Source organism: Paraburkholderia sp. BR14374 (assembly GCF_040948685.1).
Taxonomy (GTDB): domain Bacteria; phylum Pseudomonadota; class Gammaproteobacteria; order Burkholderiales; family Burkholderiaceae; genus Paraburkholderia; species Paraburkholderia youngii.
On sequence record NZ_JBFPKF010000012.1, the window covers coordinates 115,078 to 214,575 of the forward strand.

Below are 99,498 nucleotides of genomic sequence, written 5' to 3' on the forward strand. Positions count from 1 at the left end.
ATGCCGAGGCTGTGCGTCGGCAGATAGCGGCGCAGCGCGCTCGCCGTTTCGTAGCCGTCGCGCTCCGGCATCATGATGTCGAGTACGACGACGTCGGGAACCCAGTTGCGCACGCAGCGCAGCGCCGCCGTGCAGCCGGTCGCGGCGCGCGCCTCGACGCCCTCGTAGGACAGCCAGGTGGCAAGCGCTTCGGCGGCGCTCTCGTTGTCGTCGACGACGAGCACGCGCGGCACGTCGTGCAATAGCTGGACCTCTCGGGCGCTCCATCTCTGGCAGGTAGTCGAATTTCGTGACATGTATGGCGGCCTGCGGTTAAACCTTTGGGCGGGTAGCAAACGCTGTACCGTCCTCGCGGTGCCGTCAAACCCGCGCATCACGGCGTCATGACGCCATCAGAAACACCCACTTTTGCCATCTGTCCGGTAAATCGTCGCAGTTCTGCCGCAGTTCTGCCGCAGTTCTTCCGCAATTCTTCCGCAGTTCTTCAATAGGAACGATTCGCATTTGAACGATAATCGGGCCGGACCTTTCGTTCCTCGCGCGGACCGTACCTGACCCAGGGCGCGCCGCGTACGTTCCTGTTGTCGGTCAGCACCGACTTCCGATCGTCTGACGCGATGTCGGTCGCCCGTGCCGGGCGACTCGCATGCATGACTAAAACGCTGCCAGGCTTTCGGGCCTGGCAGCGTTTTAGCATTTACGCGCGAATTGAACGGCGTGGTGCCGCCCCGCGTCACTCGACCGGCGGCTCGCCTTCGGGTTTCTTCTTCGGCCGCTGCGCATCGGCGGCGCGCTGCGGCAGCTTGCTCTTTTCGTTATCGCTGTGCTTGACGGGCTGGGGATGATTGAACTGTTCGTCGACGACTTTCATGGTGTGCCTCCGTCCCAACGCAACGCAACCCAACTCTCAACTCAACACAAACAACACAACGCTCATGAATGTTCGGCGGACCGCTCGGTCTCGCCCGTGCCTGCGACTGCGGCCGGCGCACCGGCTGCCGCGCCCATCGTCACCAGCACACTGCATGTCACGCGATCGAGCAGCAGCCCGTCGTGCCGGCCACCCCACCATCGCGCGAGTCCGTGACTGCGGCGATGACCGACGACGACCAGATCGACCTTCAGATCGTTAGCGAAAAACGGAATCTCGTCGAGTGGTTCACCGATTGCGAGATGACCGGTCGCGCGGATTCCGCGCGCGGCGAGTTTCTGCAAGCCCTCGTTGAGCAGCGCTTTGGCGGATTCGTTGATGAAATCGACCGGCACCGCGGACGTGATATCCGCGCCCTGCATCCACGCCGTATTGTTGAGCACGGAAAGCAGGTGCACTTCCGCGTTCAGGTCTTGCGCGAGAGCGGCACCGTCCTTCAATGCGTGTTGTCCTTCGCGTGTTCCGTCGTAACAGAGAAGAATGCGCTTGAAGCTCGACATGGGAACCTCCTTGCGCCGCGCGGCAAGTCATCAATTAATTATATGTCAGTTCGTGACATATACCGCGCGACACCGATACATGCAAATACCTACAGAAACGCCGTTGAGCAGGCATTTTTCGCGAGATTCGGTGGCCACCGAATCCCTGCCCTGGAATAGCGAAATGCGCCGGAACCGTTCCCGCTCGCGTTCCTCGTTGAAGATCGACAGCGAGGGTTTGACGAGATCGTGGCGTGACATGATGCCGATCAACCGATAGCTGGATGTGTCGGCGACGACCGGCACGCGATCGAGCGAACGCGCGGCCAGACGCGCGGCAACGTGCCGGCAGGTCGCTTCCGGCAACGCGATGTCGAACCGCTCGTTCGCGAAGTTCGCATCGCTTGCGCACAGCTCGCCCACCGTCGGCGTCGCGCGGCCCTCGTCGAGCGCCGCGCTCTGCATCCGCCGATCGGCCATGCCGACTAGCCGCCCCGCCTGCACCACGGGGTACGCGCGATGAATCTGCGTCGAGCCGAAGAATGGTCGGATCGAGATAGGGAATGCGTGTGCCGTCGTAACAGCATGCGGTTGCCCGGCGCGGCGATCAGGAACGCCGCGCTATGACTCCGGCCACAGAAAGAAAACATGCGCAGCGTTTGCCGCGGGATCGACGGGCAAACCATGGCTGTGCGACCGAGCGGTCCATGCCTCGTGCGGCGAACCGTTCGGCCATTTCACGAGCACCACCGCTCCACTGGACAACTGGTCGACAACGGTGCCGCCATACACGCCGATCACGCTGCTTCGCACCTCTGTGTCGCGCGACGCGGCACATGGGTCGCGCATCGGCTGCTGGTATCGGCCGGTTTCCTGCTCGGGTGAGAACGCGTGGGCAAGCGGAACGGTGCAAACCGAAATAAGGAGGATTGCGTCGACGCGACGTCAATCGTTTCATCGCGATTCCCTCGACGAACTACAGCCCCCAGATGATGTCGGCGTCCGAGTCACGCGCCGCACGCATCATGTCCAGAAACGGCCACGCGCGCTGTGATAGCCGGTTGCGCGGCTCGCGTTGAGTGCTCGTTGAACAGTGCAATGCTTCGAGGGTCGTTTCCGCGGCCGCGTCTTCGGTGATGGCGACTTCGAGACGATCGATCGCGTGGACCAGCTCGTCGTGGCTGATAACGCCTCGCTCGCCGAGTCGCTTGCCGATCAGTCCTAGCAGATATTGCGCGAGATCCCTCAGCATGACGACATCCGGCGACGCCGTCGATTGAAATGTGATCATCATGATGGCTCCCTTATCGATCTATCAGGCAACCGGCCAACGAGCGCTCCCAATCGGTCTGCCATCATTTTATATCACACCGTGATAAAAAAGAACGTGCGGATCGGTGATTTGGGGCCAGGCTGAAGGAGGTCGGGCGCGCGCTCGACTGTCTGCGATATGCGACAGATTTGGCGCGCCGCGCGGGGGTTGGAGAACTTTTTATATCACATTGAAATATAATCATGACCAGACTGTATTCGCGTTGCCAGGGTTTCCCCGGTAATGTCGGGCCCGGCATCTTCGACTACTTTCCGCTCCTATCTTGTCCCGCTCTCCTGCTGTCGGCTGGCTTGCCAGCTTTCTCCCCGCCCCGGTCACCGTGAAATGGCACGAGCGTGCGCGTTCGTGCCTCGGCGCGCTGCTCGGCATCGCGTTCACCGGCGGTCTGATGTATCTGCTGCTCGGTCCCGCCGCAAACATTCCGCTGCTGGTCGCGCCGATGGGCGCCTCCGCGGTGCTGCTGTTTGCGGTGCCCGCGAGCCCGCTCGCGCAGCCGTGGTCGATCATCGGCGGCAACCTCGTGTCCGCGACGGTCGGCGTGACCTGCGCGATGCTGATCGGCGATCCGACGCTGGCGGCCGCCCTCGCAGTGGCGCTGTCGATCTCCGGCATGTTCGCGCTGCGTTGCGTGCACCCGCCGTCGGGCGCGGTCGCGTTGACGGCGGTGCTGGGCGGCCCGGTCATTCATGCGCTCGGCTACCGCTTCGTGCTCGAACCGATCGCGATCCAGTCGGCCGCGCTGCTGTTCGCGGCGCTCGTCTATCACGCGGCAACCGGCCACCGCTACCCGCATGCGGGACGCCAGGACCGCGCGACGCCGAACCAGGCCGCCGACGAAGCCGCGCGCGTCGGCTTCACCCGCGACGACGTCAAAGCCGTGCTTCGACGCCGTGACGAAATGCTCGACATCGGCACCGACGATCTCTATTCGTTGCTGCGCGAAACGCAGCTACAGGCCTTCTCGCGCAGCTTCGACGAACTGCGCTGCGAAGACGTGATGTCGCGCCATGTCGTGTCGCTGTCGCCGGGCACGCGCGCCGCCGCCGCATGGGAGCTGTTCAGGCGCCACAACGTGAAGGCGCTGCCGGTCGTCGATGGGAAGCAGAAGCTGCTCGGCATCGTCACGCGCGCCGATTTCGTCGACAGGAAAAGCTTCGGCGCGCTCGGTCCGATCCTGAACTATTTCGACGGCTGGCTGCGCGGGGATGCGCTTCGCACGTCGAACGTCGGCAGCTTGATGACCACCGACGTGTGCACCGTCGGCGCCTCCGATCCGATCACGGAACTCGTGCCGATGTTCGCGAACTACGGGCACCACCACGTGCCGGTGCTCGATCGCGGGGGGCGCGTGGTCGGCATGATCACGCAGGTGGACCTGATCTCCGGCCTGTACCGGCAGACCGCCACCCAAGCCCGCAAGGTGGCCTGATTTTCAGTTAAAAGAGCGAGGAGATCTGCCGCGCGACGCCGTTGCCACGGCCGCAATCCACCTAAATACATCATGTCGTGATATATTTTCCGTTTCTTCACATCGGCGGATATTCCATGAAAGTACGGACTCGCAAGCTCGTCAAGAGCGATTTCGAGCAGTTGTCGGAGTTTCGCTACCAGATGCGGCGCTTCGAGCGATTCTCGGAGCAGGCCGCGCAGAACGAGGGCATCACGCCGTTGCAATACCTGTTGTTGCTGCATATCAAGGGCTATCCCGAGCGCGACTGGGCGACCGTCGGCGAACTCGCGGAGCGTCTGCAGGCGCAACATCACGGCGTCGTCGCACTGGTATCGCGCTGCGAGGCACTGAGTCTCGTGCGCCGCCAGGTCAGCGAAACCGATCGTCGCCAGGTTGAAGTACACATCGAAAAAGCGGGAGAACGGGTACTCGAGCGGCTCGCGGAACTGCATCGCGCCGAATTGAGATCGCTCGAAGGCTCCTTCCAGATTCCTCGGATCGACCTCGACTAACCATGAGCATGGATTCCCACAAACGCGACTTCGCGGCGAATGCGCGACTGCCCGGCATTTTCGCGCTCGCCGCGTGCATCGGCCTCGTCAGTACGTTTGCCGCTTTTGTTCTGCTGAACCTGATTCACCTGTTCACCAACCTGTTTTTCTTCGGCACGCTGTCGTTCGTCGACCGCTCGCCCGCCGCCAATACGCTCGGCATCCGGGTGATCGGCGTGCCTGTGATCGGCGGCTTGATCGTCGGCCTGATGGCGCGCTTCGGCTCCGAAAAAATTCGTGGCCACGGCATTCCCGAGGCGATCGAAGCGATCCTGTTCGGCAAGAGCAAGATGTCGCCGAAAGTGGCCGTGCTAAAGCCGTTGTCGTCGGGCATCGTGATCGGCAGCGGCGGGCCGTTCGGCGCGGAAGGCCCGATCATCATGACCGGCGGCGCGCTCGGCTCGCTGATCGCGCAGTGCGTGAAGGTCACGTCGGCGGAGCGCAAGACGCTGCTCGTGGCCGGCGCCGCGGCCGGCATGACCGCGGTGTTCGGCACGCCGCTCGCGGCCGTGCTGCTCGCGGTCGAGCTGCTGCTGTTCGAATGGCGCCCTCGCAGCTTCCTGCCGGTCGCGGTGGCTTGCGCGGTCGCCGGCTTCGCTCGCGCGATTTTCTTTGGTACAAGTCCGCTGTTTCCGCTGCAGACCGCCGCGCCCGATGGCTGGTCCCTGCTGTCGTGCGCGGTCGCTGGCGTGTTGTCGGGCGCGCTTGCGTCCGGCCTGTCCGCCGCGCTCTACAAGGTGGAAGACCTGTTCGGCAAGCTGCCGATCCACTGGATGTGGTGGCCCGCGCTCGGCGGCATCGTCGTCGGCATTGGCGGCTGGCTCGAACCGCGCGCGCTGGGCGTCGGTTACGACGTGATCGGCGATTTGCTGCATCAGCATATTGCGGTGCAGGTCGCGCTTTTGCTGCTCGCCGTGAAGGCTGTGATGTGGGTCATCGCGCTCGGCTCGGGCACGTCGGGCGGTGTGCTCGCACCGCTGCTGATGCTCGGCGCCGGACTCGGCACAGTGCTCGCGCACTGGCTGCCGGGCAGCGAGCCGGCGCTGTGGCCGCTCGTCTGCATGGCCGCGACGCTTGGCGCCACGCTCGGCGCGCCGCTGACGGCCATCGTGTTCGCGTTCGGCCTCACGCACGACGCCAATGCGCTGCTGCCTCTGCTGACGGCAACGCTGATCGCGCACGGCTTCTCCGCGGTGGTGATGCGGCGCTCGATCATGACCGAGAAAATCGCGCGACGCGGTTATCACATCTATCGCGAGTACGGCGTCGATCCGCTCGAGCGCCACTATGTCGACGAAGTGATGACCGCCTCGGTCGAATCGGTCGATGCCGCCACGACGGTCGGCGCAACGCTGCAGACGCTGTTCGGCGCGAACCAGCTGCGCCGCGCGTATCCGGTGGTGCGCGACGGCGCGGTGATCGGCGTGGCCGACCGCCCGTTGCTCGAACGCTTCTGCGCCGAGGACACGGAGCGCAAGCGCGCGATGACCCTAGCCGACGTGTTCGCGCAGCACAACACCGCGTTCGCGTTGTCATCCGAGACCTGCCGGCTCGTGGCGACGCGGCTCGCCGTGCTAGGGCTCGAACGCCTGCCGGTGGTCGCCGATGGCAACAGCATGCGTCTGATCGGAATCGTGTCGCGCAGCGATCTGGTCAAGCCGTCGCTCGCTCACTTCGAAGAGGAACACAAACGGGAGCGGTTCCGTCGTATCGGGCCGTCGCTCGTCAAGCGGCGCTTCCCGCCGGCCCGTAAAACCAGCTAAAAGACCGCTGCAATTGTCAAAGGCCGAGCCCCGCGAGGGCCTCGGCCTTTTTATTCGCGCATGCCGCTATTTGCCCGCGCCACGCGACTCGACGCAACCCAGCACGAGCGTGTCGCCCGATTTCGCGCCCGGACCCAGCGCCGCGGTATGAAAGTCCGCGTGGTCGCAATGCCATTCGGCGTGGAAGTCGCGCGGGCATGCCAGAGTCGTGCCGCCTTTGTGCAGGCCGGGCAGCGGGTAATCGCAGGTTTCCCGTCCGTTGCAATGACGCTCGAGCTCGCGAGTCAGATTGCCGCGCGGCGCGCCGCAATTCCCGCCATAGGTGCCCGATACGATCGTGATCGCGCGCATGGGCGCGTCGGCGTTGGCGGACACCACGAATACACCGCTTGCTAGCCCCAGCACGGCAGGAAGGATTCCACTGAGGAAAATCCGTCCGCGCGGTGAAGTTTCCATCGGCTTCTTCACTTTTCGCCTCCGTTCCCGCTACAGGCGACGCTGAACCGAAACACACCGCCTATAGCCAGGTATAGAGGAAAGAGCCAAACGCTGCCACACAAAAACCCATGCCTACAGGCAATCGCGGCAAAACCCGTTATTCGAGCGCCTTGTCGTTCGGCTGCGCGTAAAGCTGCTTCAGCGAATCGCTCATCGGAAAGTCGAAGCTGATGTTCTTCGGCGGCACCGGCTTGACGAACCAACGGTCGTACATCGTGTGGATTTCGGGTCCTTTCATCACCTGTTCGAGCGTGTCGTCGACGAGCTTTCTGAACTCGGGATCGTCGCGGCGCAACATGAAGCCATACGCTTCCGACGATTGCGGCGTGCCGGTGATGATCCAGTCCGACGGCTTGGCGGTCAGCGTGCGCGTGCCGGCGAGCAGCACGTCATCCATCATGTACGCGACGGCACGGCCGCTTTCGAGCGTGAGGCGCCCTTCGCCGTAATCCTTCGCGCTGATGATCTGCATGTTCATCTTCTTGTCTTCGTTCATCTTGCGCAGGATGCGCTCGGACGTCGTGCCTTGATTGGTCACCACCGTCTTGCCCGCGAGATCCGGGAAGTCCTTGATGCCGGAGTCCTTGCGCGTCAGAAGACGCGTCGTCGCGACGAAGAACGTGTCGCCGAAGCTCACCTGGCTCTGGCGCGCGGCGAGATTGGTCGTCACGCCGCATTCGAGATCGACCGTGCCGTTCTGTACGAGCGGGATGCGATTCTGCGAGGTGACCGGGATGAAGCGCACCTTGAGGTCCGGACGCTTCGTTTTCGTCTTCACCGCATCGATGATCTTGTTGCACAAGTCCTGCGAAAAGCCGATCACTACGTTGTTCGCATCGACGTAGGAAAACGGCACCGAGGTCTCGCGATGGCCAATCGCGATCACGCCGCTTTGCTGGATCTTCGCGAGCGTGGACGTCGTGTCCTGCGCGAACGCGGCAGTACTCACCGACGTTGCCGCCACGAACACGGCAACAGCGGACCAACTCATCACTTTCATAGGTATCTCCGATCGTTCTGCAGGTTCCTGATGGATGGCGGGCTGCTGTGCCAGCCGTCTACATATGTTGCCATTAAAAAAATACTTGCAACATATGTTAACTACCGAGTGTCGACACGCCGCACGACGGCGTTTTCCGCTCATCCATTCATCATAGATCCGTACCGGACACCATTTTCAAAACCGTACAGGTACTGTACCGGGACCTATCGCTAGAATGAGCTTCACCGTTTCTGTTGGCGACACCGGAGCCCATCCCTCATGTCTTTCGTCACTTTCAGCGCGCTGCCCGCCGGCATTCTGTTCGCGCTCGTCACCTCGATCACGCCCGGTCCGAACAACACGATGCTGCTCGCATCGGGCGTCAATTTCGGCTTTCGCCGCACGCTCCCGCATCTGTCCGGCATCAGCGTCGGTGTGGTGCTGTTGATGTTGTCGGTCGGCGTGGGCCTCGGCGAAGCGTTCGTGCACTTTCCCGTGCTGTACACGGTGCTCGAAGTCGTCAGCGTCGCTTATCTGCTGTATCTCGCGTGGAAAATCGGCACGTCGGGCGAGCTGAAGCTCAGGAACGGCGAACGGCGCCCGATGCGCTTTCATGAAGCAATCGCGTTTCAGTGGGTCAATCCGAAGGCGTGGATGATGGTGCTGACCGCCGCGACGACGATTCATCTGAGCAACAGCTTCGGCATGAACGCCGTTGCAATGGCCGCGGTGTTCTATGTGATCGGCTTTCCGTGCATCTGCGTGTGGGCTCGTTTCGGCACGGCGATGCGCGAGGTGCTGTCGAACCCGAAACGGCTGCGCATCTTCAACGTCGCGATGGCGCTGCTGCTCGTGGGATCGTTGTATCCGATCGCGCTGAAGCTGTTCGGGCACGGCGGCTGAGCGTCCGACGCGCCGCCGCGTCTACCATGCCCCCTGCCCGACCCTCTCGATGAAGCGCCACAACGCGTCATCGGTCGAATACGGCGCGTTGAAGCGGAACCACGCGCTCGGCGCGTCGTCGGGACGGAAGTAGGAGCCCGGCGCGAGCCAGATGCCGTGCGCGAGCGCGGCGGTCGCGACCTCGGCGGCGTGCTCCGCTTCAATCGGCAGACGCGCGAGCATGAAGAGCCCCGCGCGCGGCCGATGAAACACCTCGAGCCCGAGCGCGTCGAGCCGTTCTTCGAGTGCCACGTGCGCGAGCTTCAGCCGCTCGTTGACCATCTCGACATGGCGCGCGTAACGCCCTTCCACCAGCACCTTGTCGACGATCCGCTCGATCGTTTCCGACGACGTCAGCCCCACCGCCATCTTCGTGCGCGCGAGCTCGCGCAGCACCGCCTGCTCGGCCACCACGTAGCCGCAGCGCAGCGACGGCGTCACCGTCTTCGAAAAGCCGCCGACGTGCAGCACGCGCTGCAAGCCTTCCATCGCCGCCAGCAACGGCGCGCCGGCCGGCGCGAGTTCGCGGCTCACGTCGTCCTCGATCACCCAGATGCGTTCGCGCTCGGCGATCTGCAGCAAGCGGAACGCGGCCGACATGCCGAAGGTCGCGCCGGTCGGATTCTGCAGCGTGGTGTTGACGAAGATCGCCTTCGGCTTGTGCCGCGCGACCAGCGTTTCGAGAACCTCAGTATCGACGCCGGCCGGCGTGCGCGGCACGCCATGCACGACCAGCCCGGCGAGCTTCAGGATCTGCAGCAGGTTGCAGTAGCCGGGGTCCTCGACGATGACCGCATCGCCTGCGCGCAGCAGCGTGCGCACGATCAGATCGAGTCCCTGCGTCGCGCCCTGCGTGAGCAGCACGTTCGCGACGTCGACCGGCAGCCCGCGCCGATCGAGTTGTTCGGCGATGCGTTCGCGCAGCGGCGCGAAGCCGTACGGATGGCCGTAGTCGCCGAGACGCGCGGCCGGCACCCGGCTCAGCGCACGCAGCGAGTGCTGCAGGCCGCTCTCGTTGGTCCATTCGCTCGGCAGCCAGCCGCAGCCCGCCTTGATCGGCACCGAGTGATCGGCGAACACGTCGGACAGCAGCCATGTCGCGGTCAGGCTCGGCGGCGTCCAATCGGCGACAGCCGCGCGCGCGGACGGCGAGCGCGCCGCGACCCGATAGCCGGAGCCGCGCCGCGCGACCACGAGCCCCATCGACACGAGCCGGTTGTACGCCTCGGTCACCGTGAAGGTGCTCAGCGCGTGGCTTTGCGCAAGCTGCCGCACCGACGGCAGCAGCGCGCCGGCGCGCAGCGATTGCGCATCGATCGCGCGCGCGAAGCCTTGCACGACCTGTTCGACGAGCGTCGGCGCCGCACGCCGGTCGCGTTGAAGGTCCAGTTCGATCATGTTTTGGGCGAAAAACCAGAGGCAAATAGACCAAGCGCGGACCGCCCGCCTACCGGGACAGTTCGCGCGAATCCACCAGCACAGTTGGCACCACACTTTGTCAACTGTTTATGCCGCCATTAAACCGCGAGGACTACAGTTTGGCTACGCTTAAAGCCCCCAACCGACACCCACTTCGAGGAGATGCCATGACTTCGCGCCCCGTCATAGACGATCTGTCGTCCTTCTGGATGCCCTTCACCGCCAACCGCCAGTTCAAGGCCGCGCCGCGCCTGCTGGAATCGGCGAAGGGCATGTACTACCGAAGCACCGACGGGCGCGAGATTCTGGACGGCTGCGCGGGACTGTGGTGCGTGAACGCGGGCCACAGCCGCGATGAAATCGTCGCCGCGATCACGCAGCAGTTGTCGACGCTCGACTTCGCGCCGACCTTCCAGATGGGCCACCCGCTCGCGTTCGAAGCGGCGGCCAAGGTTGCCGAGCTGATGCCGGAAGGACTCGACCGCATTTTCTTCACGAACTCGGGCTCCGAATCGGTCGACACAGCGCTGAAGATCGCGCTCGCCTATCATCGCGCGCGCGGCGAAGCTCAGCGCACGCGTCTGATCGGCCGCGAGCGCGGCTATCACGGCGTCGGCTTCGGCGGCATTTCGGTCGGCGGCATCGCACCGAATCGCAAGACGTTCTCGGGCGCGCTGCTGCCGGCGGTCGATCATCTGCCGCACACGCACAACCTCGAACACAACGCGTTCGCGAAGGGCCAGCCCGCATGGGGCGCGCATCTGGCCGAGGAATTGGAACGCATCGTCGCGCTGCACGACGCTTCGACGATCGCCGCGGTGATCGTCGAACCGGTGGCCGGCTCGACCGGCGTGCTGATTCCGCCGCAAGGCTATCTGCAGAAGCTGCGCGAGATCTGCACGAAGCACGGCATCCTGCTGATCTTCGACGAGGTGATCACCGGCTTTGGCCGTCTCGGCAACGCGACCGCGAGCGAACACTTCGGCGTCACGCCGGACCTGATCACCTTGGCGAAGGCGATCAACAACGCGTCGATTCCGATGGGTGCGGTCGCTGCGAGCCGCACGATCCATGACACGGTCGTCGGCAGCGGCGCGCCGGGCGCGATCGAGCTGTTCCACGGCTACACGTACTCGGCGCATCCGGCCGCGGCCGCGGCCGCGATCGCGACGCTCGACCTGTACCGCCGCGACCAGCTGTTCGAGCGCGCGGCCAGCCTCGCGCCGACGTTCGAAGCCGCCGCGCATGGGCTGGGCGGCGCGAAGCATGTGAAGGACGTGCGCAATCTCGGCCTCGTCGCGGGCATCGAACTGGAATCGCGCGACGGCGCGCCGGGCGCGCGCGCTTATGAGGCGTTCGTCAAATGCTTCGAGGCGGGCGTGCTGATCCGCTTCACCGGTGACATCCTCGCGTTCTCGCCGCCGCTGATCATCGACGAAGAGCAAATCGCGCGGCTCTTCGGCACGGTTGGCGAGGTGCTGGCGACGGTGCAGTAAGAAGGCGGGCAAGCCCGCCAGCGGGCGACAACAACAGAGCGGCGGCACGCGCATGCGTGCCGCCGCTCTTTTCCATTGCCGCCGCTTTGCGAGCCGCAAAGCTCAGTGATGCGCGCGCGCCGCCCGCGTTTGCGCGGCCTTCTTCGCGGCAGCGGAGCGTCCAGCCGCGCCTTTGGTCGCCGCGGCCTTCTTGGCTGCGGCCGAGCGGCTCGCGGCAGGCCGCTTGGCCGCCGCCGACTTCGCCTGCTTCGACATCGCCGCCGACGACGCCCCGGCCTTGCTCTCGCGCTTGAGCACGCTCTCCGACACACGCGAGCGTTTAGCGCTCGACTCCTTGCTCGCGCTTTTCTTCGCGGCGCCGACGTGCTTGCCCGCGGCGCTGTCCTTTTGCGCTTTCTTGCGGGTCGCCTCGCTCGTGGCGCCCTTCATCGGCGGCTTCAGGTCGACGCCGGCGCGCCGCGCCTCGGACAGCCCGATCGCGATCGCCTGCTTCGGCGAGCGCACGCCGTGCTTGCCGGCGCGGACCTTGTCCACCTGCTCCTTGACGAACTCTCCCGCTTGGGTACTCGCTGATTTGCCCGCGCGTTTATCGGCCGCGGCACGCTTCAAGGTTTTCTGCTCTGGCATGACGGTTCTCCGGTTGTGGGTGAGCCTTTATGGTTCAGCAACGAGCGTGCCGCAACGCCCATCCGCGCCCTGGTCCGGCGGCAGTTACGGGCGGGACTCGCGTGCGTGGGCGGGACGGCGTATGGTTGTGGACATGGGACGGGAGTCAGCGCCGAGGCGCCGACTCAAATCGACCGCTTGCACGGAGACAGCCATGAAGATAGTTACGGTTCGCGCTGGCGCACATATCGAGGGCGTGCACTGGATCGCCGAGTACGTCGAAGACGTCCACGAAATTCGCGTGTTTCGCGAGGGGCAAGAAGTGGACGTGCACAACGCGCCGTCCACCCTGTTCGGCGATGAAGAAAACGCGGGCTCGAAAAACACCGCCGATCATCGCGCGATGGAAGCGGCCGTGCTCGCTTATCTGAAGCGCTTCGTCATGGAGCACGACGCGGAAGAGTAGGTTTCACCGGCGGCAGAAGCCGCTGCTGAAGCGCCTTTACCAACACTCACGCGGCTATCGCGCGGCAGTCACGACGGACCGCCGCGCGCCGCGTCCTCAATCCGCCGGCCGCAGTTTTTTCACCTCGGCGTCCGATGGCTGCACGCTCGCGCCATCCACATAGCGGTGCGACGTCATCACACCCTTGCCGTCCTTCACGCCGGTCACGCCGACATACGCGCCCATCGTCGACTGATTGTCCTGCGCGCGGTACGTGATCGGACCGAACGGCGTCTGCACGTTGAGCCCCTTGAACGCGGCGGCGAGTTTGTCCGCATCGGTCGAACCCGCCTTCTTGATGCCGTCCGCGATCGACATCAGCGCCGAATAGCCGACCACCGAACCCAACCGCGGATAGTCGTGATATTTGGCCCGATACGCGTCGACGAACTGCTTGTTCGCGGCGGTATCGATCGAGTACCACGGGTAGCCGGTGACGATCCAGCCGGTCGGCGCTTCGGCGCCGAGCGGATCGAGGTAGTCGGGTTCGCCGGTCAAGAGCGACACCACCGCGCGATCCTTGAAGAGCCCGCGCGTATTGCCCTCGCGCACGAACTTGCCGAGGTCGGCGGCGAACAGCACGTTGAAGATCGCGTCCGGCTTCGCGTCCGCGATCGCCTGGGTCACGGCGCCCGCGTCGACGTTGCCGAGCGGCGTCGCCTGTTCGACGACGAACTGCACGTCCGGCTGCGCGGCCGTCAGCAGCTTCTTGAAGGTCGCCACCGCCGATTGCCCGTACTCGTAGTTCGGATACACGATTGCCCAGCGCTTCTTTTTCAGCTTCGCGGCCTCGGGCACCAGCATCGCGACCTGCATATAGGTCGAAGGACGCAGACGGTACGTGTATTTGTTGCCATCGGCCCAGACGATCTTGTCGGTCAGCGGTTCGGCGGCGAGGAAGAAGATCTTCTTCTGCTTCGCGAAGTCGGCGAGCGCGAGGCCCGTGTTCGACAGGAAGCCGCCGAACAGCAGCTGCACCTGCTCACGCGCGATCAGTTCCTGCGCGACACGGATCGTGTCGCCGGGGTTGCCGCCGTCGTCGCGCGAAATCACTTCGAGCTGCTTGCCGAGCACGCCGCCCGCCGCGTTCACCTGCTCGAGCGCGAGATTCCAGCCTTGCTTGTAAGGCCCGAGAAAGGCGGGCTGCGCCTTGTAGCTATTGATTTCGCCGATCTTGATGGTCTGCTGGGCGCTCGCGCCGAGCGCGGCAAACGAGCACACGGTCGACACCATGAGGCGAGAGATCCATCCTGCACGCGTGGTCATGCGTTACTCCGTAATCAAAAAGGAATGGTGGGTTTTTGTCAGACGTGCGAACGGGCGGACGGGCAAGCGCGCGGACCTGCGCAGCTGCCGCGGCGGCTCATTGCTCGCGCGGTTCCGCGCGGATTCTGGCCACGTTCGCGGCGACGTCCCGCCATGCCGGCTCGCCGCCCGCGAACTGCGCAACTATCGTGGTAAGCCGGCATCGTACCGAGTTCGGGCCGCGCAGGCGAGCCGATACCCGTCGAGAGTCACGCGAATCAGGTTGTCCGGCGCCGCGCGGTCGCCAATCGCCGGCGCCATCGGCCTATCCTTCCGCCGACATTACCGGATGAATTCACACGCTCAGATAAGCGCGCTTCACTGCTTCGTTCCGTGCGAGCTCGCCGATCGTGCCGCTGAAACGGATTTGCCCTTTTTCGAGCACATACCCGCGGTCGCTGACCAACTCGGCGAAGTGCAGATTCTGTTCCGACAGCAGAATGGATAGCCCTTCGCGCTTCAGTTCGAGAATCATGTTCGCCATCTGCTCGACGATCACCGGCGCGACGCCTTCGGAAGGTTCGTCGAGCAACACCAGATACGGATTGCCCATCAGCGTGCGTGACACGGTCAGCATCTGCTGCTCGCCGCCGCTCATCTGGCTGGCGGGGCGCTTCGGCATTTCGCCGAGATTCGGAAACAGGCGGAACAGCTTTTCTGGCGTCCATTGCGGCGCGCCGTCGCGCGGCGGCTGGCGGCCGGTGTCGAGGTTCTCCATCACCGACAGATCCGCGAACACGCGGCGGTCCTCGGGCACGAAGCCGACGCCCATGCGCGCGATCTTGTACGGCGCAAGCGCACTGATGTTCTGGCCGCGAAACGTGACTTCGCCGTGGCGGTGCGGCAGCAGTCCCATCACCGCTTTCATCGTCGTCGATTTGCCGGCGCCGTTGCGGCCCATCAGCGCGACCACTTCGCCACGGCCGACCTCGAGGTCGACGTCGAACAGGATGTGCGCGCGGCCGTAGAACGCATTGAGGCCGGAGACTTTCAGCATCGGTTCGCTCATTGCTGCGCTCCCCGGCCATTCTGCGCATTGCCGTCCGCGTCCTGCAGCGCCGCGTGCGGCCGGAACATCTTGCCCGTGCCGAAATAGACTTCCTGCACGCACGGGTCGTTGCGGATCGTATCGCCGTCGCCTTCGGCGATCAGCTTGCCGCGCGCGAGCACGATCATCCGGTCGGCGTGTGCGAATACGACGTCCATGCTGTGCTCGGTAAACAACACGCCGATCCTGTGTTCGGTCACCAAACGCCTGGTCAACGCCATCAATTCGTTGCGCTCCTTCGGCGCCATGCCGGCGGTCGGTTCGTCCATCAACAGCAGCTTCGGCCGGTTCGCGAGCGCGATCGCGAGTTCGACGCGCTTCACGTCGCCATACGCGAGCACCCCGCACGCGCGTTTTGCGTGCTCGCTCATGCCGACCTGTTCGAGCAGCGCGAACGCTTCGTCGGCATAGCGCGAGCCCGCTGGTTTCCAGAGACCGAAGGTCTTTTTTTCGCGCGACACCAGCGCCATTTGCACGTTTTCAAGCACGGTCATCGAGTTGAACGTCGCGGCGATCTGGAATGTGCGGCCGACGCCGCGCCGCCAGATATCGCGCGGCCGCATGCCGACGAGTTCATGACCGTCGAGCAGGATCGATCCCGACGACGGCTGCAACTGACCGTTGACCATGTTGAAACAGGTCGATTTGCCCGCGCCGTTGGGGCCGAGCAGCGCCAGCAGTTGACCGGCTTCGAGTTCGAATGAAACGTCATCGACGGCCTTCAGTCCTCCGAACGATCGCGACAGACCGCTCACGCGCAGCAGGCTCATAGGCCGTCCTTGACCGCGGCGGTCCGTTGCGATGGCGACGCGGCGCCGCCGTCGGACTTATCGGCCTGATCGTCGTTCGTGTCGCCGAAACGCTCGCGAATGAAGCCGACGATTCCCTGCGGAAACGCGATCACCAGCAGCAGGATCGCGAAGCCGAGCAGCGCCTGCCAGTAGTCGGTCTGTCGCGCGACCGTGTCCTGCAGCCACGTGAACACGGCCGCGCCGACGATCGGCCCGCTCAAGGTCTGCAAGCCGCCGAGCAGCACCATCACGAGGCCATCGACCGAGCGGCTCACGCTGATCACTTCGGGCGAGATATTGCCCTTCGAAAACGCGTACAGCGATCCGGCGAGTCCGCAGAACAACGCCGCGATCACGAACGACGCCCACTGCACGCGCTGCACGTCGATGCCGATCGCCTCGGCGCGCAGCGCGGAATCGCGCGACGCGCGCATCGCGTAGCCGAGCGGCGAGAACAGCATGCGGCGCAACAGCCCCACGCCGAGCACCGCGCACGCTAGCGTCAGGTAGTAGAACGCGACCGGCGACGACAGCCAGTTCGACGGCCATAGTCCGAGTATGCCGTTGCTGCCGCCCGTCACGTCGTCCCACTGAAACACGACCGACCAGACGATCTGCGCGAACGCGAGCGTCAGCATCGCCAGATAGACGCCGGACAGGCGCACGCAGAACCAGCCGAACACGAGCGCGCCGACCACCGCGAGCAGCGGCCCGAGCAGCAACGTGGCTTCCATCGGCAGATTCAGCACTTTGAGAAACAGCGCCGCGCCGTATGCACCGAGTCCGAAGTACGCGGCATGGCCGAACGAATGCAGACCGCCCGGGCCCATGATGAAATGCAGACTCGTCGCGAACAGCACCGCGATCAGGATTTCGACGAGCAGCACGGGCATATACGGAAACGCGTTGGCCGCGAGCGGCGCCAGAACGAGCACTAGCAACACGACGGCGGCGAGCCACTTCAGACGCTTGCCCGCGGGACGCAATGGCGCTTCCGGCGCACCCATCGCGCGCACCGCGGCACTTGCGCGGCCAAGCAGCCCCCAAGGCCGCACCACCAGCACGACCGCCATCACGACGAATTCGGCCACCAGTGTAAAGCGGCTCAGCGACAGACCGATGCCGAAGATCGTCACATGACCGATGCCAATGCACAGCGCCTTGATCTCGGCGATCAGCAACGCCGCGATGAACGCGCCGGGAATCGAACCCATGCCGCCGACCACGACGACCACGAACGCATTGCCGATCGTCTCCAGATCGAGCGACAGGTTCGCCGACATGCGCGGCCCTTGCAGCGCGCCGCCCAGTCCCGCCAGAAACGCGCCGATGAAGAACACGCCGGTAAACAGCCATGCCTGATTGATGCCGAGCGCGTCGAGCATCTCGCGATCCTGCGTCGCGGCGCGCACCAGCGTGCCCCAACGCGTGCGCGTCAACGCGTACCACAGCAGCAGCAAGACGACGGGACCGATCACGATCAGTGCGATGTCGTAAGTGGGCAGCGGATGGCCGAGAAAGTCGACCGCGCCCGCGAGATGCGGCGCGCGCGGACCGAACAGGTCGTCGGGGCCCCAAAGCCAGAGCGCGGCGTCGCGAAAGATCAGCACGAGCGCAAAGGTGGCGAGCAGATGGAACAGCTCGGGCGCCTGATAGATCCGCCGCAGCACCACGATTTCGACGAGCGCGCCCAGCACCGCGACCGCGAGCGCGGCCGCCAGCACCGACAGCCAGAAGCCGCCCGCGGTCTGGCCAAAGCGGCTCGCGATGCTGTACGCGACGTAGATGCCGAACATATAGAACGAGCCATGCGCAAAGTTGACGATGCGCGTCACGCCGAAGATCAACGACAAACCGGCGGCGACCAGAAACAGCGTCGACGCGTCGGCGAGTCCATTGACCAGTTGTACCAGCAGATTCGAAAGCATCGTGACCCTCGGCGGTTCGCCGAACGGCGCGCGCAACATGCGCTGCGGCCCGATCGACGGACGTTGCAGCGCGGGCGGCACCATGCGCGCCCGCGTCAAAGGCAGCACACTACCAGCGAAATAACCCGCGCAACAAGCGAAGGGCGTCCTTGTGGGCGAGCGGCACGTCGCTCGCGGTGCCGAGAGTGCCGATCTTCTTCGCCGACGGCACCGGAGCCGCGCCTTTCTCGGCCGCCGCGCGCAGCGGCGCGCCGAGCTCCGGATGCAGGATCGCGGCCGCATGTTCGAGCTCGCCCGCCTCGCCGATGATCACCAACTTGCCGTAGCTTTGCGCCTCGCTGGGCGCGATGCCGATTGCTTCGACGCAGCGCTTGCCGAGCAGCGCGCAGAGTTCCTCGCCGGCTTCGATTAGCGCGTCGAGCTTCGCCTCGTAGCGTCCCGCATACGCATTATCGATCATCGCAATCGCGACCGCACGGCATGCGGGCGGCTCGACGGTCTGGCTGAACGACCAGCTTACGAAGCCTGATCGCCATCTCCGCTCTGCGAGGTTGGTTGCATTGCCGTTTGCCGTGAGTTGGTGCGCACCGCTTCAGTTTCAGCGCAAGCCATCCTTGCCGACGACCGCCCCCCTTCGCGAGGCCGCCCACCCGCGCATGCACGCGCTGCCCGTGCTCATCTCGAGGATGTAGACGATCTCCATATCGGGATGCAGATCAAACTGACGCATATCTTAAAAATTGTGTGCAACCAGTTGGTCTGATTTAATCGTTGGTTCGTACAACCAATGAGAAAAAGACGATGGTATGGATTTACAAGCATGAGAGCCACTTGTTGTATCACGACGACAAATTAATCACAGATAAGGGATATTCCGGCAAGGGAGAGCACAAGAATAAGCACAGTAGCCAGTATGTCCGCGACCAGGGACCAATCCCCGTTGGCCTGTATGAAATTACCGCACCATTTCCGCACCCTAAAACTGGACCGCATTCCATGCGGCTCAACCCCGTTGCGGGAACCAGCCTGGGCGGGCGCGACGGCTTCATGATCCACGGCGACAGCATGAAGGAACCCGGCAACGCGTCGAATGGATGTATCGTTCTGCACCTCCCATACCGCAAGCAGATCTGGAACAGTGGCGACAGAATGCTTAGTGTGGAACATTCATGAAACACATTTTTGCAGTCCTGCTGCTATCCCTTCCCGCGCTGTGCCTGGCGCAAGGCAGACCGAACCCGCCATGCGACAGGTGGCCGACCAACATCGCCGAAAACAGCCTGAAAGACGCAGGCATGATTGGCAGTATCGACTATACGAAAACCCAAGCCGTGCAACTGGCGTCCGAGAAAATTGGAAAATCGGAGGATGGCGAACAGTTGTGGCGTGAGGTCTATCACATCACCTTCCACGAAAAAAACGGAAACAAGGTCAAGGTGATTACTGTGGACGACGCTGGCGAATTTGAATGCTCGATGAGTTCCGTAGAGGTCTTTGTCGTTTCGAAGCATTTGTTGCCAAGAGCCGAGAACGACAGAATGTTCAAGCAGATAGAGTGAGGCCCTTTGAATCCATGAAACACGCTTTTGCAGTCCTGCTGCTATCTTTTCCCGGGTTATGCCTGGCGGAAACCGGCCCATACCCCCCATGCGGCGACCGATTTCCGGCCTATGTGGCCCAGATGGCGGTGAGAAAAACAGACATCCTCTCCTTGGATTTCGATGCTACGAAAACAAAAGCGGTGCGACTGGCGTCCGAAAAGATCGGTAAATATGAAGATGGCGAACAAAAGTGGCGCGGGATCTATCAGATCACCTTTGAGGAGCGAAATGGAAATAAGATCAAGCTGGTTGCTGTGTATGAGATAGGCGAACTGGAGTGCACGATTACTGACGAACAGTTTCTTATCGTTTCGAAACAGTTGCAGCGTGTCAGCGGGGACACTCGGTACAGGCAGATCGAGTGATCCTCGCCAGTTCAGACGCGGACCCGCTTCGCGCGGGTTTTTTTACATTGAGCAAGGATTCGGCCTTGCGTCTTTATACTTAGTTCAGTCCGTCAACTTTAAAAAATGGAGGCATGCGTGGGCGCTCTTTCCATTTGGCACTGGCTGGTGTTTGTTCTTGTTGTCGTTATCGCGGAGATAATCCCGCTATGGCTGATCCTGAAGAAGGCGGGATATGCGGGAGCCTGGTCGCTGCTTGCCTTCATTCCGGTGGTGAACGTCGTTCTACTGTGGTTCATTGCCTTGGCCCGCTGGCCTGCATTGAACTCGAGACAGTCCTGACCTGTCGCGTCCGGTCTGAATGTGCAGATGCCGGCAAGCGTCATAGCGACGACCGCCGCATAAAAAAACGCGCGACGGAAATATCCGTCGCGCGTTTGCTGATTGGCTCTGAAAACTACGAGCGCGCGGTCTTTACGACTTCGCCGCCGCGGCCGCCGCATCGTCCTCGCGGAACAGCTTGTCGGCCAGGTGGAACGCTGAGTTGGCCGCCGGCACGCCGACATAAATCGCGGTCTGTAGCAGCACTTCCTTGATCTGTTCGCGCGTCACGCCGTTGTTCTTCGCGGCGCGCAGGTGCAGTGCGAGTTCTTCGCTGCGATTCAACGCAACCATCATCGCGATCGTCAGCAGGCTGCGCGTATGACGCGGCAGACCTTCACGCGTCCAGATCTCGCCCCACGCATAGCGCGTGATCAGGTTCTGGAACTCCTCGGTCAGCTCGGTGCGGTTCGCGAGCGAACGGTCGACGTGCGCGTTGCCCAGCACCGCGCGACGTACGCCCATTCCGGCTTCATAACGGTCTTCGTCGTTCATTTTGCCTCCGTCAGGAAGTCGAGCACGGTCTTCGTGAACTCGTCGACCTTTTCGATGTTGGAAATATGCGAAGCGTCGAGCTCGACGTAGCGTGCACCCGGAATCGACTGTGCGAGTTCGCGGCCCTGCGCGGGCGTGGCGGCGAGGTCGTGCGTGCCGCTGATCACGAGCGTCGGCAGCTTGATGCCCGGCGTTTCGGGACGCAGATCGGCCGCGTCGATCGCGTCGCAGTTCGATGCATAGCCTTCCTTGTCGGTATGCACGAACACGTCGCGGATCATCGCGAGCACGACCGGCTCACGCTCGATGAAGTCTGCCGTGAACCAGCGCGGCAGCACCGCGCCGGCGAGTGCGAGCATGCCTTCCGAGCGCGCCTTCGCGGCGCGCGGCACCCAGACTTCCGGCGAGCCGATGCGCGCGGCCGTATTGCACAGCACGACGCGCTCGAAGCGGTCGCCGTGACGCGCGGCGAGCCCGATGCCGGTCAGGCCGCCCATCGAAATGCCGCAGAAATTCGCACGCGCGATCTTCAGCGTATCCATCAGACCGAGCACGTCGCCGGTCAGTTGCTCGATCGTGTACGGCCCCTTCGGCGCTTCAGAATGGCCGTGACCGCGCGTATCGTAGCGCAGCACACGGAAGTGCTTCGACAACGCCGCGACCTGCGGCGTCCACATGGACATATCGCAGCCGAGCGAATTCGACAGCACGAGCCACGGCGCGTGGCCGTGACGGTCGCCGTCGATGCGATAGTGAAGCTCGGTGCCGTTGACTGCGGCGTAGGGCATGCCGGTTACTCCTTGGAATGGGCGCGCTGCGCGCGCGTGGTGTGAAGCGTCAGCGCGGCGTCGACATATGCGTGCGCCTGGCCGACGTATTGAGCGGGATCGAGCAGCTGCTTCAGGCGCTCGATCGAAAGATGTTCGGTGACGGCCGCGTCGGCGGCAAGCACGTCGTACATCGTCTTGCCGTCGCGGATCGCCGCCTTCGACGCGCGCTCGACCAGATGATGCGCGTCGAGCCGGCCGATGGCATCGCCGAGCGCGAGCATCACCGCTTCGCCCAGGATCAGCCCGTGCGTGACGTCGAGATTCTTCGCGAGTCGCGGCACGTTCACGTTCAAGCCGGACGCGATCTGTTCGATGTTCGCGAGCGCGCCGCCCGCGAGACGCGCGAGATCCGGCAGCGCGTCCCATTCGGCTTGCCAGCCGCCGAGCGCGCGTTCGTGCTCCTGCACCATGCCGGCGAACACGGTTGCGACGAGGCCGGGCGCGCGCGTCGCGGCCGTCAGCACCGCCGCGCAACCGACCGGGTTGCGCTTGTGCGGCATCGTCGACGATCCGCCCTTGCCGGCCGCGGCCGGTTCGGCGAGCTCGTCGATTTCGGTTTGCATCTGCAGCGACACATCGCGCGCGATCTTGCCGAGCGTGCCGATCAGCATGCCGAACAGCGACGCCGTCTCGGCGATGCAATCGCGCTGCGTATGCCACGGCAAGGTCGGCAACGCGAGCCCGAGATCCTTGGCGAGCGACTGCGTGACCTGCGGCGCCGCCTCGCGCAGACTCGCGAGCGTGCCGGCCGCGCCGCCGAATTGCAGCACCAGCACGCGCTCTCGCAGCGCATTGAGCCTATCGCGATGTCGCAGCAGCGCGTCGAGCCATTGCGCGAACTTCAGACCCAGCGTGATCGGCAGCGCCTGTTGCAGCCATGTGCGGCCGATCATCGGCGTCGCGCGATGGGTGGCCGCGAGTTTCGCGATCGCGTCGCAGGTGGCTTGCAGGCCGCTGTCGAGCAGGTCGAAGGTGTCGCGCAGTTGCAGCACCGTCGCGGTGTCGATGATGTCCTGGCTCGTCGCGCCCCAATGCACGTATTTGCCCGCTTCGGCGTCCGCGGCTTTGACGAGTGCGGTCAGTTGCTTGACGAGCGGAATCGCGAGGTTGCCGCCGAGCGCGGCGTCGCGTGCGAGCGCGTCGGCGTCGAGTTGGTCGGCCTGGCAGGCCGCTTCGATCGCGGGGACGGCGGATTCGGGAATGACTTTGTGCGCGGCGGAGGCGCGCGCGAGTGCGGCTTCGACGTCGAGCATTCGCTGCAGCGTGGCACGCGGCGCCCAGATGTCGTTCATCGGCTGTGTGCCGCAAAGAAGGCCAGTCAGACGGGCGCTGGAGTCGAGCATGGTGACGACGATGTTTGAGGGAATCGGAAGTGAAGAAACGGCGCGGCGCGGCGGGTCGAAGCAGAAACCGCGGTGGACCGGCGCTTGTAGTGCGCTCGTGCCATACGTATGCCGCACTTTGTGCTGCGTATTGTGCGCCAAACGCGGGCAGGCTGTCGCTGAAGTTGCCAGGCCAGCGCTGACGAAGAGTTTGCCTAGTCAGCGCTGGCCCGTTCGTGCAATGCTGCCTTCAGACGAGGCGCCATCGATGCGGCCGCAAGGCAGGCCGCCGCCGCGACGCCTCAGCCACGCATCAGGCCGCGCGTGCGGTCTGGGTGCCGTCGGTCATCGGCACGCCGGTCAGCTTCAGCAGTTCGTCGAAGCCGATGTCCGTGAAAATCTCGCGCACGACGAGGCCTTCCTTCGTCACGTCGATCATCGCGAGGTCCGTATAGATACGGGTCACGCAGGCGATACCGGTGACCGGGTACGAGCACTCGGCGGTGATCTTGCTTTCGCCTTGCTTGGTCAGGTGCTCCATCATCACGTAGACCTGCTTCGCGCCGATCGCGAGGTCCATTGCACCGCCGACCGCCGGAATCGCGTCCGGTGCGCCGGTGTGCCAGTTCGCGAGGTCGCCCTTCGCCGATACCTGGAACGCGCCGAGCACGCAGAAGTCCAGATGGCCGCCGCGCATCATCGCGAACGAATCCGCGTGATGGAAGTAAGCGCCGCCCGTCAGCAGCGTGACGTGCTGTTTGCCGGCGTTGATCAGTTCGTCGTCTTCCTCGCCCTTCGCCGGTGCCGGGCCCATGCCGAGCAGACCGTTTTCGCTGTGCAGGAAGATTTCCTTGTCGGCGGCGAGGTGGTTCGCCACCAGCGTCGGCACGCCGATGCCGAGGTTCACGTAAGCGCCTTCAGGGATGTCCTGGGCAACGCGCTTGGCCATTTCATCGCGGGTCAGTTTCTTCATGTCGGTCTCCGGGTCAGGCAGCAGCGTCGTGAGGATTGGGCGTGGGGAGATGCGCCGCTTGCGGCACTTCGATCACGCGTTGCACGAAAATACCGGGCGTGACAATTTCTTCCGGATCGAGGCCGCCGAGCGGCACCACTTCCGACACCTGCACGATTGCGGTCTTCGCGGCGCTCGCCATGATCGGCCCGAAGTTACGCGCGGTCTTGCGATAGATCAGGTTGCCCCAGCGGTCGCCCTTGTACGCCTTGATCAGCGCGAAGTCCGCATGCAGCGGCGACTCGAGCACGTAGTGACGGCCGTCGATCAGGCGGGTTTCCTTGCCCTCGGCGAGCTTGGTGCCGTACGCGGTCGGCGTGAAGAAGCCGCCGATGCCCGCGCCCGCCGCGCGGATGCGCTCGGCGAGATTGCCTTGTGGCACGAGTTCCAGTTCGATTTCGCCGGCGCGATAGAGCGCGTCGAACACATACGAGTCGGTCTGGCGCGGGAACGAGCAGATGATCTTGCGCACGCGCTTGGCATTCAGCAGCGCCGCGAGGCCGATATCGCCGTTACCTGCGTTGTTGTTGACGATGGTCAGGTTGCGCGCGCCCTGTTCGATCAGCGCGTCGATCAGTTCGGACGGCATGCCGGCCGTGCCGAAGCCGCCGATCATGACGGTCGCGCCGTCGTGGACATCGGCGACCGCCGATTGAAGTGTCTCGAAAATCTTGTTGATCATGTCGAATTTCCTTTGGGGGCGCTACGTGCCGCTGGGCTGACAGTCCTCACCAACCAGGCTCGCGGCAAAGCTCGCGCGGAAACAGTCTCCGGGCATGCTGGCGACGGCTCGCGAGGGAGAGAGCGGGCTGGCGCCTTCGATTGATTCGCCGCTGAATTTTGTTCGTTACATGAACAGTGATTCGTTTAGCGAACGCTCCGGCGATTATGGTTGTCCTGTGGGCGGATTGTCAAGGCAGGGAAACCCCCTTCATCATAGGTCGCCGCACGCGGCGGCGAAGGTGCAGATTGCCCTCGTCGAGTGCTCGCCCTGCGCGCGAAAAAGCCGGCCGCGCAAAATCCCACTATGCTTATGGGCGATTTTTCAACTAGGCTCTATAGCGATACGGCATAGGCACCGCCTTGCCTCGCCCGCGCCGCGAGCCATAACTAGCATGTCCGAGACACATCTGGATCTGAATCTGATCCCCTATCTGGTTGCGATGGAAGACACGCGCAACGTGAGCCGCGCCGCCGAGCAGCTCGGCGTGAGCCAGCCGCGCGTGAGCACCGCGCTTGGCCGTCTGCGCGAATACTTCGACGATCCGCTGTTCGTGCGCACATCGAAAGGCATGGAGCCGACACCGCGCGCGCTCGCGATCCTGCCCGCCGCGCGCGACGCGCTGCTGCGCATCGAGAAAGGCATGCTCGACGTGCAGGACTTCGATCCGGCGACGAGCACGCACACGTTCTCGATCGCGCTGTCCGACGTCGGCGAGATCGTGTTTCTGCCGCGTCTTTTGCAGCTGTTCGCCGAGCGCGCGCCGTCGGCGAATCTGCGCTCCGTGACGCTGTCGCCGTCACAGGTGGAGCGCGGGCTCGAATCGGGCGACGTCGATCTCGCCGTCGGCTATTTTCCGGACCTGGCGGGCACCAACTTCTTTCAGCAGCGGCTCTTCACGCACCGCTTCATCTGCCTGATGCGCAGCGGACATCCGCTGTCGAAAGGGCCGCTCACGCTCGAGCAATACGTGGCGTCGGGCCATGCGGTGGTGCGCGCCGAGGGACGCAGCCAGGAAGTGCTCGAGCAGTACCTCGAAAAGAAGCGCATCAAGCGGCGCGCGGTGCTCGAAACGCCGCACTTCATGAGCCTGCCTTTCATCCTCGCGCGCACCGATCTGCTCGCGACCGTCCCGCACGCGATCGGCTTCGCGTACGTGTCGGAGCATGCGTCGATCATGCTCGTCGAGCCGCCGCTGCCGTTGCCGCGCTTCGACCTGCGGCAGCACTGGCATCGCAAGTTTCATAACGATCCGCGCCTCAGCTGGCTGCGCGGCGTGGTCGCCGAACTGTTCAACGATGCGATGGACGAATGGCCGAAGTAGCTGCTGGAGGCAAGTCCGCGACCGCCCCGGCAGCGAAAGGGGCATCGGCATCTTCGGGCGCAAAACATGGAACAATGACCTCAGTTACTGACCCCGCGCGCAGCGCAGCATCGACACGCGATCCAGGAGGACGACGCATGACCAGCAGCAAGGCAAAGAAAACCAAACCCGCAGCGGCCGTCGAACGCCCGAGCCGCGAAGAAGCTGAGGCAGCGGTGCGCGTGCTGCTGCGCTGGGCCGGCGACGATCCACAGCGCGAAGGCCTGATCGACACGCCGGCGCGCGTGACGCGCGCTTACGAGGAGTTCTTCGCGGGCTATCAGGTCGATCCGCGCGAAATCCTCGCGCGTACCTTCTCCGAAGTGGACGGCTACGACGAAATGATCGTGCTGAAGGACATCCGCTTCGAAAGCTACTGCGAGCACCATATGGTGCCGATCATCGGACGCGCGCACGTCGCGTATCTGCCGAATCATCGCGTGGTCGGCATTTCGAAGCTCGCGCGTCTAGTCGATGCGTTCGCGAAGCGGCTGCAGATCCAGGAAAAGATGACGGTGCAGATCGCCGATACGCTGAACGACGTGCTGCAACCGGCCGGCGTCGGCGTGATCCTCGAAGCCGCGCATCAGTGCATGTCTACGCGCGGCGTGCATAAGGCGGGCGTCACGATGGTCACCTCGCGCATGCTCGGCACGTTCCGCACCGATCCGTCGACCCGGCGGGAGTTTCTGGCGATCGTCGGGAATCCGGGCGTGGTGGCCATGCCGAATGCCTGATGCGGTGAACGCAGGGGCTGTTTGGGGTTCGCTGACGATGCAGCCCCCGCCCCTGCGAATCCTGTGTGCGGCCCCGCGCGCACTCTCTTCACGCTCACCGGCAACGTCGTGGTGGGCCGCTGGGGTTGACAGTTAGTTGCGCCTTGACGATCACCACCCCGCCCCATCCACCCCCTCCCCACGCGCACCGCGCACCGCCCACAAGCCATCGCCTATCCTGAAATCCAAGGTGCGCATGCCAGCCCACCAGCAGCAACAGGAGCGGCTCAATTGGTCGAGTTTCCGTTGTCGGCGATTTCAACCTGGGGCAGCGCGATCGTGTTCGTCAACGTCCTGCTGACGCGCCTCGGCGTACCGATCCCGGCCGTGCCGATGCTGCTGTTCGCGGGCTCGGCGATCGCCGCGGGCACCCTGTCGTTCTGGCCGACTCTCGGCGCGGCGGTGCTAGGCGCATTGATCGGCGACGGCACCTGGTTCGCGGCCGGCCGGCTGTTTGGCCGCAAGCTGCTCGCATGGCTCGGCCGCCTGTCGCCCGTCGTCGATACGAGGCTCGAAATGGCGCGCTCGCTATTCGAACGCTATGGCATGCCGCTCGTGTCGATTTCGAAGTTCGTGCCTGGGCTCGGCCTGATCACGCCGCCGTTGATGGGCACGACCGCCGTCGACATCCGCATCTACGCACTATGGGATCTGGCGAGCGTGATCACGTGGGCGACTTTCTGGCTGCTTGGCGGCGCGGCGGTGGAGCGCGAGGTGCATATGCTGCGCGCATTCGTCGAACGGCGCGGCGGCACAATCGCCGACATCCTTCTCGTGGTGGCGCTGGCCTATCTGCTCTACCGGCTGTATCTGCGATATGACGAACGACGCCGGTTCAGGCGAGCCGCGTCGGCCCCGGCCACGCCGATGCTGGCCGCGCCGACGCACGCGTCACCGGCGAGCGTCGCATCGAGACTGCCGTGGAGCTGGCGGCACTCCGGTCGCCTGAGCCGCACGGCGCCGTCCCGCGTGCTCGATGCGCGGCCCGGCGCACCACTGCTCGATCTGCGAGGCCAGATCCCCGACGCGCTCGCGCTCGATCCTCACTCGCCCGAACTGATCGACGGTGCACTGCGCACGCACGACGTGGTGATCTATTGCATCTGTCCGGACAGCGCGACCGCGCTCGAAGTCTCGCAACATATGCGCCGCAACGGCTACACGCGGATTCGCGCACTACGCGGCGGACTCGATGCATGGCGGCGGCGCGGCTTCCCGGTGGGCTCGCTGGCTTACGCGGACGGTATGGCGGCCGATCAGCCACGCCCGGCGTGGCGGGGCGAAACTGCAGCTGCAGTGACGTTGCGCGGTTTCGCGCCGCGCAGCGTGGAGCGCGCCTGAATCGCGCTGCGCCGCGGCCCTTTGGGCCGAGCGAGCGCTCACGCTCACGTGAAAGGATACCTGGCGTCAGAGCGCCGCGCCCGTACTCGACGCCCCCTGCACCGCCGAATACTCGTCCCACTGCGCCGACCGGGTGCGATTGCGTCCTTCGTTCTTCGCCACATAGAGCTGCGCGTCAGCGGCGGCCAGCAGCTCGGCTCCATTGGCGAAATCCGTGGCGCCCGGCAGTGCCGTGGCGCAGCCGACGCTTACCGTCACCGCCTGCGGCGCATCGTGTCCACGCACGATGACGCGGTTTTCCACCTTGCGGCGAATTTGCTCCGCGACGGTGAACGCGCCCCGCGCGGAGGTATCCGGCAGCACCACCGCGAACTCTTCGCCGCCGTAGCGCGCGACCAGATCGACCGAGCGCCGCGCCACGGACGCGATGCAATCCGCCACCGCGACCAATACTTCGTCGCCGCTCTCATGGCCGTAGGTGTCGTTGAAACGCTTGAAGTGATCGATATCGATGAACAGCACCGACAGCGGCTTGTCGTCGCGCCGCGCGCGCTTCCATTCGTCGTCGAGTCGCTTGTCGAGCACGCGGCGATTGCTGAGCCCGGTCAGCGAATCGGTCGAGGCGAGACGCACCAGCGCGGCCTGCGCGCGCTGTTTGTCCCGCAGCGCGAACGCGAGCAGCCACGACACGACCACGAACACTGCACCGAACCCGATGGTCAGCGCAGCCGCCACGTGGCTGCGATGCTGCCACGGCGCGAGCACGTCGTCGACGGCAGGCGCGATCGCCACGATCAGCGGCGTGCCGGGTACGTGCGCGTACGTAACGATGCGACGCACACCGTCGACCGGCGAGACCGATACGTAGGTGCCGGAGTCGTGCGCGGTCATCGGTACGAAGGTCGGCGACTTTGCGACGCTCGCGCCGATATCGCGCCCGTCGACCGGCTTGCGCGCGAGCAGCGTGCCGTCCGCCATCACGATGGAAACCGAACCCTGCTCGCCGGTGTCGATCCGGTCCAGCAGGTGCTGGAAGTACTCGATGCGAATCGCGAGCAGAGCGATGCCGGCGAAGTTGCCCTGCGCATCGTCGATGCGCCGCGTCAGCGCGATCGACGGCATGCCGCCGCGCAGCCGCGACATGAACGGATGCGAGAAATACAGGCCCGCCGCCGGGTTGCGCAGTTGCACCTGAAAGTATTCGCGGTCGTCGAGATGGACGGTGGTGTTGGCGTCGTCGTACTGTGCGGCGGCCACTTCGCCGTCGGCGCCGACGACATACGCACCGCCGAGAAAGGCGGCAGTGGTCGCGCGCTCGAACAGCTTCGCCTGGCGTGCCGGGACCGGCAGCGTCCAGGTGTCCGGACTGCGCGCGGCATCCACCATCGATTGCAACGACAGATTATAGATTTCGACGTTGCGCGCGAGATCCGCGGAAATGATCGACACGAGGTTTTGCGAGGTCTGGCGCGCATGATCGAGCATTTCGCGGCGGCCTTCGCCGACTTCCACCGCAGTCAGGATCGACATCGCCAACGCGACGAGCGTGCCGGCGACGCCGGCCACCCACGGGCGGTTGCCCACATAGCGGGTCATCCCGGCTCGAACGGCATGCAACGTCAGGCGCAACCGATGACGCAGCGAAAGCCCATGCTGTGCCACGCTCCTCGCCTCCTTTCGCGGACGATTCTTTCGGACCGGCAGCGCGGTGCGCAGTGCATGTTGGGCTGCGGGTCCTCCGCGCTAGCGAGACGAGAGCACTCGCTCAGCCCAGTAGCTCCGACGCCGCGCGCAAGCGGCGTTTGCGTTTCCTGTCGAGCCAGGCCAACGCGGCTTCGATGTGGTCCGCGTCGGCAAGCGACGCCGCATTGTCGCGCAACAGCGCTTCGCTGGCGACGGTATCGTTGAGCAAGCCGAAGCGCTTCTGAAGCTTTTTCAGCCGCTTGAGCGTGCGCTGATGGCTGATTTTAAGCACCGGCCCGAAAAACTCGAACAGATAGCGCAGTTTCTTGCCCGCTTTTCGGACATCGTGGAAGGCCGCGTAATTCGAGCGTTTTGCATGGCGCGCGCGTTTGATGCGTTTTTTCAACGAGCGCTCCGACGCCCGAATGCGCCGAGCGGCAAATTTGCGCAACGCAACATCCGCATCGTGGGTGGCGTGCAGTTCCCCGGAAGTGGTGGCCAACGCATCGCGCAATAGATGTTTGACGTCGGCATTCAACAACGTCTCGCGGCTGGTCGCCAGCGTGTCGCGGCGCGTCTGCTCGAGCTTCGGCATCAACGCTCGTGCGTCGCCGCCTTCCTGCTTGAGCAACTCGATCAGGATGTCCCAATCGCGCGTTTTACCCGCCGCGGTGGCAAGGAACTTATAGACGGCGCGCTGGCGAGAATTTTCGCCCTTGTCGAGCAGCGGTGCGAACGCCCACCACAACGAACGCAAACGCCGCAGTGACACACGCAGTTTGTGCAGCGCTTCGGGTGACGGGTCGTCGTGTATGCCTTTGGCGAGTCTGACCGCCTCATCGACCAGTGGCGCGGCGTAGGAAGTAAAGGCCCGCTGCGCCGATTCTTGGGGTACCGGCTCGTTGGCTGTTTCACTGTCTTGCTTCATCGATGCTCCCGGAAACGTGACCGTCTTTCCAACGTAGCAAAATCGATGCTCACGAGGGATTCACCGCGCATATCAGTGGGTTTCCCAGACGCGTTGGCGCGTCGTGTCGGCAGCGCCTATGCTCGACCGATGGAGCCGCTTATCGCGCGGTCCGGCGAATGCTCCGGCTTGACGATGCAGTGTGCAGCGCGGCAAATGCCGCAAACAGACCCAAGGAGGATGTATGCGAATACTCGTTGTCGGTGCGACCGGCCTGCTCGGCTCGCACATCGTGAAGCTGTTGGCCACCGAGCACGACGTGGTCGGCGCAAGCCGCAAGGGCTCCGACCTCCACGTCGATCTGTCCGACAAACGCAGCATCGAAGCGATGTATGCGCAAGCCGGCAGCTTCGACGCGATCATCTGCGCGGCCGGCTCAGCGAAATTCGCGCCGCTCGCGGCGCTTGGCGACGAAGACTTTTCTTTTAGTCTTGCCAACAAACTGATGGGGCAGGTCAATGTTGTGCGCTGCGGCGTGGACCATGTGTCGCAAGGCGGCTCGTTCACACTGACGAGCGGCGTGCTCGCGCAACAGCCGATGGAAGGCAGCGCCGCGGTCAGTATCGTCAATGCGGGTGTCGAGGCGTTCGCGCGCTCGGCCGCGCTCGAGTTGCGCGGCAAAGCCCGCGTCAATGTGGTGAGCCCGGGGTGGGTCGCCGAAACGCTCGAATCGATGGGCCGCGATCCGTCGCAAGGGATACCGGCGGAAATCGTCGCGCAAGCCTATAAACGCACCCTCGGTGGCAGCGCAAGCGGCGAGGTCGTCAGCGCATCGTAGGCGCGACTGCGGTGCGTCTACTGCCTGGTTTTATTCATCACTTGCTTAGTCCAGTGCGCGGCGGCATATACCGCGCCGCGTCTATTTTTTACACCCCCATTGCCGTCACGCAGTTGTCATCATTGCGACACGCAGCGAAAGCAGCATCGAATACTCTGCGACCACATTTTTGGGGCTAACGCCATGCCGGAACTTTCGTATCCGCAACCAGGCGCCGCCAGCGGCAAGGGCCGTAGCGCAGGCCTGGTGATTTTCGCCGGCCTGCTCATTGCGGGCGTCGTGTACTGCGGTGTTCATCTGATAGACGATCTGCAGCCCGTGCGCGAAAGCTCGGTGCTGCCCTATCTATTGCTCGGCGTCGCGCTGCTGATCGCGCTCGGCTTCGAGTTCGTCAACGGCTTTCACGATACGGCCAATGCGGTCGCCACCGTCATCTATACCCACTCGCTGACACCGAATATCGCGGTCGTCTGGTCCGGCGCGTGGAATTTTCTCGGTGTGCTGTTGTCTAGCGGTGCGGTCGCCTTCGGCGTGCTGCAACTGCTGCCTGTCGAGCTGATCCTGCAGGTCGGCAGCAGCGCCGGGTTCTCGATGGTATTCGCGCTGCTGATCGCCGCGATCATCTGGAACCTCGGCACGTGGTCCCTGGGCCTACCGTCTTCGAGCTCGCACACGCTGATCGGCTCGATCATCGGTGTAGGCCTGATGAATCAGATGATGCACGGTGCGAATGGCACCAGCGGCGTCGACTGGACTCAGGCGCTCGGCGTCGGCAAGTCGCTGCTGTTTTCGCCGATCGTGGGTTTTCTGCTCGCGGGCTTGCTGCTGCTGATCCTGAAGGCCGTCGTGCGGGTGCCCGCGCTGTATGCCGAGCCGAAGGGCAAGGAGCCGCCGCCGTTCTGGATTCGCTGCCTGCTGATTCTGACCTGCACGGGCGTGTCGTTCGCGCACGGCTCGAACGATGGCCAGAAAGGGATGGGCCTGATCATGCTGATCCTGATCGGTACGGTGCCCACTGCGTACGCACTGAATCGAGCGGTCACGCCGGAGCAAACGCAGAACTTCGTCGCGGTCGCGCATCAAACCGCGGCGACGCTAGCGCGCTACACGCAGGGCGCGGCGCCTTCCGCGGATCCGCGCGCCGACGTCGAGGCCTTCGTGCGCACTCGTCAGTTGACACCCGCAACGCTGCCGGCGCTGCGGCAATTGACCGAGCAGATCGGCCGCCAGGTCGGCGAATTTGGCTCGATGGCCGCGCTGCCGCAAGGCATCGTCGATAACGTGCGCAACAACATGTATGTCACGTCCGAGGCGATCCGTCTGATGCAGAAGGCCAATCAGCCGCAGTTCTCGGCCGAAGACGCTAAGGTCATTGCCAACTTCAGGAAGCAGATCGATCACGCAACCAAGTTCATTCCGCCTTGGGTCAAGGTGGCGGTCGCGATCGCGCTGGGTCTCGGCACGATGGTCGGCTGGAAGCGCATCGTCGTCACGGTGGGCGAGAAGATCGGCAAACAGCATCTGACGTACGGCCAGGGCGCGTCGGCTGAACTCGTCGCGATGGTCACGATCGGTGCCGCCGACGTCTACGGTCTGCCGGTGTCGACGACCCACGTGCTCTCTTCCGGCGTCGCCGGCACGATGGCGGCCAACGGCTCGGGTCTGCAATGGGCCACCGTGCGCAGCCTGATCCTCGCATGGGTGCTGACGCTGCCCGCGTCGATCGCGCTCGCGGGCGGGTTGTACTGGGTGTTCCGTTCGGTGTTCTGAGTTCGCCGATCTGGCGGAACCCATCCAGCACGAAAAAAAGCGCGATACGTTCTATACGTACCGCGCTTTTTCGTTGGCCCGCTAGTCCATACGATCCGCTTTTTAGTACACCTCGGGCACGATCATCGCGTCGGGCACCGGCTGGCGGCTATAGTCTTCGTGATAGACGCGCGACGGCAATTCGATGTGCGGGTGCTCGATCTCGTGATACGGCACCTGGCTCAGCAGATGGTGAATGCAGTTCAGGCGCGCGCGCTTCTTATCGACGGCCTGCACGACCCACCACGGCGCCTCGGGGATATGCGAGCGCTGCAGCATCACTTCTTTCGCCTGCGTATACGCTTCCCAGCGGCGCCGGCTTTCCAGATCCATCGGACTCAGCTTCCACTGCTTCAGCGGATCGTGAATGCGGTTCTGGAAGCGGATTTCCTGCTCTTCGTCGGTGATCGAAAACCAGTACTTGAGGATCTGCACGCCGCTGCGCACCAGCATCTTTTCGAACTCCGGCACCGAGCGGAAAAACTCTTCGTATTCCTCGTCGGTGCAGAAGTTCATCACGCGCTCGACGCCCGCGCGGTTGTACCAGCTGCGATCGAATAGCACCATCTCGCCGCCCGCCGGCAGATGCGATACATAGCGCTGGAAATACCATTGCGTGCGCTCGCGATTATTCGGCGCGGGCAATGCTGCCACGCGGCACACGCGCGGATTGAGGCGCTGCGTGATGCGCTTGATCGCGCCGCCCTTGCCGGCCGCATCGCGCCCCTCGAAGATCACGACGAGCCGATGTCCGGTCGCGACGATCCAGTCCTGCAGCTTGACCAGTTCCCCCTGCAGCCGGAACAGTTCACGGAAGTACTGCCTGCGCGCCTCGCGATGCTCGGGCGTAAATCCGGCCGGGCCGTCGATAATGCGGTCGTCGACCTCCATTTCGAGTTCTTCGTCGTAGGCATCGATGAGGTCTTCCTCGAAACGGCGTTGCCGCTCCGCCATCAATTCGAAATCGGGTCTCGGGTCCGGCTCTTTCATTGCGGCTCTCCTCGCAACAGGAATGGGATGGCGCGCGGCGGCTAGCGCGACGCGGTCGCGTTCGATTATCGAAGCGCGAGGTGTCAGCCGTGTTACCGCGTGGGCGGCCGCTGCGGATGCGTGGAAACACCCATGATAGCGAGTTTTGCCTAGGCTGCCGCCGCTAGTGCAGCGGCCGCGCGAAGCTCAATTCGTGGCCGTCCGGATCGGTGATATGAAAATAGCGCTCGCCCCACGGCGCATCCGTCGGCGCGAGCGACGGCTGCAAGCCCGCGGCCAGCGCCTTGGCATAGATCGCGTCGACGTCCGACACGTAGATGATCACGCGCCCCCACCAGGTGACCGGCGCGCGCGCATCGGCGATCAGGTTCAGATACGAGCTGCCGAACGCGAACGACGTGAAGGCCTCGCGCGGACCGCCGTATTTGAGCGGGAAGCCGAGCGCTTCGTAGAAGGCGACGGCGCGCTGCATGTCGCTGGTGGCGAGCGTGATTGCGCTCAGAGACTCGATGCGTGGTTCCGGCTGCGGAGGTTGCGGCGCAGAAAAGGTAGATGCGGACATGAAGGGGGTCTCCGTGGCGCGAGCGAGCGAGCGGCGAGCGACGGCCCGCCCCGGAAAGTGTCTCACACGCGGTGGCCGCCAGTGCGGCACTCGGGCCGACCCCGGGCGCCCCGCCCCAGACGCCCTTGAAAACCCGCGCGACGCCCCGCATCTCGCAGCCCGTCTATCCGGAGCATCGTTATGGGAAGCCGTCCACGCTTCATCGATGACCTGTCGAGCGCCGCATCCGACGCCCCCGGGCCCCAATCCACCGAACTTTTGACCAACGACGACGACGCGCTGCTCGACGCCTACTCCCGCACCGTGATCGGCGCACTGGAGCGCGTGCAGCAGGCGGTCGCGTTCATCGCCGTCGAACGCCGGCTGCCCGGCGACGCGTCCGCGAATGGGCGCGGCGCGCGCGGCGGCACCGGCTCGGGCTTCCTGTTCACGCCCGACGGCTACCTGCTGACCAATAGCCACGTTGTGCATGGCGCGACGCATATCCAGGTGACGCTCGCCGACGGCGCCAAGTTCGACGCCGATCTGGTCGGCGACGATCCCGGCAGCGATCTCGCGGTGCTGCGCATCGGTTCGCCGGAGCCGCTGCCGCATGTCGAACTCGGCGAATCGTCGAAGCTGCGCGTCGGGCAGATCGCCATTGCGGTCGGCAGCCCGCTCGGGCTGCAGCAGACCGTGACGACCGGCGTCGTTTCGGCGCTGGGCCGGTCGCTGCGCTCGAACTCCGGCCGCATGATCTACGACGTGATCCAGACCGACGCGGCGTTGAATCCGGGCAACTCGGGCGGACCGCTGATCAATTCGGCGGGTCAGGTGATCGGCGTGAATACCGCGATCATTCCTGGCGCGCAGGCCATCTGTTTCGCGACCGCGATCGATACCGCGAAGTGGGTCATCATGCAGATCTTCGCGCATGGCCGCGTGCGACGCGCGTATATCGGCGTGGCCGGCACGACGGCGCCGCTGTCGCGGCGTGTGCAGCGCTACTTTGGCCTGGGCACGCAAAGCGGCGTGCACGTCATGGAGATCGTCAAAGGCAGTCCGGCCGCGCTCGGCGGCTTGCGCACCGACGACACGATCGTCGCGATCGACGCACAGCCGGTGCAGGATGTGGATAGTCTGCAACGCACGCTCGATGCTTCGCGTATCGACAAGCCGGTCAGCGTGACGGTGTTGCGCGGCGCGCAGCGGCTGGAGTTGACGGTGACGCCGGTGGAGCAGGCGGGGTAAGCAGACTGCGCCCGTATCTTGACTTACGCGCGCCCGCGGCTGGCGCGCGCGATCTCATCACCCGCGTCTCGCGGCAGCCGCCGCGTAATTGGAATCGACAGGCACGAGAACAGACCGACGACCAGAAACGCCGGCCAGAAATCGGAGAACACGATGTTCGGATGCCCTTGCAGACGATGCGAAATCAGCAGCACGATGCCCGAGATCGTCACGCCGAGGCCGAGTGACATCTGCTGGATCACGCTCGCAACACTCGTTGCGCGGCCGACGTCGCTGCTCGGAATATCCGCGTAGGCCAGCGTATTGAGCGACGTGAATTGCAGCGAGGGAAAGAAGCCGCCCACCAGCACGATGCACCAGATCACCCAATGCGGCGTGCCGGGAAAGAACAACCCGTACACGGCGATCGCAAGACCCGCGCACCCGGCGTTGACCATCAGCACCGTACGAAAGCCGAAGCGTTCGAGAATGCGCGACGCCACCGTCTTCATGAAGATCGAGCCGAACGCGGACGCGCAGGTGATCGCGCCGGCTCTGAACGCGGTCATGCCGAGCCCTTCCTGCAACGCGAGCGGCAACAGGAACGGCACCGCGCCAAGACCGATACGAAACAGCGAACCGCCGATCACGCTCGCATGAAAACTCGGAATGCGCAGCAAACGCAGATCGAGCACCGGCAGCGCGACGCGGCTTGCGTACAGCACATAAACCAGCAGCAGCACGATGCCGGTCACACACATGCCGACCGATTCTCCCGTCGACACCAGTTCGCCGCCGACGAGCGAGAGCCCGAGCATGAACAACGACGCGCCACTTGCCGACAGCACGAAGCCAAGCCAGTCGAGCCGGCCCGGATGCGGCTCGCGCGTATTGGCGATGTACTTGTTGGTGAGCCAGATGCCGAGCAGCCCGATCGGCACATTGATCACGAAGATCAGACGCCAGTGCAGATAGGTCGTGATAAAGCCGCCGAGCGGCGGCCCGACCACCGGGCCGAGCAACGCCGGCACCGTTAGATAGTTCATCGCGCGAATGAACTGCGACTTCGGCAGCGAACGGAAGATGATGATGCGCCCCACCGGCACCATCAGCGCGCCGCCGATGCCCTGCACGAAGCGCGCGAGCACGAAGGTATCGAGCGAAGTGGAGGCCGCGCACAGCAGCGAGCCCGCCATGAAGATGCCGATCGCCGTTCGGAACACGGTGCGCGAACCGAAGCGGTCGGCGACCCAGCCGCAGATCGGGATAAAAACGCCGAGGCCGATCACATACGCGGTAACCGCAAGCTTCAGCGTGATCGGATCATGACCGAGGTCGCGCGCCAGAACCGGCAGCGACGTCACGATGACCGTGCCGTCCACGTTTTCCATGAACATCGCGCACGCGACGATCAGCGGAACGATGAAAGCGCCTAAAGCGAGCAGCATTGTCATGGCGACGGGCGGCCCGCCATCAATGGAAAGTGCCGATTATGGCATTGCGGCGGCAACAAATGTTGTCGCGCGAGGGGTTTTGCCGCGCGCCGTCATGCGTTCTGACGCGCGGCGGACGCTTTAGCGCGATGCGCTGACGAGCGGCTGCAACTGCGGCAGGATTTCGTTGGCCGCGCGCGCGACGTCGTTCGGGAAGTCGATCTCGATCCACGGCGCGCCGGTCACGTCGGCCGTGTCGAATACCTGGCTGCGCTCGAGCAGCAGGTCGCGCACCGCCTCTTCGTGCGGCATGTTCGCACGGCCGCTGTCGATATAGCCCGCGACGATCTGCGTAAAGCGGCGCGCGGTTTCCTCGCGGAAGCGGAAGAAGCCGACCGACTCGCCGATCGTGTCGAACTCCAGATTGACCGCGAGCTGCTTGCGCAACTCGACCGGCACGCCGTCCTTCAGGCATAGCTTGACCGGCTCGTCGCCCGCTTCGAAATCGCGGTCGATCAGCAGTCGGTTAACCGACTCGCCCGCCACCAGCGCGTTCAGGATGCGCTCGTCGTACAGCACGTCGGCGTCCATCAGCAACACGTCGCCGCCGCGCGTCAACGCGTCGGCAACGGTATGCACGGTCAGCACGCTGCCCAGATCGAAACGCGGATTGAGCACGGTCTCGATCTTATGCGGCCAGTTGATGCGCGCGAGTTCCGCCTGCACGGATTGCGGCTGGAAACCGAGCGCGAGCACGACGTCGGTCACGCCGGCGGTTTCGAGCATCTGCAGATGCCGTTCGAGCAGGCTCATGCCGTCGAACTGCAACAGGCATTTCGGAAACTGGGCTTGCGGCGGTTGCTGGAGACGCAGGCCGAGGCCCGCTGCGAGAATGATGGCGCGCATGCGCGGTCCTTTGAAAAAAGTACGGAGGTCAATCGGCAACCGGCACACGCCGCGGGGCGCGCCGACGTTGCCAGCTTCGTTCGCTGAAGTGCAATACCAGCAGGCCCGGCAGGCCCAGCAGGATTTCACGCGCACGCTTGGCGAGCGACAACGCCAGCGCCGCGTCGGGCGGCAAACCCACCAGCGGCGCGAGCAGCAGATAGCCGCCCTCCTGCACGCCGAGCGAGCCCGGAATCATGAAGGCCGCGCCGCGAATCGCCTGGCCGATGCTCTCCAGCAGCAGCGCCTCGACCCAGCCGACCGGATGGCCGAGAAAACGCAGCGCGAGCCATACCTCGACCGTGCCGACGACCCAGCCGACGAGGCTCAGCGCAAAGCTCGCCGCCACGCGCCCGCGCTCGCGGTACAGCGACTGCACGGCGGCATCGACGGCTTCAGCGCGCGTCACCAGAGACGACCAGTCGCGCTTGCCGAACACCTTCGACACCACGCCGAGCAGACGCCCGAACATGCCGCGCCGCTGCGCGAAGTAGAACGCGGCGATCAGCGCGCCGAGCACGCAGGTCGCGATCAGCGTTGCGGTTCGCAGGTCGTGCAGCGTGCCGTGCGCGGCGTACGCGCCGAACATCGCGAGGCCGCCGAGCGCGAACACGATTTGCGCCAGCGCCTGCCAGGTCGTGCTGACGGTGATCGCGGCGGCCGCCTCGCGCAGCAGCATGCCGCGCTGCGACAGTTGCCGCACCATCACCACCGGACCGCCGATCTGTCCAGCGGGCAGCAGGCTATTCACCGATTCGCCGATCCAGCGCGCGGACAGCGCATCGCGCAGCGAGAGGTCGGCTCGCGCGCGGCTTGCTGGACCTTCATGCGCGCCGTCACGCAACGGGTGGCCGCGCTTGAACAGCACCGCGATCGCAGCCGCATCGATCGCGAGCGGCACCACGTGGAACGCGGCGACGACCGCGAGCCCCCAGCCGGCTGCGAGCAAGGTGGACGCCACCGAGCCGAAGCCCTGCCACGCGAGCAGGCCGACGAACAGCGCCGAGCCGATCGACAGCAGAAGCAGCGCCGCGCGACTCATGCGGCGTCCTTGCCGCGCGAGGCCATCTGACGGAACACCTGACGGAAACCGAAGTACGCGATCGCGTCCTTCATGTTCGAAACGAAGCGGCGCCACGGCCGCATGTTGGGATCGGTGACGTATTCGAACGTCAGCGACACGCGCATCTCGTTCGGGCCGGCCGGCGTGATGCGATGACGCAGCTTGTCGCCATCGAAAAACACGAGGCCACCGGGCGGAATCTGCACCGAACCCGGCTGGTCCGGCATCTCCGGATTGCGCGTATGCAGCTCGTAGTCGAGCCGGCACGACGATTCGTCGATCACGCCGAGAAGCAGCGTGTAGCGGCGCCCGTCGTAATACGAAGTATCGTAGTGCCAGCCGATATGGTCGCCGGGGCGCGTGTAGTAGTAGAGCGCGTAGGCGTGCGGGTCGTCGGCAGGCGACACCTGCAGCTGGTCGCCGCTCAGCTGCTCAAGCCAGCCGATCAACTCCTTCGAACGATACAGCTCGGCGATGAACGGCGCGAGACGGTCGATCGTATGGCGGCTGACACTGCCGCCCTGCTTGTGGCCAGGCAGATAGTTGCGGTTCACTTCGTCGAGCAGCGAGCGCGCGCTGTGAACCAGCTGCGCGGTGACTTCCGGCGCGAGGAAATCTTCGAGATACAGAAACGCGTCCTGCGCGGCGAAGTCTTTGCGCAGACGCGCGTTGTCGAACGTGCGGGTACGGCTCGCGACCGCGCGGTCGGCATCGGGCGCGGGCGTGAGCGCCGCCACGGGCGTGCCTGTCGACACGGGCGCGATCACGTCGTCTTCGGCGTGCAGATTCATTTGCTGGCCCACTGTTGACTGGTTTCTGAAGTGGCGGGGGCCTTGGCCGTCAGGCGAGCGCTACGGCGCGCGACGCGCCAGAAGTCGATCACCACCCATGCGGCGAACAGCGGCGCGCCGATCGACGCGACCACCACGAACGGCGCGACGACATTCGTCAGCGTGACGATGGGCAGCAGGTAAAGCACGTCCTCGGTTTCGAAGCCCCCCACCGACGCCTGCTTCGTGCCGGCCTTGCCGACCATTTCCTCGATCCGCATGCGCAAGAAGAAGATCAGGGCAACCGCGACACCCGCAACCGCGCCGAGCATGCCGGGCACGAGCTTCAAAGCATCGATCTGCGCACCGCCGACACCGATACCCATGCCGACGAACAGCATCACGGTCACGAGAGCATCGCAGGCGAGATCGTAAAAATGACCGATACGGCTCGACTTGCCGCCGACGCGCGCGAGTTCGCCGTCGGTGTGATCGACGAAATTAGACAGAACGATCAGAAGTGCTCCCGCATTGGCCCACCCGAATCCTCCGTGCGCAAGGCACAGCGCGCCTGCGACGCCGATCAGCAGGCGCAGCGTGGTCAAATGATTCGGGGTGACCCAGGTATCGATTAGCGGTGTCACGAGCCGGCGAGCGAGCCGGGCATCCCACGTACGTGGCGGCGGGACGTTTATTGGAGGTCGGGGTTGCGAAGTCATAAGGCGGAAATATATACGGGATTCTGAAAGCTTGCTGTTGTGTCGTATATTTCCCGGCAATTTGCAAATACCGTTTGTATGTCCGCCCCAAAGCGGAATTCGCCGAATCGCTGTAAAGTGCGAATCCAGTTGTGCCAGTCACGCGGAATCCGTTCGATGTGCAGCACCGCTCGCGCCCCTCCGGGGTTGGCGCAGTGGTTGCTAATCCACGGCATCGACTGTGGACGCCCGCCTACACTCATGAACCGTCTTCTTGTCCCTCTGCTGTTTGCCGCAGCCGCCGCGCTGCCGCTGTCCTCTTTTGCCGTGGAGCTCGACGCGCCACTCGTATGCAATGAGAGCGGCCACCAGTTCATTGCTGATCTGATGCAGCAGCAACTGATCAACCCCAAGCCAAGTCACGTCGAAAGCAACTCGATCAACGCGTTCTCGCCGATGCCCGGTGCGCATCTAACCGCGTTCGGTTTCCGCGTATTCGCGGTGGTCGGCTTCGAAAAAGACGACCCGATGTTCCGGGTCGGCGACGGCGAACCGGTCGCGCAGTCCGCGTATGGCGCCGTCGTGTTCGGCGGCGACGACAAGGTTAAAAGCGCGCTCGAGAACGCCGGCAGTACAGCGATCGTGCACCACGTCGCACCGCTGATCACCGCGATTTTTTGCAAGCGCAACTAGGATTGGCGACACGCCTAACCGAGCGATTCGATCCGTCTAAGCTGGGCTCGCAACCGGGGCCAAGCTGGCCATCCAAACCAGCGACACCCTGGCAACGACTTACCCCGGCCGGCGAAACTCGTTCGCCACCCACGCCGCGGCGCTCGCCTTGCTGAGCTTGAAGGTCGGCGCGACCTGCACCTGCGCGATCTGCTCGCCGAAAATATCGAGCGCGCTCAACAGCGCGTACGGCTCGTCTTCGTCCGGAACGATGTCGAGCGTGATGTCGAGTTCGTCGTTGCCGTCCGCGCTCGGCACGCGCACCGCCTTGTGCAGTTGCGCGCGCAGTTGCTGCTCGTGGCGACGCAGCACTTCCGCCGCGGTTTTCACCAGCGTGTTGAACGCCGACACATCGAGCGGCTTCGGATCCTTCTTGTTGCGACCCATCGTCCAAGGCCCGACGAGCGCGGGCTCCGCCTCGCCGTCCTTGATCATTTCGACGGCCCAGCCTTCGTCGTCTTCGTTCTTGATGATGCGCGCGGTCCAGCCGTTATCGCGCCACAGACGCTCTTCATGCATGCTTTCGTCCGGTCCGGACGAGTCGTCGGCCAGCAACCCGGCATTCGTATCGGTCGAGGGAAAGGGCGTGTCGTTCATCACAGGTTCACTCACTTCGCGGGGCGCACAAACAGATTTCGAACCCGCGATTCTACCTGCCCGGCCCGCTTCGCCCTGCTCGCTCTGACGAACGGACAAGGCGCGCTCGGAACAGCGAAGCCGCTCCAGGGGTGAAAAATTCTATTTACCCTTATGCGACGATGTGTAAAACCGCTTTAAATGTCAGATAAAAAAACGCGGCCCGAAAGCCGCGCGTGAAAATGAAAAAGACACCCTTTGGTCGAAGGGGTCTATCTAAATTATAAGTGGCCTCCCACCATGATTTAACGCTTTCTTCGTAAGACTGCGTTGCGTAAAACGGTGAGAATCGGTGAGGGCATCCGATGCTGGCCGGGAGGCCTTATGTTGTAACGGTCCGGCAACGTCGGTGGACTTGACAGAGCAGCCGCCCATTCACCTGTAAAACAATTTCCTTTTGGGGACCGGCACTTATACGACTAATTCACATAATCGCGGATTCTAAAAAACTGTTGTAAGTCGACTAATTAAATATCTGCATAGCGGTAATTACACTTCGCTGGAAATGGCGCTCAACATGCACAGCGTCACGTGGTACGGATCGCTCGACGCGGGTCTCGTCTACTCGAACAACCAGGGCGGCCACAGCAACTGGCAGCAGGGCAGCGGCTCATTGTCGAACACCTGCTTTGGTCCGCGTGGCAGCGAGGAAGGTGAGCGGCTCCAACGGCTCGGGCAAGCCGAAGGGGCACACCGTGTCGCTGCAAGGCGATTCCCCGGCCGCGCTAGTGACGACGCCGGCGCTTGCTCGGTATACTGCCCCGGCCGCCGTGCGACGCCGCGAAACCGCGCCGCCTGCACGGCAGCTTCGTCGCGAAGCATCGCGCTGTTCGCCAGCGCATCGCGCTTCGCCCGCGCCTCACCTTCCCATGCATGACTGGGAACGCCGACGATCGGATCATGAAAAGACTTCTCCTGCTTGCCCCCGCTGCCGCCCTCACTGCCACCCTCGCCGCTTGCGGTTCGTCGGGCGGCCCCGCGCGCGATGCGTCCGCGCCGCTCGTGTACGTGTCGTCGTCACGCACGCCTGCGTCCATCGCCGCTTGCCTCGAAGGACGTCTGCCGCGCGTGCGTACGTCGCACACCGGCGCCGCGACCGAACTCGCGGTCGGCGCCGATTCGCACAACTCGTACTTCGTCACGCTGACCCCGCTCAACGGCAGCACGGTCATCAAGGTCATGCATCCGGCCAATGCGCCCGACGATCCACCCGAAGAGGAAATGCGCTTCGCTATCGCACGCTGCGCGACCTGAGCGGCGCGGCGCACTTGAACGCCGTGCGCTCGCTCACGCAAGGCCGATGCGCGAATTTATATCTCGCCCATCGGCTATTTTTTTACGCGCTCATCTGCGAACATAGCCGCCCTTTGTTTTTCGCGCGGCACTTGTGTCGCGAATGTCGATGGCATCCAGCAAAGCGCATCATGCGACCGGTTTCGCAGCCGGCATCATCGCGGCGGCGATCGTCGCGCGCAGCGGCGGCGGTCCGTTTCACGCTGGCGTGCTGCTGAGCTTCATCGCCGGCGTGGCCGGCAGCACCGCGCCGGACTGGCTCGAAGTTGCATGGTGGTCGCGCGCGCGGCGGCTGTGGATCACGCATCGCACGTTGACGCATTGGGGCATCGGCTGGCTCGCGCTGCTCGCGGCGTCGTATCACATGCTCGGACATTCGATCTACGCGGCGCCCGCGTTCGGCTTCGCGTGCGGCGGCCTGATGCATCTGCTCGCCGACTGGCCGAATCCGCTCGGCGTGCCGTGGATCGCCGGGCGACATTCGTTGAATCTATGGAATAGCGGGCACTGCGATCTCATCGTCGTCGCGGCGTCGTGGGTGGCCGCGTGGTTCATCGGCGAGCATGTGTGGCGGCATGGCATGCATGCGTTGCCGTGGTTACGCCATTGGCCGATCAGCTAGGCGCAGCGATGCAGCCGGCCGCGGCCAGGCGAGCATCACTGCCGCCCATTGTCGGTGCGCTCTCCTTCGCGGATCTTGCCTTGCGATACGCTGCTGCCCGGCGGCACGCTATGCGTGAGCCACACGTTGCCGCCGATCACCGATCCGCGCCCGATCGTCACGCGTCCGAGAATCGTCGCGCCCGCGTAGATCACGACGTCGTCCTCGACGATCGGATGCCGGGCGTTGCCCTTTATCAGCATGCCGTCTTCGTCGGCCGCGAAACTCTTCGCGCCGAGCGTGACCGCCTGGTACACGCGCACGCGCTCACCGATGATCGCGGTCTCGCCGATCACCACGCCGGTGCCGTGATCGATGAAGAAGCTCGACCCGATCGTCGCGCCCGGGTGAATGTCGATGCCGGTCGCCGAGTGCGCGATCTCGTTGATGAAGCGCGCGAGCAGCGGCACGCCGAGCCGATGCAGCGCATGCGCGAGCCGGTGATGCGTCATCGCCCACACGCCCGGATAGCACAGCAGGATTTCGGTGATGTGCTGCGCGGCGGGGTCGCCGGTGTACGCAGCCTGGATGTCGCTGACGAGCAGCGCGCGGATGCCCGCCAGCTGCGTGGCGAACTCGCGCGCCACCGCGAACGCGCGCTCGCGCAACTCGGCGTCGGGCGTCGCGCCGAATTCTGGCAGGAAGCGCAGCGCGCGGCGAATCTGTTCGGCGAGCAGCCGCAACGTGCTTTCGAGCGTGTGGCCGACGTAGTAGTCGACCGTCTCGTCGGTTAGATCGGGCGCGCCGTAGTGCGTCGGAAACATCGCGGCGCGCAAGCCGGTCACGATATTGACCACCGCTTCGCGCGATGGCAACTCGCGAATGCCGAGCGGATGCCGCGTGCGATGCAATTGCTCGCGCGAGGCGCGCAGGTCGGCGACGATCTGTTCAAGGCCCCAGTTCGGGGAAGGCTCGTTGGGCATAAGGGACGGCGCCGTGCAGCGTGCACGGTTCAAAGTGGTTATCCAGCAGAGATTACCGCGTTTTAACGCTGCCCGCCCGGCGGCGCGCAGATCGGCTCGGCTCGTTGCGTCGGCGCGTGCCTGCACGCATGCATCGTTCCCTGACGTCAGATTGTCAGACTGCTCGCGTCGATCCAGCGCACTGCCCAATCGCGCGCGTGCGCGATCGCGGCGGCTTCGTCTGAGAAACGCAGTTCCGTGGGGAAGAAACGGTTGGCGACCAGTTCGCCGTCGCTCGAGCGCGAGATCACCACATACGGTTGCCAGGAGCCGTCGCCCGAGCGCGCCGGTTCGCAATTCAATAGATAGCCGCGATGTGTGAATGCAGCATCGAAGTGCATGAGTCACCCGCCCCTGAAGCCCCGTAACATTTTCAGTCGCGCGGCCATTTGTTTGTTAATTTTTTCCGACCACCGTGAACAGCCGGAGCATGCCGCCAATTTATCCGCGCGTCGGTCGCAGGAGTAGAATCATACTCTGTAGAAAATACGCGTCCATTAAAAAAACGAAATGAATCGCGGACGTCATCGCCATTCAATCGCGAGGCAACGCCACTCGCATCGAATCATGGCGGACAACGCATCGCGACTCCCGCGCACAGCGGCGCCGTGTCAGTCGGAACGGCTTTTGCTCTTTTCTTCGAATGTCCTCTTCAGGAGATGCACGATGAACAGCGCGATCAGCAAACCCGAAAACGCCGGCACGAAACCAGACCCGAAGGACCCACCAACCACGGACCTGCACAACGATCGCACGCACGACAGCACCGTAGACACCGACGGCAAGAACCATGAAGCGGCCCGTCTGGCGGGCCACGGCGCGATCTCGCCCGACGAAATCACCACCAGCAATGCGACGCTCGAGAACAGCGTGCCCGAGGCGCTCGACGGCATGGCCGGCTTCGACAGCCGGCTTGGCGGCAACCATCTGCTGCTCGCGCTCGAGCCCGGTTACGCGGTGATCGACAAGGGCATGGTCGAGCCGCTCGCCGTCTACTCGGCCGACAACCAGTACATCGACCCGCGTCCAGTCGGACAGCGCCAGGATCGCGGCCGGATTCACTATGCGCTCAATCATTTGCGGCCCGCGCGCGTTATCGAATTACACCGCGTGAAATAGGCGGACGCGCGCGTATCATCCCTTTATACGCGCGCGTTTGAATTACCGCATTTATTCCGATTAAATCAGGCATTCACGCAGCACGCACCGTTTTATTCTGGTGCGTGCTTTGCTTTGTTTATCGTTGGTTCGTTTAACGGAGTTGCGGATGAAAAGGATCGTCGTCATCGGTGCCACGGGCACGCTGGGCCACGCCGTCAGCGAGGGGTTGAAGGCGCGTCACGAAGTGATCGAGGTGGGCGCGACGCGCGGGCAATATCACGTCGACAGCACGGACCCCGCGAGCGTCGAGCGGCTGTTTCGCGACATCGGCAAGGTGGACGGCGTCGTCACCGCGACCGGCAACGTGCATTTCGGTCCGCTGGCGCAGATGAGTATCGAGCAGTTCTGGGTCGGGCTGCGCGACAAGCTGATGGGCCAGATCAACGTCGTGTTCGCGGCGCTGCCGTACGTGACCGACGGCGGTTCGTTCACGCTGACAAGCGGCATTCTGGGCGACGAGCCGATCGCGCAGGGCGCGAGCGCGACGACCGTCAATCTCGCGCTGGAAGGCTTCGTGCGTGGCGCGGCGATCGAACTGCCGCGCGGGCTGCGCATCAACGTGGTGAGTCCGACCGTGCTGACCGAGTCGATGGAGGCTTATGCGCCGTTCTTTCGCGGCTTCGAGCCCGTCAGCGCACAACGCGCTGCGCTTGCTTATCTGCGCAGCGTGGAAGGCGCGCAGACGGGGCGCGTGTATCGCGTCGGGTATTGAGCGTCAGTGAATTTCCGGTTCGCCCGAGGTTTCCGGACTCGCGCCGCCGCGCTGCAGGAAGTCGAAATCGCAGCCTTGGTCCGCCTGCATCACGTGCGCTTGATGCAGGGCGCCATAGCCGCGCTCGAAGCGCGCCGCCGGCTTGACCCACGCAGCCTTGCGGCGCGCGAACTCTTCGTCCGATATCAGCAGGTTCAGCCTGCGGCGCGGCACATCGAGCTCGATCAGATCGCCGCTTCGCACCAACCCCAGCGGCCCGCCGACGAACGCCTCGGGCGCCACATGCAGCACGCACGCGCCATAGCTCGTGCCGCTCATCCGCGCGTCGGAGATGCGCACCATGTCGCGCACGCCTTTTTGCAGCAGCTTGCGCGGGATCGGCAGTTGCCCCCACTCGGGCATGCCCGCGCCGACCGGCCCCGCGTGCTGCAGCACCAGCACGCAGCTTTCGTCGATGTCGAGCGCGTCGTCGTCGATGCGCGCGGCCATGTCGTTGTAGTCGCTGAACACGACCGCGCGGCCCGTATGAACGAGCAGATGCGGCTCGGCCGCGCCGGGCTTGATCACCGCGCCGTCGGGCGCGAGATTGCCGCGCAGCACCGCGAGGCTGCTGTCGCGCAGTAGCGGATTCGTGCGGCGGCGGATCACGTCGTCGTTGAAAATCCGCGCGCCCGCGAGGTTCTCGCCGAGCGTGCGGCCGTTCACGGTTTTCTGAGAACCGTCGATCAGCTCGCCCAGTTCCGCGAGCAGCGCGCGCAGACCGCCAGCGTAGAAAAAGTCCTCCATCAGATAGGCGCCGGTCGGCCGGATGTTCGCGAGCACGGGCGTGCGACGCGCGATCTCGTCGAAGCGATCGAGCGTCAACTCGATGCCCGCGCGCCGTGCGAGCGCGATCATATGCACGACCGAATTGGTCGAGCCGGACAGCGCGACACAAGTCGTCACCGCGTTATCGACCGAGGCCGCGGTGATCAGGTCCGACGGCTTCAGATCCTCCCACACCATCTCGACGATACGTATGCCGGTTTTCGCGGCCATCTGCGCATGGCGCGAATCGGGTGCGGGAGTCGACGCGAAGCCGGGCAGCGTGAAGCCCAGCGCTTCGGCCGCGCTGGTCATCGTCGACGCAGTGCCCATCGTCATGCAGTGCCCCGGCGAGCGAGCGATGCCGCCCTCGACGCCCTGCCAGTCTTCCGGCGTCAGCGTGCCCGCGCGCAGTTCGGCCCAGTATCGCCATGAATCGGAACCCGAACCGAGCGTCACGCCGTTCCAGTTGCCGCGCAGCATCGGGCCGGCGGGCAGAAAGATAGCGGGCAGATCCATCGAGATCGCGCCCATCAGCAGCGCGGGGGTGGTCTTGTCGCAGCCGCCCATCAGCACGACGCCGTCGGCGGGGTACGAGCGCAGCATCTCCTCGGCTTCCATCGCGAGGAAATTGCGGTACAGCATCGTGGTGGGCTTCTGGAACGGCTCGGACAGCGTCTGCACAGGCAACTCGATTGGGAAGCCGCCGGCCTGCCAGATGCCGCGCTTCACTTCCTCGACGCGCTGCTTGAAATGCGTGTGGCACGGATTGATCTCGCTCCACGTGTTGAGAATCGCGATGACCGGCTTGCCCGCGTATTCCTCCCGGTTGTAGCCCATCTGCGCGGTGCGCGAGCGGTGGCCGAACGAACGCAGATCGTTCGCGCCATACCAGCGATGACTGCGCAATTCCTCGGGGGTCTTTCTCTTCGTCAACGTCTACTCCACGATTGACGCCGACCACGCATCAGCGCCGCTGTTCTTTCACGCGAGACACGATCTGCGTCGGGCTCACGAATTGTAGTGCGATCAGCACCCAGATCAACGTGATCGCCATATAGATCATCGCCATCGCATCGATCGATTGCGGCGCGCGCACGCCGGTCGAAAACACAGCGTAGTACAACGCGACCACCAGCGTTTGGGTGGCAGGACCGGCCGTAAAGAACGTCAGCTCGAACATGCCGATCGTACGCACCAGCACGAGCAACCCTGCGGCCAGCATACCCGGCACGAGCAGCGGCAGCAGCACGTAACGGAAGTAGCGCAACGTGTTCGCGCCGAAAATGCGCGCGGCCGCTTCGAGATTCGGATCGATCTGCTCGATGAACGGTGTCATCACCAGAATCACGAACGGCAGCGCCGGTACGAGGTTCGCAAGAATCACGCCCCATAGCGTGCCGGCGAGGCCGACCTTGTACATCACGGTCGCCATCGGAATGCCGTAGGTGACGGGCGGCACCATCAGCGGCAGCAGAAAGATCAGCATCGCAAGACGCTTGCCGCGGAATTGCACGCGCGCGAGCGCATACGCGGCAGGCACGCCGAGCAGCACCGACAGCAGCACGACCGCGCCGACCACCTGCACGGTCACCCACAGCACGCTCGCGAGCTGGAAGTCGCTCCACGCCTGTGCATACCAGTGCAGCGTGAAGCCTTGCGGCAACGCGGTGCCGAACCAGCGCGTCGCGATCGAATTCACCGCGACCGTCGCAATCAGCAGCACGACGTTGATCAGGAAAAACGCCATCACGGCCCACACCAGCACCTGCCAGATGCGGCCCGGCAGGTTCGCGCGCTGACGCGCGTGTTGCGCGGGCTCGCGGGCGCCATCGCCCGGCTGCGGCGCCGCGGATGCGGAAGCGGAGGTGGACGCGGGCCAGTCGGGCTGCGTCGCACGACGATCGGTCGTCATCAGCCTTTGCCTCCCGTAACGGGACCACGATAGAACCAGCGGCGCGCGCCGAGCAGCGCGGCGACCACCAGCAGTTGCACGAAGCCCATCACCATCGCGATCGCCGACGCGAGCGAATAGTCGTAGCTCTCGAATGCGGCTTCGGCCGCGGCAATCGACATCACGCGCGTCGGACCCGCGGGCGCGCCGAGCAGCACCGCCGACGGAAACACCGAGAACGCCTGCACGAACGACAGACACGCGGCCATCGTGAGCCCCGGCACGAGCAGCGGAAAATAAATGCGGCGAAACTGCTGCCACGGACTCGCGCCGAGCGTCGCCGCCGCGCTCGCGAGCGTCGGGTCGATGCCGGTCACGTACGACAGCGTCAACAGAAACGCGAACGGAAAGCCCGACACGATCAGCGACAGCAGCACGCCCGTGAAATTGTGCGTGAGCCGCACCTCTTGCGTGTACAGATGCAGCGCCTGCAATGCCTGCGGCAGCCAGCCGTGCGGACCGAAATACGTGAGCATGCCGTCGGCGATCAGCACGGTGCCGAGCGTCACCGGAATCACCAGCAGCGTCGTGACGATCTTCTGATAACGCGAGTAGCGGCGCAGTGCGAACGCGACCGGCACCGATACGCCGACGTTGATCAGCGTGGCCGGCACCGACAGCTTGAGCGTGACGAGGATCGTCGGCCACATCGACGTGTCGGTGAAGAACGTCAGATAGTTGGCCCATAGACCGCCGCCGTTCATCGGCCGGAACGACAGCGCGAGACCGTACGCGAACGGATAAATGAACAGCGCGACGATAAAGAGCAGCGCCGGCGCGACGAGCCAGGCCTTGGCATCGCGCGGCGCGCGGGGAGTAAGCGGGGGGACGAACGTCGGCGTGTTCATGCGGCCTCGGCATCGTAGACCAGCACGCACGACGGCCGCACGCGCAGCATGATGCGCTCGCCCTCCGCGCATTCACCGGTCACGCGCACCCACACGTCGCCGAACGCGGTCTTCACGCGCAGCAGCGAATCGTGGCCGCCGTATTCGACCGCGTCGATCAGCGCCTCGAACGCGTTGTCGGCGCCGGGCTCGGCGCGCTCCATGTCTTCGGGGCGCAGCGCGACGCTCACGCGCTTGCTGTCGAAGCCGGCCATCGCCGTGCCGATCAGCCGCACACCGTTCGCACTGACCACGACGCCCTCGCCTTGCATGCCCTCCAGCGTGAACTCGGCGACGTTGCGATAGCCCATGAAGCGCGCGACATGCAGATTGCGCGGCCGCGTATAGACCTCTTTCGGCGTCGCGACCTGCTGCACGACGCCCTCCCTCATCACGACGATGCGATCGGCCATCGACAGCGCTTCGTCCTGATCATGCGTCACGTACAGCGTCGCGCGTTCGAGCTGCGTATGGATGCGGCGAATCTCCGCGCGCATTTCGATGCGCAGTTTCGTATCGAGATTCGACAGCGGCTCGTCCATCAGGATCAGCGGCGGTTCGATGACGATCGCACGCGCGATCGCGACACGCTGCTGCTGGCCACCGGACAATTGGCCGGGCAGTTTCTGCTCATGCCCTGTCAGTTGCACCAGTTTCAAGGCCTCGCGTGCACGGCGCGCGATCTCGCTTTTGCCGACGCCGCGCATCTTCAGCCCGAAGCCGACGTTGTCGAGCACGCTCATGTGCGGGAACAGCGCGTAGTTCTGGAACACCATGCCGAAGCCGCGCTTTTCCGGCGGCAGCACGTCGATGCGCCGCTCGTCGAGCCAGATGCCGCCGCCGGTGAGCGGCTGCAATCCGGCGATGCAGTTCAGCGCCGTCGATTTGCCACAACCCGAAGGTCCCAGCAGCGCGATGAACTCGCCGCGCCGGATCGTCAGATCGAGACCCTGCAGCGCGGCGATCGCGTGACCTTGCGCGTTCGTGAAACTGCGGCTCACCGAGTCGAGCCGTAACTGCTCAAAGTGATGCTTCATACGGTTTCCTGATCCGCGTGAGACGACGGGTGTCGCAAGTGCCGCGCGTGCGGTGCGCGCGGCGCATCAGGCAGTTGAGCCGAGGCGCGCGTGGTCGCCGCAAACACGCAGCGCGGCGCTACCTCACGGCGCGCTGCGTTTCGCCTCGTTTTCCGCCGCAATGGTGAAGGCCTAGCGGGTCTTCTGCGCGCCGATGTCGGTATCCCACTTCCTGAAGGCTGCGACCATTGCCGCCGCATTCAGCGGTAACGCATGCGGACGATCGCTCAACATCTTCGCGTATTCCGGTCGGCCATACTTTTGCAGCACCTCCTGGCTATGCGCGGGCGCCTGCTCGAACGTGACGCCCTTGATCGCCGGGCCCGGGTAGAAGTAGCCGTCGTCGTAGGTCAATGCCTGCTGCGCGGGCTCCAGCATGAAGTTCATCATCTTGTACAGCACGTCCAGCTTTTCCTTCGGCACGCCCTTCGGAACCACCATGTAGTGCGCGTCGTTGACCCACGTCATGTTGTCGAACGGCTGTACGCGGAATTCGGCCGGCACGATGCCGAGCGCGCGCGGATTGATGTCCCATCCGGTCACGGTCACGGTCATGTCGCGCGTGCCTTCGCCCAGTTCCTTCATCACCGCCGAGGTGCCGCCCGGATAGTACGGAATGCAGTCGTTCAACTGCTTCAGGTACGCCCACGTCTTGTCCCAGCCGTGCACCGGGTCCTGCGGGTCCTTGTCGCCGAGCACATAGGGCAGGCCCATCAGGAACGTGCGGCCAGGACCGGAATTGGCCGGCCGCGCGTAGATCAGCTTGTCGGGGTGGGCCTTGCACCACTGCAGCAGTTGCTCGGGTGTCTTCGGCGGATCGCTGACCTTGGCCGGGTTGTATTCGAGCAGCGGGCCAGCCGGCATATACGCGACCTCGAGACCGTAGCCCTGTGCTAGATCCTGCATCTTGCGCGGGCCCGGCGCGTACTTGTCGAGCACACCGGGGAACTGCGCCGCGTTATCGGGCAGCAGCTTGATCCACAGGTTCTGTTCGATGCCGGCCGCGAGCGCGTCGGTGCCGGTCAATACGAGGTCGATGTCGGAGCGTCCCGCGGCCTGCATCGCCTTGATCTTGCCGGGCAATTGCGGCGACGGAGCGTTCGTGAACGTGATGTTCGCAATGAGATTCGGATTCTTCGCCTTGAACGCCTCGAAGCCCTTCTGCGTGAGTTGCAGATCGCCGGCCACGTCGACGATGTTGATCGTAACCGGATCGGCCGCGTGCGCGGCAAGAGCGAACGCCGCACTCGCGGCGATACAGACGGATACCAGCTTGAACGACAGCCTGTGCGAAACAGTCATTGCGTCTCCTCGCTTCTTGGTATGGAAGCCCGCTGGTCGATGTGTTGCATGCGGGCGGTATCTTTCTACCAAGGGAACATAGCGAAGCGTAACAGCCGATGTCAAGCAAATAGTCGAGAGCGCGAGGCCTGGTCAAAAGTGGCTCGATTGACGTGAAATCCATGCCGTTCAATGCCTGGTAACGCGAATTAAGGGCAAACCCCAGCATCCGCAGTGGCTGCAACACCTGTTGTCTGGTTAGCGGACAACTGCTCAACCCCCGCGCACGCCCTGCGTATTGACGAACAGCGAATACAAGCCGTGGCTCGCCGCCATGAACAGGCGGTTGCGATGCCGTCCGCCGAAGCAAACGTTCGCGCAACGCTCCGGTAGCGCGATATGGCCGAGCGGCTCGCCTTGCGCGGTGAAGACGCGCACGCCGTCGAGTTCGTCGGTGCCCATGCCCCAGCCGCACCACAGGTTGCCGTGTACGTCCACCCGAAAGCCGTCGGGCGTGCCCGGACCCGCGTCGATCAGCACGCGGTTGTTCGATACCGTCGTGCCTTTGCCATTGGCCTCGACATCGAATACGCGGATCTTGCGCGGCTCGCCGCGCGATTGGACCACGTACAGCAGCGACTCGTCCGGCGAAAACGCGAGACCGTTCGGGGCGAGCACGTCGTCGATGACCATCGACACCTCGCCCGACTGCCCGTCGATCCGATACACGCACGGCTTCAGTTCGGACTGCTGCTGCTCGCCCTCGTAGAAACCTTCGATGCCGAAGGTCGGGTCGGTAAACCAGATCGAGCCGTCCGATTTGACGACCACGTCGTTCGGCGAATTGAAGCGCTTGCCCTGATAGCGGTCGGCGAGCACGGTGATCGAGCCGTCGTACTCGGTGCGCGTCACACGCCGCGTCAGGTGCTCGCAACTGACGAGACGCCCTTCGCGATCGCGCGTATGGCCGTTCGCGTTGTTCGACGATTGACGGAACGTGCTGACCGCGCCCGTCGTTTCGTCCCAGCGCAGGATGCGGTCGTTCGGAATATCGCTCCACAGCAGATAGCGGCCGTCGCCGAACCACACCGGCCCCTCCGACCAGCGCGTGCCCTGATACAGGCATTCGACCGACGCCGATGCGATGATCAACGACTTGAAGCGCGGATCGAACACACGGATGGAAGGATCGGGATAGCGTCGGCTGTGTTCGGTCATGTGCTTGCCTGCGTGTCGGAGCGGTTCGATTGGGTGGGTGCGAACTCGCGCTCGAGAGCGAGCAGCGTGCACGCGGTCTGCGCGATCTTCGCATGATGCTCGCGCGGTGTCGAACTGAGTAGCGGCAGCAACGGCCCCATCTCGGCGAGGCCCGTGAACGTAATCGCGTCGTGCAGCACGCGGATCGGCGAGATGTCGTTACGCAGCGTTTCGAGCGGCATGAACGCATCGTACAAACGCTGGGCGGTGTCGTTGTCCGCGCTATCGGTGCCATCGGCGCTCCGGCCGCTTTGCACCGCGCGCAGCAACGCCATCACCATGTTCGGCGCGATGCAGCCGCTGCCGGTCGTCCACGCTGCCAGCCCGAACTCGCGCAGATGCACGAGCGCTGGCCGCTCGCCCATGCCCGATACGATCTTCGCGGCCGGCACGCATTGCAGCAGCCGGCGCAGATAGGGATCGTCGGCGGGATCTTCGCGCGGGATCGCGTATTTGACCGCGCTCAACGTGCCACGCTCGACGAGCCGCGCGAGCGCATCGACAGCCACGTAGTTTTCGCTCTTGATATACAAGGTGAGCGGCATGCCGGCCGTGTCGGCGATCCGCGTGAGGCCAGTCTCGACGCCCTCGGACGTCGTAACGCCGCCGAGCGGCAGCACCATCGCGGTGCGGTAACGCGTCTGCGCGAGGATGCGCGCCTGATCGAGCATCTTGCCGTAGTCGGGACCGAGCGCCGGAATCACGCGTGTCCCCGGACTCGCGGCTTCGGCGAGCAGGTCCAGTAGCTCGTGATATTCACTGACCGCGACGTGATAGAGGTTCGCGTTGCCGCCATACAGTAGCGTGCGTACGCCACCCGCTTCGATATGGCGGATCAGCGCGAGATTTCGAGCAGGGTCGAGCGTGTAGTCGGCGCGGCGCGCGAGCGGCGGCACGGCCATGACCGACGCGGCGAACTCGCCGTCGCGCAGCGGAGAATCGTTCATGATGGTTGAGGCGCAAACGTGCTGGGCGGAGGTTTCACGGTAGCATCGGCATCACAATGTTGTCAAACAACCTGCACATGGCGATCGCCCCAAGAGGCCGTCGGCGGCGAATTGCCCACGAACCGCCCAGAAATTTCCTTTTGTATAACAATGTGGCCGCAGCCCACACGGAAACGGCGCAGCGCTTCCTGGCAAGACCGAAGCGACGGGAAAATAACCCGCCTTCCCAAATAATCGAATAAATGCGAATTAATTCCGAAGCACGAAAGAAATAATGCTGTCAATGAAACACATTAAAATGCGGTAGCCTGATGCCGATTAGCCGCATTTCTCGCCCGAGACCCGGGCGGGTTAAAAATCTATTTCAATCAGCATAATAATAGGCAACACCGCCCTTGCTATCACATGGCTGCTATCGTTTACCCCGCGGAGCAGCAGCGCATTGCTTTCGAGTTTTTAGTGATAGATTATGCGGACCAAAAGAGCGGACCGAAGTTTGTCTGCCAATAACCGCGAATGGGATGTTTGCGAGCCTGAGAGAGCCAAAAATTGTCGCTACACTTTATCGAGCAGATGGCACCGCTACTGGACGCCGCCGACGAGGCGGAATGGTTCGGCGTGATTGCGGGCCTCGCCGAAACGTGGGGCTTCGACAGGATACTGGTCGCGATGCTGCCGCGGCCCACCATGCGTCTCGAGGACGCTTACCTGCGCAGCACTTACGCGCCGGCATGGCGGCAGACCTATGACGAACAGGGCATGGTGCATATCGACCCGACGGTCGCGCACTGCCTGTCACGCTCCGCGCCGCTCATCTGGACGCCAGAGATTTTCGCCACCCCGCCACAGCAAGCCCTGTACGAGGAAGCCTGCTCGTACGGCTTGGGTGCGGGCGTGACGCTGCCGATTCACGGGCCGAATCAGGAAGCCGGCATGATGTGCTTCGTCAATGACGACAAGCCGTCGGACGGGTTCAGGCGCCATGTGAACGCCGCGTTGCCGAACCTCGTGCTGTTGCGCGACCTGGTGATCGACACCAGCAAACAGCATCTGGATTCGCATGCGCAGAGCTTGATGCCGAAGCTGACTCCGCGCGAGCGCGAATGTCTGAAATGGACCGCGCGCGGCAAATCCACGTGGGAGATATCCCACATCCTAAGTTGCTCGGAAGCCGTGGTGAACTTCCACATGAAAAACATCAGGGCGAAATTCGGCGTGAATTCACGGCGCGCGGCCGCCGTGATCGCGGCCCAGCTTGGGCTTATTGACCCGGGTTGAGCAGCGCGGCCGCGTCGCGGCTGTACATCACGCGCTCGGCGCGACCCAGATCGGCGTCCGACACGGTTTTCATGAAGTAAAGGCCAAGCAGGATCGACACCGGCGCCGGGATCTCCGCACCCGACTCGAAGCGGCTGCCGCGCGACTGCGTGACGCCGAAGCGAGCCCAGAAACGACGCTGGCTCTCCTTTTTCTTCTTCCGGTAGGCAATGATCAGAACACGATCCACTGCCGAAGAGACCTCCGAGGGACGCGCCTGGAGGTGGGTTTGCGGTTGCCAGTGATTGTCGAGGAGTTCCATTTTGGACCCTTGTAGGTTGGGGGCGGATACGTGTGTGAATTTTGCGATACCCGATAAGCATCCACACCTATCCAGGTAGGTAGGTGGCGCAAAGATTCAGAATGCATAAGTTTTCCTGCGTATGTGGCAGCCCCAACACGCACAGGAGAACGTCATGCAAACCACGATCCGTATTGGACTCCGGCAGGAATTCGACAACGAACTGATCAACGAGATGTACCGGCTGCGCGCCCGGGTCTTTCACGGCCGGCTCGGCTGGGAAATTCCGACCATCGCGGGAATGGAGATAGACGGCTACGACGCGCTCGGGCCGTACTACATGCTGATTCAGGGCGAAGACGAACGGTTGCGCGGCTGTTGGCGACTGATGCCGACCGAAGGTCCGAACATGCTGAAAGACACCTTCCCGCAACTGCTGCATGGCGCCGCCGCGCCGGTCGGCCGACACATCTGGGAACTGAGCCGCTGGGCGATCGAAACCAGCGGGGAGGAACAGTCTTTTGGTTTCACGGATATGACAATTCGCGCGATTCAGGAGGTGATGCGCTTCGCGCAGCGCATGGGCATCACGCATTACGTCACGGTGACTACCACGCCGATCGAGCGCATGCTGCGCCGTGCCGGGCTCGATATCAGCCGGCTCGGGCCGCCGCTGCAGATCGGCGTCGAACGGGCCGTCGCGCTCGACGTCGCGGTAAGCGCGAAAACGCTGACCTCGCTGTTCGGGCCGGTCGCCGACGCGGCTTGAGCCGCGCCGGAGCGTGGCCGCACCGAAATCTCGACACCTTCACCCGCGCGCGCGGACTCAGGAACCGAACATCCGTTCCAGCGCGTTCTCGAGATGCGCGCGCATCGCGGCGCCCGCAGCCGCCGAGTCCTTGCGGCGGATCGCGTCGAGCACCGCCATGTGCTCGGCCTGCACCACCCGCTGCCGCTCCACCGTTTTGACCAGCGACAGATTGCGCGACAGGTTCATGCTGAACAGGATCTGTTCCTCGATGAACGACATCACCGTGATGAAAAACGGATTCTTCGACGCCCGCGCGACCGCCTGGTGGAACAGGAAGTCGTCCTTCGCGCCGATGCCCTTCGCCTCGATGATGCGCTCCAGCTCGTCCCACGCATGCTGGATCGCGGCGATGTCCTGGGCGTCGGCCTTCAACGCTGCCTGCGCGGCCGCGCCCGCCTCGGTCACGATGCGAAACTCATAGCAGCGGCGGATATCGGACAGCGTTTCGAGCGGCGCGAAGCGGCGCACGTCCGGGTCGGGGCGCCGCGCGACGGTCGTGCCAGAGCCGTGCCGCGTCGAGATGATGCCGTCGGCCCGCAATCGCGCGAGCGCTTCGCGCACGGTCGGCCGGGACGTGGCGAAACGCTCCGCCAGCGCGTGCTCGGTCGGCAACCGCTCGCCTTCCTTGTACTCGCCTTCGAGGATGCGGTTGAGAATGTCGCCGTAGATCTGGTCGGGTAAGCCCTTGGTTTTTCGATCGTTCATCAGCGGACTGGCCAGCTTGTCTGAATATGGCCTGATTGTAAGGCCAACCTTGTTCCAGCTTCAGCAAACTTATGCGGTTTGTAAGCATGCAAGGCCACTCGCGCGCTGCCGCGCCCGCCATTTCGTCCGCGCCGGGTCTGAATATTTGGCAAATGTTTGATTTACATCCTGGTCGAGTGCATCTTTTCCGGCAATCATCTAATCTTCATTGGTATAAAAGATCAATAAACCCTGCCGCGGCTGGCAATGTGGCAGACGCTTTTTTGACGTGGAGCCGATATGTACAAACGCATCCTTGTAGCGGTCGACGGCAGCAATACCTCGCGCCGTGCGTTCGAAGCGGCGCTCGAACTCGCCAAGTCGAATGGCGCTGTGCTGCGGCCGTTTTATGTCGTCGAAAATACGCCGATGTACTTCGAGGCGCCCGGCTACGACCCGTCGATCCTGCGCAACCGGCTGATCGAGGAAGGCCAGGAGCTGCGTGCCGAGTTTTCGAAAGTGATGGTCGAGCAAGGTGTGAAAGGCGACCCGGGGGTTTCCGAGGCTTCGTCGCTCGGCGATGTCGCCGAGATCGTGCTGCACGCCGCCGCCGAATTCAACGCCGACCTGCTCGTGATGGGCACGCACGGCCGGCGTGGCTTCCAGCGGCTGATTCTCGGCAGCGTCGCCGAACGCTGCGTGCGCCAGGCCACGCTGCCGGTTCTGCTGGTACCGTCCGCCGCGGGCGCCGATAAGCAACCCGTCTGACACGGTCATCATGCGCAAGTCGGTGAGCCACGACGCCGACATCGGCCGCGGCGGCTCACCTTCCCACCTTCGTCGGGGCAGCACCGTCGCCAGGAAAGCGAAGCAGCGAACGCGTCACTTTGCCACCTGTTGAGGGTCATAACGGGTGGGACAATTTCACCACCACCAATAATCAATCGCGCGCAGAACATGCTGAATCCTACCGCTGTGCCCCGTTCCTCGACCCGCTCCGCCGGCTCTGCCGCGAGCGGCAGCCGCGAGTCCATGGCGGGACGCGCCACCGCACGCACCGCCGCGCGCTGCTCCAGTTGTTCGATGCGTCAGATCTGCATGCCGCAGGGGCTATCCGCGGACGAGCTGCCGAAGCTCGAAACGCTGATCTGCTCGGCGCGCTCGGTGCTGCGCGGCGAAGCGCTGTATCGCAGCGGCGACCGCTTCGACAGCATCTACGCGCTGCGTTCCGGCTCGATGAAGACCGTGATGGTCCACCGCGACGGCCGCGAGCAGGTCACCGGCCTGCGTCTTGCGGGCGAGCCGCTCGGGCTCGACGGCATCAGCGCGGACATCCATGCGTGCAGCGCCGTCGCGCTGGAAGACAGCACGGTGTGCATCGTTCCATACAGTGCGCTGAAGCAGCTATGTCGCGAGATCGGTTCGATCCAGGAGCGCATGCACAAGCTGCTGGGTGCGCAGATCGTCAGCGAGGCCGCGCAGATGATGGTGCTCGGCTCTCTGTCCGCCGACGAACGCGTCGCCGCCTTCCTGCTGGACGTGTCGCAGCGCAATGCGCAGCGCGGCTACTCGTGGTCGGAATTCAACCTGCGCATGACGCGCGAGGACATGGGCAGCTACCTCGGCATGACGCTCGAAACGGTCAGCCGCACGCTGTCAAGATTTCAAAAGCGTGGCCTGATCGACACGCGGGGCAAGCATATTCACATCGTCGATCTCGAAGGCTTGCGGCAGGTCTGAGCGGCTCCGCGGGGCTGAACGGTCGCTCGGTTCGTCTTGGCACGCGGTCTGCGAGGGGGTAAAGTTTTCAGACCGCCACCCACGGCAACCGTGTTGCATGGAGACCCGGCCCCAATGAATCGCGACCCTGCCCCGCACCATCCGCTCGTGCAGCGCCTGCACGACGCGCGTCAAGTCACCGATGACCTGTTTGCAATCGTCAAACCCGCCTACCTCTATGAACGGCCGATCCGCGAGCGTCACCGTGTCGTGTTCTATATCGGCCATCTCGAAGCGTTCGATCGCAATCTGTTCGACCAACGTCTGTTCGATCTGCCGGCTTTCGCACCGCAACTCGACCAGCTGTTCGCATTCGGCATCGATCCGGTAGACGGCGGCTTTCCCACCGATCAGCCCAGCGATTGGCCGTCGCTCGACGCCGTGCGCGAGTATGCGATGCGCGCGCGCCGCCAGATCGACGCCGCGCTCGACGAACTCGGCAACCCGGTGGGCGATGAAGCGGCCGTGCAGTTGCTGAACGTCGCGATCGAGCATCGGTTGATGCACGCGGAAACGCTCGCGTACATGCTTCATCAGTTGCCGCTCGCGCAGAAAAACACCGCATTGCGCGAACCGGTGGTGACACGCACGGAGCGGCGCGACGGGTTGTCGTCGATGGTCCGCGTGCCCGCCGGCACGACCGTGCTCGGCATGCCGCGCGAGGCCGGCCGTTTCGGCTGGGACAATGAATTCGGCGAGATGGGCGTGGAGGTGCCCGCGTTCGAGATCGATCGATACATGGTCACGAACGGTGCGTTCCTCGAGTTCCTCGAAGACGGCGGTTATCGCGAGCCGAAGTGGTGGTCGCCGAAAGACTGGGCGTGGAAGGAAGCGGAGTGCATCGAGCATCCGGCCGGCTGGTCGCAACGCACATTGGAAAACGGCCGCACCGCATGGACGCTGCGCACGATGTTCGACGACGTGCCGTTGCCGCTCGACTGGCCCGTCTACGTGAGCCAGGCCGAAGCGAGCGCCTACGCGCGCTGGGCCGGCAAAGCCCTGCCAACGGAGGCGCAATGGCAACGCGCGGCGCACGGCGCGCCGCGCGCGGCATCGGGAAATTTCGATTTCCGCAGCTGGGACCCACGGCCCGTCGATGCGCATCCGGACAACGTCAGCGCGTTCGGTGCGGAAGGTCAGTTCGGCAACGGTTGGGAATGGACCTCGACGCTATTCGAAGCGCTGCCGGGGTTCGAAGCGTTTCCGTTCTATCCAGGCTATTCGGCCAACTTCTTCGATGGACAGCATTACGTGCTGAAGGGCGGTTCGGCGCGTACCGCGCTGTGCATGCTGCGGCCGGAATTTCGCAACTGGTTTCAGCCGCACTATCAGTATGTGTATGCGGGGTTTCGGTGTGTGCGGGGGTGACAAATAAAGCGGAAGTTGAAAACAAAATTCAGCTTCCGCTCACTGACGGTGGTAAATTTTCGCCCCGCTTCATCGAGCTGGTGCTTCGGAAAGCGCAGCTTCCTGGCGAAACGCAGATGAGACCGCCAGCGCTCGCCCTCCCTCTTCTCTTGTCGGCTCTGACTCAATTGCTCGACAACGTCTGGCAGTTTCCGGCAAAAGACGCTCGCTTGCACGCCCATTCGATCAGCAAGCTGACCCAGCCTGGTATCAGGCTCTCTTCTCATAGTTCTGCTAACTGCACGCCGCAACTGTTCTTCGTCCCGTTTCTGTTTGTCTGAGTTGAAATACCGGGCAAATACAATGGGCTCGCCGCGTTGCCGCGATACCCCGACGGGTCCGCGGCAACGTTATTGAACAGCGCGTTTGCCGCTTCGCTGGCGGGTTTTCTTCGACGCTGAGTCCGGCACGATCCGCGCCATCTTCTCCATCAACTCGTCGTGCTCCGCGCGCAGCACTTCGATAAACGCCGACGCCAGCCGCTCGCGCGGCCGGTGCGGCGGAAACAGCAAATACATCGGGAACATGACCGCCGGCGAGAACGGCCGGATCGCGATGTCCGGCCCGGCGAAGTCAAGCGCCACGCCCGGATGCGCTAGTGTCACGCCCATGCCGCAGCGCACCAGCTCGCAACAGATCGCCGTGTATTGCGCCTCGATCGCCAGCTTGCGTTCGACGCCCGCACGCAGGAACACCTCGTCCATCTGCGCGCGCGTGCCATCGCCGTGACACAGCGAGATAAACGACTCGCCCTCGAGATCAGCGGGCCTGATCACAGCTTTTGAAGCAAGCCGGTGCACTGCCGGCATCACGCAGACGGCGGCCACCGTCGACAGCATCTCAACTTCGCAATTCGACGCCTCGCTGATGTACACCGCCACGCCCAGATCGCAGAACTGCGACGCCGTCCAGTGATTCACCGTGCCCGACGTGTTGACGTGCAGCGACACGGTCACACCGGGATGCAGCGCCTGAAAACGCTTGATCGCATGCGGCACGAGCGTGAGGCCCGCTGAAGGCATCGCCGCGATGCGCAGACGCCCACTGCCCAGATTGCGAATCTGCGCGGCGGCGTTCGCGAGCCCCTGCAAGCCGACATATGCGCGCTCCACCTCGCGGAAAAACGCCGTGCCCTCGCTGGTCGGGATCAGCCTAACGCCGCTGCGCTGAAACAGCAGCAAGCCCGTCTCCCGTTCGAGCTGCGAGATCAGACGGCTCACGTTCGGTTGCGACGTGAAGAGCGCTTTGGCCGCCGCCGTCATCGACCCGGCGACCATCACCGCACGAAATGCCTCAACATGTTTCAGGTTCATCGGTTTCAACCCATATCAACTATGTATAGATTGCTATTTTGTTCGTATTGGACCATATGACCATTGCGGCACAGACTGTGATGTATGGACACGCCACCAGAGCGTCCATTCCCACACTGACCGGAGATCGCCGTCATGCAAGAATCGCTGCGCCGCCGTTGCCGTTCTACGCTCCACGCTTTCGCCTCCGCACTGTCCGTCGTCTGTCTGACCGCTCCGTTGCACGGCCACGCCGAAACTACGCTGTATGTCGCGAACGTCGGTGGCTCGAACGAGCAGTTGTACCGGCAGAAAGTCATTCCGCCGTTCGAAAAAGCGCATGACGTGAAGATCGTCTATGTGGCGGGCAATTCGAGCGATACGCTCGCGAAGCTGCAGGCGCAGAAAGGGCATCAGCAGATCAACGTCGCGGTGATGGACGACGGCCCCATGTATCAGGCGATGCAGCTCGGCCTGTGCGCGAAGGTCGAAGATGCGCCCGTGATGAAAGACCTCTACCCGCTCGCGCGGCTCGGCCCGACGGCCGTCGGGGTCGGTATGGTCGCGACGGGCATCGGCTACAACGAAGAGGCGTTCAGAAAGCTCGGCCTGCCCGCGCCCGATTCATGGCAGGCGCTCACCGACAAGCGCCTGAAGGGCAAGCTCGGCGTGCCGCCCATCACCAACACGTATGGACTGCATACACTCGTGATGCTCGCGCGCCTGAACGGCGGCAGCGAAAAGAATATCGACCCCGGCTTCAACACGATGACGAAGCAGGTCGCACCCGACGTGCTGTCGTGGGCGCCGACGCCCGGCGAAATGGACGGCCTGATGCAGGCGGGCGACGTCATCATGGCGCCGTATGGCAGCGGTCGCGCCGTCGCGTTGCAAAACACGGGCTTTCCGCTCAAGTTCGTGTATCCGAAGGAAGGGGGCGTCGCGCTGCAGGTAGCGGCCTGCGCGCTGGCCGAGAACGCACAGCCAAAGCTGTCGCAGGAGTTCATCCAGTATCTGCTGAGCCCCGAAGTGCAGGCAATGCAGGCGCAAGCAATCGGACTTGGCCCCGTCAACAAAACGGTCAAGCTGACGCCCGAGGTCGCGGCGCGCGTGCCGTATGGTCCGGAACAGGTGAACAAGCTCACGGCGATGGACTGGACCACGATCAACCAGCATCGCACGGAATGGACAGAGCGCTGGAACCGCTCGGTCGAACGCTGAGCGGCGCAACCGCTTCATAGCCGCTTCACAGTTCCTACGTCCCGACTCCGCACAGGACCGACGCCATGACCTTTCTCACTCTGCAGGGCATCTCGAAGCGCTACGGCCATTTCACTGCGGTCGAGCAGTTCGATCTGTCCGTCGAACGCGGCGAGTTCCTGTCGCTGCTCGGGCCGTCCGGCTGCGGCAAGACGACCACGCTGCAGATGATCGCCGGCTTCGTCACGCCGAGCGCGGGCCGCATCACGCTCGGCGGACGCGACATCACGCACGAGCGCCCCGAAAAGCGCGGCATGGGCGTCGTGTTTCAGAGCTATGCGCTGTTTCCGCATATGACGGTCGCGGGCAACGTCGGCTTCGGTCTCGAAATGCGCAACATGAAGCGCGACGAGCGCGCGGTGCGCATCGCCGAAGCGCTCGATCTTGTGCGGCTCAACGGCCTGGACGCGCGTTATCCGAAGGAACTGTCGGGCGGACAGCGCCAGCGCGTCGCGATTGCGCGGGCGCTGGCGATGCGCCCCAACCTGCTGCTGCTCGACGAGCCGATGTCGAATCTCGATGCGAAGCTGCGCGAGGAAATGCACATCGAACTGCGCGCGATCCAGAAGCGCCTCGGCATTACGACGATCCTCGTCACGCACGATCAGGTCGAAACGATGACGATGAGCGACCGCATCGCCGTGCTGCACAAGGGGCGCATCGCGCAACTGAGCACGCCGTTCGATGCCTACGAACGTCCCGCAACGCCGTTCGCATCGACCTTTCTGGGGCGTACCAACACGCTGCCTGGCGAAGTGCGGGAGCGTAATCCGCGCTGCGCCGTCGTGGATGTGGCGGGCACGACGCTGCACGTGCCGCACGAAGGGCGCGATGTCGAAGGCGCAGTGCACGTCTACATTCGCCCGGAGAAAGTACGCCTTGCGAATGGCGACGCGCGCATGCACGGACGTATTGCGAACCGCGTGTTCATCGGTAACCAGTGGCTGCTCGAAGTCGATACGGCGCTCGGCAAACTTCATATCGCGCAGCCGAACTTCGGCGCGCCGCCGCCCGACGAAGGCCACGAAGTCGGACTCTCGTTCACCGACGACGATCTGCGCGTGCTGACCCGGGAGCGTGCTCATGGCAACGCTTGACGATTCACGCGCGGGCGCCGCGCCCTGGCTGCTCGCTTCGCCGGCGCTGCTGCTGTTCGGCGCGCTGCTGTTCGTGCCGCTCGTGCTGACGCTGCTGCTGTCGTTTCGCGTGTTCAGCGATGTCGCCGGCGTACAGGCCGCGTACACGCTGAAAAACTACGTCGAAGTGCTGAGCGATCCGTACTACGGCGAAATCTTTTTGCGCACGGTGAGTCTCGCGCTCGCCGTGACGCTGCTGAGTGTACTGCTCGGCGTGCCGGAAACCATCGTGCTCGCGCGGATGAAGCGGCCCTGGCAGTCGCTGTGTCTGCTGATCGTGCTCGGCCCGTTGCTGATTTCCGTCGTGGTGCGCACGCTCGGCTGGCAGATTCTGCTTGGCAATAACGGCGTGCTCAATAACGCACTGCAAGCCTTTCACATCACCTCCGAGCCGATCCGCCTCGTCTTCACGATGACGGGCATGATCATCGCGCTCACGCATGTGCTAGTGCCGTTCATGGTGATGTCGGTGTGGGCGACGCTGCAAAAGCTCGATCCGCAGGTCGAATGGGCGGGGCTGTCGATGGGCGGTTCGCCGTTGCGCGTGTTCCGCCGCGTGGTGCTGCCGCAGATCATGCCCGGTGTGCTGTCGGGTTCGATCATCGTGTTCGCTCTGTCGGCGTCGGCGTTCGCGACGCCTGCGCTGATCGGCGGGCGCCGTCTGAAAGTGGTCGCCACCGCCGCCTACGACGAATTCCTCGGCACACTGAATTGGCCGCTCGGCGCGAGCATCGCCGTGTTGCTGCTCATTGCGAACGTCGCGATCGTGATGGGCTGCAGCCGTCTCGCCGAGCGCCGTTTCAAGCATATTTTCGAGTGACGCCATGAAACAGAACGGATTCTGGGGTCTGCTGTTCAACGCGCTGTTTCTCACTTTCATCCTCGCGCCGCTCGTCGTCGTGATGCTGGTTGCGTTCACCGACAAGGGCTTCATTTCGATGCCCTTCGACGGCGCGTCGCTGCGCTGGTTTCGCGCGATTCTCGAGAACGACGACATCGTGTCGGCATTCTGGCTTTCCGTGCGGCTCGCGTTCGCGGCGGCGACCATCGGCGTCGCGCTCGCGGTGCCCGCGGCGCTCGCGATTGCGCGCTATCGCTTCGCGGGCCGTGGCGCGTTGATGAGCTTCTTCCTCTCGCCAATGATGATTCCCGCCGTCGTGCTCGGCATCGCGTTCCTGCGCTTTCTGTCGCTGCTGCATCTGAGCGGTTCGTTCTGGGCGCTGGTGGCGACGCACGTGATCATCGTGCTGCCGTATGCGCTGCGCCTCGCGCTGTCGTCGGCCGTCGGGCTCGATCGCGATGCCGAGCGCGCGGCGCTGTCGTGCGGCGCGAGCCGCTTCACCGCGTTTCGCCGCGTCGTGCTGCCGATGATCCGCACGGGCGTCGCCGGCGGATGGGTACTGTCATTCATCCAGAGCTTCGACGAGCTGACGATGACCATTTTCGTCGCGACACCCGGCACGACCACGCTGCCCGTCGCCATGTACAACCAGATCGCGCAGACCATCGATCCCCTCGTCGCTTCGGTGTCGGCGGTGCTGATCGTCGGCACGGTTGTGCTGATGGTGCTGCTCGACCGCATGGTCGGACTGGACCGCATCCTCATTGGAGAAGCTCGATGATTCATCACGTTTCCGACAACCCCGACGTGCTCGTGCTGGGCGGCGGACTGGTCGGTTCCGCCGTTGCCTGGGGCCTTGCGCGCGACGGCGCGAACGTCACCGTGCTCGACCAGGACGACGGCGCGTTGCGCGCGTCGCGCGGCAACTTCGGGCTGGTCTGGATTCAGGGCAAGGGCTATGGCTTGTCGCCGTATGCACGCTGGTCGCGCAGCTCGGCTTCGCGCTGGCCGTCGCTGGCTGCGGCGTTGCGCGACGAAACCGGTATCGACGTCGCGCTGCGCCAGCCGGGCGGCTTCCACTTCTTTTTCTCCGAAGACGAAATCGCCGAACGCGCGAAGCGTCTCGGCGCCTTGCAGCGTGAACTGGGCGACTACCCGTATCAGTTGCTCGATGCGCGCGAAGTGCGAGAGCGTATTCCCGAAATCGGCCCGGACGTGATCGGCGCGAGCTACACGCCGATGGACGGCCACGTCAATCCGCTGAAGCTGCTGCGCGCGCTCCACGCGGGCATGCAGCGGCGCGGCGTGAAGCTCGTCAACAACGAGGAAGCGCTGCGCATCACACCCGAACACGGCGGCTTCGCGGTACAAGGCAAACGCGGCACCTACCGCGCGGCGCGCGTCGTGCTCGCGGCGGGCCTCGGCAATCGCGCCCTCGCGCCGCACGTCGGACTGCATGCGCCCGTCGCACCGAATCGCGGACAGGTGCTGATCAGCGAACGCGTCGCGCCGTTCCTGCGTTACCCGACCCTCAACGTGCGCCAAACCGACGAGGGCACGCTGCAATTCGGCGATTCGATGGAAGAAGTCGGGTTCGACGATTTCACGACGACGCCCGTGCTATCCGACATTGCGCGGCGCGGCGTGCGCGCCTTTCCGCTGCTGAAGAACGTGCGGCTGGTGCGCACGTGGGCCGCGTTGCGCGTCTACAGCCCCGATGGTTTTCCGATCTATGACGAATCCGCACGCCATCCCGGCGCGTTCGTCGTCACCTGCCACAGCGGCGTGACGCTGGCCGCCGCGCACGCGCTGCGCATTGCGCCGTGGATCGCCGGCGGCGCGATGCCCGCTGAAATCCCCGCGCTGTCCGGCACGCGCTTTCTCGAATCCCCTGCGCTCACCCCCGCTCACTGATTCCGACATGACCTCCACACCGCTCTTCAAGGCCTTGCCCGGCGCCGATGCGCCGGTCGACATCTGGTTCAACGATCAGCCGCTGCGCGTGCCGGGCGGCCGGTCGGTGGCGGCGGCGCTGCTCGCTGCCGGCATCGCGCGGTTCCGTGCGACACCCGTCTCGGGCGCGCCGCGCGCGCCGTATTGCATGATGGGCGCGTGCTTCGAGTGTCTCGTCGAGATCGACGGCGTGCCGAGCCGGCAAAGCTGCATGGTGACCGTGCGCGCCGGCATGCGCATCCGCTCTCAGGAAGGCGCGCGCGATCTGCCGCCCGTCGATGTGTCGCTGGAGGACGCTCATGCCCGCTGATTACGCTGTCGAAACCGTGTCGAGTTTCCCCTCGGAAGCCGTCGATGTCGTCGTGGTTGGCGCCGGTCCCGCCGGCATGAGCGCGGCGACGCGCGCCGCGAGCGCGGGCCTGTCAGTGGTGCTGCTAGACGAGCAGGACGCCCTCGGCGGGCAGATCTATCGTGCGATCGGCCGCGCCGATGCGCGCCGCAAGGAGATTCTCGGCCCAGATTACGCAGCGGGCGCAGCGCTCGCCGACGCCTTCGCGCGCTCCGGCGCACGGCATGTCGCGCATGCGTCCGTGTGGCAGGTGACGCGCGAACATGCCGTGCACTATCTGAAGGACGGCAAGGTCGGCAGCTTCGACGCACGCCGCGTGATTCTGGCCACGGGCGCGCTGGAAAGGCCGTTCCCGATTCCCGGCTGGACGCTGCCCGGCGTACTGACGGCGGGCGCCGCGCAGATCCTGCTGAAAAGCGCGGGCGAGGTGCCCGCCGAGCCGCCCGTGCTGGCGGGCTGCGGTCCGCTGCTCTATCTCCTCGGCTGGCAGTACGTGCGTGCCGGCGTGCCGATCCGCGCACTCGTCGACACGACTCGTCACGAAGACCGCTGGCGCGCGAAGAAACATCTGCTGTCGGCGTTGCGCGCGTGGCCGTTCCTGAGCAAGGGCCTGCAACTGATCCGTACGCTGCGCGCCGCGGGCGTTCCCATCTACGAAGCCGCCGACGATCTGCGCGTCGAGTCGAAGCAGGACGCGCAAGGCGTCGAGCGCGCCGCCGCGCTGAGTTTCACCACGCAAGGCCGTGCGCAGCGGATCGACGCGAACGTGATCCTGCTGCATCAGGGCGTCGTGCCGAATACGCAGTTCTCGTTGTCGTTGCGCGCCCAACACCATTGGGACGCCGCGCAGCTATGCTTCGCACCGACCACCGACGCATGGGGCGAACTCGACGTGCCGGGCACCTTCGTCGCGGGCGACGGCGGCGGTATCGGCGGTGCGCTGGCGGCGGCCGAACAGGGCGCGCTCGCCGCGCTGCGCGCTGCCAGTCAACTCGGTGCAATCGATGCAGCCGCCTGTGAGCGCGAAGCCGCGCCGCACCGCCGCGCGTTGGAGAGCGTGACGCGCATCCGTCCGTTTCTGGACAGCCTGTACCGCCCGCGCGACGCGAACCGCATTCCGCGCGACGACGTGGTGGTGTGCCGCTGCGAGGAAGTGACGGCGGGCGACGTGCGCGGTTTCGTCGAACTCGGCTGCCTCGGCCCGAACCAGGCGAAGTCGTTCGGACGCTGCGGGATGGGCCCGTGTCAGGGACGCATGTGCGGGCTGACCGTCACCGAAATCATCGCCGACGCTCGCAAGGTGCCGCCGGGCGAAGTCGGCTATTACCGCATCCGTCCGCCCATCAAGCCGCTGACGCTCGGAGAACTCGCCGGTGAATGACGCTGCCCTGTCCTCTTCCAGCGCCGTGCGCGAAGCCGACGTGCTGGTGATCGGCGGCGGGCTGCACGGCTCGAGCAGCGCGTTCCATCTGGCCGCGCGCGGCGCGAGCGTGATCGTGCTCGAAGCCGACTACGTCGCGCGACATTCGTCGGGCGTCAATGCGGGCGGCGTGCGCACGCTCGGCCGGCCGCTGCCCGAGATTCCGCTCGCGCTGATGTCGCGCGAAATCTGGCACAGCCTCCGCGAAACGATCGGCGACGACGGCGGCTTCGTGCCGTCCGGCCAGTTGAAGATCGCGGAGACGGAAGCCGAACTCGACGAATGCCGCGCGCGCGTCGCGCAACTCGAAGCGCACGGCTTCACGCATGAAAAGCTGATCGACCGCGCGAGCGTGCTCGAACTCGAGCCGGCGCTCGCGCGACACGTGACGGGCGGCATCTGGGTCGAGCGCGACGGCTATGCGCTGCCGTTCAGGACAACCACCGCCTTCCGGCTCGCCGCGCAGCGGCATGGTGCGGCGTTCTTCGAAGGCACGCCCGTCACCCGCATCGAGCAGCGCGGCACGCGCTGGTTCGCGCAGACGCCGCGCGGCGAGTTCAGCGCGGAAAAACTCGTCGTCGCGGCGGGCGCGTGGGCCGGACAACTGGCCGAACAGGTGGGCGAGCGCGTGCCCGTGCATCCCGAAGGGCTGATGCTGATGGTCACGCATCGCGTCGCGCCGTTCTGCCGCGCGACGCTGGGTGCGACCGGGCGTCCGTTGTCGTTCAAGCAGTTCGACAACGGCACGGTCGTGATCGGCGGCAAGCTGATCGGTATCGCCGATCTGCACGGCCGGCATGGCGAAGTCGATTTCGCGCGGCTCGTGCGTAGCGCCAATACCGTCGTCGATCTCTTCCCGCATTTGCGGCATCTCGGCGTGAACCGCGCGTGGGCCGGCGTCGAGGCGTTCACCGACGATGCACTGCCCGTGCTCTCGCCTAGCCGCCGCGCGTCGAATCTCGTCTATTCGTTCGGCTATTGCGGCAGCGGTTTCCAGCTCGGACCGGCCTGCGGGCGGCTCGTGTCCGAACTCGTGCTCGACGGCAACGCTTCGCTGCCGCTCGACGACTTCGCAATCGACCGCTTTACGCGCCAGCCCGCGCCGCAGCAGATGGCCAGCGCCGCCGCGCACTGATCACGCCCGCGCGCCGCCCGGCGCGCTTTCCTGTAGTCAAAGCAAGGAGTAGAGCAAGGTATGTCCGACATCGTGAGAATCGAAACGAACCAGCGTATGAGCCGCGTCGTAAAGGCAGCGGGACTCGTGTTCATCGGCGGCCAGACGTCGAATGATCGTGCGCCCGATGTGAAAACCCAGACCGCGAGCGTGCTGGCGAAGATCGACGGCTTTCTGGAAAAGGCAGGCATCGACAAGACGCGTCTGGTGTCGGCCCAGGTGTGGCTCGCGAATATCGAGCGCGATTTTGCGGGCATGAACAGCGTGTGGGACGTGTGGCTTGCGCCGGGCTGCGCGCCCACTCGTGCGACCGTCGAGGCGAAGCTCGCCGCGCCGGAACTGCTGGTCGAGATTGCCGTCGTCGCGCTGGCGTAACGGCAGCTTCGCGGCAGGCAGAAGCCGCTGCGCTTACGCGTTCGCCACGCGATACGTGCCGCGGCCCGTCACCTCTTTCGCGACCCGCAGAGAGCTGAGTCGATGCAACTGTCGTCCAGCCACGTTGCCCTCCCTACCCACAAACCCACGTCGCCACCCATATGGGCGCTAGCAATCGGCGTGCCGTCATACTACTGCAATCGACGAGCGTGACCTGGCCCATGTTGACTGAATCTCTGGCAATCCCGACTGTTATCGTTAATGGGACGCCGATCGAAGTAGACAAATATCTGATGGCAGCGCTCTGGACCGCCGACGGTGCGCATGCTTCGATAATGGACGTTGCCCAATGGCGAGAACGCCTCCGTGAGCGCGGTGATGATTTTGCCTCTCACGAAGCCGCCTGCTACTACTGGCTTTGCGAAAATCGGGCCGGTTGCTCGCCGTGGGCATACCCGAAGTAGAAAACGGCGTGTTCCACGCATCGCGTCGCGCAGCGATCCCTTGTCCCATGCGCTCACGGCGGACCCTCGCCGCCCGTCGCGCCATACACCTGCCCCGTCACATAGCTCGCGCGCGTCATCGCCAGCGCCACATAAACCGGCGCGATTTCCGCAGGCTGACCCGGACGTCCCATCGGTGTGTCGCCGCCGAACTTCTCGAGGTTCTTCATCGTCTGGCCGCCGCTGACCTGCAACGGCGTCCAGAACGGACCGGGCGCCACCGCGTTCACGCGGATGCCGCGCGAGATCATCTGCTTGGCTAGCGACTTCGTGAAGTTCGCGATCGCGGCCTTCGTCATCGCGTAGTCGAGCAGGTTCACCGACGGATTGTAGGCATTCACCGAACTCGTGTTGATGATCGCCGCACCAGGTGGCATATGCGGGATCGCAGCCTTCGTGATCCAGAACATGCCGTACAGATTGGTGCGTAAGGTCCAGTCGAAATCCTCGGTGCTGATGTCGAGAATCGAATCGTGGCTGTGCTGGCGTCCCGCATTGTTGACGAGGATGTCGAGGCCGCCCATGCCGTTCGCCGCGCGATCGACGGCCTGCTTGCAGAACGCTTCGTCGCGAAGGTCGCCGGGTATCGCGAGCGCTTTGCGACCCGCGCCGCGAATCAGTGCCACGACCTCGCTCGCGTCCGGCTCCTCGGCGGGCAGATAGATGATGGATACGTCTGCGCCTTCGCGTGCGAACGCGATCGCCGCTGCGCGACCGATGCCCGAATCGCCGCCGGTGATCAACGCCTTGCGGCCCGCCAGCAGTCCGCTGCCGCGATAGCTGGACTCGCCATGATCGGGACGCGGCGTCATGCGGCTCGCAAGGCCGGGCCACGGCTGCTGCTGATCCTGAAACGGTGGGTGCGGATACAGATCGCGCGGATCACTTAGCGCCGCGTTCGCGTCGGGAACGGCAGGCGCTGCTGGTGCTGCGGGTGCGTCAGCGGCTTGGCTACCCGGCGCGCCGGGATCGGCTGCGAGCGCGTTTCCGGCGAAGACCGCGGCCAGACCGGCCGCGGCGCTTTGTACGACCTTGCGGCGCCCGTGGGACACCTGGTCCGCGGGCGTGTTGTCTTGCGCTAACGACTCGCGGCCAGGAGCGCTCGTCGATCGATCGTTGGACATGGGCTTCTCCTTCTTCGATGTGCCGACGATCGAGCAAGCCTTGTACCCTTCCATGTCTTTCATTTCCTACGCGCGCGTAAGCGGTCGTCACGCGCCGCCTCCCGCGCTGGTCTTTCACTCGTCCTTCGTTTGCGCAATCGACGATCACACCGGGCGATCGTCGAGAAGCGCCACGTACCTTGCAACCGAATCGGCCACCGCCCGCTTCGCATCGCGCTCGATCTCCGCATTCGCGAAACTGCCGTATACGGCGTCGTACGCTTCGCCGTCGAGCGCTTGTTCGATCGCGTGCACGCAGTTCGCCGACAAGGGTAAATAGTTGGGATAACTGTACATAAAAGAAACGTGCGAGCGTCCCGGCGTGACCTGCAGCACATCTCCCGATAGCAGCACACCCGCGCCGTTCGACCAGTGCATCACGGTGGCACCCGGAAAATGTCCGCCAACCCGCAACAGCGTCGCCTCGTCATTCAATGCGATGCGCTCGCCGGACCAGTACAGCAACGCGGGATCGTCGCGCATCACCCATTGCCTGTCGGCGTCGTGCAGCCAGACACGACAGCCGAAGGCTCGTGCCCATTCGACCATCGTCGCGTAGTAATGCGGATGCGAGATCGCCACTGCGCTGAGACCGCCCAACGCATCGACGATGTCGACCGTGGCATCGTCGAGCAGCGTAACGCAGTCCCATAGCACGTTGCCGGCAGCGGTGGTGGCCAGCAGCGCACGCTGTCCGATCGCGAATGGCGGTTGCGTGCGAATCTCGTACAGGCCAGCGCGTAGCCGCTTGAACGCGTTTGCGTGCTTGACGCGCAGGCTCGCGAGATCGGTCCATGTCTGACCTTCGCGCGGCACGAACTGACGAACGTCGCAACAGATCGCACATTGTCGCGGCGGAGTGCTCGACGGTGGATACTGCGTGCCGCAGGTCGGGCAGACGGGGCTCTGCGCGCCGTCAGCCTGGTTGCGTGGATTTCGTTTTACGCTATGCATGACACTGTCTGTGGGCGGCGTGGACTTCGGGCGCGGCGCTTGACTTGCAGCGGCTGGCGCACCGAAGCAACACACCTTTTAGAAGCCATTTCTGGCATGACACGAATAGGTCGCCGCAATGCCCATACCCAAACAACCAAGCGCTTTTCTGGAATGGCGCGTGCTGCGATTGAAACTACAGTTCAACCTCTACGAGGAGCAAACCATGACCTCAGTAGCACAAGTAATGACTCGCGACGTCGCCACGATCGGCGCAGCGCAAAGTATTCAGCAAGCGGCGAAATTGATGGACGAACTGAACGTCGGCTCCTTGCCGGTTTGCGATGGCGCCAACCTCCTCGGTATGGTGACGGATCGCGATATCGTCGTGCGCGCGATCGCTGCAGGAATGTCGTCCGACGCGCCCATCGAGGATATTGTGAGCGGCCCGGTCAACTGGTGCTTCGAAGACGAGGACCTCGACGTAGCCCAAAAGAAAATGGCGGATGCGCAGATTCGCCGGCTACCGGTGGTGGATCGGGAAAAGCATCTCGTCGGCATCATCGCGCTCGGGGACCTTGCAACGACTGCGGGCCGCGGCACTTCTTCGACGCTTTCCGCCGTATCCACGCCTTCGACGCCCGACCGCTGACGCGTCATTTGTCGCCCCGGCAAGTTGCGCGGTACTCACGACTGTCCTGAGTGCCGCATGTGTTTGGAAGATGGGCCACGCACGATTCACCCGGCCCTTTGTAAATTCGGGAATCGCAGAGTGCACATAGCAGACGATAAAGACAGAGGAGAGCCAACATGAAATCGAAGCTGCTGGAGACCGACGCCCAAGGTGGCCGCACCTACGTGGTCGTCTTCGATACGGGGGAGGAAGCCGTCGGCGGCCTCAAGGCTTTCGCTGGCAACAATGGGATCGAAGGCGCCCGGGTCAGTGCGATAGGCGCGCTGCAGTGCGGCGTCGTGGCATGGCTCAACTGGGAAACAAAGACCTATGAGCCGATCTCCGTGGACGAGCAGTGCGAGGTGATCTCCATCCTGGGCGATGTCGCCAAGGGAGACGATGGCCGGCCATCGCTGCATCTGCACGGACTCCTTGGACTAAAAGGCGGCCGCACCGTCGGCGGCCACATTCAGGAACTGCACGTGCGTCCGACGCTCGAGGTCATGCTGGTCGAGGCACCGGCCCACCTGCGTCGAACGTCCCACAGCGAGTTCGGCGGGATCGCCTTGATCGCGCTGGATTCAGGTTGATCGCTATGGCACGAATAGAATCGCCATAGGGGCCGTCGAAGGGGTGTCTACGACCGCGATGTTTCAGTGCGAAGGAGACGGAGGGAGGAAGCGGCGAGCAACATTCGCCGCTTCTTTATTGCAAATTGCCCCAGCGTGCGACCGCCGGCTCGGCCGTCGCCCACTTCCAGCCCTTGTCCTGCTGGCACGCGCTCGCCGTGAACCAGGCATATCGCGCCGGCCGCGATGAGCCGCAGCCGATCACCCATCGGAACGCCAGGCGAACGCAATATCATTGCAGCGCACCCCAGCGCTCGGTGGCGGGTTCGGCCGATGCCCAACGCCAGTCCTTACCGTCACGGCAAGCCGACGCGATGTAAAACGCGCTGCTCGCGGGCTTGTCGCGCGTTGCGTTCTGATCGACGGAAAAGACGATTTCCTTGCAGTCGAGCGCGCCGGTGCTGATCAGGCGACTGACGGTCACGCGGCCGTGCTCGTCGTCTTCGATCGGGAAAGAGTGGGTGATGCTCCAGGGAGCGACCGCGCCGACCTCGAGCGGACCGGGACCCGATCGTTGATGAGCACCGTTGCACCGCAGACTGTTACGCGCGAAGCGCGTGATCGACGGCACCGGTAGAGCAGAGACGGTAGAAATGCAAAAGAACATGGTGTGGGCCGACAACGCGAAGTCCGTTGTCGCAGCCAAACGCCCCCACGTAACAGCGCTGCTCGCGCTGGCGCTGGCGCTGGCGGTGTCGTCCGCATTGAGCGGCTTCCAGCCATCTCGACCCCAGTGCAGCATGCCGCCGGGCAGGTGGTGGGCCTCGATGTCCGCGGCAATGAGGAATTGCGGCGTGACGACGATCGTGTGCTCCGCCGCCGCCCCTGCCTTGATTGCCGCATTGTCCGCCGAGGCCAGGTCTCGCCGCGGCCAGCCGTGAATGACCACGACCGCACGCGTCACGTCGGGCTGCGGCACCGACCAGTCGCGTGTCACGTGAATCGGGACGATGCCCCGCCCGGCCGGCGTCGCGACTTCGAACCGGCCGTCCAGCACGACCGGTACCGGCGTGAGTACCAGCGGATCGATCTTCGGCGGCGCGGAAGCCGAGGCGGCGGCTTCGGTCGACGCCGCCTGCTCCGCGCATCCCGGCGCTACCTGCAAGAACAGCCCGACGGCGACGGAAGTCAGCACGCGTGTGCAGAGAGTGGTGAGCATGTCGGTCCTTTGCGTTGTCCTCGCGCTGCGCGAAGCCAGGCCCACGGGTATCCAGTTGGAACGCGCGGAGCGTGCGGCGCGACCCGCTTTTGGTCTTGGCCACCGAATGGACGCTAGTCCATGGCTCGGCCTGCGTCCATGCACACCCGACATGCGTCCCGTGATCGGTCTTGCTCCCCGCCACCGCGGACTCTGGTTTGCTTTCGGGCATAACCACCATGGACTCACGCTCGGTCCGGTGACGGGGCGGCTCCTGGCTGAGATGATGACAGGAATGCCGACGTTTTCCGATGCAACGCCCTTTCGCCCCGAACGGTTCTGCCACTAGGCAGGCCGATGCCTGTCGACGAATAGAGGGCATTACCACCTGCTGCAGAACTCAAACAGGTTACTAAACAATCAAGGAGTGTGACATGAGAATCAAGGACTTTGGCGTCGAGCGCTGGATGGATCTATATGAGACGAAGTGCACGTATAACCTTGCTGAAACGTGCGTCGAATCGCTGACCGTGGACCAGTTGTTGACGCTCGCCGGCAAACAGGACAGCATCCTCGATGAGCTGCGCGGGCTCAAGCTCACATACGGCGCAATCGAAGGCTCAGCGCGATTGCGCGAGGCGATCTCGGCAATGTACGACCGTCAGTCACCCGAAAATGTGATCGTCACGCACGGTGCTATTGGTGGAAATGCGTTGGTCTATGAGACGTTGGTCGAACCGGGCGACGCGGTGATTTCGGTTTTGCCCACCTATCAGCAGCACTACTCCATTCCTGAAAGCTACGGCGCTGATGTACGAATTTTGAAACTGCGCGAGGAGAATGGCTTCCTTCCCGATCTGGCTGAACTGCGCAGTCTCATCAACGACAAGACCCGGCTCATCGCGATCAACAACCCGAACAACCCCACCGGCTCGTTGATGGACGAAGAATTCCTCATCAAGGTCGGTGACATTGCGCGTTCGTGCGGAGCCTACGTCCTGTGCGACGAGGTTTATCGCGGCACCGATCAGCACGGCAGCGGCTATACCACATCGATAGCAGACGTCTACGAGCGCGGCATCAGCACGGGCAGTATGTCGAAGACGTACTCGCTTGCCGGACTTCGTCTTGGATGGATCGCCGGCCCAACAGACCTGATTCGTGCCGTCGCAATCCATCGTGACTACAACACCATCAGCGTTGGGATGATCGATGACCACTTTGCGTCAATCGCGCTGGAGAACCGGGCAAAGATTCTCGCCCGCAACCACGATATTGTCCGCACTAACCTCGCACTGGTGGACGCCTGGATCGCCGAGGAACCCTCCATCTCGTATGTAAAGCCGAAGTCGGGGACGACCGCGCTGTTGAAGTACGACCTGTCGATGAACTCCGTCGAATTTTGCACACAACTCATTCAGGAAACCGGCGTCATGCTGACGCCCGGCAGCGCACTAGACATGGAAGGGTATGTGCGTTTGGGCTATGCGAACAATCGGAAGGTGCTGGAGACGGGGCTCCGCAAGATGTCGGAGTTCCTTGCCGCACATCACTGACTGATGCAAACGCTCGCGGTTGTTTCGGACTGGATTTTTATACATTGACTAGCGCTGCGAATGCCGGGCTTTTCGACGCTTTCCGCCGGCGCGCCTTGTGTGGTCCGGGCAGGCACGGATTCTTTGCGGTACTTCGAACGGCTGCCTGGCCACCAAGAGCAGACAAAGATCGAAAAATGCACCGCCGTCCGGTATGGGTCGGGAGTCCGCACTGCCGACTGGCCGCTTCGGGGCCGCGAAATTCCGGTGACCGCTTTCGAGCGATGAGTTTGGGGAGCGGACTGACCGAGCCCGATCCGAAGCCGTCTATCGATTGCAGAAAATCGCGTGGCCGGTATGCGAACCCAACCGGCCAATCGGCCAGGATCAGAAGGAAGCCCCATACGGAGGTTAGCGGGATGCCCGGCGCCTTTAGCATGCCTGTCCGGTAAATTCCAGGCAATACCGCTTTTTTGGCGGCAACGACCGTTTGCTCTACTTGCGCAGTCGTGCCACTGCCGCAGCCTTTTTGCGCTTGCGTTCGGTGGTAGGTTTTTTCACGGGCTGAGCCCCGCCATCTTCCAGGCCACTATCGGCGGGCCAGAAGGACGGTGGGCCGATAGCCGCGCGTGCCGACGACGTGCCGCTCTAAAACCTGCGCAATGTTTGAGCGCCTTTGGTTGCAACCGCCCTGGCGCTTCGAATGCGCTGGATGTTTCGAACTGTGGAGTCGCCCTTAACCGCGGGTGTCGACCCAATTGCGTGCCCATTGGCTGGAGTACTGCAACGCCTGCTCTTCACTCGTGAAGTAGTCGAGTGAATAGAACCAGTAGCGGCCTTCGGCTCGCGCGTTATCGAGGCGTTCGAGCAACAGGTTGGATGAGAAGTTACCGTCGGGCAAACGATGCGCCGAGGATTGGACGGCATAGCCGTTGTATTGTTGAACTTGTTTGTTTTGCATTTTAATTTTAATGATATTGGAGTGCGCACGTACCGTACGAAAGGGCACGGGTGCGTTGACCCAAAGCCACTCGAGCCGATTCATCAAGCAGTCGAAAGGCGAAAGATGGCGTTGAGGCCTGAGGAGAGAATGAGGCGCAACAAGACGTATGGCGCTCGCTAAGCTGCCGAATCAGCAGATGCAGCTAACGGCGATCGCGCCAACTTTGGGAGACAAAAACTCCGCGAGGGTGTCGCCGCAACCCGGCGTTCGTCGAATGCCGGGTCCTTCAATCTTTACAGCGGCTTGATGTTAGCCGCTTGCGGACCCTTGGGGCCTTGCTTCGTTTCGAAGCTCACCTTCTGATTTTCCGCCAGCGTCTTGAAGCCGTCGGCCCGGATCTCGGAGAAATGAGCGAACAGGTCGTCGCCGCCCTTGTCCGGGGTAATGAAGCCAAAGCCTTTGCTGTCGTTAAACCATTTAACGGTACCGGTTTCCATGAAGAATCCTTGAGAAAAAATGAAGACTTGCTCTGTCAAAGAGCGCTTGAAGCTTCAAGGAGGGAGAGGACAACGAATACCGCTGAGGAGCGAGCAATTGATGAACAGCAATCGAACTTCTTGAACTTCGAACGGCACAGTACCCGCCAGGCGGGTCAGAGTCAACACTTATCTTGTAACCATTTCAGCAGGCGGGCCGCGCTGCTGACGAAGCGATGCGACACCGCTTGGCTGTGCACCCTGCCTGGCATGCCATGCAGGTTATTCACTGCGCGCCTTTGTATCAGATTAGTGGATTGACGTCTGGCTGTTTCCAAAGGGGCAGCCGACGCTGGAATGACTTGGCTACGTGACCAGGTGATGAACGCTTCATCGCCGATTTTTACCGGGATGACTAGGCTGAATCATTACAATGCCTCGACGAACTCCCTTCGACAGCATGAAATGAGAAATATGCTGACTTCCTTTTTCTGGAGCGGCGACGCCATCCGCAGTCGACGCGTAAGTGACATCGTTTTATGGACCACGCTCGATGTACCTTCACCCCCTGCGCCCGTGGTGGCAGATTGGCAAAGAGAGATATCGACGCGACTCGCTCTGGAACCTGGGGATGTCGAGGCAATGCCTTTGGCGCGCACGCAAGTGCGCTGGCCGGCCTACAAGCGCTGCGTGCAAGCCATGTCCGATTGGATGTGCGCCCTGGGACTGCCCGCGGTGCTCGCCGATAGTGACATGGCGCTGATGGCCTGTCGTGGCGCGAGATATCACCATGATGGTGAGCAATATGGCAGTGCCGCGTTTTGCAATCTGTTCCTGAGTGAAGACAAGGGACTGGACTTGCGGTTTCCCTCTACGGGTCAATGCATTCCCCTCAAGCGCGGAACAGCCGTCATTTTCGATACGGGCCAGCCCCATGGCGTGATTCCGCGTGGCGGCGAGAGTTTCTCTGCGGCCGACTTCGCGCCGGACCAGGACTTCACCCAGATTTTCTTGACGTGGGAGCTTCCGATCGAAGACGCCAATGTCGGGCAAGCACTCAAGGTGATCTTCGACATCGACCGCCCGTCGTCGCAGCGATTAGAGGAGGAGCAAATCTGGATGAACGGCGCACCAGCCGCCGTGTGCCCGGAATCCGGTTGCTGGCACCGCGCTGGCTGATTATCGGCGTAAGGCCCTGGACCGTGGCACTGGAACACGAAGTACACGACTCGCAATCCATCTCGTCCTCGCGTCGCCTCGACGCACACCGACATCGCCTGTTACCTCCCCGCGCGCGTCTTTCTGCCGATAGACCGCACACGGGCCAATCGCAGCGATCAGCGTTGACGCCCTCTTGAAACCATCCTATAACCATCCATGTGGATGGTGCAGGGAGGATTTCTGCATATGGCAAAAGAAGTGCCGGATCGCTCGCGAGGTAGCGAGACCGAAAAAATTACGATCAATCTTGGTCCAGTCGATCTGGGGCAAATCGATTTGCTCGTCGAAGAGGGCTTTTACTCGAACCGCACGGATCTGATCCGTACGGCCATCCGCAATCAGTTGTCGATTCATGCTCCTGCCGTCAAGGAAACCGTAACGCGCCGTGAGCTTGTACTGGGGCTCCAGCATTTCTCGAAACAAGACCTCGAGGCAGCGTGCGCCGCGCGTCAGCGACTCAGAATTCAGGTGCTGGGACTGGCGAGCATTGCTATGGACGTGTCACCCGAACTTGCGCTGGCAGCGATCGACTCGATTCTGGTTCGAGGCGCGCTCCATGCCTCACCGGCGGTCAAGGCCGCGCTGGCGGATCGAATCCGCTGACGCCCCTGACTCTTTCCCGCTATCGGAAAAAACATGAAACTCAACGAAGGCTTTCTGGACTCGATGAAAGAGGCGTTCGCCCTCTTTCGCAACAACGACGCCGCTGCGGCCGCGGAGATCGTCAAGCGCGCCATACGTGGCGAGCCGACGGACGTGGCAACCGCGCATGCAGACCCGGATGAGAACAGGACGACAACGCGCTTCGCCGACCTCCTGCAACGCCGGCATCGCGCCCATCAGACGCAAACCGAACCGGACGTGCAGGATCGCGGGCACTTCAGCATGCGGCGCTACGTCAACGCCGCGGGCCAGCGTAACTACAAGGTCTACGTCCCCAGTCAATACCACAGTGATCCCCTGCCCCTCATCGTCATGCTGCACGGTTGCACGCAGGACGCTGACGATTTCGCAGCCGGCACGCGGATGAACGCACTTGCCGAAACGCACGGCTTTATCGTCGCTTATCCGACCCAGCCGCAACGCGCAAATACCTCGAAATGCTGGAACTGGTTCAGGCCTGCCGATCAGCAGCGCGACCACGGCGAGCCGTCGCTGATCGCGGGCATCACGCGCGAAGTCATGGCAAATTACAACGTCGATCCGAAACGCGTGTTCGTTGCCGGTCTTTCGGCCGGCGGCGCGATGGCGGCGATCGTCGCGCAAGCCTATCCCGATCTGTACGCAGCAGCGGGTGTTCATTCGGGCCTGCCCGTCGGATGCGCGCACGACTTGCCGTCCGCGCTGGCGGCAATGCGCGGCGGCAAGACCGGCTCCAAAGCGCACAGACCTGGCCGAGCGGACATTCACGACACGCAGGCGTCTCAATGCCCGCTCATCGTTTTTCACGGCGACGCGGATGCGACCGTGCATCCTGCCAACGCCAACGGATTGGTACACGGATTCTCCTCAAGTGATCCGATAGCCGCTCGCCCGTCGGGCGCTAATGGGCAGGCGCGCAAGCATACGGTCCGGCACATGACGTCACGAGCCGGGGTACATGCCGAACTATGGATCATCCACGGCGCGCCTCATGCGTGGGCCGGAGGCTCTTCAAGCGGGAGCTATACCGATCCATCCGGCCCCGACGCCAGTGCGGAGATGGTGCGATTTTTTCTCGAGCATCCTCGTCGTCAGTGAGCGTCCGGCGCGCCGCGCTGCTGTATCCGGTGCAAGGAGGGCGCGCAACGGAGGCGTGAGGTCGCCAACGGCCGCTAACCGGCAAGAGGTGACCTTCGCCCAATAGGGGATCCGCCGGCCGAACTGGGTCGACTTGCCGCGATCATCCGTTGCGGGCCGGCAAGAGATTCTCAATTCAGCTACCGGACCGGTTGGGCCAACTGGGGGCAGAAGACGAGACGCCCAAATCGCTCCGTGCTCCACAAATATCGGCCTATCTGTCGTTGGCCAACCTTAAACCGATCTCGGCAGGAGAAAGGTCGCGCTGATGTGTGGCAATCTGCCATCTGTTTCCCCACGGATCTCTTACCATCGCTCGCCTGTCGCCGTATGGCATGTCGGTCGGAACTTCGAGTGAGATCGCATTCGCCGCAATCGCCCGCTCGTAGGTCGAATCAGCGTCCTCGACGTAGACATACAGAAACGCCGGCATCGGATCGCGAAGGCCGTCTCCGCCGCTAACCATCACGACAGAATCGCCGATCATGATTTCGGCGGGCCGCCCGTGATGGAATTCGCCCTCTGCCTGAAACACCATCTTGATGAATGTGATCAGGTTTTCCGGATCGCTTACGACGATTCGGGGCGTGACGGTATGCCATCCATCGGGCCGAAATTTAGCCATGTTGGGCATGCTCGGAAGAGATTCGCAAGGGCATTGTCCTCCGAGCGCCTAATGTCCGCAAAGGGTGGTCGGGCTCAGCCGACCAAGTCGGACAGCACTCGGCCAGCTGCAACCTTTCGCCGCCGATAGCAGTCTGCCACTCACGTGACCGTCATGCTTCGTCATCGGTCAGACGGCCGTGGAGACCTCAATGTGCTCACTCGGGGCTTCTACCGGGGTCAGCCTTATCGGCGCTCCGGTCCCTGCACCTTCAGGTTGTAAGTGAAGTCCGTGTCGTCCCTCTTCCAACCGCAACGCGTTCGCCCGCCTCAGTGTTTGCAAACGCGGCGCAGGGTATGGTTCTTGCGCGCTCGTAGCGATGCCCGCGAGTGTTTTCTCCCAATGTTCGACCGCGAGTCTCGCGGCTCGCGGCGGAAGCTTTGATACGGTTCAACGATGACGATCAGCACAAGCCCCGCTGCCGCTCGGCACATGGAGCACGATGCCAGCCATTTCGTCCAGTTCTACCAGTCCGACCTCGAATTGATCGAAGACGTCGGTGCGTTTTTGCAACGCGCGCTGAACGCGGGCGGGATTGCAATCGCGATCGCCACCGCTGATCACATTGCCTCGATGGCATTATTGCTCGACGCGGCCGACGCTACTAGGCGTTGTAAGCACGATGCCATTTTCGTCGACGCGCACACGGCGCTCGACGGCTTCATGGTCGACGGGTGGCCGGACGAAGCGCGCTTCATGTCGACGGTCGGGGCGCTCGTCGCGCGGACCGTGCGACGGGGGCAGCCGGTGCACGCGTTCGGGGAGATGGTCGCGATCCTGTACGCGCAGGGCCTCGGCGAAGCAGCGCTGCGTCTGGAACACCTGTGGAACGGACTCGCCCGCGAGCACCGGTTCTCGCTTTTCTGCGCGTATCCGGACCGCGAGTTCATCGGCGCCGAGCATACGCCGCTATTTCGCCACATTTGCGACGCACACCAGCACGTATTCCTTACCCGTAAGTTGCGCGACGCGGGCGCTCACGACCTGCACCTGAGGCTCGCGCTCGCGCAGCAGCGGGCGACGTCGCTCGAAGACGAGATGCGCCGCCGACAGAGCGCCGAGCTTCAGCGCGATGCCATGCTGATGAATTCGCCGATCGCGTCGGCACTGCTGCTCGGCAACCGACATACGTTCCAGTTGACGAATCCCCGCTATCTCGCGATGGTCGGCCGCGCGGACCTGATCGGCCTCCCTTATCTCGACGCCTTCCCGGAAGAGGCGGGCGGCGCGACTGTCGCCGCGCTGCAGCGCGTGTTCGCCGATGGGGTGCCGATCGTCCATGAAGAGTATCGGACAAACAGGCCCGGCGACACGGACGAGCGCGTCTATACGCTTCATTTCGAACCGTTGCGCGCGTCGTCCGGAAACGTCGACGGCGTGATCCTCAGTGCGGTCGAAGTGACCGGCTACGTACGCGCACGTGAGGCCGTCGAGAAGTCGCGCACCGAGCGGGAAGCCCTGCTCGCGGATCTGCGCAACGCGAACGGTGCAAAAGACCGATTTCTCGCGATGCTCGGCCACGAGCTTCGCAATCCGCTCGCGCCGATCTCGACGGCGCTCGCGCTCGTGCGCAAGCAGAACGGCGGCAAGCCCGACAGACAACACGAGATCATCGAGCGTCAGGTGGCGCATCTATCGAGGCTCGTGGAGGACCTGCTGGACGTGAGTCGCATAACCCGCGGCGCTATCGAACTGGCGCGCGAGCCCGTGCCGATCGCGACGGTGCTCGCGCGCGCGGTCGAGGCAACGAACCCCCTGCTCGAACAGCGCTCGCAGACCTTGTCGCTGGACCTCGCAGACGATGGTGGCATCGTCTGCGGTGACGCATGCCGTCTCACTCAGGTGTTCGGTAACCTGCTGAACAATGCGGCAAAATTTACGCAGACGGGCGGGCGCATTCATGTGAAGGCCGTGACGAGCGCAACTGAACTCGTCGTGTCGGTCGCGGACAACGGTGTCGGAATCAGCCGGGATTTGATGCCGCGCATGTTTTCGTTTTTCGAGCAGGGAGAGACGACGATTGACCGCTCGAACGGCGGGCTCGGGGTTGGTCTGGCGCTGGTGAAGAACTTTGTCGAGCTGCACGGTGGCACGGTCGTCGCAAGCAGCGACGGACCGGGTATGGGCGCGACGTTCACCGTTACTCTCCCGCTCGCACCGGCGCCCACGACCGACTGCGTGGAGCAGCCGGCCATGCCGCATCCGGTCGGCAACGGAGCGCGTGTGCTGCTGGTCGACGACAACAAGGATGGCCTCATGGCGATGGAAGCCTATCTCGTCGAGATGGGGTTCCACGTAGCGACGGCGACCGATCCGGCGACCGCGCTCGACGTGGCGGCGGCATTCTCGCCGGCGTTCGCGATACTCGACATTGGTTTGCCCGGAATGGACGGCTATCAGCTCGCCCGCGCGCTGCGCGCACAGCCCATGGTGGCGCCTGTGAGGATGTTCGCGCTGACCGGCTACGGGCAGGCCGAGGACCGCAGGCGTTCGAACGAAGCAGGATTCGAGCGGCATTTCGTCAAGCCGGTTGCGCTTGCGGAACTGGTCGAAGCGCTGACCGGAGCATCCCGTGCGGAGCGGGCTTCAGGGTAATGGATCTCTTCAAATCGGTTTGCTATTTTAATGTTTATACAAAAGGCAGCGTTGTCCCGAAGGAGGCGCCTAGGACTCAGGTTCGCCGTTACGAGACGCTAGCGATGGTAAGCGTCGAGTCGCTGCGTTGGGTCGGTTTGGTGCATTCGCCGTCGGCCCGGATTCGGCCAGGAAAGGCGTGTGTAATTGATCGCCAGCGAGCGTGGTGATGCGCGGGTCTCGTGGTTTTAGGCCACCCAGACTTTCACCAGTGAAACGGTCCAGCTGACGGCGGACTGCAATAACCGAAATCCGCTCCGTTGATAGTGTTGTCGGCGGCCATCGGCGCCCGGGTCGAACCGTACCGGGACGACCCTAGGGACGGCCAGTCACGCGTTGCACCATCCCATAGAGCACGGACATCTGCAAGCCGCTCTTGAGCGCATAGTTCGGGTCGTATTGATTGGAGTAGCCCCACCAGTCGAAGCATGCGTTCGGATTGGTCGGCCCCGGCGCAGACGACGCGAACGTGTCGGGATACACGACCACAAGCTTGTTCGTGTCGGCCCATTCGTTGATGCCGGCCTCGGTGACCCAGCGGTTGCCGATCAGTGATGCCTCCTGCAGACAGCCGTGCAGAGCGAGCACGAATCCACACGTTTCACCCTTCGCGCAGGCTTGGGGAACAAAAACGCTGCCTGTCGAACTCATCGAAACGTTTTCGGACGCCCCGAACTCCGTTTGATCGAATGAAGACAGCGTACCCTTCAGCGCCCCGTTTTCGCGCGGTTTCAATGGGCCGAGGAACATCGTCAACCACGTCTTGACTGAATCGTAGACTTCGCCATTGGCCGAACAGCGCACCATGTAGGGACTCCCGAGAGTGCCGCACGCAAGTTCGCCGTCAGGCGATTCCCAGCCGTGCTCGGCGGGAAACGTATTGTCAAAATGAACATTCGCTCCGTAATGTGCGTATTCCGAGTCCAGGTCGGCCATCTCACGTGGATTGACGACCTCGTCCAGCGTGCCGGACCACAGATAGACCGGCTGTCCACGCAGATTCGTCGCCGGGTCGATGGTCCCGAGGGACGATTGCGCGTCAAGGTACGCCTCGGATGGCACCAGCGTGCTGTTATACGACGCCTGATTCGTCGGAAGCGTCTCGCCGCCACAGTTCGCCAAAGCCGTTGCGGCTCCTCCGGCGCCTGCACACCAATACACCCCGCCAGCGTACACAGCGGCTCCTTTGAAGGTAGACGAGTGAGCAACGTGCATCTGCACTGCCGCGAAACCGCCTGAGGAGATACCTGCGACGAAGACTTTCGCCGGATCAATCTTGTAGCGTTGCAGCTTGACGATTGCGGAAGGGGCCGACGCACTGTCCAAGGTTAGACCCGCGGAGCCGGCTACCGCCTTCTCCTGTGCCGATGTTCCGGCCGAATCGCCACTGCCGCCACACCCGGCAAGGCCGATCGCTAGTGCAACCGCCGGCGCTAACCGCCGGCCCAAAGCCTTCGTTGTCATTGTCGTCTCCTCGGCGGGGCAACTTACACAAGTGCATCACTCCGACTGTCGAACTGGGCTCGGTTTCGCCTTCCGCCAAAGCTCGCTAACAATAGTGATCGACAAAGCGCGCATGTTTGCGGCTTACGATGTGCCCGACGATATCCGGCGCAGCAAAAATCGCTCCCGCAGCACGGCAATCCTGGAACGTCGGTTCTAACCGCACGCTCCATTAACGCAACCGGTTTCCATTTGTCGAGGTGGGATTCAAGCTGCTACGCGGTCCCAAGCCCGTCCAATTCTGTGCTCCGGGCGGAGGGTACCCTGACCGGTTCACATTCAACATTAATGCTTTCCGGCTTTTTGCCGGTCATCAGACCGATAGGACAATGCTGCCAAAGGACATACAGGCAGCACTGCCGGCGAGTGACAAGAATCTGTACTGCTTCGACACAAATCGCGGTTCTCCGACAAAACGCAGGAGGCGACGCTTGCAATGGAGCCCGAGATCGGTTTCGTGAGCGTGGTTGTGGACGAACCGAATACGTCGGCAAAGTGGGAGCGCCATCCGGGAAACATCAAGCATCGGCTTCGCGGCGATCCAGCTGCATGGTCGGAATCAGGAAGTATGGAATATCAAAGACGCGGCGGCCTCATCGCGGATTAACTACGACTACAACGACGATGAGCTTTACGAGCTAGCGGCGCGGATTCAAAAATTTGAGGAACGGGTTGAACGAACGCATGTGGTGTTCAACAACAATTTCGAGCCCAAGGACAGCGAAGCGCCCGGGCGTTGATGGACATCTTCGGCGAGCATGCCATTCGGCTTTAGTCGCGCGGCTGACATATGTGCATTGACGCTGGCATGTTTGCTTACGCAAACTGCCAATATTTTTTTGACGTCGGCTTTGCGATAGTCAAGACGGTTCAGGGCCAAGATCATTTGAATTAAACTCGCTTCATCGTCGAACGGCGGCAAGCCGACAAACTGTTCAGCCGCGGCGACCGAAAGCCGCGACAAGTCAGAGCGTTCCCGGGCACCGCAATTGCCACCATTGGCGGAGAGCCAAAGCAGTACAGATTCGCAGACATGCGCTGCTTCAGGCCATTGCCCCGTGGTTGCTCGCGCGATGAGTTGAGCAACCACTAGATACCCTAGCAGTTCAGTTCGCGCTTCATCGTTCAGATTGTAGTGCTGAAGCCGCATTCCATTGCGCCGTTTTCTGTCACGTCACTTCGATGAAGCCTTCGACAGCCGGTCGGAGATATCAAACTGATAATTAACCCGCCTTTTCCCTGAACAACGGGAGACCTGCGACCGTCCCTAACCAGTACGCAACCGAACGACTGCCTCCCTTTGCGTGCAGCCATTGCCGCCGCGAGACATCGGAAGTCCGCTCAGGGCGGGTACGGCCGACCGCACGGGCGGCGGTCGGCCAAGAACCGCCGTTCACATGCGCTTTCGGTCGGACGTGTCCACCACGGACGACCAGGAAAAATCGCACGGGATATCACCTAGTCAAAGTTGACGCATCCCATGACGTGGCAGTGCCGGCCAATGGGGATTCGGTCAACACTTACACGGCTACCGCGTCAGTGTCAGGATCAGATAGGTTAGGTATCCTGCTCCATTGAGCAGCAGCGCCCAGTTTGCGACACCGCGAGCCCTTGCCTGAAAGCGCAGCCACGCAGCGGCGAGTAGGGTAATGACGACCCCCGTGAACACTTCTGGGCGCGGCTCCCAAGGCGTCAACATGATTCCAATAGCTGGCAGCAATGTGCCCTGAAACACCATGGCGCCGGTGATGTTGCCGAACGCAAGAGTATCTTTACCCCGTCGAATCCACAGGACGCTATTTACCTTCTCGGGGAGTTCCGTTGCAATCGGAATGATGATGACCGACAACAGGAGGGCAGACACACCGAGCACCTGCGACACGCCTTGGACACCGCGAATAAATCCTTTAGCTCCACCGACAAGAAGCGCCAGGCCAATCGCCAGTTGGAGGGTAATGGTCGCAAGATTGGTTGGTAGGCCCGTTCGGGAAAGGAACATGGCAACCAGCGCCTCCGTTCCATGCCCTCCCCGGACCAGTTGTTCCGACGCACCAAAAGTCATCACCGTATAGATGACGTAGACGCCCACCAGCGCGAGGCTAAACAACGCCCGGACGTACCAAATGTGGTGTGGCACAAACATGGCGACTGTCGCGAGCGCAAACGCGACCAGAAAGTAATTCAGATCGCGCACAAACCCGGTTCGCTCGGGTGAAATCGCGCCATTCAACCCACGTGCGCGAATGACCGCGAGGGTCATCAGAAACGTCGTAAGCGTCGCGAGCATCAGCGGCGCACCGAGAATCGCGCCCACACCTATTTCTTCATTCACGCTCTTGCTCGACGTACCACCCGCAAGCGCGAGCAACGGCACCATCGTTTCGGGCAATGCCGTGCCTATGGCAGCGAAAAGCGAACCGGTGACCCCTTCCGATATCTTGAGGCGTTCGCCGAGGTGCTCGAGCGCATTGGTGAATAGTTCTGCCGCGACAAAAATCACTACGAGCATGAGCGCAAGTTCGACAAACATAAGCGTCATGCTGCGCCTCCGCAGTAAGGCGAGCGCGCGGCTGAGGGAACACCGTCGGAAAAGATACGGAAAAACATGAGGACCTCGCGGTCGAACGAAGACGAACCATAGCGCACGGCTCGCCGCCCGACCAGCAGCAACGCGGTGCGCCTATGGTCTCGCCGAGCCGAACCGGCCGAGCGCGCCACGGCTGTACGCCTGGCATGTCGACGCGCGCTCTCTTCTTGGACGGAAAGAACGCTACTGCCCAAAAGGACGAGACGCTGTCTAACGCGGCCACCTCCTTTCCGCAAGCTTACAGCACGTTGATTCTGAGGAGTCAATCGATATCGCGTGAAATGTGATCTCAGCGAACAGGCTGTCCGAAAACGTACGCCGCTTTCCCACGCCGCAGGCATTGGTGCTGACAACTTCCCGCCGCGCCCATGCCGGTATCCGGGAACGCAATTCGAGCGGTCCGACGTCAGAGCTGCGAAGATGAAGTCGAATATCGATGATCTTCGACCTAAACTTGGTTGATACGAACCAGCAGAGTGATCGTGATGGAACAGTCAGCTAAGACTCGCCGCCCTCGTGCGAGGGTGGCGAGTTCGATCCGTGGGCGCGTCCGTATCAAGGTCGATCGCCCGTTCCGGAATACGGCACTATTCGATCAGGTCAAACAACGGCTCGAGGAACATGCGGGTGTGCGCTCCGTCAGCGTGAACCCCGCCACAGGCAGCGTGACAATTCCCTACGACCATGCTCAGCTAAACAGGGAAAAGATACTCGGTCTGCTGAGCGACCTCGATGTCATTGTGTCCGAGACGGTTCATCCAACGCCGTCGGCGATTGGGGAAGCTGGCCAACCTGGTGGCAGTCGCAGCCTGGCGTCTGCCGTCGACGATCTGAATGTCCGGCTTCGCAGCGCGATCGGGGTTCCCATCGACTTCAAGGCATTGCTGCCTTTGGGCCTCGCCGGCGCTGGCGTATGGTCCATTTCGCGGCATGGACTGATGATCGAAAGCGTACCGGGCTGGTTTCTGCTTTGGCTCGGACTCGATACATACGTGAAGCTACATCCCGAGCGTTTAACAACATCGTCGACTGTCGGCTCCGACGCGCGAGGCTGATCAGCTACGGCAGTCGAGCTTTCCTTACATTCGCATCTGAAAGTGGTCTTCTATTGTGGAGGGCGACCATGGCCGGTCCCGAGGACGTTTTCAAGGGCAGCGTGCTTGCGGGTCTCGCTGTTGGTGTCGGCGCCATCGTGCTGGCGCCTGTCGTGTTACCCGTAGTGGCAGCGCTTTCCCGCCCCATCGCGAAGTCGGCGATGAAGACAGGTGTGGTTCTATTTGAGAAGGGACGCGAGGCGGCGGCCGAGATGCGAGAGGTATTCGAAGACCTTGTCGCCGAGGCGCGAACCGAACTCGACGAATCCCGGCCCAGCGCTTCATTCACCGCGAGCCCGGCCCCCTCGGAGACATCACCCGAGATGACCGAAACAGAGCGCCAAGAGGCGCCTCAATGACCATCCCGGAAGCACATATATCGCACCTGCTGGCCGGCCGGGTGCGTCTGAAAATCCCAGCGCGGCGGCACGATGCCAGTTTTTTTTCCGAGGTCGTGCGCCGCCTGGAACAGTGCGATGGCGTCATCGAGGTTCGTGCATCGCCGCTGACCGCAGGTGTGCTGATCATGCATGCAACGGAGCTCAATTCGATTGCGGCATGGGCCTCGCAACAGCGACTGTTCTCATTGCAGGTTCATTCCGCCGAATCCTTGCCGGGGGAGCCGAAGCGTGCGATTGCGCGCAGCGCTCGTTCGGTGGCGCCGGTTGCGGGCGGGCCGGCGGAACGCCGTGCCCGTTTGCTCAGTACTTCTCTGGCTGGCCTCGGTGCACTTCAGACGGCACGGGGACAGATCCTTGCACCGGCGGTCACACTGTTCTGGTACGCATACGACGCGCGGCGCGGGCTTGCATCGATACGAGCCGGCCCCGAATTTTCGCCCGCCGGGACGAATTCATAAGGCGGACACATCACGGCGGTCTAATAGCGCACGGAGCCGGTACATCGGCATTGACGCGCTGAAAGCGCCCGTGAAATGCAAGAATATATTCCGCTGCAGTACCACCTGGTGCCCGGTCGGCTTCGCCTGAAGATCGCGTCCGTGAAGGGTAACGAGGCGCGCGCACGATTCGTCGAGACGCGACTGCGTGAAGTCGACGGCGTGCGCGACGTTTGCGCGAACAAACTCACGGGTAGCCTGATCGTTCGGTTCGATCCGGCTATCGTAAGCGTCGCGAAGATTTTCGATGCACTAGCGACCCATGGCTTGGTTGATGCAGGTGGATTGCCCGCATTCCCTCTGATGTCCGCGTCCGCTCAACCGCTCACGTCAGGCGCGCCTGTTGCCGATGCGCTCTTCAATAAAGCGGTTGAAGCACTTCTTGAGCGTTGCGCACTCGCTTTGATAGCCGCAGTGCTCTAGCGCGGTACCGGGAGGTGCGATGTCAGCGATGTGCGGGTCGCATTCTCCTCGCGGGCAGGCGGCTTCATCACCTCGTTGACGATATACGGCGCACTCGCGCCAAGGGCGACAGCCAGCGCATCGAGCATATCGATGCGAGAAATGCTCAGTAGCTTGCCAAGACCAGGCACGGCTCCCGCTACCACCTGCAACCCCATTGATCCGCCGATCGCGAGGTCGAGGTAACGGTTGCGCGGTCGCCTGAAAATATTGAGTGGTCCGCGCGAATCCGACCGGCAACCATAGGCGTGCAGCAACTGGCCAAGCGTCAACGTCATGAAAGAAACGGTTGCTGCGCCGGGGCCTGGCCCATGACGGGCCGCGGCTAACGCATGGCTTGCGAGTGCGCCCGCACTGATGGTCAGCGCTTCGCGACCATATCGCATCATGTCTGCGCGGCTGATAATGGGCTCCCCAATGGAGCGTGGCGGCGTGCGGAGCACATCGGGTTCCTGCGGTTCGACGGCGAGTGCAAGGGCTGGAAATACATCGCTCAGCAGGTTGATCCACAAAAGCTGCATCGGCGTCAGAGGTTGGCCGAGTCCCGCGCCGACGGCAGCCAGCGTGACAATAATTTCGCTGACGTTTGTCGATACGAGGAAGTGGACCGACTTGCGGATGTTGTTGTAAATCGTACGCCCCTGCCCGATAGCGACCGTGAGAGTTTGAATGTTGTCGTCCTCGAGCACGACGTCAGCGATTTCACGTGCCAGATCGGTCGTGTGCCGTCCCATCGCGATGCTGATGTTGGCCGCTTTCAGGGCTGGGCCGTCGTTGATACCGTCGCCCACCATGGCCACCACTTCACCCTCGTTTTGCAGGCCGCGGATGATCCTGAGCTTGTCGGAAGCACTGACGCGCGCAAATATGTCCGCGCTTCCCGCCAGTTGGGTCAATGCCGGCGACTCCGTTCTGTCGTCGGCGGTCAACTCGACCACGCGAGGTAAGGCGTCGGCGCCGATGTCCAGCGACCTGCCGATCGCGCGAGCCGTTTCGCGCTGGTCACCGGTGATCATCACCGTCTTGATGCCGGCCTCGCGCAACAGCGCAATTAACTCTCGTGCGCCATCGCGAACAGGGTCGGCAAGTCCGAGCATACCGAGCCAGCAGAGATTCTGCGTTTCGAGGCCGAGCGCTCCGCTCCCGGTCGCGTAGGCAAATCCGAGGACGCGTAGCGCGTCGCCGCCCATCTCAACGTTGCGCTGGAGTATCGCCTGGCGATCGGCTTCCGTCATCGGCACATGTCCGCCGTTCCAAAGACGCTCGCTGCACAGCGTCATGACTTCGACGGGATTACCCTTCACGGCAATCAGGCGGTCGTCATCGCGCGCGTCGCCGTGCAATGTACACATATAGTTGCGCTCGTCTGCGCGGTGCGCGACGCTGACCAACGGATGGCGCTCGCGCAGCGCCTCAGCGTCGATGCCCGACGACAGCACGAATTCCATTAGCGCGTTTTCCGTCGACGATCCGTTCAATCGATATTGTCGTCCCTTGCCGCTTATTTCGACTTCGTTGCAAAGCGCGGCGACGTGCAGTAAGCGCAGCAATCCGTCGTGCTCGAACGGGTTGATGCGTTGCCTGCTCGAGTAGACCAGTCCATCGACAACGGACCACCGCTCGTCGTCAATCTGAGCCGCGAGAACGCGCATGCGGTTGAAGGTAAGCGTGCCCGTCTTGTCGAAACAGACTGTATGAACCGCTCCCAACGTCTCTACCGCGTCGAGGCGTCGCACCAGTACCTTGTGATTGCGCATGCGTCGGATGCCGAGCGCCAGCGTGGTCATGGCGACCGTCGGCAATCCCTCGGGAACGGCTGCAACGGCGAGCGATACCGACGCCCGGAACATCGCCATCACGCCGAGTCCTCGCACCAAGCCGAGTACGAACACCAATGCGCACACGGCACCGCCCAGGCGCACTGTCAGGTTTCCGAGGCGCTCCAGCTGCTGCTGCATTGGCGTGGCGGGCGGCCTCGTCGAGCCCACGAGCGACTGGATGACGCCGTACTCGGTCGCTGCTCCAACGGAGACCACCACGGCGAGACCGCTACCGCCGACTACTGCACTGCCCATGTGAACCATGCACGCACGATCGGCGAGCGCGATGTCGGTCCGATCCATGCGCTGGGCCGACTTGAGTACGGGCATGCTCTCACCAGTCAATGCGGATTCGTCGGTGCGCAGATCATGGGCCTGGATCACGCGCGCATCGGCAGCCACATACGCGCCATTGGCTAATACGAGGATGTCGCCAACGACGAGTTCAGCTGCAGCCATCCGCTGCATTACGCCGCTTCGCACGACGAGCGCCTCGCGGGGCGTCGAGTCGCTGAGCGCCTCAATTGCGCGTTCGGTCCGCGATTCCGTGACATAACCGATCGTAGCGTTAATCAGGACGACGCCCAGAATGACGACTGCATCGGCCAGCCCCCCGGTTGCGACCGATGCGGCGGCCGAGCCGGCCAGCAGCAGCACGGGCAGACTCTTGAACTGGCTCATGAACATTGCAAGTGCTGAGCGACGCGGCGGCGGCTGCAACCTGTTGGGCCCGTGAATGAGCCGTCTGCGACGTGCGGCATGCTCGGACAAACCGCGTAGCTTCGATGAACCGACGGCGAACAGCACCTGCTTCACGCTGAGAGCGTGCCACGCCTGAGGGGCGGCCTCAAACGGGCGCGCGGTCGCCGAGAGCACCCGAGGGATCGGGCGTCGCTGTTCGCTGCGCCCGTGCTTAGAAAAGTCGGCGTGAAGCACGGATGCATCGCTGCGAGATGGGATGACTGCGGTATATGCGTCGTCTGAAGCGCCGCTGGTCTCGATGCACCGGATAGCGCGCGCGAGCGGGACATCTTTATCGAAGACCAGCAGGACATTGCCCGTCCATGGATTCGCGTCGACATCCAGCATGCCGCGTGTGGCGGCCAGCCGTTTCACGAAGGCAGCGCAAGCCTTCGGGTCCCGATAAAGCCAGGGCACATGTGCACGCACGCGGCCGGGCAGACGTGCATGCAAGACATTGACAGATTCCGTGGCCGCTCTGTTTGCGTATGGGAGGTCGAGAGCCAGGGCTGTGGAGAAGCGTGCGTTCATGTATTTGCCCCACTATGAAGCCGCGTTGATAGACAGGAATAAGGTCGGCATGCCGACGATCGAACCAGCGCCTCTGCCTCTACAATGAATCAGGTCTTGCATGGCGGCACGGATGCCACAATGGAACTCGACGGAAGAATGCGCCAATTGCGGCACATGAAACTGGCCGCGACCGGACTTCTCGTTGCAATGGCGGCGCTCTTCGCTGGCGCGGGCGTGCTGGAACGTCTGCATCCAATACTCGGCTACGTCAGGGCATTTGCCGAGGCGGGCATTGCAGGGGGGCTTGCCGACTGGTTTGCGATAACAGCACTTTTCCGTCGCCCTCTCGGATTGCCTTTGCCGCACACGGCGATCATTCCGCGAAAGAAGACTCGAATCGCTCAGAATCTCGGACAGTTCTTTGAACGAAACTTCCTGTCGCCCGAGGTGGTCGCGGTAAAGCTTGCCGACGTCGATCTGGCGGGTCCGTTCTTGCGATGGATCGCTGAACCGCAGCAGGTCGACCAGCTCGCCGACTATCTCACCGTCCTTGTGCCGAACGAGATCGAGGCGCTCGATGGCGAAACGCTTGATCGGATGGCCCTCGACATCATTTCTGAACGCGTGCGGGAAATCGACCTGGCCCCGCTCGCGGCAGGCGTGCTCGCAAGACTGACGCAAGGCATTGATTACGACACCATCATCGTCGCCGCGCTCGAGGAACTGGGCCTGCTGGTGGATGACAACAGGGATGTGATCCGCGGCCGGGTACGGAACGAAACCGGCTGGATATTGCAGCGAATGTCCGTGGATGCGAAGGTAACCGATGCCGTCATCAACGTACTCGACGACGCACTGGACGAAGTTCGGAGTACACCGGATCATCCCTGGCGCCGCCGCCTCAGTATGTTGGCACACGAGCAACTCCTTGCTCTGGGCGCTTCGCCCACGTACCTTGCGAAGTGGAATGCGTTGCGCGACGAGGCCCTTCAATCAGCGGCGCTCGGCCAACGCATTGGCTGCGTGCGACGCGATCTCCTCGAGAGTCTGCGCGCAGACATGCAGTTGCCCGATTCATTTGTCAGAGCGAGGCTCCATGCCGCGGTGCAACGATCCCTACGGGACGTATCGAAAGATGAACGCTTGCGTGAGCGCCTGACTGCGTGTGCGCGCGAGGCGATTCTCGACGTCATTCCAGCATTGCGGCACGAACTTGGTCTGCTTATCGCGGACACGGTATCGGGCTGGGACACTGCGACGGTCACCTCGAAGATCGAACTGGAAGTCGGGCGCGACCTCCAGTTCGTTCGCATCAACGGAACGCTGATTGGCGGGCTGGTAGGGCTTCTGCTGCACGCCATCGGTGCACTGCGGTAACTTGCGCGCGTCTCAGGAAGTGCTCACGTCGCGCGCGTGAAGCGGTTCCCGCTCTGTCGTCTGGGATGCGCGGCTAGGCGCTGCTGATCCTAGCACCTGTCTGACCCCGCCGACGCTTCCGACCAGAATGTCCCGCACCGTGGTGACGATACCTGTCCCGAGTGTTCCGACAAGACCTAGCGCTTCAGTGCCTACCTCTTCCGTCGCGTGTACTGTGCCTGTCAGGACGTCGCGCACAGTCTCGACTGCGTCTGTGGCGACGGTCCCCGTCGCGACGAGCGTGCCGCTCACTGTGTCGCGAACGAATCCGATCACAGGGCCGCTGTATTCGTCCGCTGCGACACGGGCTGGCTCACGCAATCCGCGGCGAATGCGTGTGGCCGCGTTGGCCTGCGTGGTTGTGTCAGCCGTTGCCGGTCCGGTGTCGTCCGTCGTTGCCTCTGCCGCGTTCGCTTCGGCCTGTTTTTCCTCTTCCGTATCTCGACGTGCCATTTTGACCTCCATCACTGAAATACGCGTCTCTTGATATGACGATGCGTGTGCACGGTTGTGCGCGACGGCATCGTCGTGGTGTCTCGCCATTATCAAAAGATAGCTCATCCATAAGGGCGCAACAACCATTCCGCGCTACCGTTCAGGCATGGACCGGAGTATGCATGCAAGGTTGCGCTCGACGGCCATTTGCTGGAGAACATGTCGCCATGAAATCGGTAGCGTCCTTGAGAACCCTTGGCGTGTGGGGAACGGGTACGCTCGTGATGCTCGCTGATATGGACGTCGGGAATGTGGTCGCTGCCGCACAAGCGGGAACCGCATGGGGATACCGGTTGCTACCGCTTCTTTTTGTGCTCATCCCGTGTCTCTATTTCTTGCAGGAACTCACTGTACGGCTTGGAATTTTTTCCGGTCGCGGCTACGGCGAACTCGTGCGCGAGCGGTTCGGGATCGGTTGGAGCTGTGTGTCGGCGACCGCACTCGTGATTGCAACCATTGGCTCGCTCGTCACGCAGTTCACGGGCATTGCGGGAATTGGAGAACTGTATGGAATGCCGCGTGCCCTCACCCTGTTTCTCGCCACCACTGCATTGATTGCGATCGCGGGGACAGGCTCTTACCGGCGCATGCAATATGCCGCGCTGTTCATTGGCGCCTTCGAACTGGTTTTTTTCGCCTTCGCATGGGCAGCACGACCTGACCCTGTGACGATATGGCGGCATGTACTGGATATTCCCTGGTACAACGGCTCATTTATGTATCTGGCTGCCGCATTGGCCGGCGCAGCATTCAGTCCGTGGATGGTCTTTTATCAGCAGTCCGCTATCGTTGAGCAGGGCATGTCGAGCATGGATTATGGTGCCGAGAAACTGGAGACAGCCGTCGGTGCAGTATTGACCCAGTCGCTCACTGCCGCTGTGCTGATAACGATGGCCGCGTTGGTTGCCAATGGCAGTAGAACCGCCTCCCTACACAGCGTAAGCCAGATCGCGGACGCGGTGAGCCATTTGCTTGGTGGAACGGCGGGACGCGTATTGTTTAGCGTTGGAGCACTCGGCGCGGCGATGGTGTCGGCAATCGTTTCGTCGCTTGCCCTTGCCTGGGGTGTTGGAGAAGTCGCCGGCCTTCGGCGCTCGCTCGAATGCCGCCCAATGAAAGCGCCCTGGTTCTATGCGCTCTATGTGGCGGCCGTAGTAGGCTGTGCGCTGCTTGTATGGTACGTACCGGATCTGATTGCTCTAAATCTCATTGCTCAGGTCATGAACGCATTGCTGTCGCCGCTTGTTACAGGCCTGTTGATCGCGCTTTCGGTCGTGGCACTGCCAGTGAAGTATCGTCCGCGCGGATGGTATCGACTGGCTGTCATTTCCGGAGCTTTCGGTCTGGGTGGCGTGGGCCTGGTTGGTGCTTTGGGTATGCTGCTATAGGCGACGGTACGCGCCTCGTACGCAGTTCCGCCGACACGTCCTTGTTGATGTTTGGCGTTGTAGACCGCGCGGGGTGTCCTGCAACCCGAAGTTCAATCGCAGACGAGTCTGCGAGCGGGCGCTCGACCGCCCTGCAAAAACGTGTGGGCCCGCCGGCTGTTGCTCTGCTGAGGCGAGTCTAAAGGTCCGTGCCAGATATCTCGATGCGCTCTCCGCTTTCCGGCGGTGTTTTCTGTTCCGCCGCGCTTACTAGCCTCTGCTTTCAAACTGGAACGCAAGCATCAGCTGCTTCGGGCTGTCATCTGTGGCGCCGATGTATTCGCGAACAACTTGGGCCTAAGTTCAAAGGCGCAGTATCCCCACCCGAAGCCGTATGCGGACAACCACAGCGTTGACTCGCATCCAATGATTGGGGTTGTCAGACTGATGTGTGACGAATCCATGGGGCTCGGCCATTTTCCTCATCTGCAAGCGCCTGGACAGGCGGTGAACGAAAGTTCGGGGCGGCGTTTAGCGCAGACGGCGATTCTGCGAGTAGCTAGCGCGAACGCGCTGTCAATGCGCGGGGCGATCTCCGATACGTCCGGAGCCACCGGGCAACCGGCCGTTGAGATCACACCAGCGTGAGCGGCCGCTTCGGGTCGAGCTTGTGTGAAAACGCGTTGATCGCCTAGACTGGATTAACTCATTCAGCATGGGTGACCGGATGAAGCGATTCATAGAAGGCGAAGATCGCAAGCAGGTGACGCTGCTTCCAGAATGCCTTGA

Annotated in this window: 102 protein-coding genes and 5 pseudogenes (1 of these 107 only partly in view); 53 read left to right on the plus strand and 54 right to left on the minus strand. The window is 63.3% G+C overall.

What is annotated here, in order from left to right; translation table 11 throughout:
* The 5 genes from AB3X86_RS25060 to AB3X86_RS25080 form a co-directional block, all read right to left on the minus strand.
* A protein-coding gene (locus tag AB3X86_RS25060) for a response regulator (protein WP_176106654.1) crosses the window boundary here: on the minus strand, nucleotides 1–296 show its 5' portion. The gene continues 136 nt to the left of window position 1, outside the view; the window shows 296 of its 432 coding nt (coding positions 1–296); it begins with the start codon at nucleotides 294–296; its stop codon lies beyond the left edge, outside the window.
* 437 nt (nucleotides 297–733) lie between these two features.
* Nucleotides 734–871: a hypothetical protein gene (locus AB3X86_RS25065; protein WP_013092287.1), complete on the minus strand. Its 138-nt coding sequence runs from the start codon at nucleotides 869–871 to the stop codon at nucleotides 734–736.
* Between the two features lie 62 nt (nucleotides 872–933).
* Nucleotides 934–1,431 (minus strand): universal stress protein, encoded by a 498-nt coding sequence (locus tag AB3X86_RS25070; RefSeq protein ID WP_176106655.1) that lies wholly within the window; start codon nucleotides 1,429–1,431, stop codon nucleotides 934–936.
* 45 nt (nucleotides 1,432–1,476) lie between these two features.
* Nucleotides 1,477–1,890 (minus strand): CBS domain-containing protein, encoded by a 414-nt coding sequence (locus AB3X86_RS25075; protein WP_368598114.1) that lies wholly within the window; start codon nucleotides 1,888–1,890, stop codon nucleotides 1,477–1,479.
* Nucleotides 1,891–2,386: 496 nt separating this feature from the next.
* Nucleotides 2,387–2,704 carry a DUF1840 domain-containing protein gene (locus tag AB3X86_RS25080; protein ID WP_368598115.1) on the minus strand — a complete coding sequence of 106 codons (318 nt, stop codon included), beginning with the start codon at nucleotides 2,702–2,704 and terminating at the stop codon, nucleotides 2,387–2,389.
* A gap of 301 nt (nucleotides 2,705–3,005) precedes the next feature.
* Between AB3X86_RS25080 and AB3X86_RS25085 the strand changes: the two genes are divergently transcribed.
* From AB3X86_RS25085 to AB3X86_RS25095, 3 genes are all read left to right on the plus strand, one after another.
* The gene (locus AB3X86_RS25085; protein ID WP_368598116.1) at nucleotides 3,006–4,172 is read left to right on the plus strand and encodes an HPP family protein; all 1,167 of its coding nucleotides are present in this window, start codon (nucleotides 3,006–3,008) and stop codon (nucleotides 4,170–4,172) included.
* 116 nt (nucleotides 4,173–4,288) lie between these two features.
* On the plus strand, nucleotides 4,289–4,705 hold the full coding sequence (locus AB3X86_RS25090) for a MarR family winged helix-turn-helix transcriptional regulator (RefSeq protein ID WP_176384891.1): 417 nt from the start codon (nucleotides 4,289–4,291) through the stop codon (nucleotides 4,703–4,705).
* A 2-nt stretch (nucleotides 4,706–4,707) separates the two neighbouring features.
* Complete coding sequence (locus tag AB3X86_RS25095) at nucleotides 4,708–6,507, plus strand: chloride channel protein (protein ID WP_368598117.1); 1,800 nt, start codon at nucleotides 4,708–4,710, stop codon at nucleotides 6,505–6,507.
* Nucleotides 6,508–6,573: 66 nt separating this feature from the next.
* Here the strand turns inward: AB3X86_RS25095 and AB3X86_RS25100 are convergent, their stop codons facing one another.
* Nucleotides 6,574–6,975 (minus strand): hypothetical protein, encoded by a 402-nt coding sequence (locus AB3X86_RS25100; protein ID WP_368598118.1) that lies wholly within the window; start codon nucleotides 6,973–6,975, stop codon nucleotides 6,574–6,576.
* Nucleotides 6,976–7,102: 127 nt separating this feature from the next.
* Nucleotides 7,103–8,005, minus strand: a complete 903-nt coding sequence (locus tag AB3X86_RS25105) for a glutamate/aspartate ABC transporter substrate-binding protein (RefSeq protein ID WP_368598119.1) — start codon at nucleotides 8,003–8,005, stop codon at nucleotides 7,103–7,105.
* A 261-nt stretch (nucleotides 8,006–8,266) separates the two neighbouring features.
* Here AB3X86_RS25105 and AB3X86_RS25110 point away from each other — a divergent pair, with 261 nt between their 5' ends.
* Nucleotides 8,267–8,890 carry a LysE family translocator gene (locus tag AB3X86_RS25110; protein WP_368598120.1) on the plus strand — a complete coding sequence of 208 codons (624 nt, stop codon included), beginning with the start codon at nucleotides 8,267–8,269 and terminating at the stop codon, nucleotides 8,888–8,890.
* A 21-nt stretch (nucleotides 8,891–8,911) separates the two neighbouring features.
* Here AB3X86_RS25110 and AB3X86_RS25115 read toward each other — a convergent pair whose 3' ends face one another.
* A complete protein-coding gene (locus AB3X86_RS25115) occupies nucleotides 8,912–10,327 on the minus strand; it encodes a PLP-dependent aminotransferase family protein (RefSeq protein WP_368598121.1) in 1,416 nt (471 codons plus the stop codon).
* Nucleotides 10,328–10,515: 188 nt separating this feature from the next.
* Here AB3X86_RS25115 and AB3X86_RS25120 point away from each other — a divergent pair, with 188 nt between their 5' ends.
* Nucleotides 10,516–11,844 carry an aspartate aminotransferase family protein gene (locus AB3X86_RS25120; protein WP_368598122.1) on the plus strand — a complete coding sequence of 443 codons (1,329 nt, stop codon included), beginning with the start codon at nucleotides 10,516–10,518 and terminating at the stop codon, nucleotides 11,842–11,844.
* A gap of 102 nt (nucleotides 11,845–11,946) precedes the next feature.
* On the opposite strand, the gene AB3X86_RS25125 is transcribed toward AB3X86_RS25120, so the two are convergent.
* Nucleotides 11,947–12,471 carry a DUF6496 domain-containing protein gene (locus AB3X86_RS25125; protein ID WP_368598123.1) on the minus strand — a complete coding sequence of 175 codons (525 nt, stop codon included), beginning with the start codon at nucleotides 12,469–12,471 and terminating at the stop codon, nucleotides 11,947–11,949.
* Between the two features lie 193 nt (nucleotides 12,472–12,664).
* On the opposite strand from AB3X86_RS25125, the gene AB3X86_RS25130 reads away from it, so the two are divergent.
* The gene (locus AB3X86_RS25130; protein WP_176125892.1) at nucleotides 12,665–12,916 is read left to right on the plus strand and encodes a hypothetical protein; all 252 of its coding nucleotides are present in this window, start codon (nucleotides 12,665–12,667) and stop codon (nucleotides 12,914–12,916) included.
* 96 nt (nucleotides 12,917–13,012) lie between these two features.
* Here the strand turns inward: AB3X86_RS25130 and AB3X86_RS25135 are convergent, their stop codons facing one another.
* From AB3X86_RS25135 to AB3X86_RS25160, 6 genes and pseudogenes are all read right to left on the minus strand, one after another.
* A complete protein-coding gene (locus AB3X86_RS25135; protein ID WP_368598124.1) occupies nucleotides 13,013–14,221 on the minus strand; it encodes an ABC transporter substrate-binding protein in 1,209 nt (402 codons plus the stop codon).
* A gap of 334 nt (nucleotides 14,222–14,555) precedes the next feature.
* A complete protein-coding gene (locus tag AB3X86_RS25140) occupies nucleotides 14,556–15,269 on the minus strand; it encodes an ABC transporter ATP-binding protein (RefSeq protein WP_368598125.1) in 714 nt (237 codons plus the stop codon).
* Nucleotides 15,266–16,078, minus strand: a complete 813-nt coding sequence (locus tag AB3X86_RS25145) for an ABC transporter ATP-binding protein (protein WP_368598126.1) — start codon at nucleotides 16,076–16,078, stop codon at nucleotides 15,266–15,268. Before AB3X86_RS25145 ends, AB3X86_RS25140 begins: the two co-directional genes overlap by 4 nt.
* Nucleotides 16,075–18,027 (minus strand): ABC transporter permease, encoded by a 1,953-nt coding sequence (locus AB3X86_RS25150; RefSeq protein WP_368598180.1) that lies wholly within the window; start codon nucleotides 18,025–18,027, stop codon nucleotides 16,075–16,077. Before AB3X86_RS25150 ends, AB3X86_RS25145 begins: the two co-directional genes overlap by 4 nt.
* Nucleotides 18,028–18,169: 142 nt before the next feature.
* A pseudogene (locus AB3X86_RS25155) lies at nucleotides 18,170–18,563 on the minus strand (amino acid synthesis family protein); the annotation flags it as partial.
* 62 nt (nucleotides 18,564–18,625) lie between these two features.
* A complete protein-coding gene (locus AB3X86_RS25160) occupies nucleotides 18,626–18,757 on the minus strand; it encodes a hypothetical protein (protein WP_368598127.1) in 132 nt (43 codons plus the stop codon).
* A 71-nt stretch (nucleotides 18,758–18,828) separates the two neighbouring features.
* Between AB3X86_RS25160 and AB3X86_RS25165 the strand changes: the two genes are divergently transcribed.
* The 4 genes from AB3X86_RS25165 to AB3X86_RS25180 all read left to right on the plus strand — a co-directional run bounded on the left by AB3X86_RS25165 (nucleotide 18,829) and on the right by AB3X86_RS25180 (nucleotide 20,314).
* Complete coding sequence (locus tag AB3X86_RS25165; protein ID WP_368598128.1) at nucleotides 18,829–19,200, plus strand: tlde1 domain-containing protein; 372 nt, start codon at nucleotides 18,829–18,831, stop codon at nucleotides 19,198–19,200.
* Nucleotides 19,197–19,586, plus strand: coding sequence for a hypothetical protein (locus AB3X86_RS25170; protein WP_176106671.1), 390 nt, complete (start codon nucleotides 19,197–19,199; stop codon nucleotides 19,584–19,586). Before AB3X86_RS25165 ends, AB3X86_RS25170 begins: the two co-directional genes overlap by 4 nt.
* A 14-nt stretch (nucleotides 19,587–19,600) precedes the next feature.
* Nucleotides 19,601–19,993: a hypothetical protein gene (locus AB3X86_RS25175; protein ID WP_368598129.1), complete on the plus strand. Its 393-nt coding sequence runs from the start codon at nucleotides 19,601–19,603 to the stop codon at nucleotides 19,991–19,993.
* Between the two features lie 117 nt (nucleotides 19,994–20,110).
* Entirely contained in the window at nucleotides 20,111–20,314 is a 204-nt protein-coding gene (locus AB3X86_RS25180) for a hypothetical protein (RefSeq protein WP_368598130.1), read from the plus strand.
* 132 nt (nucleotides 20,315–20,446) lie between these two features.
* On the opposite strand, the gene pcaC is transcribed toward AB3X86_RS25180, so the two are convergent.
* From pcaC to AB3X86_RS25205, 5 genes are all read right to left on the minus strand, one after another.
* On the minus strand, nucleotides 20,447–20,848 hold the full coding sequence (gene pcaC / locus AB3X86_RS25185) for a 4-carboxymuconolactone decarboxylase (protein ID WP_013092338.1): 402 nt from the start codon (nucleotides 20,846–20,848) through the stop codon (nucleotides 20,447–20,449).
* Complete coding sequence (pcaD, locus tag AB3X86_RS25190) at nucleotides 20,845–21,636, minus strand: 3-oxoadipate enol-lactonase (RefSeq protein WP_176106675.1); 792 nt, start codon at nucleotides 21,634–21,636, stop codon at nucleotides 20,845–20,847. Before pcaD ends, pcaC begins: the two co-directional genes overlap by 4 nt.
* Before the next feature lie 5 nt (nucleotides 21,637–21,641).
* Entirely contained in the window at nucleotides 21,642–23,021 is a 1,380-nt protein-coding gene (locus AB3X86_RS25195; RefSeq protein ID WP_368598131.1) for a 3-carboxy-cis,cis-muconate cycloisomerase, read from the minus strand.
* Between the two features lie 292 nt (nucleotides 23,022–23,313).
* Complete coding sequence (locus tag AB3X86_RS25200) at nucleotides 23,314–23,973, minus strand: 3-oxoacid CoA-transferase subunit B (RefSeq protein WP_368598132.1); 660 nt, start codon at nucleotides 23,971–23,973, stop codon at nucleotides 23,314–23,316.
* 13 nt (nucleotides 23,974–23,986) lie between these two features.
* Nucleotides 23,987–24,694: a 3-oxoacid CoA-transferase subunit A gene (locus AB3X86_RS25205; protein WP_368598133.1), complete on the minus strand. Its 708-nt coding sequence runs from the start codon at nucleotides 24,692–24,694 to the stop codon at nucleotides 23,987–23,989.
* Between the two features lie 433 nt (nucleotides 24,695–25,127).
* Between AB3X86_RS25205 and AB3X86_RS25210 the strand changes: the two genes are divergently transcribed.
* The 3 genes from AB3X86_RS25210 to AB3X86_RS25220 all read left to right on the plus strand — a co-directional run bounded on the left by AB3X86_RS25210 (nucleotide 25,128) and on the right by AB3X86_RS25220 (nucleotide 28,213).
* Nucleotides 25,128–26,057, plus strand: a complete 930-nt coding sequence (locus AB3X86_RS25210) for a LysR family transcriptional regulator (RefSeq protein ID WP_176384917.1) — start codon at nucleotides 25,128–25,130, stop codon at nucleotides 26,055–26,057.
* Between the two features lie 137 nt (nucleotides 26,058–26,194).
* On the plus strand, nucleotides 26,195–26,833 hold the full coding sequence (gene folE / locus AB3X86_RS25215) for a GTP cyclohydrolase I FolE (protein ID WP_176125881.1): 639 nt from the start codon (nucleotides 26,195–26,197) through the stop codon (nucleotides 26,831–26,833).
* A 270-nt stretch (nucleotides 26,834–27,103) separates the two neighbouring features.
* Nucleotides 27,104–28,213 (plus strand): VTT domain-containing protein, encoded by a 1,110-nt coding sequence (locus AB3X86_RS25220; RefSeq protein WP_368598134.1) that lies wholly within the window; start codon nucleotides 27,104–27,106, stop codon nucleotides 28,211–28,213.
* Nucleotides 28,214–28,279: 66 nt separating this feature from the next.
* Here the strand turns inward: AB3X86_RS25220 and AB3X86_RS25225 are convergent, their stop codons facing one another.
* Both AB3X86_RS25225 and AB3X86_RS25230 read right to left on the minus strand, forming a co-directional pair.
* Nucleotides 28,280–29,809: a diguanylate cyclase gene (locus AB3X86_RS25225; RefSeq protein WP_368598135.1), complete on the minus strand. Its 1,530-nt coding sequence runs from the start codon at nucleotides 29,807–29,809 to the stop codon at nucleotides 28,280–28,282.
* A 169-nt stretch (nucleotides 29,810–29,978) separates the two neighbouring features.
* Nucleotides 29,979–30,824 carry a CHAD domain-containing protein gene (locus tag AB3X86_RS25230; protein WP_368598136.1) on the minus strand — a complete coding sequence of 282 codons (846 nt, stop codon included), beginning with the start codon at nucleotides 30,822–30,824 and terminating at the stop codon, nucleotides 29,979–29,981.
* 223 nt (nucleotides 30,825–31,047) lie between these two features.
* On the opposite strand from AB3X86_RS25230, the gene AB3X86_RS25235 reads away from it, so the two are divergent.
* Both AB3X86_RS25235 and AB3X86_RS25240 read left to right on the plus strand, forming a co-directional pair.
* The gene (locus AB3X86_RS25235) at nucleotides 31,048–31,641 is read left to right on the plus strand and encodes a short chain dehydrogenase (protein WP_013092348.1); all 594 of its coding nucleotides are present in this window, start codon (nucleotides 31,048–31,050) and stop codon (nucleotides 31,639–31,641) included.
* 183 nt (nucleotides 31,642–31,824) lie between these two features.
* Nucleotides 31,825–33,411: an inorganic phosphate transporter gene (locus AB3X86_RS25240; RefSeq protein WP_368598137.1), complete on the plus strand. Its 1,587-nt coding sequence runs from the start codon at nucleotides 31,825–31,827 to the stop codon at nucleotides 33,409–33,411.
* Between the two features lie 102 nt (nucleotides 33,412–33,513).
* On the opposite strand, the gene ppk2 is transcribed toward AB3X86_RS25240, so the two are convergent.
* Together ppk2 and AB3X86_RS25250 are read right to left on the minus strand one after the other, a co-directional pair.
* Nucleotides 33,514–34,440 carry a polyphosphate kinase 2 gene (ppk2, locus tag AB3X86_RS25245; protein WP_176125470.1) on the minus strand — a complete coding sequence of 309 codons (927 nt, stop codon included), beginning with the start codon at nucleotides 34,438–34,440 and terminating at the stop codon, nucleotides 33,514–33,516.
* A gap of 163 nt (nucleotides 34,441–34,603) precedes the next feature.
* Complete coding sequence (locus AB3X86_RS25250) at nucleotides 34,604–35,002, minus strand: VOC family protein (protein ID WP_368598138.1); 399 nt, start codon at nucleotides 35,000–35,002, stop codon at nucleotides 34,604–34,606.
* A gap of 180 nt (nucleotides 35,003–35,182) precedes the next feature.
* On the opposite strand from AB3X86_RS25250, the gene AB3X86_RS25255 reads away from it, so the two are divergent.
* Nucleotides 35,183–36,232, plus strand: coding sequence for a S1C family serine protease (locus tag AB3X86_RS25255; RefSeq protein WP_368598139.1), 1,050 nt, complete (start codon nucleotides 35,183–35,185; stop codon nucleotides 36,230–36,232).
* Nucleotides 36,233–36,255: 23 nt separating this feature from the next.
* Here the strand turns inward: AB3X86_RS25255 and AB3X86_RS25260 are convergent, their stop codons facing one another.
* The 5 genes from AB3X86_RS25260 to AB3X86_RS25280 all read right to left on the minus strand — a co-directional run bounded on the left by AB3X86_RS25260 (nucleotide 36,256) and on the right by AB3X86_RS25280 (nucleotide 41,141).
* Complete coding sequence (locus AB3X86_RS25260; RefSeq protein ID WP_368598181.1) at nucleotides 36,256–37,659, minus strand: MFS transporter; 1,404 nt, start codon at nucleotides 37,657–37,659, stop codon at nucleotides 36,256–36,258.
* Between the two features lie 126 nt (nucleotides 37,660–37,785).
* Nucleotides 37,786–38,550, minus strand: coding sequence for an NTP transferase domain-containing protein (locus tag AB3X86_RS25265; RefSeq protein WP_368598140.1), 765 nt, complete (start codon nucleotides 38,548–38,550; stop codon nucleotides 37,786–37,788).
* Nucleotides 38,551–38,578: 28 nt separating this feature from the next.
* Nucleotides 38,579–39,631 (minus strand): lysylphosphatidylglycerol synthase domain-containing protein, encoded by a 1,053-nt coding sequence (locus AB3X86_RS25270; RefSeq protein ID WP_368598141.1) that lies wholly within the window; start codon nucleotides 39,629–39,631, stop codon nucleotides 38,579–38,581.
* Nucleotides 39,628–40,443: a 2OG-Fe(II) oxygenase gene (locus AB3X86_RS25275; protein WP_176125467.1), complete on the minus strand. Its 816-nt coding sequence runs from the start codon at nucleotides 40,441–40,443 to the stop codon at nucleotides 39,628–39,630. The genes AB3X86_RS25270 and AB3X86_RS25275 overlap by 4 nt, the downstream gene beginning before the upstream one ends.
* On the minus strand, nucleotides 40,440–41,141 hold the full coding sequence (locus AB3X86_RS25280; RefSeq protein WP_368598142.1) for a CDP-alcohol phosphatidyltransferase family protein: 702 nt from the start codon (nucleotides 41,139–41,141) through the stop codon (nucleotides 40,440–40,442). Before AB3X86_RS25280 ends, AB3X86_RS25275 begins: the two co-directional genes overlap by 4 nt.
* Nucleotides 41,142–41,381: 240 nt before the next feature.
* Here AB3X86_RS25280 and AB3X86_RS25285 point away from each other — a divergent pair, with 240 nt between their 5' ends.
* The gene (locus AB3X86_RS25285) at nucleotides 41,382–41,813 is read left to right on the plus strand and encodes a hypothetical protein (protein ID WP_176106692.1); all 432 of its coding nucleotides are present in this window, start codon (nucleotides 41,382–41,384) and stop codon (nucleotides 41,811–41,813) included.
* 99 nt (nucleotides 41,814–41,912) lie between these two features.
* On the opposite strand, the gene AB3X86_RS25290 is transcribed toward AB3X86_RS25285, so the two are convergent.
* Entirely contained in the window at nucleotides 41,913–42,449 is a 537-nt protein-coding gene (locus AB3X86_RS25290) for a hypothetical protein (protein ID WP_368598143.1), read from the minus strand.
* 544 nt (nucleotides 42,450–42,993) lie between these two features.
* Between AB3X86_RS25290 and AB3X86_RS25295 the strand changes: the two are divergent.
* The 3 genes and pseudogenes from AB3X86_RS25295 to AB3X86_RS25305 form a co-directional block, all read left to right on the plus strand.
* Nucleotides 42,994–43,140: pseudogene (locus tag AB3X86_RS25295) on the plus strand (porin); the annotation flags it as partial.
* Nucleotides 43,141–43,232: 92 nt separating this feature from the next.
* On the plus strand, nucleotides 43,233–43,742 hold the full coding sequence (locus AB3X86_RS25300) for a hypothetical protein (RefSeq protein ID WP_176106695.1): 510 nt from the start codon (nucleotides 43,233–43,235) through the stop codon (nucleotides 43,740–43,742).
* A gap of 148 nt (nucleotides 43,743–43,890) precedes the next feature.
* Nucleotides 43,891–44,403 carry a metal-dependent hydrolase gene (locus AB3X86_RS25305; RefSeq protein WP_368598144.1) on the plus strand — a complete coding sequence of 171 codons (513 nt, stop codon included), beginning with the start codon at nucleotides 43,891–43,893 and terminating at the stop codon, nucleotides 44,401–44,403.
* A gap of 35 nt (nucleotides 44,404–44,438) precedes the next feature.
* Here AB3X86_RS25305 and epsC read toward each other — a convergent pair whose 3' ends face one another.
* Nucleotides 44,439–45,365 carry a serine O-acetyltransferase EpsC gene (gene epsC, locus AB3X86_RS25310; protein ID WP_176125463.1) on the minus strand — a complete coding sequence of 309 codons (927 nt, stop codon included), beginning with the start codon at nucleotides 45,363–45,365 and terminating at the stop codon, nucleotides 44,439–44,441.
* Between the two features lie 146 nt (nucleotides 45,366–45,511).
* Complete coding sequence (locus tag AB3X86_RS25315; RefSeq protein ID WP_013092363.1) at nucleotides 45,512–45,745, minus strand: hypothetical protein; 234 nt, start codon at nucleotides 45,743–45,745, stop codon at nucleotides 45,512–45,514.
* 325 nt (nucleotides 45,746–46,070) lie between these two features.
* Here AB3X86_RS25315 and AB3X86_RS25320 point away from each other — a divergent pair, with 325 nt between their 5' ends.
* Both AB3X86_RS25320 and AB3X86_RS25325 read left to right on the plus strand, forming a co-directional pair.
* Nucleotides 46,071–46,523 (plus strand): DUF3005 domain-containing protein, encoded by a 453-nt coding sequence (locus AB3X86_RS25320; RefSeq protein ID WP_176125462.1) that lies wholly within the window; start codon nucleotides 46,071–46,073, stop codon nucleotides 46,521–46,523.
* A gap of 148 nt (nucleotides 46,524–46,671) precedes the next feature.
* Nucleotides 46,672–47,277, plus strand: coding sequence for a short chain dehydrogenase (locus tag AB3X86_RS25325; protein WP_176106699.1), 606 nt, complete (start codon nucleotides 46,672–46,674; stop codon nucleotides 47,275–47,277).
* 3 nt (nucleotides 47,278–47,280) lie between these two features.
* On the opposite strand, the gene araD is transcribed toward AB3X86_RS25325, so the two are convergent.
* From araD to AB3X86_RS25360, 7 genes are all read right to left on the minus strand, one after another.
* A complete protein-coding gene (gene araD, locus AB3X86_RS25330) occupies nucleotides 47,281–49,017 on the minus strand; it encodes an L-arabinonate dehydratase (RefSeq protein WP_368598145.1) in 1,737 nt (578 codons plus the stop codon).
* 31 nt (nucleotides 49,018–49,048) lie between these two features.
* Complete coding sequence (locus AB3X86_RS25335) at nucleotides 49,049–49,996, minus strand: ABC transporter permease (protein ID WP_368598146.1); 948 nt, start codon at nucleotides 49,994–49,996, stop codon at nucleotides 49,049–49,051.
* Nucleotides 49,996–50,883 (minus strand): ABC transporter permease, encoded by an 888-nt coding sequence (locus tag AB3X86_RS25340; RefSeq protein WP_368598147.1) that lies wholly within the window; start codon nucleotides 50,881–50,883, stop codon nucleotides 49,996–49,998. Before AB3X86_RS25340 ends, AB3X86_RS25335 begins: the two co-directional genes overlap by 1 nt.
* A complete protein-coding gene (locus tag AB3X86_RS25345; protein ID WP_368598148.1) occupies nucleotides 50,880–51,959 on the minus strand; it encodes an ABC transporter ATP-binding protein in 1,080 nt (359 codons plus the stop codon). The genes AB3X86_RS25340 and AB3X86_RS25345 overlap by 4 nt, the downstream gene beginning before the upstream one ends.
* 171 nt (nucleotides 51,960–52,130) lie before the next feature.
* Nucleotides 52,131–53,300, minus strand: a complete 1,170-nt coding sequence (locus tag AB3X86_RS25350) for an ABC transporter substrate-binding protein (protein WP_368598149.1) — start codon at nucleotides 53,298–53,300, stop codon at nucleotides 52,131–52,133.
* Nucleotides 53,301–53,552: 252 nt separating this feature from the next.
* Nucleotides 53,553–54,497: an SMP-30/gluconolactonase/LRE family protein gene (locus AB3X86_RS25355; RefSeq protein ID WP_176125456.1), complete on the minus strand. Its 945-nt coding sequence runs from the start codon at nucleotides 54,495–54,497 to the stop codon at nucleotides 53,553–53,555.
* Nucleotides 54,494–55,483, minus strand: coding sequence for a dihydrodipicolinate synthase family protein (locus AB3X86_RS25360; RefSeq protein WP_368598150.1), 990 nt, complete (start codon nucleotides 55,481–55,483; stop codon nucleotides 54,494–54,496). Before AB3X86_RS25360 ends, AB3X86_RS25355 begins: the two co-directional genes overlap by 4 nt.
* A 573-nt stretch (nucleotides 55,484–56,056) precedes the next feature.
* Between AB3X86_RS25360 and AB3X86_RS25365 the strand changes: the two genes are divergently transcribed.
* Entirely contained in the window at nucleotides 56,057–56,761 is a 705-nt protein-coding gene (locus AB3X86_RS25365; protein WP_368598151.1) for a LuxR family transcriptional regulator, read from the plus strand.
* Here AB3X86_RS25365 and AB3X86_RS25370 read toward each other — a convergent pair.
* Nucleotides 56,745–57,062, minus strand: coding sequence for a hypothetical protein (locus AB3X86_RS25370; RefSeq protein WP_013092374.1), 318 nt, complete (start codon nucleotides 57,060–57,062; stop codon nucleotides 56,745–56,747). The genes AB3X86_RS25365 and AB3X86_RS25370 overlap by 17 nt on opposite strands.
* Before the next feature lie 154 nt (nucleotides 57,063–57,216).
* Between AB3X86_RS25370 and AB3X86_RS25375 the strand changes: the two genes are divergently transcribed.
* Complete coding sequence (locus tag AB3X86_RS25375) at nucleotides 57,217–57,810, plus strand: acyl-homoserine-lactone synthase (RefSeq protein WP_368598152.1); 594 nt, start codon at nucleotides 57,217–57,219, stop codon at nucleotides 57,808–57,810.
* Nucleotides 57,811–57,867: 57 nt separating this feature from the next.
* On the opposite strand, the gene AB3X86_RS25380 is transcribed toward AB3X86_RS25375, so the two are convergent.
* Nucleotides 57,868–58,557 (minus strand): FadR/GntR family transcriptional regulator, encoded by a 690-nt coding sequence (locus AB3X86_RS25380; protein WP_176384951.1) that lies wholly within the window; start codon nucleotides 58,555–58,557, stop codon nucleotides 57,868–57,870.
* Nucleotides 58,558–58,836: 279 nt separating this feature from the next.
* On the opposite strand from AB3X86_RS25380, the gene AB3X86_RS25385 reads away from it, so the two are divergent.
* From AB3X86_RS25385 to AB3X86_RS25400, 4 genes are all read left to right on the plus strand, one after another.
* Entirely contained in the window at nucleotides 58,837–59,304 is a 468-nt protein-coding gene (locus tag AB3X86_RS25385) for a universal stress protein (protein WP_368598153.1), read from the plus strand.
* Between the two features lie 315 nt (nucleotides 59,305–59,619).
* The gene (locus tag AB3X86_RS25390; protein WP_368598182.1) at nucleotides 59,620–60,276 is read left to right on the plus strand and encodes a helix-turn-helix domain-containing protein; all 657 of its coding nucleotides are present in this window, start codon (nucleotides 59,620–59,622) and stop codon (nucleotides 60,274–60,276) included.
* A 114-nt stretch (nucleotides 60,277–60,390) separates the two neighbouring features.
* Nucleotides 60,391–61,683, plus strand: a complete 1,293-nt coding sequence (locus AB3X86_RS25395; protein WP_368598154.1) for an SUMF1/EgtB/PvdO family nonheme iron enzyme — start codon at nucleotides 60,391–60,393, stop codon at nucleotides 61,681–61,683.
* A complete protein-coding gene (locus tag AB3X86_RS25400) occupies nucleotides 61,680–62,003 on the plus strand; it encodes a hypothetical protein (protein WP_368598155.1) in 324 nt (107 codons plus the stop codon). The genes AB3X86_RS25395 and AB3X86_RS25400 overlap by 4 nt, the downstream gene beginning before the upstream one ends.
* A gap of 69 nt (nucleotides 62,004–62,072) precedes the next feature.
* Here the strand turns inward: AB3X86_RS25400 and AB3X86_RS25405 are convergent, their stop codons facing one another.
* Entirely contained in the window at nucleotides 62,073–63,035 is a 963-nt protein-coding gene (locus AB3X86_RS25405) for a LysR substrate-binding domain-containing protein (RefSeq protein ID WP_176366852.1), read from the minus strand.
* Between the two features lie 135 nt (nucleotides 63,036–63,170).
* Between AB3X86_RS25405 and AB3X86_RS25410 the strand changes: the two genes are divergently transcribed.
* The 9 genes from AB3X86_RS25410 to AB3X86_RS25450 all read left to right on the plus strand — a co-directional run bounded on the left by AB3X86_RS25410 (nucleotide 63,171) and on the right by AB3X86_RS25450 (nucleotide 71,522).
* Entirely contained in the window at nucleotides 63,171–64,235 is a 1,065-nt protein-coding gene (locus tag AB3X86_RS25410; RefSeq protein ID WP_368598156.1) for an ABC transporter substrate-binding protein, read from the plus strand.
* A gap of 65 nt (nucleotides 64,236–64,300) precedes the next feature.
* Nucleotides 64,301–65,371 (plus strand): ABC transporter ATP-binding protein, encoded by a 1,071-nt coding sequence (locus AB3X86_RS25415; RefSeq protein ID WP_368598157.1) that lies wholly within the window; start codon nucleotides 64,301–64,303, stop codon nucleotides 65,369–65,371.
* The gene (locus AB3X86_RS25420; protein WP_176123666.1) at nucleotides 65,358–66,230 is read left to right on the plus strand and encodes an ABC transporter permease; all 873 of its coding nucleotides are present in this window, start codon (nucleotides 65,358–65,360) and stop codon (nucleotides 66,228–66,230) included. The genes AB3X86_RS25415 and AB3X86_RS25420 overlap by 14 nt, the downstream gene beginning before the upstream one ends.
* A gap of 4 nt (nucleotides 66,231–66,234) precedes the next feature.
* Nucleotides 66,235–67,032, plus strand: coding sequence for an ABC transporter permease (locus tag AB3X86_RS25425; protein WP_176366855.1), 798 nt, complete (start codon nucleotides 66,235–66,237; stop codon nucleotides 67,030–67,032).
* Nucleotides 67,029–68,165, plus strand: a complete 1,137-nt coding sequence (locus AB3X86_RS25430; protein WP_368598158.1) for an NAD(P)/FAD-dependent oxidoreductase — start codon at nucleotides 67,029–67,031, stop codon at nucleotides 68,163–68,165. The genes AB3X86_RS25425 and AB3X86_RS25430 overlap by 4 nt, the downstream gene beginning before the upstream one ends.
* 7 nt (nucleotides 68,166–68,172) lie before the next feature.
* Nucleotides 68,173–68,514, plus strand: coding sequence for a (2Fe-2S)-binding protein (locus AB3X86_RS25435; protein ID WP_012406215.1), 342 nt, complete (start codon nucleotides 68,173–68,175; stop codon nucleotides 68,512–68,514).
* Nucleotides 68,504–69,934: an FAD-dependent oxidoreductase gene (locus AB3X86_RS25440; protein ID WP_368598159.1), complete on the plus strand. Its 1,431-nt coding sequence runs from the start codon at nucleotides 68,504–68,506 to the stop codon at nucleotides 69,932–69,934. The genes AB3X86_RS25435 and AB3X86_RS25440 overlap by 11 nt, the downstream gene beginning before the upstream one ends.
* On the plus strand, nucleotides 69,927–71,108 hold the full coding sequence (locus tag AB3X86_RS25445; protein ID WP_368598160.1) for an NAD(P)/FAD-dependent oxidoreductase: 1,182 nt from the start codon (nucleotides 69,927–69,929) through the stop codon (nucleotides 71,106–71,108). The genes AB3X86_RS25440 and AB3X86_RS25445 overlap by 8 nt, the downstream gene beginning before the upstream one ends.
* Nucleotides 71,109–71,168: 60 nt before the next feature.
* Nucleotides 71,169–71,522 carry a RidA family protein gene (locus AB3X86_RS25450; protein ID WP_176123671.1) on the plus strand — a complete coding sequence of 118 codons (354 nt, stop codon included), beginning with the start codon at nucleotides 71,169–71,171 and terminating at the stop codon, nucleotides 71,520–71,522.
* Nucleotides 71,523–72,039: 517 nt separating this feature from the next.
* Here the strand turns inward: AB3X86_RS25450 and AB3X86_RS25455 are convergent.
* Both AB3X86_RS25455 and AB3X86_RS25460 read right to left on the minus strand, forming a co-directional pair.
* Nucleotides 72,040–73,149 (minus strand): SDR family oxidoreductase, encoded by a 1,110-nt coding sequence (locus AB3X86_RS25455; protein WP_368598161.1) that lies wholly within the window; start codon nucleotides 73,147–73,149, stop codon nucleotides 72,040–72,042.
* A 144-nt stretch (nucleotides 73,150–73,293) separates the two neighbouring features.
* Nucleotides 73,294–74,004, minus strand: a complete 711-nt coding sequence (locus tag AB3X86_RS25460; protein WP_217910572.1) for a hypothetical protein — start codon at nucleotides 74,002–74,004, stop codon at nucleotides 73,294–73,296.
* Between the two features lie 343 nt (nucleotides 74,005–74,347).
* Here AB3X86_RS25460 and AB3X86_RS25465 point away from each other — a divergent pair, with 343 nt between their 5' ends.
* Both AB3X86_RS25465 and AB3X86_RS25470 read left to right on the plus strand, forming a co-directional pair.
* On the plus strand, nucleotides 74,348–74,773 hold the full coding sequence (locus AB3X86_RS25465; RefSeq protein WP_368598183.1) for a CBS domain-containing protein: 426 nt from the start codon (nucleotides 74,348–74,350) through the stop codon (nucleotides 74,771–74,773).
* Nucleotides 74,774–74,931: 158 nt separating this feature from the next.
* Nucleotides 74,932–75,384, plus strand: coding sequence for a PPC domain-containing DNA-binding protein (locus tag AB3X86_RS25470; RefSeq protein WP_368598162.1), 453 nt, complete (start codon nucleotides 74,932–74,934; stop codon nucleotides 75,382–75,384).
* Nucleotides 75,385–75,655: 271 nt separating this feature from the next.
* Here the strand turns inward: AB3X86_RS25470 and AB3X86_RS25475 are convergent.
* A pseudogene (locus AB3X86_RS25475) lies at nucleotides 75,656–75,925 on the minus strand (hypothetical protein); the annotation flags it as partial.
* A 697-nt stretch (nucleotides 75,926–76,622) separates the two neighbouring features.
* On the opposite strand from AB3X86_RS25475, the pseudogene AB3X86_RS25480 reads away from it, so the two are divergent.
* Nucleotides 76,623–76,910 (plus strand): annotated as a pseudogene (locus tag AB3X86_RS25480) (NAD(P)/FAD-dependent oxidoreductase); the annotation flags it as partial.
* An 85-nt stretch (nucleotides 76,911–76,995) separates the two neighbouring features.
* Nucleotides 76,996–78,117: an aminotransferase gene (locus AB3X86_RS25485; protein ID WP_368598163.1), complete on the plus strand. Its 1,122-nt coding sequence runs from the start codon at nucleotides 76,996–76,998 to the stop codon at nucleotides 78,115–78,117.
* 474 nt (nucleotides 78,118–78,591) lie between these two features.
* Here the strand turns inward: AB3X86_RS25485 and AB3X86_RS25490 are convergent.
* From AB3X86_RS25490 to AB3X86_RS25500, 3 genes and pseudogenes are all read right to left on the minus strand, one after another.
* Nucleotides 78,592–78,654 (minus strand): annotated as a pseudogene (locus tag AB3X86_RS25490) (30S ribosomal protein S21); the annotation flags it as partial.
* Nucleotides 78,655–78,832: 178 nt separating this feature from the next.
* Nucleotides 78,833–79,057 (minus strand): hypothetical protein, encoded by a 225-nt coding sequence (locus AB3X86_RS25495; RefSeq protein WP_176123685.1) that lies wholly within the window; start codon nucleotides 79,055–79,057, stop codon nucleotides 78,833–78,835.
* Between the two features lie 275 nt (nucleotides 79,058–79,332).
* Nucleotides 79,333–79,536, minus strand: a complete 204-nt coding sequence (locus tag AB3X86_RS25500; RefSeq protein WP_176106399.1) for a cold-shock protein — start codon at nucleotides 79,534–79,536, stop codon at nucleotides 79,333–79,335.
* A 453-nt stretch (nucleotides 79,537–79,989) separates the two neighbouring features.
* Between AB3X86_RS25500 and AB3X86_RS25505 the strand changes: the two genes are divergently transcribed.
* The 3 genes from AB3X86_RS25505 (at nucleotide 79,990) to AB3X86_RS25515 (ending at nucleotide 82,476) form a co-directional block, all read left to right on the plus strand.
* Nucleotides 79,990–80,694 (plus strand): hypothetical protein, encoded by a 705-nt coding sequence (locus tag AB3X86_RS25505; protein ID WP_368598184.1) that lies wholly within the window; start codon nucleotides 79,990–79,992, stop codon nucleotides 80,692–80,694.
* Between the two features lie 228 nt (nucleotides 80,695–80,922).
* On the plus strand, nucleotides 80,923–81,339 hold the full coding sequence (locus tag AB3X86_RS25510; protein ID WP_368598164.1) for a CopG family transcriptional regulator: 417 nt from the start codon (nucleotides 80,923–80,925) through the stop codon (nucleotides 81,337–81,339).
* 33 nt (nucleotides 81,340–81,372) lie between these two features.
* Nucleotides 81,373–82,476 (plus strand): PHB depolymerase family esterase, encoded by a 1,104-nt coding sequence (locus AB3X86_RS25515; RefSeq protein ID WP_368598165.1) that lies wholly within the window; start codon nucleotides 81,373–81,375, stop codon nucleotides 82,474–82,476.
* 253 nt (nucleotides 82,477–82,729) lie between these two features.
* On the opposite strand, the gene AB3X86_RS25520 is transcribed toward AB3X86_RS25515, so the two are convergent.
* A complete protein-coding gene (locus AB3X86_RS25520; protein ID WP_368598166.1) occupies nucleotides 82,730–83,149 on the minus strand; it encodes a VOC family protein in 420 nt (139 codons plus the stop codon).
* Between the two features lie 426 nt (nucleotides 83,150–83,575).
* On the opposite strand from AB3X86_RS25520, the gene AB3X86_RS25525 reads away from it, so the two are divergent.
* Nucleotides 83,576–85,774: an ATP-binding protein gene (locus AB3X86_RS25525; protein WP_368598167.1), complete on the plus strand. Its 2,199-nt coding sequence runs from the start codon at nucleotides 83,576–83,578 to the stop codon at nucleotides 85,772–85,774.
* 354 nt (nucleotides 85,775–86,128) lie between these two features.
* Here the strand turns inward: AB3X86_RS25525 and AB3X86_RS25530 are convergent, their stop codons facing one another.
* Nucleotides 86,129–87,277, minus strand: a complete 1,149-nt coding sequence (locus tag AB3X86_RS25530) for a prolyl oligopeptidase family serine peptidase (RefSeq protein WP_368598168.1) — start codon at nucleotides 87,275–87,277, stop codon at nucleotides 86,129–86,131.
* 475 nt (nucleotides 87,278–87,752) lie between these two features.
* Here AB3X86_RS25530 and AB3X86_RS25535 point away from each other — a divergent pair, with 475 nt between their 5' ends.
* Together AB3X86_RS25535 and AB3X86_RS25540 are read left to right on the plus strand one after the other, a co-directional pair.
* Nucleotides 87,753–87,923, plus strand: a complete 171-nt coding sequence (locus AB3X86_RS25535; protein WP_368598186.1) for a hypothetical protein — start codon at nucleotides 87,753–87,755, stop codon at nucleotides 87,921–87,923.
* Nucleotides 87,862–88,056, plus strand: coding sequence for a DUF72 domain-containing protein (locus AB3X86_RS25540; RefSeq protein ID WP_368598185.1), 195 nt, complete (start codon nucleotides 87,862–87,864; stop codon nucleotides 88,054–88,056). Before AB3X86_RS25535 ends, AB3X86_RS25540 begins: the two co-directional genes overlap by 62 nt.
* Here AB3X86_RS25540 and AB3X86_RS25545 read toward each other — a convergent pair.
* Together AB3X86_RS25545 and AB3X86_RS25550 are read right to left on the minus strand one after the other, a co-directional pair.
* Complete coding sequence (locus tag AB3X86_RS25545) at nucleotides 87,969–88,466, minus strand: hypothetical protein (protein WP_368598187.1); 498 nt, start codon at nucleotides 88,464–88,466, stop codon at nucleotides 87,969–87,971. The genes AB3X86_RS25540 and AB3X86_RS25545 overlap by 88 nt on opposite strands.
* A gap of 378 nt (nucleotides 88,467–88,844) precedes the next feature.
* A complete protein-coding gene (locus AB3X86_RS25550) occupies nucleotides 88,845–89,855 on the minus strand; it encodes a sodium:calcium antiporter (protein ID WP_368598169.1) in 1,011 nt (336 codons plus the stop codon).
* A gap of 572 nt (nucleotides 89,856–90,427) precedes the next feature.
* Here AB3X86_RS25550 and AB3X86_RS25555 point away from each other — a divergent pair.
* The 4 genes from AB3X86_RS25555 to AB3X86_RS25570 all read left to right on the plus strand — a co-directional run bounded on the left by AB3X86_RS25555 (nucleotide 90,428) and on the right by AB3X86_RS25570 (nucleotide 92,318).
* Nucleotides 90,428–90,958: an HMA2 domain-containing protein gene (locus tag AB3X86_RS25555; RefSeq protein ID WP_368598170.1), complete on the plus strand. Its 531-nt coding sequence runs from the start codon at nucleotides 90,428–90,430 to the stop codon at nucleotides 90,956–90,958.
* Between the two features lie 68 nt (nucleotides 90,959–91,026).
* Entirely contained in the window at nucleotides 91,027–91,356 is a 330-nt protein-coding gene (locus AB3X86_RS25560) for a DUF5132 domain-containing protein (protein WP_368598171.1), read from the plus strand.
* A complete protein-coding gene (locus AB3X86_RS25565; RefSeq protein WP_368598172.1) occupies nucleotides 91,353–91,856 on the plus strand; it encodes a hypothetical protein in 504 nt (167 codons plus the stop codon). Before AB3X86_RS25560 ends, AB3X86_RS25565 begins: the two co-directional genes overlap by 4 nt.
* Before the next feature lie 75 nt (nucleotides 91,857–91,931).
* Nucleotides 91,932–92,318 (plus strand): HMA2 domain-containing protein, encoded by a 387-nt coding sequence (locus tag AB3X86_RS25570; RefSeq protein ID WP_368598173.1) that lies wholly within the window; start codon nucleotides 91,932–91,934, stop codon nucleotides 92,316–92,318.
* On the opposite strand, the gene AB3X86_RS25575 is transcribed toward AB3X86_RS25570, so the two are convergent.
* On the minus strand, nucleotides 92,315–95,449 hold the full coding sequence (locus AB3X86_RS25575; RefSeq protein WP_368598174.1) for an HAD-IC family P-type ATPase: 3,135 nt from the start codon (nucleotides 95,447–95,449) through the stop codon (nucleotides 92,315–92,317). The genes AB3X86_RS25570 and AB3X86_RS25575 overlap by 4 nt on opposite strands.
* 120 nt (nucleotides 95,450–95,569) lie before the next feature.
* On the opposite strand from AB3X86_RS25575, the gene AB3X86_RS25580 reads away from it, so the two are divergent.
* Nucleotides 95,570–96,808 carry a DUF445 domain-containing protein gene (locus AB3X86_RS25580; protein ID WP_368598175.1) on the plus strand — a complete coding sequence of 413 codons (1,239 nt, stop codon included), beginning with the start codon at nucleotides 95,570–95,572 and terminating at the stop codon, nucleotides 96,806–96,808.
* Between the two features lie 12 nt (nucleotides 96,809–96,820).
* Here the strand turns inward: AB3X86_RS25580 and AB3X86_RS25585 are convergent, their stop codons facing one another.
* A complete protein-coding gene (locus tag AB3X86_RS25585) occupies nucleotides 96,821–97,429 on the minus strand; it encodes a hypothetical protein (protein ID WP_368598176.1) in 609 nt (202 codons plus the stop codon).
* Between the two features lie 80 nt (nucleotides 97,430–97,509).
* On the opposite strand from AB3X86_RS25585, the gene AB3X86_RS25590 reads away from it, so the two are divergent.
* On the plus strand, nucleotides 97,510–98,730 hold the full coding sequence (locus AB3X86_RS25590; RefSeq protein WP_368598177.1) for an NRAMP family divalent metal transporter: 1,221 nt from the start codon (nucleotides 97,510–97,512) through the stop codon (nucleotides 98,728–98,730).
* Nucleotides 98,731–99,498: the final 768 nt, after the last annotated feature.

What these genes read in the sequence shown, in the direction of transcription:
- AB3X86_RS25065 (WP_013092287.1), bottom strand. Translation starts at nt 871, where the DNA reads ATGAAAGTCGTCGACGAACAGTTCAATCATCCCCAGCCCGTCAAGCAC.
- AB3X86_RS25070 (WP_176106655.1), bottom strand. Translation starts at nt 1,431, where the DNA reads ATGTCGAGCTTCAAGCGCATTCTTCTCTGTTACGACGGAACACGCGAA.
- AB3X86_RS25075 (WP_368598114.1), bottom strand. Translation starts at nt 1,890, where the DNA reads ATGGCCGATCGGCGGATGCAGAGCGCGGCGCTCGACGAGGGCCGCGCG.
- AB3X86_RS25080 (WP_368598115.1), bottom strand. Translation starts at nt 2,704, where the DNA reads ATGATGATCACATTTCAATCGACGGCGTCGCCGGATGTCGTCATGCTG.
- AB3X86_RS25090 (WP_176384891.1), top strand. Translation starts at nt 4,289, where the DNA reads ATGAAAGTACGGACTCGCAAGCTCGTCAAGAGCGATTTCGAGCAGTTG.
- AB3X86_RS25095 (WP_368598117.1), top strand. Translation starts at nt 4,708, where the DNA reads ATGAGCATGGATTCCCACAAACGCGACTTCGCGGCGAATGCGCGACTG.
- AB3X86_RS25105 (WP_368598119.1), bottom strand. Translation starts at nt 8,005, where the DNA reads ATGAAAGTGATGAGTTGGTCCGCTGTTGCCGTGTTCGTGGCGGCAACG.
- AB3X86_RS25110 (WP_368598120.1), top strand. Translation starts at nt 8,267, where the DNA reads ATGTCTTTCGTCACTTTCAGCGCGCTGCCCGCCGGCATTCTGTTCGCG.
- AB3X86_RS25115 (WP_368598121.1), bottom strand. Translation starts at nt 10,327, where the DNA reads ATGATCGAACTGGACCTTCAACGCGACCGGCGTGCGGCGCCGACGCTC.
- AB3X86_RS25120 (WP_368598122.1), top strand. Translation starts at nt 10,516, where the DNA reads ATGACTTCGCGCCCCGTCATAGACGATCTGTCGTCCTTCTGGATGCCC.
- AB3X86_RS25125 (WP_368598123.1), bottom strand. Translation starts at nt 12,471, where the DNA reads ATGCCAGAGCAGAAAACCTTGAAGCGTGCCGCGGCCGATAAACGCGCG.
- AB3X86_RS25130 (WP_176125892.1), top strand. Translation starts at nt 12,665, where the DNA reads ATGAAGATAGTTACGGTTCGCGCTGGCGCACATATCGAGGGCGTGCAC.
- AB3X86_RS25135 (WP_368598124.1), bottom strand. Translation starts at nt 14,221, where the DNA reads ATGACCACGCGTGCAGGATGGATCTCTCGCCTCATGGTGTCGACCGTG.
- AB3X86_RS25140 (WP_368598125.1), bottom strand. Translation starts at nt 15,269, where the DNA reads ATGAGCGAACCGATGCTGAAAGTCTCCGGCCTCAATGCGTTCTACGGC.
- AB3X86_RS25145 (WP_368598126.1), bottom strand. Translation starts at nt 16,078, where the DNA reads ATGAGCCTGCTGCGCGTGAGCGGTCTGTCGCGATCGTTCGGAGGACTG.
- AB3X86_RS25150 (WP_368598180.1), bottom strand. Translation starts at nt 18,027, where the DNA reads ATGCTTTCGAATCTGCTGGTACAACTGGTCAATGGACTCGCCGACGCG.
- AB3X86_RS25160 (WP_368598127.1), bottom strand. Translation starts at nt 18,757, where the DNA reads ATGCGTCAGTTTGATCTGCATCCCGATATGGAGATCGTCTACATCCTC.
- AB3X86_RS25165 (WP_368598128.1), top strand. Translation starts at nt 18,829, where the DNA reads ATGGTATGGATTTACAAGCATGAGAGCCACTTGTTGTATCACGACGAC.
- AB3X86_RS25170 (WP_176106671.1), top strand. Translation starts at nt 19,197, where the DNA reads ATGAAACACATTTTTGCAGTCCTGCTGCTATCCCTTCCCGCGCTGTGC.
- AB3X86_RS25175 (WP_368598129.1), top strand. Translation starts at nt 19,601, where the DNA reads ATGAAACACGCTTTTGCAGTCCTGCTGCTATCTTTTCCCGGGTTATGC.
- pcaC (WP_013092338.1), bottom strand. Translation starts at nt 20,848, where the DNA reads ATGAACGACGAAGACCGTTATGAAGCCGGAATGGGCGTACGTCGCGCG.
- pcaD (WP_176106675.1), bottom strand. Translation starts at nt 21,636, where the DNA reads ATGCCCTACGCCGCAGTCAACGGCACCGAGCTTCACTATCGCATCGAC.
- AB3X86_RS25195 (WP_368598131.1), bottom strand. Translation starts at nt 23,021, where the DNA reads ATGCTCGACTCCAGCGCCCGTCTGACTGGCCTTCTTTGCGGCACACAG.
- AB3X86_RS25200 (WP_368598132.1), bottom strand. Translation starts at nt 23,973, where the DNA reads ATGAAGAAACTGACCCGCGATGAAATGGCCAAGCGCGTTGCCCAGGAC.
- AB3X86_RS25205 (WP_368598133.1), bottom strand. Translation starts at nt 24,694, where the DNA reads ATGATCAACAAGATTTTCGAGACACTTCAATCGGCGGTCGCCGATGTC.
- AB3X86_RS25210 (WP_176384917.1), top strand. Translation starts at nt 25,128, where the DNA reads ATGTCCGAGACACATCTGGATCTGAATCTGATCCCCTATCTGGTTGCG.
- folE (WP_176125881.1), top strand. Translation starts at nt 26,195, where the DNA reads ATGACCAGCAGCAAGGCAAAGAAAACCAAACCCGCAGCGGCCGTCGAA.
- AB3X86_RS25225 (WP_368598135.1), bottom strand. Translation starts at nt 29,809, where the DNA reads ATGACCCGCTATGTGGGCAACCGCCCGTGGGTGGCCGGCGTCGCCGGC.
- AB3X86_RS25230 (WP_368598136.1), bottom strand. Translation starts at nt 30,824, where the DNA reads ATGAAGCAAGACAGTGAAACAGCCAACGAGCCGGTACCCCAAGAATCG.
- AB3X86_RS25235 (WP_013092348.1), top strand. Translation starts at nt 31,048, where the DNA reads ATGCGAATACTCGTTGTCGGTGCGACCGGCCTGCTCGGCTCGCACATC.
- AB3X86_RS25240 (WP_368598137.1), top strand. Translation starts at nt 31,825, where the DNA reads ATGCCGGAACTTTCGTATCCGCAACCAGGCGCCGCCAGCGGCAAGGGC.
- ppk2 (WP_176125470.1), bottom strand. Translation starts at nt 34,440, where the DNA reads ATGAAAGAGCCGGACCCGAGACCCGATTTCGAATTGATGGCGGAGCGG.
- AB3X86_RS25250 (WP_368598138.1), bottom strand. Translation starts at nt 35,002, where the DNA reads ATGTCCGCATCTACCTTTTCTGCGCCGCAACCTCCGCAGCCGGAACCA.
- AB3X86_RS25255 (WP_368598139.1), top strand. Translation starts at nt 35,183, where the DNA reads ATGGGAAGCCGTCCACGCTTCATCGATGACCTGTCGAGCGCCGCATCC.
- AB3X86_RS25260 (WP_368598181.1), bottom strand. Translation starts at nt 37,659, where the DNA reads ATGCTGCTCGCTTTAGGCGCTTTCATCGTTCCGCTGATCGTCGCGTGC.
- AB3X86_RS25265 (WP_368598140.1), bottom strand. Translation starts at nt 38,550, where the DNA reads ATGCGCGCCATCATTCTCGCAGCGGGCCTCGGCCTGCGTCTCCAGCAA.
- AB3X86_RS25270 (WP_368598141.1), bottom strand. Translation starts at nt 39,631, where the DNA reads ATGAGTCGCGCGGCGCTGCTTCTGCTGTCGATCGGCTCGGCGCTGTTC.
- AB3X86_RS25275 (WP_176125467.1), bottom strand. Translation starts at nt 40,443, where the DNA reads ATGAATCTGCACGCCGAAGACGACGTGATCGCGCCCGTGTCGACAGGC.
- AB3X86_RS25280 (WP_368598142.1), bottom strand. Translation starts at nt 41,141, where the DNA reads ATGACTTCGCAACCCCGACCTCCAATAAACGTCCCGCCGCCACGTACG.
- AB3X86_RS25285 (WP_176106692.1), top strand. Translation starts at nt 41,382, where the DNA reads ATGAACCGTCTTCTTGTCCCTCTGCTGTTTGCCGCAGCCGCCGCGCTG.
- AB3X86_RS25290 (WP_368598143.1), bottom strand. Translation starts at nt 42,449, where the DNA reads ATGAACGACACGCCCTTTCCCTCGACCGATACGAATGCCGGGTTGCTG.
- AB3X86_RS25305 (WP_368598144.1), top strand. Translation starts at nt 43,891, where the DNA reads ATGGCATCCAGCAAAGCGCATCATGCGACCGGTTTCGCAGCCGGCATC.
- epsC (WP_176125463.1), bottom strand. Translation starts at nt 45,365, where the DNA reads ATGCCCAACGAGCCTTCCCCGAACTGGGGCCTTGAACAGATCGTCGCC.
- AB3X86_RS25315 (WP_013092363.1), bottom strand. Translation starts at nt 45,745, where the DNA reads ATGCACTTCGATGCTGCATTCACACATCGCGGCTATCTATTGAATTGC.
- AB3X86_RS25320 (WP_176125462.1), top strand. Translation starts at nt 46,071, where the DNA reads ATGAACAGCGCGATCAGCAAACCCGAAAACGCCGGCACGAAACCAGAC.
- AB3X86_RS25325 (WP_176106699.1), top strand. Translation starts at nt 46,672, where the DNA reads ATGAAAAGGATCGTCGTCATCGGTGCCACGGGCACGCTGGGCCACGCC.
- AB3X86_RS25335 (WP_368598146.1), bottom strand. Translation starts at nt 49,996, where the DNA reads ATGACGACCGATCGTCGTGCGACGCAGCCCGACTGGCCCGCGTCCACC.
- AB3X86_RS25340 (WP_368598147.1), bottom strand. Translation starts at nt 50,883, where the DNA reads ATGAACACGCCGACGTTCGTCCCCCCGCTTACTCCCCGCGCGCCGCGC.
- AB3X86_RS25345 (WP_368598148.1), bottom strand. Translation starts at nt 51,959, where the DNA reads ATGAAGCATCACTTTGAGCAGTTACGGCTCGACTCGGTGAGCCGCAGT.
- AB3X86_RS25350 (WP_368598149.1), bottom strand. Translation starts at nt 53,300, where the DNA reads ATGACTGTTTCGCACAGGCTGTCGTTCAAGCTGGTATCCGTCTGTATC.
- AB3X86_RS25355 (WP_176125456.1), bottom strand. Translation starts at nt 54,497, where the DNA reads ATGACCGAACACAGCCGACGCTATCCCGATCCTTCCATCCGTGTGTTC.
- AB3X86_RS25360 (WP_368598150.1), bottom strand. Translation starts at nt 55,483, where the DNA reads ATGAACGATTCTCCGCTGCGCGACGGCGAGTTCGCCGCGTCGGTCATG.
- AB3X86_RS25365 (WP_368598151.1), top strand. Translation starts at nt 56,057, where the DNA reads ATGGCACCGCTACTGGACGCCGCCGACGAGGCGGAATGGTTCGGCGTG.
- AB3X86_RS25370 (WP_013092374.1), bottom strand. Translation starts at nt 57,062, where the DNA reads ATGGAACTCCTCGACAATCACTGGCAACCGCAAACCCACCTCCAGGCG.
- AB3X86_RS25375 (WP_368598152.1), top strand. Translation starts at nt 57,217, where the DNA reads ATGCAAACCACGATCCGTATTGGACTCCGGCAGGAATTCGACAACGAA.
- AB3X86_RS25380 (WP_176384951.1), bottom strand. Translation starts at nt 58,557, where the DNA reads ATGAACGATCGAAAAACCAAGGGCTTACCCGACCAGATCTACGGCGAC.
- AB3X86_RS25385 (WP_368598153.1), top strand. Translation starts at nt 58,837, where the DNA reads ATGTACAAACGCATCCTTGTAGCGGTCGACGGCAGCAATACCTCGCGC.
- AB3X86_RS25390 (WP_368598182.1), top strand. Translation starts at nt 59,620, where the DNA reads ATGCGTCAGATCTGCATGCCGCAGGGGCTATCCGCGGACGAGCTGCCG.
- AB3X86_RS25395 (WP_368598154.1), top strand. Translation starts at nt 60,391, where the DNA reads ATGAATCGCGACCCTGCCCCGCACCATCCGCTCGTGCAGCGCCTGCAC.
- AB3X86_RS25405 (WP_176366852.1), bottom strand. Translation starts at nt 63,035, where the DNA reads ATGAACCTGAAACATGTTGAGGCATTTCGTGCGGTGATGGTCGCCGGG.
- AB3X86_RS25410 (WP_368598156.1), top strand. Translation starts at nt 63,171, where the DNA reads ATGCAAGAATCGCTGCGCCGCCGTTGCCGTTCTACGCTCCACGCTTTC.
- AB3X86_RS25415 (WP_368598157.1), top strand. Translation starts at nt 64,301, where the DNA reads ATGACCTTTCTCACTCTGCAGGGCATCTCGAAGCGCTACGGCCATTTC.
- AB3X86_RS25420 (WP_176123666.1), top strand. Translation starts at nt 65,358, where the DNA reads ATGGCAACGCTTGACGATTCACGCGCGGGCGCCGCGCCCTGGCTGCTC.
- AB3X86_RS25425 (WP_176366855.1), top strand. Translation starts at nt 66,235, where the DNA reads ATGAAACAGAACGGATTCTGGGGTCTGCTGTTCAACGCGCTGTTTCTC.
- AB3X86_RS25430 (WP_368598158.1), top strand. Translation starts at nt 67,029, where the DNA reads ATGATTCATCACGTTTCCGACAACCCCGACGTGCTCGTGCTGGGCGGC.
- AB3X86_RS25435 (WP_012406215.1), top strand. Translation starts at nt 68,173, where the DNA reads ATGACCTCCACACCGCTCTTCAAGGCCTTGCCCGGCGCCGATGCGCCG.
- AB3X86_RS25440 (WP_368598159.1), top strand. Translation starts at nt 68,504, where the DNA reads ATGCCCGCTGATTACGCTGTCGAAACCGTGTCGAGTTTCCCCTCGGAA.
- AB3X86_RS25450 (WP_176123671.1), top strand. Translation starts at nt 71,169, where the DNA reads ATGTCCGACATCGTGAGAATCGAAACGAACCAGCGTATGAGCCGCGTC.
- AB3X86_RS25455 (WP_368598161.1), bottom strand. Translation starts at nt 73,149, where the DNA reads ATGTCCAACGATCGATCGACGAGCGCTCCTGGCCGCGAGTCGTTAGCG.
- AB3X86_RS25465 (WP_368598183.1), top strand. Translation starts at nt 74,348, where the DNA reads ATGACCTCAGTAGCACAAGTAATGACTCGCGACGTCGCCACGATCGGC.
- AB3X86_RS25470 (WP_368598162.1), top strand. Translation starts at nt 74,932, where the DNA reads ATGAAATCGAAGCTGCTGGAGACCGACGCCCAAGGTGGCCGCACCTAC.
- AB3X86_RS25485 (WP_368598163.1), top strand. Translation starts at nt 76,996, where the DNA reads ATGAGAATCAAGGACTTTGGCGTCGAGCGCTGGATGGATCTATATGAG.
- AB3X86_RS25495 (WP_176123685.1), bottom strand. Translation starts at nt 79,057, where the DNA reads ATGCAAAACAAACAAGTTCAACAATACAACGGCTATGCCGTCCAATCC.
- AB3X86_RS25500 (WP_176106399.1), bottom strand. Translation starts at nt 79,536, where the DNA reads ATGGAAACCGGTACCGTTAAATGGTTTAACGACAGCAAAGGCTTTGGC.
- AB3X86_RS25505 (WP_368598184.1), top strand. Translation starts at nt 79,990, where the DNA reads ATGCTGACTTCCTTTTTCTGGAGCGGCGACGCCATCCGCAGTCGACGC.
- AB3X86_RS25510 (WP_368598164.1), top strand. Translation starts at nt 80,923, where the DNA reads ATGGCAAAAGAAGTGCCGGATCGCTCGCGAGGTAGCGAGACCGAAAAA.
- AB3X86_RS25515 (WP_368598165.1), top strand. Translation starts at nt 81,373, where the DNA reads ATGAAACTCAACGAAGGCTTTCTGGACTCGATGAAAGAGGCGTTCGCC.
- AB3X86_RS25520 (WP_368598166.1), bottom strand. Translation starts at nt 83,149, where the DNA reads ATGCCCAACATGGCTAAATTTCGGCCCGATGGATGGCATACCGTCACG.
- AB3X86_RS25525 (WP_368598167.1), top strand. Translation starts at nt 83,576, where the DNA reads ATGACGATCAGCACAAGCCCCGCTGCCGCTCGGCACATGGAGCACGAT.
- AB3X86_RS25530 (WP_368598168.1), bottom strand. Translation starts at nt 87,277, where the DNA reads ATGACAACGAAGGCTTTGGGCCGGCGGTTAGCGCCGGCGGTTGCACTA.
- AB3X86_RS25535 (WP_368598186.1), top strand. Translation starts at nt 87,753, where the DNA reads ATGGAGCCCGAGATCGGTTTCGTGAGCGTGGTTGTGGACGAACCGAAT.
- AB3X86_RS25545 (WP_368598187.1), bottom strand. Translation starts at nt 88,466, where the DNA reads ATGCGGCTTCAGCACTACAATCTGAACGATGAAGCGCGAACTGAACTG.
- AB3X86_RS25550 (WP_368598169.1), bottom strand. Translation starts at nt 89,855, where the DNA reads ATGACGCTTATGTTTGTCGAACTTGCGCTCATGCTCGTAGTGATTTTT.
- AB3X86_RS25560 (WP_368598171.1), top strand. Translation starts at nt 91,027, where the DNA reads ATGGCCGGTCCCGAGGACGTTTTCAAGGGCAGCGTGCTTGCGGGTCTC.
- AB3X86_RS25565 (WP_368598172.1), top strand. Translation starts at nt 91,353, where the DNA reads ATGACCATCCCGGAAGCACATATATCGCACCTGCTGGCCGGCCGGGTG.
- AB3X86_RS25570 (WP_368598173.1), top strand. Translation starts at nt 91,932, where the DNA reads ATGCAAGAATATATTCCGCTGCAGTACCACCTGGTGCCCGGTCGGCTT.
- AB3X86_RS25575 (WP_368598174.1), bottom strand. Translation starts at nt 95,449, where the DNA reads ATGAACGCACGCTTCTCCACAGCCCTGGCTCTCGACCTCCCATACGCA.
- AB3X86_RS25580 (WP_368598175.1), top strand. Translation starts at nt 95,570, where the DNA reads ATGGAACTCGACGGAAGAATGCGCCAATTGCGGCACATGAAACTGGCC.
- AB3X86_RS25585 (WP_368598176.1), bottom strand. Translation starts at nt 97,429, where the DNA reads ATGGTTGTTGCGCCCTTATGGATGAGCTATCTTTTGATAATGGCGAGA.
- AB3X86_RS25590 (WP_368598177.1), top strand. Translation starts at nt 97,510, where the DNA reads ATGAAATCGGTAGCGTCCTTGAGAACCCTTGGCGTGTGGGGAACGGGT.